At 62.9% G+C, this 115,343-nt stretch carries 100 protein-coding genes and 1 pseudogene (1 of these 101 running past the window's edge); 30 read left to right on the top strand and 71 right to left on the bottom strand.

Annotation, left to right across the window (positions count from 1 at the left end; genetic code table 11):
* From PQR67_RS25070 to PQR67_RS25035, 8 genes are all read right to left on the bottom strand, one after another.
* Positions 1-527, bottom strand: partial view of a fumarylacetoacetate hydrolase family protein gene (locus PQR67_RS25070; protein WP_408465165.1) — the 5' portion only. Its footprint begins 259 nt before the window's first position; 527 of the gene's 786 nt are visible here — the first part of the coding sequence; the start codon lies at positions 525-527; its stop codon lies beyond the left edge, outside the window.
* 18 nt (positions 528-545) lie between these two features.
* Positions 546-1,793, bottom strand: a complete 1,248-nt coding sequence (gene frc, locus PQR67_RS25065) for a formyl-CoA transferase (RefSeq protein WP_408465163.1) — start codon at positions 1,791-1,793, stop codon at positions 546-548.
* Between the two features lie 39 nt (positions 1,794-1,832).
* Positions 1,833-3,596 (bottom strand): thiamine pyrophosphate-binding protein, encoded by a 1,764-nt coding sequence (locus tag PQR67_RS25060; protein ID WP_408465161.1) that lies wholly within the window; start codon positions 3,594-3,596, stop codon positions 1,833-1,835.
* 537 nt (positions 3,597-4,133) lie between these two features.
* Entirely contained in the window at positions 4,134-4,853 is a 720-nt protein-coding gene (locus tag PQR67_RS25055) for a GntR family transcriptional regulator (protein ID WP_408465159.1), read from the bottom strand.
* Complete coding sequence (locus PQR67_RS25050; protein ID WP_408465157.1) at positions 4,831-5,055, bottom strand: hypothetical protein; 225 nt, start codon at positions 5,053-5,055, stop codon at positions 4,831-4,833. Before PQR67_RS25050 ends, PQR67_RS25055 begins: the two co-directional genes overlap by 23 nt.
* Positions 5,056-5,217: 162 nt before the next feature.
* Positions 5,218-6,705 carry an efflux transporter outer membrane subunit gene (locus tag PQR67_RS25045; RefSeq protein ID WP_408465155.1) on the bottom strand — a complete coding sequence of 496 codons (1,488 nt, stop codon included), beginning with the start codon at positions 6,703-6,705 and terminating at the stop codon, positions 5,218-5,220.
* Positions 6,702-9,842, bottom strand: coding sequence for a multidrug efflux RND transporter permease subunit (locus tag PQR67_RS25040; protein WP_408465153.1), 3,141 nt, complete (start codon positions 9,840-9,842; stop codon positions 6,702-6,704). The genes PQR67_RS25045 and PQR67_RS25040 overlap by 4 nt, the downstream gene beginning before the upstream one ends.
* 109 nt (positions 9,843-9,951) lie before the next feature.
* Positions 9,952-11,139 (bottom strand): MexX/AxyX family multidrug efflux RND transporter periplasmic adaptor subunit, encoded by a 1,188-nt coding sequence (locus PQR67_RS25035; RefSeq protein WP_408465151.1) that lies wholly within the window; start codon positions 11,137-11,139, stop codon positions 9,952-9,954.
* Between the two features lie 164 nt (positions 11,140-11,303).
* Between PQR67_RS25035 and PQR67_RS25030 the strand changes: the two genes are divergently transcribed.
* The 4 genes from PQR67_RS25030 to PQR67_RS25015 all read left to right on the top strand — a co-directional run bounded on the left by PQR67_RS25030 (position 11,304) and on the right by PQR67_RS25015 (position 15,522).
* Positions 11,304-11,951, top strand: a complete 648-nt coding sequence (locus PQR67_RS25030; protein WP_408465149.1) for a TetR family transcriptional regulator — start codon at positions 11,304-11,306, stop codon at positions 11,949-11,951.
* A gap of 239 nt (positions 11,952-12,190) precedes the next feature.
* A complete protein-coding gene (gene shiA, locus PQR67_RS25025) occupies positions 12,191-13,519 on the top strand; it encodes a shikimate transporter (RefSeq protein ID WP_408465147.1) in 1,329 nt (442 codons plus the stop codon).
* 458 nt (positions 13,520-13,977) lie between these two features.
* On the top strand, positions 13,978-15,381 hold the full coding sequence (locus tag PQR67_RS25020; RefSeq protein WP_408465145.1) for an L-lactate MFS transporter: 1,404 nt from the start codon (positions 13,978-13,980) through the stop codon (positions 15,379-15,381).
* Positions 15,382-15,393: 12 nt separating this feature from the next.
* Positions 15,394-15,522 carry an MFS transporter small subunit gene (locus PQR67_RS25015; protein ID WP_408465143.1) on the top strand — a complete coding sequence of 43 codons (129 nt, stop codon included), beginning with the start codon at positions 15,394-15,396 and terminating at the stop codon, positions 15,520-15,522.
* A 111-nt stretch (positions 15,523-15,633) separates the two neighbouring features.
* Here PQR67_RS25015 and PQR67_RS25010 read toward each other — a convergent pair whose 3' ends face one another.
* From PQR67_RS25010 to PQR67_RS25000, 3 genes are all read right to left on the bottom strand, one after another.
* The gene (locus PQR67_RS25010; RefSeq protein ID WP_408465141.1) at positions 15,634-18,474 is read right to left on the bottom strand and encodes a YadA-like family protein; all 2,841 of its coding nucleotides are present in this window, start codon (positions 18,472-18,474) and stop codon (positions 15,634-15,636) included.
* Positions 18,475-19,053: 579 nt separating this feature from the next.
* A complete protein-coding gene (locus PQR67_RS25005; protein ID WP_408465139.1) occupies positions 19,054-19,479 on the bottom strand; it encodes a DUF3830 family protein in 426 nt (141 codons plus the stop codon).
* 669 nt (positions 19,480-20,148) lie between these two features.
* Positions 20,149-21,060: an AraC family transcriptional regulator gene (locus PQR67_RS25000; RefSeq protein WP_408465137.1), complete on the bottom strand. Its 912-nt coding sequence runs from the start codon at positions 21,058-21,060 to the stop codon at positions 20,149-20,151.
* A 184-nt stretch (positions 21,061-21,244) separates the two neighbouring features.
* Here PQR67_RS25000 and PQR67_RS24995 point away from each other — a divergent pair, with 184 nt between their 5' ends.
* The gene (locus PQR67_RS24995) at positions 21,245-22,246 is read left to right on the top strand and encodes a helix-turn-helix transcriptional regulator (RefSeq protein WP_408465135.1); all 1,002 of its coding nucleotides are present in this window, start codon (positions 21,245-21,247) and stop codon (positions 22,244-22,246) included.
* Between the two features lie 100 nt (positions 22,247-22,346).
* Here the strand turns inward: PQR67_RS24995 and PQR67_RS24990 are convergent, their stop codons facing one another.
* The 4 genes from PQR67_RS24990 to PQR67_RS24975 form a co-directional block, all read right to left on the bottom strand.
* Positions 22,347-22,868, bottom strand: a complete 522-nt coding sequence (locus PQR67_RS24990; protein ID WP_408465133.1) for an LbetaH domain-containing protein — start codon at positions 22,866-22,868, stop codon at positions 22,347-22,349.
* Between the two features lie 17 nt (positions 22,869-22,885).
* On the bottom strand, positions 22,886-23,278 hold the full coding sequence (locus tag PQR67_RS24985) for a nuclear transport factor 2 family protein (RefSeq protein ID WP_408465131.1): 393 nt from the start codon (positions 23,276-23,278) through the stop codon (positions 22,886-22,888).
* A gap of 8 nt (positions 23,279-23,286) precedes the next feature.
* Positions 23,287-24,072, bottom strand: coding sequence for an SDR family NAD(P)-dependent oxidoreductase (locus tag PQR67_RS24980; protein WP_408465129.1), 786 nt, complete (start codon positions 24,070-24,072; stop codon positions 23,287-23,289).
* A 112-nt stretch (positions 24,073-24,184) separates the two neighbouring features.
* Complete coding sequence (locus tag PQR67_RS24975) at positions 24,185-25,090, bottom strand: alpha/beta fold hydrolase (RefSeq protein WP_408465127.1); 906 nt, start codon at positions 25,088-25,090, stop codon at positions 24,185-24,187.
* 230 nt (positions 25,091-25,320) lie between these two features.
* Between PQR67_RS24975 and PQR67_RS24970 the strand changes: the two genes are divergently transcribed.
* The 8 genes from PQR67_RS24970 to PQR67_RS24935 all read left to right on the top strand — a co-directional run bounded on the left by PQR67_RS24970 (position 25,321) and on the right by PQR67_RS24935 (position 34,101).
* Positions 25,321-26,205 carry an SDR family oxidoreductase gene (locus PQR67_RS24970; RefSeq protein WP_408465125.1) on the top strand — a complete coding sequence of 295 codons (885 nt, stop codon included), beginning with the start codon at positions 25,321-25,323 and terminating at the stop codon, positions 26,203-26,205.
* 129 nt (positions 26,206-26,334) lie between these two features.
* Positions 26,335-27,924, top strand: coding sequence for a DUF1302 domain-containing protein (locus PQR67_RS24965; protein WP_408465123.1), 1,590 nt, complete (start codon positions 26,335-26,337; stop codon positions 27,922-27,924).
* A gap of 96 nt (positions 27,925-28,020) precedes the next feature.
* Positions 28,021-29,412: a DUF1329 domain-containing protein gene (locus PQR67_RS24960; protein WP_408465121.1), complete on the top strand. Its 1,392-nt coding sequence runs from the start codon at positions 28,021-28,023 to the stop codon at positions 29,410-29,412.
* Positions 29,413-29,495: 83 nt separating this feature from the next.
* Positions 29,496-30,278: a 2-oxopent-4-enoate hydratase gene (gene dmpE, locus PQR67_RS24955; protein ID WP_408465119.1), complete on the top strand. Its 783-nt coding sequence runs from the start codon at positions 29,496-29,498 to the stop codon at positions 30,276-30,278.
* A 33-nt stretch (positions 30,279-30,311) separates the two neighbouring features.
* On the top strand, positions 30,312-31,211 hold the full coding sequence (locus PQR67_RS24950; RefSeq protein ID WP_408465117.1) for an acetaldehyde dehydrogenase (acetylating): 900 nt from the start codon (positions 30,312-30,314) through the stop codon (positions 31,209-31,211).
* 9 nt (positions 31,212-31,220) lie between these two features.
* A complete protein-coding gene (gene dmpG, locus PQR67_RS24945) occupies positions 31,221-32,255 on the top strand; it encodes a 4-hydroxy-2-oxovalerate aldolase (protein WP_408465115.1) in 1,035 nt (344 codons plus the stop codon).
* 513 nt (positions 32,256-32,768) lie between these two features.
* The gene (locus PQR67_RS24940; RefSeq protein WP_408465113.1) at positions 32,769-33,083 is read left to right on the top strand and encodes a hypothetical protein; all 315 of its coding nucleotides are present in this window, start codon (positions 32,769-32,771) and stop codon (positions 33,081-33,083) included.
* A gap of 130 nt (positions 33,084-33,213) precedes the next feature.
* Positions 33,214-34,101: a tyrosine-protein phosphatase gene (locus PQR67_RS24935; RefSeq protein ID WP_408465111.1), complete on the top strand. Its 888-nt coding sequence runs from the start codon at positions 33,214-33,216 to the stop codon at positions 34,099-34,101.
* An 88-nt stretch (positions 34,102-34,189) separates the two neighbouring features.
* On the opposite strand, the gene PQR67_RS24930 is transcribed toward PQR67_RS24935, so the two are convergent.
* From PQR67_RS24930 to PQR67_RS24805, 26 genes are all read right to left on the bottom strand, one after another.
* Complete coding sequence (locus PQR67_RS24930; protein WP_408465109.1) at positions 34,190-35,266, bottom strand: 3-ketosteroid-9-alpha-monooxygenase, oxygenase component; 1,077 nt, start codon at positions 35,264-35,266, stop codon at positions 34,190-34,192.
* 214 nt (positions 35,267-35,480) lie between these two features.
* Positions 35,481-38,000 carry an efflux RND transporter permease subunit gene (locus tag PQR67_RS24925; RefSeq protein WP_408465107.1) on the bottom strand — a complete coding sequence of 840 codons (2,520 nt, stop codon included), beginning with the start codon at positions 37,998-38,000 and terminating at the stop codon, positions 35,481-35,483.
* 97 nt (positions 38,001-38,097) lie between these two features.
* Entirely contained in the window at positions 38,098-39,120 is a 1,023-nt protein-coding gene (locus PQR67_RS24920) for a YCF48-related protein (RefSeq protein ID WP_408465105.1), read from the bottom strand.
* Positions 39,121-39,240: 120 nt separating this feature from the next.
* Positions 39,241-40,446, bottom strand: coding sequence for an acetyl-CoA C-acyltransferase (locus PQR67_RS24915; protein WP_408465103.1), 1,206 nt, complete (start codon positions 40,444-40,446; stop codon positions 39,241-39,243).
* A 30-nt stretch (positions 40,447-40,476) separates the two neighbouring features.
* Complete coding sequence (locus tag PQR67_RS24910; protein WP_408465207.1) at positions 40,477-40,959, bottom strand: MaoC family dehydratase; 483 nt, start codon at positions 40,957-40,959, stop codon at positions 40,477-40,479.
* A gap of 56 nt (positions 40,960-41,015) precedes the next feature.
* Positions 41,016-41,819: an SDR family oxidoreductase gene (locus PQR67_RS24905; protein WP_408465101.1), complete on the bottom strand. Its 804-nt coding sequence runs from the start codon at positions 41,817-41,819 to the stop codon at positions 41,016-41,018.
* Positions 41,816-43,015, bottom strand: coding sequence for an acyl-CoA dehydrogenase family protein (locus PQR67_RS24900; RefSeq protein ID WP_408465099.1), 1,200 nt, complete (start codon positions 43,013-43,015; stop codon positions 41,816-41,818). The genes PQR67_RS24905 and PQR67_RS24900 overlap by 4 nt, the downstream gene beginning before the upstream one ends.
* Positions 43,015-44,340, bottom strand: coding sequence for an acyl-CoA dehydrogenase family protein (locus PQR67_RS24895; RefSeq protein WP_408465097.1), 1,326 nt, complete (start codon positions 44,338-44,340; stop codon positions 43,015-43,017). Before PQR67_RS24895 ends, PQR67_RS24900 begins: the two co-directional genes overlap by 1 nt.
* Positions 44,341-44,344: 4 nt before the next feature.
* Positions 44,345-45,220: an SDR family oxidoreductase gene (locus PQR67_RS24890; protein WP_408465095.1), complete on the bottom strand. Its 876-nt coding sequence runs from the start codon at positions 45,218-45,220 to the stop codon at positions 44,345-44,347.
* Positions 45,221-45,257: 37 nt separating this feature from the next.
* The gene (locus tag PQR67_RS24885) at positions 45,258-46,409 is read right to left on the bottom strand and encodes an acetyl-CoA C-acetyltransferase (protein ID WP_408465093.1); all 1,152 of its coding nucleotides are present in this window, start codon (positions 46,407-46,409) and stop codon (positions 45,258-45,260) included.
* On the bottom strand, positions 46,409-47,470 hold the full coding sequence (locus PQR67_RS24880; protein ID WP_408465091.1) for an acyl-CoA dehydrogenase family protein: 1,062 nt from the start codon (positions 47,468-47,470) through the stop codon (positions 46,409-46,411). The genes PQR67_RS24885 and PQR67_RS24880 overlap by 1 nt, the downstream gene beginning before the upstream one ends.
* Positions 47,471-47,518: 48 nt before the next feature.
* Complete coding sequence (locus PQR67_RS24875; protein WP_408465089.1) at positions 47,519-48,700, bottom strand: acyl-CoA dehydrogenase family protein; 1,182 nt, start codon at positions 48,698-48,700, stop codon at positions 47,519-47,521.
* Positions 48,697-49,515 carry an enoyl-CoA hydratase family protein gene (locus PQR67_RS24870; protein WP_408465087.1) on the bottom strand — a complete coding sequence of 273 codons (819 nt, stop codon included), beginning with the start codon at positions 49,513-49,515 and terminating at the stop codon, positions 48,697-48,699. Before PQR67_RS24870 ends, PQR67_RS24875 begins: the two co-directional genes overlap by 4 nt.
* Positions 49,516-49,584: 69 nt before the next feature.
* Positions 49,585-50,667, bottom strand: coding sequence for an NAD(P)H-dependent flavin oxidoreductase (locus PQR67_RS24865; RefSeq protein WP_408465085.1), 1,083 nt, complete (start codon positions 50,665-50,667; stop codon positions 49,585-49,587).
* Entirely contained in the window at positions 50,664-51,557 is an 894-nt protein-coding gene (locus tag PQR67_RS24860; protein WP_408465083.1) for an enoyl-CoA hydratase, read from the bottom strand. Before PQR67_RS24860 ends, PQR67_RS24865 begins: the two co-directional genes overlap by 4 nt.
* A gap of 8 nt (positions 51,558-51,565) precedes the next feature.
* Positions 51,566-52,363, bottom strand: a complete 798-nt coding sequence (locus tag PQR67_RS24855; protein ID WP_408465081.1) for a CoA-transferase subunit beta — start codon at positions 52,361-52,363, stop codon at positions 51,566-51,568.
* Positions 52,364-52,373: 10 nt separating this feature from the next.
* On the bottom strand, positions 52,374-53,258 hold the full coding sequence (locus PQR67_RS24850; RefSeq protein ID WP_408465079.1) for a CoA transferase subunit A: 885 nt from the start codon (positions 53,256-53,258) through the stop codon (positions 52,374-52,376).
* 53 nt (positions 53,259-53,311) lie between these two features.
* Entirely contained in the window at positions 53,312-54,208 is an 897-nt protein-coding gene (locus tag PQR67_RS24845; protein WP_408465077.1) for a VOC family protein, read from the bottom strand.
* A 76-nt stretch (positions 54,209-54,284) separates the two neighbouring features.
* Entirely contained in the window at positions 54,285-55,937 is a 1,653-nt protein-coding gene (locus tag PQR67_RS24840; RefSeq protein ID WP_408465075.1) for a FadD3 family acyl-CoA ligase, read from the bottom strand.
* A gap of 67 nt (positions 55,938-56,004) precedes the next feature.
* Positions 56,005-57,147: a 2Fe-2S iron-sulfur cluster-binding protein gene (locus PQR67_RS24835; protein ID WP_408465073.1), complete on the bottom strand. Its 1,143-nt coding sequence runs from the start codon at positions 57,145-57,147 to the stop codon at positions 56,005-56,007.
* 11 nt (positions 57,148-57,158) lie between these two features.
* Entirely contained in the window at positions 57,159-57,923 is a 765-nt protein-coding gene (locus PQR67_RS24830) for a glucose 1-dehydrogenase (RefSeq protein WP_408465071.1), read from the bottom strand.
* 20 nt (positions 57,924-57,943) lie between these two features.
* Entirely contained in the window at positions 57,944-59,641 is a 1,698-nt protein-coding gene (locus PQR67_RS24825) for an FAD-binding protein (protein WP_408465069.1), read from the bottom strand.
* Positions 59,642-59,654: 13 nt separating this feature from the next.
* Positions 59,655-60,173, bottom strand: a complete 519-nt coding sequence (locus PQR67_RS24820; protein WP_408465067.1) for a flavin reductase family protein — start codon at positions 60,171-60,173, stop codon at positions 59,655-59,657.
* Positions 60,170-61,945, bottom strand: a complete 1,776-nt coding sequence (locus PQR67_RS24815) for an FAD-dependent oxidoreductase (RefSeq protein WP_408465065.1) — start codon at positions 61,943-61,945, stop codon at positions 60,170-60,172. Before PQR67_RS24815 ends, PQR67_RS24820 begins: the two co-directional genes overlap by 4 nt.
* Positions 61,946-61,956: 11 nt before the next feature.
* Positions 61,957-63,150, bottom strand: coding sequence for a flavin-dependent monooxygenase (locus PQR67_RS24810; protein ID WP_408465063.1), 1,194 nt, complete (start codon positions 63,148-63,150; stop codon positions 61,957-61,959).
* 159 nt (positions 63,151-63,309) lie between these two features.
* Positions 63,310-64,464 carry an LLM class flavin-dependent oxidoreductase gene (locus PQR67_RS24805; RefSeq protein WP_408465061.1) on the bottom strand — a complete coding sequence of 385 codons (1,155 nt, stop codon included), beginning with the start codon at positions 64,462-64,464 and terminating at the stop codon, positions 63,310-63,312.
* Positions 64,465-64,770: 306 nt separating this feature from the next.
* On the opposite strand from PQR67_RS24805, the gene PQR67_RS24800 reads away from it, so the two are divergent.
* Entirely contained in the window at positions 64,771-65,121 is a 351-nt protein-coding gene (locus PQR67_RS24800) for a VOC family protein (protein ID WP_408465059.1), read from the top strand.
* A gap of 99 nt (positions 65,122-65,220) precedes the next feature.
* On the opposite strand, the gene PQR67_RS24795 is transcribed toward PQR67_RS24800, so the two are convergent.
* Positions 65,221-66,402: a helix-turn-helix transcriptional regulator gene (locus PQR67_RS24795; RefSeq protein WP_175050288.1), complete on the bottom strand. Its 1,182-nt coding sequence runs from the start codon at positions 66,400-66,402 to the stop codon at positions 65,221-65,223.
* A gap of 284 nt (positions 66,403-66,686) precedes the next feature.
* Between PQR67_RS24795 and PQR67_RS24790 the strand changes: the two genes are divergently transcribed.
* The 4 genes and pseudogenes from PQR67_RS24790 to PQR67_RS24775 all read left to right on the top strand — a co-directional run bounded on the left by PQR67_RS24790 (position 66,687) and on the right by PQR67_RS24775 (position 70,616).
* Positions 66,687-67,643: an alpha/beta hydrolase gene (locus PQR67_RS24790; RefSeq protein ID WP_408465057.1), complete on the top strand. Its 957-nt coding sequence runs from the start codon at positions 66,687-66,689 to the stop codon at positions 67,641-67,643.
* Between the two features lie 20 nt (positions 67,644-67,663).
* Entirely contained in the window at positions 67,664-68,467 is an 804-nt protein-coding gene (locus PQR67_RS24785) for an enoyl-CoA hydratase/isomerase family protein (protein ID WP_408465055.1), read from the top strand.
* Between the two features lie 66 nt (positions 68,468-68,533).
* A pseudogene (ribBA, locus tag PQR67_RS24780) lies at positions 68,534-69,631 on the top strand (bifunctional 3,4-dihydroxy-2-butanone-4-phosphate synthase/GTP cyclohydrolase II); the annotation flags it as partial.
* 118 nt (positions 69,632-69,749) lie between these two features.
* Positions 69,750-70,616: an SDR family NAD(P)-dependent oxidoreductase gene (locus tag PQR67_RS24775; RefSeq protein ID WP_408465053.1), complete on the top strand. Its 867-nt coding sequence runs from the start codon at positions 69,750-69,752 to the stop codon at positions 70,614-70,616.
* 85 nt (positions 70,617-70,701) lie between these two features.
* Here the strand turns inward: PQR67_RS24775 and PQR67_RS24770 are convergent, their stop codons facing one another.
* The 6 genes from PQR67_RS24770 to PQR67_RS24745 all read right to left on the bottom strand — a co-directional run bounded on the left by PQR67_RS24770 (position 70,702) and on the right by PQR67_RS24745 (position 77,467).
* The gene (locus PQR67_RS24770; protein WP_028193889.1) at positions 70,702-70,992 is read right to left on the bottom strand and encodes a hypothetical protein; all 291 of its coding nucleotides are present in this window, start codon (positions 70,990-70,992) and stop codon (positions 70,702-70,704) included.
* A gap of 380 nt (positions 70,993-71,372) precedes the next feature.
* On the bottom strand, positions 71,373-72,788 hold the full coding sequence (locus PQR67_RS24765; protein ID WP_408465051.1) for an amidase: 1,416 nt from the start codon (positions 72,786-72,788) through the stop codon (positions 71,373-71,375).
* 73 nt (positions 72,789-72,861) lie between these two features.
* Positions 72,862-73,623 (bottom strand): ABC transporter permease, encoded by a 762-nt coding sequence (locus PQR67_RS24760; protein WP_120347367.1) that lies wholly within the window; start codon positions 73,621-73,623, stop codon positions 72,862-72,864.
* Positions 73,620-74,546 carry an ABC transporter ATP-binding protein gene (locus PQR67_RS24755; protein WP_408465049.1) on the bottom strand — a complete coding sequence of 309 codons (927 nt, stop codon included), beginning with the start codon at positions 74,544-74,546 and terminating at the stop codon, positions 73,620-73,622. Before PQR67_RS24755 ends, PQR67_RS24760 begins: the two co-directional genes overlap by 4 nt.
* 138 nt (positions 74,547-74,684) lie before the next feature.
* Positions 74,685-76,364 (bottom strand): tannase/feruloyl esterase family alpha/beta hydrolase, encoded by a 1,680-nt coding sequence (locus PQR67_RS24750; protein WP_408465047.1) that lies wholly within the window; start codon positions 76,362-76,364, stop codon positions 74,685-74,687.
* Positions 76,361-77,467 carry an OpgC domain-containing protein gene (locus tag PQR67_RS24745; RefSeq protein WP_408465045.1) on the bottom strand — a complete coding sequence of 369 codons (1,107 nt, stop codon included), beginning with the start codon at positions 77,465-77,467 and terminating at the stop codon, positions 76,361-76,363. The genes PQR67_RS24750 and PQR67_RS24745 overlap by 4 nt, the downstream gene beginning before the upstream one ends.
* Positions 77,468-77,857: 390 nt before the next feature.
* Between PQR67_RS24745 and PQR67_RS24740 the strand changes: the two genes are divergently transcribed.
* Positions 77,858-79,054, top strand: a complete 1,197-nt coding sequence (locus PQR67_RS24740) for an acyltransferase family protein (RefSeq protein WP_408465043.1) — start codon at positions 77,858-77,860, stop codon at positions 79,052-79,054.
* A gap of 208 nt (positions 79,055-79,262) precedes the next feature.
* The gene (locus PQR67_RS24735; RefSeq protein ID WP_408465041.1) at positions 79,263-80,057 is read left to right on the top strand and encodes a TSUP family transporter; all 795 of its coding nucleotides are present in this window, start codon (positions 79,263-79,265) and stop codon (positions 80,055-80,057) included.
* Positions 80,058-80,138: 81 nt separating this feature from the next.
* Here PQR67_RS24735 and PQR67_RS24730 read toward each other — a convergent pair whose 3' ends face one another.
* Positions 80,139-82,043: an AAA family ATPase gene (locus PQR67_RS24730; RefSeq protein WP_408465039.1), complete on the bottom strand. Its 1,905-nt coding sequence runs from the start codon at positions 82,041-82,043 to the stop codon at positions 80,139-80,141.
* 977 nt (positions 82,044-83,020) lie between these two features.
* Here PQR67_RS24730 and PQR67_RS24725 point away from each other — a divergent pair.
* Positions 83,021-84,142, top strand: coding sequence for an AraC family transcriptional regulator (locus PQR67_RS24725; RefSeq protein WP_408465037.1), 1,122 nt, complete (start codon positions 83,021-83,023; stop codon positions 84,140-84,142).
* On the opposite strand, the gene PQR67_RS24720 is transcribed toward PQR67_RS24725, so the two are convergent.
* Positions 84,060-85,370: an MFS transporter gene (locus PQR67_RS24720; protein WP_408465035.1), complete on the bottom strand. Its 1,311-nt coding sequence runs from the start codon at positions 85,368-85,370 to the stop codon at positions 84,060-84,062. The genes PQR67_RS24725 and PQR67_RS24720 overlap by 83 nt on opposite strands.
* Before the next feature lie 358 nt (positions 85,371-85,728).
* Between PQR67_RS24720 and PQR67_RS24715 the strand changes: the two genes are divergently transcribed.
* Positions 85,729-86,355, top strand: a complete 627-nt coding sequence (locus tag PQR67_RS24715) for an ABC transporter ATP-binding protein (RefSeq protein ID WP_408465033.1) — start codon at positions 85,729-85,731, stop codon at positions 86,353-86,355.
* Between the two features lie 11 nt (positions 86,356-86,366).
* On the opposite strand, the gene PQR67_RS24710 is transcribed toward PQR67_RS24715, so the two are convergent.
* The 13 genes from PQR67_RS24710 to PQR67_RS24650 all read right to left on the bottom strand — a co-directional run bounded on the left by PQR67_RS24710 (position 86,367) and on the right by PQR67_RS24650 (position 97,589).
* The gene (locus tag PQR67_RS24710; protein WP_408465031.1) at positions 86,367-86,783 is read right to left on the bottom strand and encodes a universal stress protein; all 417 of its coding nucleotides are present in this window, start codon (positions 86,781-86,783) and stop codon (positions 86,367-86,369) included.
* Between the two features lie 137 nt (positions 86,784-86,920).
* Positions 86,921-87,247 (bottom strand): hypothetical protein, encoded by a 327-nt coding sequence (locus PQR67_RS24705; protein WP_408465029.1) that lies wholly within the window; start codon positions 87,245-87,247, stop codon positions 86,921-86,923.
* Positions 87,248-87,274: 27 nt separating this feature from the next.
* A complete protein-coding gene (locus PQR67_RS24700) occupies positions 87,275-87,490 on the bottom strand; it encodes a hypothetical protein (protein ID WP_408465027.1) in 216 nt (71 codons plus the stop codon).
* Positions 87,491-87,610: 120 nt separating this feature from the next.
* A complete protein-coding gene (locus PQR67_RS24695; RefSeq protein ID WP_408465025.1) occupies positions 87,611-88,309 on the bottom strand; it encodes a response regulator in 699 nt (232 codons plus the stop codon).
* Between the two features lie 116 nt (positions 88,310-88,425).
* Positions 88,426-89,007 (bottom strand): potassium-transporting ATPase subunit KdpC, encoded by a 582-nt coding sequence (gene kdpC / locus PQR67_RS24690; RefSeq protein ID WP_408465023.1) that lies wholly within the window; start codon positions 89,005-89,007, stop codon positions 88,426-88,428.
* Positions 89,008-89,025: 18 nt separating this feature from the next.
* Positions 89,026-91,161, bottom strand: a complete 2,136-nt coding sequence (gene kdpB, locus PQR67_RS24685; RefSeq protein ID WP_408465021.1) for a potassium-transporting ATPase subunit KdpB — start codon at positions 91,159-91,161, stop codon at positions 89,026-89,028.
* A gap of 13 nt (positions 91,162-91,174) precedes the next feature.
* Entirely contained in the window at positions 91,175-92,983 is a 1,809-nt protein-coding gene (gene kdpA, locus PQR67_RS24680; protein ID WP_408465019.1) for a potassium-transporting ATPase subunit KdpA, read from the bottom strand.
* On the bottom strand, positions 92,980-93,075 hold the full coding sequence (gene kdpF, locus PQR67_RS24675) for a K(+)-transporting ATPase subunit F (RefSeq protein WP_028193906.1): 96 nt from the start codon (positions 93,073-93,075) through the stop codon (positions 92,980-92,982). Before kdpF ends, kdpA begins: the two co-directional genes overlap by 4 nt.
* Positions 93,072-93,176 carry a potassium ABC transporter ATPase gene (locus tag PQR67_RS24670; RefSeq protein WP_408465017.1) on the bottom strand — a complete coding sequence of 35 codons (105 nt, stop codon included), beginning with the start codon at positions 93,174-93,176 and terminating at the stop codon, positions 93,072-93,074. The genes kdpF and PQR67_RS24670 overlap by 4 nt, the downstream gene beginning before the upstream one ends.
* A 216-nt stretch (positions 93,177-93,392) precedes the next feature.
* A complete protein-coding gene (locus PQR67_RS24665) occupies positions 93,393-94,361 on the bottom strand; it encodes an O-fucosyltransferase family protein (RefSeq protein ID WP_408465015.1) in 969 nt (322 codons plus the stop codon).
* Between the two features lie 189 nt (positions 94,362-94,550).
* Entirely contained in the window at positions 94,551-95,843 is a 1,293-nt protein-coding gene (locus tag PQR67_RS24660; RefSeq protein WP_408465013.1) for a multicopper oxidase family protein, read from the bottom strand.
* A gap of 1 nt (position 95,844) precedes the next feature.
* Positions 95,845-97,278: a TolC family protein gene (locus PQR67_RS24655; RefSeq protein WP_408465011.1), complete on the bottom strand. Its 1,434-nt coding sequence runs from the start codon at positions 97,276-97,278 to the stop codon at positions 95,845-95,847.
* Entirely contained in the window at positions 97,275-97,589 is a 315-nt protein-coding gene (locus PQR67_RS24650) for a hypothetical protein (RefSeq protein WP_408465009.1), read from the bottom strand. The genes PQR67_RS24655 and PQR67_RS24650 overlap by 4 nt, the downstream gene beginning before the upstream one ends.
* Before the next feature lie 711 nt (positions 97,590-98,300).
* Here PQR67_RS24650 and PQR67_RS24645 point away from each other — a divergent pair.
* The 4 genes from PQR67_RS24645 to PQR67_RS24630 all read left to right on the top strand — a co-directional run bounded on the left by PQR67_RS24645 (position 98,301) and on the right by PQR67_RS24630 (position 100,751).
* Positions 98,301-98,498: a heavy-metal-associated domain-containing protein gene (locus tag PQR67_RS24645; protein WP_408465007.1), complete on the top strand. Its 198-nt coding sequence runs from the start codon at positions 98,301-98,303 to the stop codon at positions 98,496-98,498.
* Positions 98,499-98,596: 98 nt separating this feature from the next.
* Positions 98,597-98,995, top strand: coding sequence for a CopM family metallochaperone (copM, locus tag PQR67_RS24640; protein ID WP_408465005.1), 399 nt, complete (start codon positions 98,597-98,599; stop codon positions 98,993-98,995).
* A 123-nt stretch (positions 98,996-99,118) separates the two neighbouring features.
* Complete coding sequence (locus PQR67_RS24635; RefSeq protein WP_408465003.1) at positions 99,119-100,138, top strand: MerR family transcriptional regulator; 1,020 nt, start codon at positions 99,119-99,121, stop codon at positions 100,136-100,138.
* A 106-nt stretch (positions 100,139-100,244) separates the two neighbouring features.
* A complete protein-coding gene (locus PQR67_RS24630) occupies positions 100,245-100,751 on the top strand; it encodes a hypothetical protein (protein WP_408465001.1) in 507 nt (168 codons plus the stop codon).
* A 168-nt stretch (positions 100,752-100,919) separates the two neighbouring features.
* On the opposite strand, the gene PQR67_RS24625 is transcribed toward PQR67_RS24630, so the two are convergent.
* Positions 100,920-102,776, bottom strand: a complete 1,857-nt coding sequence (locus PQR67_RS24625) for an ABC transporter transmembrane domain-containing protein (protein WP_408464999.1) — start codon at positions 102,774-102,776, stop codon at positions 100,920-100,922.
* A gap of 73 nt (positions 102,777-102,849) precedes the next feature.
* Here PQR67_RS24625 and PQR67_RS24620 point away from each other — a divergent pair, with 73 nt between their 5' ends.
* Positions 102,850-103,101 (top strand): hypothetical protein, encoded by a 252-nt coding sequence (locus tag PQR67_RS24620; protein WP_408464997.1) that lies wholly within the window; start codon positions 102,850-102,852, stop codon positions 103,099-103,101.
* Positions 103,102-103,218: 117 nt separating this feature from the next.
* Here the strand turns inward: PQR67_RS24620 and PQR67_RS24615 are convergent, their stop codons facing one another.
* The 7 genes from PQR67_RS24615 to PQR67_RS24585 all read right to left on the bottom strand — a co-directional run bounded on the left by PQR67_RS24615 (position 103,219) and on the right by PQR67_RS24585 (position 110,738).
* Positions 103,219-104,010, bottom strand: a complete 792-nt coding sequence (locus tag PQR67_RS24615; RefSeq protein WP_408464995.1) for an MHYT domain-containing protein — start codon at positions 104,008-104,010, stop codon at positions 103,219-103,221.
* 250 nt (positions 104,011-104,260) lie between these two features.
* Entirely contained in the window at positions 104,261-105,610 is a 1,350-nt protein-coding gene (locus PQR67_RS24610; protein ID WP_408464993.1) for a hypothetical protein, read from the bottom strand.
* Positions 105,607-107,199, bottom strand: a complete 1,593-nt coding sequence (locus PQR67_RS24605) for a vWA domain-containing protein (RefSeq protein WP_408464991.1) — start codon at positions 107,197-107,199, stop codon at positions 105,607-105,609. Before PQR67_RS24605 ends, PQR67_RS24610 begins: the two co-directional genes overlap by 4 nt.
* Positions 107,189-108,226 carry a vWA domain-containing protein gene (locus PQR67_RS24600; RefSeq protein WP_408464989.1) on the bottom strand — a complete coding sequence of 346 codons (1,038 nt, stop codon included), beginning with the start codon at positions 108,224-108,226 and terminating at the stop codon, positions 107,189-107,191. The genes PQR67_RS24605 and PQR67_RS24600 overlap by 11 nt, the downstream gene beginning before the upstream one ends.
* Complete coding sequence (locus PQR67_RS24595) at positions 108,213-108,743, bottom strand: DUF4381 domain-containing protein (protein WP_408464987.1); 531 nt, start codon at positions 108,741-108,743, stop codon at positions 108,213-108,215. The genes PQR67_RS24600 and PQR67_RS24595 overlap by 14 nt, the downstream gene beginning before the upstream one ends.
* Positions 108,740-109,711, bottom strand: coding sequence for a DUF58 domain-containing protein (locus tag PQR67_RS24590; RefSeq protein WP_408464985.1), 972 nt, complete (start codon positions 109,709-109,711; stop codon positions 108,740-108,742). The genes PQR67_RS24595 and PQR67_RS24590 overlap by 4 nt, the downstream gene beginning before the upstream one ends.
* Positions 109,712-109,778: 67 nt before the next feature.
* Entirely contained in the window at positions 109,779-110,738 is a 960-nt protein-coding gene (locus PQR67_RS24585) for an AAA family ATPase (RefSeq protein ID WP_408464983.1), read from the bottom strand.
* 408 nt (positions 110,739-111,146) lie between these two features.
* Between PQR67_RS24585 and PQR67_RS24580 the strand changes: the two genes are divergently transcribed.
* The 3 genes from PQR67_RS24580 to PQR67_RS24570 all read left to right on the top strand — a co-directional run bounded on the left by PQR67_RS24580 (position 111,147) and on the right by PQR67_RS24570 (position 115,262).
* Positions 111,147-112,268: a formylglycine-generating enzyme family protein gene (locus PQR67_RS24580; protein WP_408464981.1), complete on the top strand. Its 1,122-nt coding sequence runs from the start codon at positions 111,147-111,149 to the stop codon at positions 112,266-112,268.
* 88 nt (positions 112,269-112,356) lie between these two features.
* Positions 112,357-113,448: an HAD family hydrolase gene (locus PQR67_RS24575; protein WP_408464979.1), complete on the top strand. Its 1,092-nt coding sequence runs from the start codon at positions 112,357-112,359 to the stop codon at positions 113,446-113,448.
* Between the two features lie 131 nt (positions 113,449-113,579).
* A complete protein-coding gene (locus tag PQR67_RS24570) occupies positions 113,580-115,262 on the top strand; it encodes an arylsulfatase (RefSeq protein WP_408464977.1) in 1,683 nt (560 codons plus the stop codon).
* The last annotated feature ends 81 nt before the right edge of the window (positions 115,263-115,343 follow it).

The raw sequence follows: 115,343 nt of genomic DNA, 5'->3' as shown, positions 1-115,343 counted from the left end.
TCGAAACCGGAGACGATCGCGGGTCCGATACTGCAGAATGTATCGAAGCCCTTTGCGCGGCACCACTGCGGGAAATGGGGATTCTCGTTCAGCAGATCGGCTGCGGTCACATCGTTGACCAACGTATAGCCGAAGATCGAAGCCGCGGCCTCTTCCGCACTCGCATCGCGGCAGCGCCGTCCGATCACAATACCGAGTTCGCCTTCGTAGACGATCTTGCCCGCGTAACTGGGCGGCCGCCGGATAGCATCGCCCGAGCCGATCACCGATCCCGCCGGCTTCAGCAGAAATAGCGGATGCGCCGGCACAGGCTTGTCTAGTTTCGCCGCGAGCGCGTGGTAGTTATTCCACAGCGCAACGATCTTGCCGGGCGCACACGGCGCAAGCGGCGTGAGCGCACGCGTCGACAATACAGCGCCGGTCGGAACCGGTTGATCGAGACTCTCGTACTCGTGCAGATAACCGCCTTCCACCCGGCCGAACACGACGCCACCGTCGCTCGACATGAAACGCATCCACGTATCCATACATCGCTCCTTGATCTGTCAAATTGCGCCGGCGGTCCGCAATGCGCTGATCTGTTCGGGCGAGTAGCCGAGTTCAGTCATCACCTCGTCGGTGTGTTCGCCCAGCAACGGCGAGCGTTTGACTTCGGTCGGACTATCTGACAGTTTGATAGGATTGCCAACCGTCAAGTATTTTCCCCGAGTTGGGTGGTCCACTTCGACAATCGTTCCGGTTTTGCGCAGCGACGGCTCTTCGGCGATCTCCTTCATCGACAGGATCGGCCCGCATGGAATGTCGTATTTGTTCAGAATCTGCATGGCCTCGAACTTGGTCTTGGTCATGGTCCAGCGCTCGATCTCGGCAAAGATGTCTTTCAGATGCGGTAAGCGGGCGGCGGGCGTCGCGTAGTTCGGATCGGTGGCCCATTCTTCCTTGCCGATCACGTTGCAGATTTTCGCCCACACCGGCGCCTGCGTGATGAAGTAGATATACGCATTCGGGTCTGTCTCCCAGCCCTTGCATTTCAGAATCCAGCCTGGCTGGCCACCGCCCGAAGCATTCCCCGCGCGCGGCACCGCCTCGCCGAAGCTCCCGTTCGGATATTGCGGATACTCCTTCATCGTGCCGGTACGTTCGAGCCGCTGCTGGTCGCGCAGCTTTACACGACACAGATTGAGCACACCGTCCTGCATCGCGGCGAGCACCTTTTGCCCACGCCCGGTTTGGGTGCGCTGATACAGCGCCGTGACAATACCAAGCGCCAGATGCAAACCCGTGCCGCTGTCGCCGATCTGCGCGCCGGTCACCACCGGCGGACCATCGTCGAAACCGGTGGTCGAGGCCGCGCCACCCGCGCATTGCGCGACGTTCTCGTAGACCTTGCAGTCCTCATAAGGACCCGGGCCGAAACCCTTCACCGAAGCCACGATCATGCGCGGGTTCAATTCCTGAATGCGCTCCCATGTGAAACCCATGCGGTCGAGCGCGCCCGGCGCGAAATTCTCCACCAGCACGTCGCACTTCTGGATCAGCGCCTCGAGCACCAGCTTGCCTTCCGGGTTCTTGGTGTCGATCGTGACCGAGCGCTTGTTGTGATTGAGCATCGTGAAGTACAGGCTGTCGACGTCGGGAATATCGCGTAGCTGCTCACGCGTGATGTCACCGGCACCGGCGCGCTCCACCTTGATCACGTCCGCACCGAACCACGCGAGCAACTGCGTACAGGTCGGGCCCGATTGCACATGCGTGAAATCGAGAATGCGCACGCCGTCGAGTGCTTTACTCATGTCTTGTCTCCCATCCAGATTGTTGGTGAAGTTCGCGTTTTACTTGTACATGGTTTGATTCTTTGTACCCGGCGCGTATTCGCGCGGGTCGACCCAGATATTCACGATCGCCGAGCGGCCCGTGCGATGAATCGCTTCGCGAGCGCGCTGCAAGGCGCCGGCTATCTGCGCCGGATCGCGCACCTCTTCGCCGTGGCCGCCGAGCATTTCCGCGAACTTGCCGAACGGCACGTCGCTCAACAGATTGCCGACGTTGCCGCGCGCTTCACCGTATTTGGCGAGCTGGCCGTAGCGGATCTGATTCATCGCCGAGTTGTTGCCGATCACCGCGAGATACGGCGCGCCGAAACGGTTGGCGGTTTCCATGTCGAACGCGGTCATGCCGAACGAGCCGTCGCCGTAGTAGCACAGCACTTCTTTGTGCGGATGCGCCAGTTTGGCGGCGAGTGCAAAGCCCGTGCCGACACCGAGCGAGCCGAGCGCACCCGGGTCCATCCATTGACCAGGACGGCGGGGACGCACCGCTTGCGCGGAAATCGTGACGACGTCGCCGCCGTCGCCGATGTACACGGTGTCGTCGGAGAGGAATTCGTTGAGTTCGTAGGCGACGCGATAGGGGTGGATCGGCGTGCTGTCGGACTTGAAAAGCGGCATCAGTTTTTCGGTGGCGGCGGCTTCGGCGTCCTGCAACTGCGCCATCCATGTGCGTCGCGCCTGACGTTTGTCGCCTTTGAGACGGCCGCTCGCCGCCTGCAAAACGGCAGCCAGAATCGCGCCCGGATCGCCGACCAGACCGAGATCGATATCGCGGTTCTTGCCGACCGTGCGGTAATCCATGTCGATCTGCACCAGCGTCAACTCGCGGCTGATGCGTTTGCCGTAACCCATGCGGAAATCGAACGGCGTGCCGACGACGATCAGCACGTCGGCATTCGCAAAAGCCTGCGAGCGCGTGCGGTCGAAGTGATGCGGATCGCCCGGCGGCAGGAGTCCGCGGCTTGCGCCGTTGAAGTAGCCGGGAATGTCGAGGCCGCGCAGCAGCGCAATTGCTTCTTCATGACCGCGCGCGGTCCATACCTGCTGGCCGTACAGAATCGCGGGCCGTTCGGCATCGACGAGGATGTCGGCCAGCTTCTCGATATCGCGCGGATCGCCGATCGACCGGGTCGAGGCTCGATAGTGGCCCGGCTGCGGCACCACTGCGCGCGTCAGTTCCACTTCGCGGTCGAGCACATCGCGTGGAATTTCCAGGTATGCCGGACCGGGCGCGCCGTTGAAGCATTCGCGCGCCGCCATCGAGATCATGTCGGCAACCCGCTCGGTGCTCGGCACGCTGGCGGCGAATTTGGTGATCGGCGCCATGATGTCGACGTGCGGCAGGTCTTGCAGCGAGCCCATCTTGTGCTGCGTCAGCGCGCCTTGTCCGCCGATATGCAGGACCGGGCTTTCAGAACGGAACGCAGTCGCGATGCCCGTCACCGCGTTCATGCAACCGGGGCCCGCCGTCGTCACCACACAGCCGAGCTTGCCGGTCTGCCTTGCGTAGCCGTCCGCCGCGTGCGCGGCGACCTGCTCGTGGCGCACGTCGATGATGCGAATTCCTTCATCGACGCAGCCGTCGTAGATGTCGATGATGTGGCCGCCGCACAGGGTGAAGATCGTGTCGACTCCCTCGTTCTTCAGCGCCTTGGCCACCAGATGCCCGCCTGAGACAACGCCGGCATCGCGAGTCTTCTGCTTGAGCGTATCTTCGGCCGTCGTGCTGCCCGTGACGGAATTCCCGGATGAAACAACTGCGGACATAGTCGTCTCCTGTCCCATGCAAAGCTCTTACCCTGGTCCCATACACCCTATGTCGGCCATCAGCGATACATACCGTATGTGATATATCACGTTCAATCAAGCTCAACTTCAAGACGTGACCATCCGGCGCTTTTGTGCCAAATGCTTGACTGCACTACGTTGCAGCGGAACGGCATTACGCCGCCCCGCTCGATCCGAGGGAAAACACTGAGCGAGTGTTCGCCTCTTCATCGTTTGATATATCACATACCATATTTCACAGATCGTCAAGCAAGGCTTATCCCCTACTGCGCAATTTCCGCTGCCGGGCGACGAGACGGGAGCACTCACGGATGTGAGCCATAGACGCCCGCTGAACGCGGTATCGGGGGGATTCAGATGCCACAGCACAGCGCTATTTGCAGGCCGGCCTCGGCTGCCACAGCCAGATCGGAAAAACAAAAAAGCCCACGGTGAACACATCACCGCAGGCTTTTTTTGATCCGTCGCGCCAATCAGGCACCTAAGCAGGCACCCAACCAGGTACCTAAGCAGTCATCAATCCAGAAAATCGCAATTCGCTTCGACAAACGCCGCGAGATCGAGCGAATGCTGACGCGTAAGCCGCTCGGCAAGTTCGGTGTCGCGCTGCTCCAACGCCTCGATAATGCGCAGGTGGTCGACGATCGAACGCGACGCGCGGTCGCTCTGCGAAATGGTCATGCGGCGAATCGCCCGCACGTGGATGAAGATGTTCTTGATCGTGTCGAGAATGATCTGAGATTTCGACAACTCGACGATCGCCTGATGGAACGCGATGTTGGCGTCGGAATACTCGGCGATGTGCTCCGCCGGCGTGGCGTCGCGGAAATTGTCGAACATGTGGCGCAGGCGGGCGATTTCCTCGTCCGTGGCGTGCAGCGTGGCAAGACGCGCCGCCATACTTTCGAGCGCGGCCCACATCTGGATCATTTCGACGATCTCACGCTTGCTCTTGCGCACGATATAGATGCCGCGCCGCGGCACCATGCGCAGAAAACCTTCCTGTTCGAGCAGCGTCATCGCCTCGCGCACCGGCGTGCGGCTCACGCCCAGCGATTCGCTCAGCACCCGCTCGTCGAGACGGATTTCTTCGCGAGATTGATAGATATCCGCGTCGGCAATGGCCTGGCGGAGCATCGCATACGCCTGATCGCGCAAGCTTGCACTCGCGCCAATCGGCTGCAACGCCAACGTCAAGGGTGTGGCCACTGCTTCAGTTCGAAGTTCTGACGACATTCATCGCCTCTTGTTGAACATGCGCACGATACGGCGCCGCCCCGGTCATGGTGGCCTTCTGTTCGCCCAAACCGACGAACCGGCCATGCTGCGCTGCGAGTTGCGCAACCGGCTGCGGAATCCAGCGGGTCAACAGGACGGTGGCGGCCGAGCCTAAACCCACAACAGCGACGGCCAGCAGCGCGAGAGGAACAAATTCCATTTGCAACTCCGAATGATTGAGTGAACAGATAGCTCAATCATATGCTGCAACGCCGCATCAATCAATATTCTGTATGTAGTATATCAGACACTGTTGCTTCCAAACATCAATCCAAGGTAGCACGGATCGCCCGACGCGCAACCCGCCGGCATTGCCCCGCGATCACGCGCTGCCCTCTTTCGCCCATCCGCCACCCAGCGCCCGGTACAGCGCGATCGCGTTGGTGAGGCGCAACTGCTTCAGACGGATCAGCTCCTGCCCCGACTCGAACAGGCTGCGTTGCGCATCGAGCAATTCCAGATAGGTCGCTACACCGCTCGTGTAGCGCCGCTGCGCGAGCCGCATCCGCTCATTGTCCGCCTCATAGACGCCCTTTTGTGCATCGACTTGCGCATCGATCTGGTCACGGGCGGCAAGCGCGTCAGCCACTTCGCGAAAAGCAGTCTGAATCGTCTTTTCGTAGCCAACGATCGCGATGTCTTTACGCACCGTTGCAAGATCGAGGTTCGCGCGATTACGCCCGCCGCTGAAGATCGGCAATGTCAGTTGCGGCGCGAACGACCATACGCCCGAGCCGCCTGCGAACAGTCGGGAAAAGCCATCGCTGACCGATCCCACTTCGGTGGTGATGCGCAGGCTCGGAAAGAAGGCCGCCCGTGCTGCGCCGATATTCGCGTTCGCGGCTTTCAGGCGCTGTTCGGCCTCGCGAATATCCGGCCTGCGTGTCAGCAGATCCGACGACAAGCCGGCCGCCACCGGCATCATCGTCAGGTCGTCGAGCACCGGCGCGGTGCGCTGCAGGTCGACGGTGAAATCGCCCAGCAGCAGTTGCAGCGAACTCGCCGCCTGGGTGCGCTCGCGCGCCAGCGCAGCCAGCGATGCGCGCGCGGAGTCGACCAGCATCTGTGTTGTGCGCAACTCGATCGCGGTACTCATGCCCGCGCCATAGCGGCGCTTTGTCAGCGCGTAGATGCCTTCACGCGCGGCGAGCGTGCGGCGTGCCAGTTCCTCCTGATCGTAAAGCGCGCGCTCGGCGACATACGCCGACGCGACCTCGGCAATCAGACTGATCTGCACGGCGCGTTGCGCCTCGACGCTGGCGAGGTACTCGGCCAGCGCGGCGTCCGACAGACTCTTCACGCGTCCGAACACGTCCAGTTCGAAGGCGCTCACGCCAAGCGCCGCGCGATACTGGCTCGCCACCACGTTTTCACCGAGTGACGGATCCACGGTCCGGCCGCGGTTGTAGCTGGCAGTGCCATCGACAGAAGGCAGCCGCTCCGCGAACTGGATGCCATACAGCGCGCGCGCTTCCTGAATGCGCAAGGTTGCGGTGCGCAGGTCGCGGTTGTTGGCGAGCGCCATCTCGATCAGACGGTTCAACGCCGGGTCGGTGAAGTAGCTACGCCAGTCATCGAGATCCTGCACAGTGGAGTCGCTGCTCACGTGATTGTCCGTCACCGCCATTGCCACTGCCACGGGAAAAGCCTGCGGCACTGGCGCTGACGGACGTTCATAGCGCGGCGCCATCGAGCAGCCCGCGAGCGCCATCAGCAGCCCTGCCAGCGCCGAGCGCGCCACCTGCCCGGCGTACGCCGGCTCTTGCGCCGGTCTTTGCCTCGGGTCTTGTTGCTTCAAAACGCACTTCATTCCTGTATCTCCATTGCATTCGTCGCGGCCGGACCAGGACGCCGGCGCTTGCCGACGTTGAATAGACGCCCGACCACCACAAAGAACAGCGGCACCATGAAAATCGCCAGCACGGTCGCACTGATAATGCCGCCCAGCACCCCTGTGCCAATCGCGATCTGCGCGCCGGATGCCGCGCCCGTGGCGAACGCGAGCGGCACCACGCCAACGCCGAACGCCAGCGATGTCATCACGATCGGCCGCAAGCGCAGACGCGCGGCTTCGAGGGTTGCGTCGATCAGCGTCATGCCTTCGCCGTACAGATCTTTCGCCACCTCGACGATCAGGATCGCGTTCTTGGCCGACAGGCCGATCGTCGCGATCAGGCCGACCTTGAAGTAGATATCGTTGGGCATGCCGCGCAGCGTCACGCCCAGCACCGCGCCGATCACGCCGAGCGGCACGACCAGAACCACCGCGAGCGGAATCGACCAGCTTTCGTACAGCGCCGCGAGCGCGAGGAACACGATCAGCACCGACAGCGCAAACAGCATCGGCGCCTGCGAGCCCGACAGGCGCTCTTCGAACGATTGCCCCGACCAGTCGAAACCGATCCCCGCCGGCAATTTGCCCGCCAGCGTTTCCATCATCTGCATCGCTTCGCCGCTGCTGTGTCCGGGTGCGGCCGACCCATTCAGCGTGAACGACGGGTAACCGTTGTAGCGCGTCAATTGCGGCGGCCCCGCACGCCACTGCAGCGTGACGAACGCCGAGAGCGGCACCATCTCGCCCGCCGCATTACGCACGCGCAGCTTGCGCACATCGTCGACGTCGACGCGATTGCGTCCGTCCGCCTGCACGATCACGCGCCGCACCTGCGAGCCGTGCATGAAATCGCCGATGTAGTCGGAGCCGAACATGACGGCAAGCGTGGTGTTGATCTCGTCCATCGTCACGCCCATCGCCGCGGCCTTGTTGCGATCGATGTCGAGCACGATCTGCGGTGCGTCCGGTTGACCGGCGAACATCAGATCGGTAATGCCGGTCTGCCGGTGGCCTTCGGCCAGCAATTGTTCACGCGCCGCCACCAGCGCCGCGTAGCCGGCGCCGCCGCGGTCCTGCAAGCGGAAATCGAAACCGCTGGTCGAGCCGAGGTCCGGCAACGCGGGCGAGTTCATCGCGAATACCATGGTGTCCGGCGTGCCCGCAAAACGCTGATTCACGCGTTCGACGATGGCCTGCACATGTGCCTGGGCATCCTTACGGTCTTTCCAGTTCTTCAGCGTCGAGAAGATCATGCCGCTGCTCGGGCCGCTGCCGTAATTACTAAAGCCGCCGACCGCATATACGTATTCGACTGGCTCCTTGTCGAGCAGATAAGCCTCCACGGCCTTGATGCTCTGCATCGTTTCCGCCATCGTCGCGCCTTGCGGGCGCATCACCATGATCATGAAGTTGCCCTGGTCCTCGTCGGGCAGAAACGCGCTCGGCAGACCCGTGAACAGCATGGCCACGGTCGCACCGATGGCCGCGTACGCCGTCATCCAGCGTACTGGCTTGCGCAGAATCTTCACGACCGCACTGTGGTAGCGGCCTGTCATGCGCGCGAACATCCGGTTGAACCAGCCGAAGAAACCGCGCTTTTCATGATGACCGGCGGCGACCGGCTTGAGCAGCGTCGCGCACAAAGCCGGCGTGAGCGACAGCGCGAGAAACGCCGAAAACCCGATCGACACCGCCAGCGACAACGCAAACTGCCGGTAGATGTTGCCCACCGCGCCGCTGAAAAACGCCATCGGCAGGAACACCGAGGTCAGCACCACCGTGATGCCGATAATCGCGCCGCTGATCTGGCCCATCGCCTTCACCGTCGCGTCGTACGGCGATAGCCCTTCTTCAGCCATGATCCGTTCGACGTTCTCGACCACCACGATCGCATCGTCGACCAGAATGCCGATCGCCAGCACCATGCCGAACATGGTCAGCACGTTGATCGAGAAACCCAGCGCCAGCATCACGCCGAACGTGCCGAGCAACGCCACCGGCACGACCAGCGTCGGGATCAGGGTCGCGCGGATGTTCTGCATGAACAGGTACATCACGAGGAACACGAGAACGCCGGCTTCGATCAGCGTGCTGACGACTTTCTGGATCGAGATCTGTACGAACGACGCGGTCTCGTACGGAATCTGATAGCTCACGCCCGGCGGAAAATACTTCTTCAACTGGTCCATCGTCTCGCGCACGCGCTTGACGGTGGCGACCGCGTTCGAACCCGGTGCCATCTTGATCGCCATACCCGTCGCGGTCTTGCCGTTGACGCGTGACGTGAACGCGTAGTCGCTGCCGCCGAATTCGACCCGCGCCACGTCGCGCAGATACAGCGCCGAGCCGTCCGGCCGGGTGCGCAACGCAATGCCGCCGAATGCCTCCGGCGTACTCAGTTGACCGCCCGCGAGCACGGTGGCGCTGATCTGCGCCGAGTCCGGCACTGCCTGGTTGCCGATATCGCCGACCGTCACGCGCGCGTTGTGGCTGCGGATCGCCGCGACCAGATCGGACGCGGAGAGATTCAGCGAGGCCATGCGGATCGGGTCGGGCCAGATCCGCATGGCGTATTCGGCGCCCCAGAACTGCACCTTGCCGACGCCTTCGACACGCCGCAACGCCTGGACGACATTCGCCGACGCGAGTTCGCCGAGTTGCACTTCGTTCATGCGGCCGTCGTCGGAAGTCAGCGTGACGACAAGCTGGATGTTGTCCGCCGCCTTCTCAACGGAGACGCCGTCGCGCCGCACCGGCTCCGGCAAACGCGCCTCGACCGTCTTCAAACGGTTCTGTACTTCGACGGCGGCCAGATCGGGATTCGTGCCCTGCCTGAAGGTCAGCGTGATCGATGCCGAGCCGGCGCTGCTGGTCGCCGAGGTATACATCAGACCCGGTGCGCCGTTCATCTCGCGCTCGATCACCGCGGTCACCGATTCCTCGACGACCTGCGCCGACGCGCCTGGATAGTTCGCCCAGATGTTGACCACGGGCGGCGCGATGTCCGGGTACTGCGCGACCGGCAGCGCACGGATCGCGAAGATGCCCGTGAGCATGATGAGTAACGAAATCACCCACGCGAAGACGGGGCGATCGATAAAAAATCGAGCCATGGTGCTCTCTGATCAGTTGTGTTTCGACCGTCGCGGCGCGTGTTGGCGACGCAGCGTGGCCGGTTGCGCGTTGCGCAATTCAATTGGCGGGAACCAGCCGGTTCATCCACTACGTGCTGGCCGGCGCCTTCGCAGCGCCTGGCTGGTCCGCACTACGTTCGCTGCGTTCGCGCGGCGTGACGACGGTGCCGGGCGCAAGCGTCGCGGCGTTTTCCACAATGACGCGCTCGCCGCCCTTCAGACCACGCGTCACAAGCCAGTTGCGGCCCTTCAACTCGTTGACCTGCACGGGCACCACCGCCACCTTGCTCGCGGCGTCGACGATCTTGACCGTTGCGTCATCCGCCGTGCGGCTGACGGCATCGCGCGGCACCGCGATCGCCGCGGTATCGATCGCACGATCGAGCCTGATCCGCACGTAGGCGCCGGGCAACAATGCGCGCTGTGCATTGGGAAAGAGCGCGCGCATCGCCACCGAATCCGTGCCCGGGTCGACCGCGAGGTCGGTGAACAGCAACTTGCCGGTCTGCTCGTATTCGCTGCCGTCAGGCAGCATCAGATAAACCTTGATGTCCTTCTGCGCGACGCCTTGCACGCGTCCGGTGTCGATCGCGCGACGCAACGCTGCGACGTCCGCGGCCGGTTGCGAGAAGTTCACGTAGATCGGATCGATCTGCTCAACCGTGGTCAGCGGCGTGGCCGAATCCTGACCGACCAGCGCGCCTTCGGTCACGAGCGCGCGGCGGGCACGGCCGTCGATCGGCGCGGTGACTGTCGCGTAACTCAGTTGCAGCCGCGCCCGCTCGAGTTCGGCACGTGCCGATGCCACCTCGGCCTTCGCCTGGCGTTCTTCGATCAGCGCTTCAGTGTGATCGCGCTCGCTTACCGCGCGATCGGTGACGAGATCGTCGTAGCGCCTGCGCTTGTCGGTGGCGCCGAGCGCATTGGCTTCGGCGCGCGCCAGCGCGCCGGCAGCCACGTCCAGCGCGGCTTTCAGCGGCGCCGGGTCGATCCGGAATAGAGGCGCGTTCTTGCGCACCTCCTGCCCTTCCTCATAGAGACGCGCCGTGACAATGCCCGCTACTCGCGCACGCACTTCCGCTTGCCGGTATGCTTCGAGCCGGCCCGGCAACTCGACGCCGAGCGGTACGGCTGACGGATGGACCGTCACCACCGCGACTTCCTGCGGCGCGGCAACCGCAGCATCGGCTTGCGGATTCTGTTTGCCGCATCCCGTGAGCAGCGTGAGCAGGGTTGCTACGGCAAGCGTGATTGGAATGGCGCGTGTGGTTTTCATCTGAATCCTTTGTATCGAAGCGGTCCCCGCCGCCGGACTGCCACCACCTCGGTGTGGCAGTCCGCGAAAGGCGATCGATTATAATCAGTCATGACTGATTGAATACAGCGAAAACCCGTAAGACTGTTGCGTGGTTGAGACAGCAAAATGAAAGGTTGGTGCGAATGGCTCGCAAAACGAAAGAGGAATCGCAGAACACACGTAACGGCATCCTCGATGCCGCCGAGCTGGTGTTTCTGGAAAAAGGCGTCGCGCAAACCGCGATGGCCGATATCGCCGACGCGGCGGGCGTGTCGCGCGGCGCGGTCTACGGACACTACAAGAACAAGATCGAGGTCTGCCTCGCGATGTGCGACCGTGCATTCGCACGCGCCGCCGAGGGTTTCGAATTGGCCGAGAACGGCCCCGCACTGGAGGCGCTGCGCGAGGCGGCGCTGCACTATCTGCGGCAATGCATCGAATCGGGTTCGGTGCAGCGCGTGCTCGAGATCCTCTATATGAAGTGCGAGCAGAGTGAAGAAAACGCCCCATTGCTGCGGCGACGCACCCTTTACGACAAGCAGACGCTGCGCATCACGACCGCCCTGCTGCGTCGCGCGGTCGCCAACGGCGAGTTGCCGGCCACCCTCAACCTGCACCTCGCGAGTGTGTATTTTCAGTCGCTGGTGGAAGGCATTTTCGGCACGATGGTGTGGACCGACCGCCTGCGCGACACACCGTGGGAAGACGTCGACGCGCTGCTGCTGGCCGGCATCGACACGTTGCGCGATTCGGCGCGGCTACGGCGTACGGAACCTCGCGCCGTAAGCTGAAACAGCTTGGTGTAAACGCGTAAAACGCGCGCTATTCGCGCAGACGCGATCGATAATCGCGCAATTGGCATTGAATGCGGATTGTGAGATGGGCATCGCATCATTAACCTTCGGGAATCCTGCAACGGGTCGGCGGCGGCCGGCGCTTATTTCAACGCTTGTTACAACGTTGATTCCGGCACTGGTTCTCCGCCGCGCGATCCCGAACCGCAGTCCGAGAATCCGAAGGAGACACCCTGATGAGTACCACGATCCCCAAAGCGCCGAAAACGGCGATCGCCGGCAACGGCACGGCGCGCAGCCAGGCACGCAAGGCGGCGCTCGGCAGCTTTGTCGGTGCCGTGGTCGACTGGTACGACTTTCTGCTGTACGGCATCGTCGCCGCGCTTGTCTTCAATGCCGAGTTCTTCCCGAAGGTCAGCCCGGCGATGGGCACGCTCGCCGCATTCGCAACCTTCGGCGTCGGCTTTCTGTTCCGGCCGCTCGGCGGCTTCGTGTTCGGCCACTACGGCGACCGGCTTGGGCGCAAGCGCATGCTGGTCCTGACCGTGATGATGATGGGCCTTTCCACCGCCGCGATCGGCCTGCTGCCGGCTTTCTCCAGTATCGGCTGGTGGGCGCCTGTGCTGCTCGTGACCTTGCGCGCGATTCAGGGCTTCGCGGTCGGCGGCGAATGGGGCGGCGCGGCGTTGATGGCGGTCGAAAGCGCGCCGGAGAAGAAAAAGGCGTTCTACAGCAGCGGCGTGCAGGTTGGCTATGGGGTGGGTCTGGTGCTCTCGACCGGCCTCGTCGCGATCATCAGCCGTTCGATGGACAACGCGTCGTTCCTGAACTGGGGCTGGCGCCTGCCCTTTCTGTTCAGCGTGGTGCTGGTGCTGATCGCGCTGTGGATTCGTTCGAGCATGGAGGAGTCGAAGGAGTTCGTCGAGAAGGTCGGCCAGCACGGCGAACGCAGCGTGCGGCTGCCGATCGTCGAGGCCCTGCTGAAGCACCCCAAGGCTTTCCTGCTGATCATCGCGCTGCGTCTTGCCGAGCTGTTCACGATGTATATCGTGACGGCGTTCGCCCTGAACTACTCGACCGCCAATCTGCACATGCCGCGCGAGTTCTTCCTCACGATCGGCCTGCTGGTCGGCGCGGTGAGTTGTGTGACGATTCCCTGCTTTGCGTGGCTGGCGGACCGCTTCGGCCGCCGCCGCGTGTATATCATCGGCGCGCTGGTCGGCATGTTCAGCGCGGTGCCGTTCTTTCTCGCGCTCGAAGCACGCTCGACGGTGTGGATCGTGATCTTCGCGGTCATGCTCGCCAACGTCGCTCACGACATGGTTGTGAGCGTGCAGCAACCGATGTTCACCGAACTGTTCGGCACCGAGTATCGCTATAGCGGAGCGGGCGTCGGTTATCAGGTGGCGAGTGTGGTGGGCGGCGGCTTCACGCCGTTTATCGCGGTGGCGCTGGTCAGCTTTGCCGGTGGCTCCTGGCATCCGGTGGCGGCCTACCTGGCAATCGGCTGCCTGATCTCGGTGCTGGTGGCGGCGAAGATGAAGACCGGGCGCACGGTCGCCTGATTGACCGCGCGGTTCTCACCGCGGTTCTCAACACGCTTCTCAGCACGCTTCTCACCGCAGTTCTCACCACAAACTGTTCACTGATTGTCGCGACGGGCCGGCTTGGCGAAGGTGCCAATGCCGGCCCGCTTCTTTCTTATCCCCGCCTTCTTGCCGATTCCGGCGTCCCAATCCCCCTCCGGTCATCCGTTCCGACGCTTCGTGTCGCGCTGCCGCAATTCGACAGATTACGGTCGTATTTCACCAGGCTAACTCCTTATGTATTTACATCTCATATTGCAAAGGCCATGCTCGCGCCCTATCGTTCGTCCAATCGGGTGATATATCCATTTTGCGTACATCATATGAAATACAAATTCATATATTGATGTCATATCAAACTGTAATTTTTACACTGTGACACTCAAGCATTGTGTATGAAGCGCCGATAACAAAGAATTCCTCACCGGAGACCGACCATGAGTAGTATCACCGAGCCGAATGGCACTTCAGGCTCATCCCCATTCTTTTCCAAACAGGCCACCGTCGCGAAACCGGGGTTTTCGCGCTGGATGGTTCCGCCCGCCGCACTCGCCGTGCACCTTTGTATCGGCCAGGCATACGCCTTCTCCGTGTTCAATGGACCGTTGACCAAAGTCATCGGCATTACGCAATCCGCCCCTGACGACTGGTCGCTGACGTCGCTCGGCTGGATCTTTTCGCTGGCGATCGTGTTCCTGGGTTTGTCGGCGGCGTTTGCCGGCAAGTGGCTCGAGCATGTCGGCCCGCGCCGCACGATGTTTACCGCTGCATGCTGCTTCGGCGGCGGCTTCCTCGTCTCCGCACTCGGCGTGTATCTGCACCAGATCGCGCTGCTTTATCTCGGCTACGGCGTGATCGGCGGGATCGGACTTGGGCTCGGCTATGTGTCGCCGGTGTCGACGCTGATCCGCTGGTTCCCGGACCGTCGCGGCATGGCAACCGGTATGGCGATCATGGGCTTCGGCGGCGGTGCGATGATTGCCGCGCCGTTGTCGGTGGCGTTGATGAACCACTTCCGCAGCGCGACCAGCATCGGCGTGGCCGAAACGTTCGTCGTGCTCGGCGTTGCGTACTTCATTTCGATGTCGATCGGCGCGCTCGCGATTCGCGTGCCGCCGGCAGACTGGAAGCCGGCTGGCTGGACGCCGCCCACGACCAGCCAGAAGAAGATGATTTCGCGTAACCACGTGCACATCGATCAGGCGTTGAAGACGCCGCAGTTCTATCTGATCTGGCTGGTGCTGTTCCTCAACGTGACCGCCGGCATCGGCATACTCGGCCAGGCGTCGGTGATGATTCAGGAAAGCTTCAAGGGCACCGTGACGGCTGCCGCAGCGGCCGGTTTCGTCGGTCTGCTGTCGCTGTTCAACATGGGTGGCCGTTTCGTGTGGGCCTCGGCTTCGGACTGGCTCGGCCGCAAGAACACCTACTTCATCTTCTTCGCGCTCGGCGCCGTCCTGTACTACCTTGTGCCAGGCTTCGCGTCTTCCGGCCAGATTGCCCTGTTCGTGCTGGCGTACTGCGTGATCCTGTCGATGTACGGCGGCGGCTTCGCGACGGTGCCCGCATATCTCGCGGACATGTTCGGCACAGCGTTCGTCGGCGGCATTCACGGCCGGCTGCTGACCGCCTGGGCCGCGGCCGGGGTTGCGGGTCCGGTGCTGGTGAACTACATCCGCGCCTATCAGGTGGCGCACGGCGTCGCCAAGGCGGATGCGTACACGATGACGATCCACATCATGGTCGTGCTGCTGGTGATCGGCTTCGTCTGCAACCTGCTGGTCAAACGTGTCGACGACAAGCACCACATGACCGACGCACAACTCGCCAAAGGCGCCTAAGGAGAGACTCGCATGTCGACCGTTCAAGCCGTTCATCCGACCAACAAGGTCAAGCTCGCCGTCTTCTGGCTGTATGTGACGCTGCCGCTGGCATGGGGCGTGATCAATACGCTCTCGCAAGCGTTGAAGCTGTTCAACTAAATGTTGCGCCGCACCCCGCACGATGCAATGTGCGGGGTGCCTGCAGCAGCCGGGTCCAACGACTCATCTATCCGCGCCGGCAACGCGCGTTCTCATACTCCCCTGCCTTGGCTACCACTGGTACGCCGCACCTGCGCCGACTGTCGTCGTGGCAGAACTGATGCCCGCGCCGAGCTTCACCTTGATGCTCTGCGTCACGCGTGCCGACAAACCCACTGCCACCGCCTGATAGCCCTTGTAGCCGGCCGTCGCGACACCAATGGCAAGGTTCTTGTTCGCATCGACCTCCGGAACCATAGTCAACGCAATAGCCGACGCCGTGCCCGAATACGCATTGCGCGCGATTTCGTTCATGCCGCCCTGGAACTGCTGCATGTTCACGGCGTCTCCGGGCGCCTGTCCCGCCGCGACGTTGGTAATGCGACGCTCGTTGCCGGCCGAACCGACCGAAACCGTGTTCGACTGATCGGCAACCGACCCCTCGCCGATCGCGACCGAGTTTGGCGCACTCGCTTTCGCGCCGCCGCCAATCGCCACGGTACCGTTGCCGATCGCCTGCGCCGCGTTGCCCGCGCTGTTGACGGCGACATATGAACTGCCGCTGGCCTGAGTATTCTTCACAGCCTGATTAATGTCTCCGATCTGCTGGCCGAGATTGCCGATCTGCTGGTTAGTGTTCCAAAGTTGCGCGCCGGTAACCGCATCGCTGCTGGTAGCCGATACTTCGCCATCCTGCAGATTGGTGAGCGTGACTTTCGGCACATTGGCTGCCGTGCCGCCGAGCGTGACCTTGTCGTGCGCGGAGCTGTCGTACTGGAGCGCATTCGCCACCGACCCGCTGATGTTGCTGACCGTGGTTTGCAGTCCGGCAATATCGTTGGTGTTCTGCGTCACGCGGCCGTCAAGATTGCTGATCGCGCTGCCGACATTGTTCACAACGGTACCGTCCACGCTGTACGACGGCGCCGTCACTGAACCGTCCGGATTGACCGTTGAGCCGCCCCCCAGCGCCACCGCCGTGCTGGCCGCGTGCGTATAGAGTTGCGCGCCGTTGATCGCCTCAGCGCTGGCGGCATTCACCGAGCCGGGCGCCACGCCGGTGAGCACCCGGTTGCCCGCCGTGCCGGCCATGTTGATCAGCCCTCCGTCGGTCGTCGCGCCGATGTTGATGGCGCGTGACACGGGATCCTGCGTGACGATGCCGATGCCGCCGGTCTCCATGTTTTGCTGCAACGTGGTGAGCCCGCTGTCGAGCGAGCCGAGCGCGTCGCCGACCGTAGTTTGCGTACCACCTTGCATGTGATACGTGGGACCGCTCACCGAACCATCGGCATTGATCTGCGCGCCGCCGCCGAGCGCCGCCACCATGGGCCTGACCTGACCGACATTGACTGCGGACGTATCCGTGGTGCCAGCAGCGATACCCGTCAGCTCGCGGGCGCCGCCAGTGCCGGCGAAGTCGACGCTGGCGCCGTCGGTATCCTTGGCCACCGTGAGATTGCGCGACGCCTGATCTTGCTGGACAAGGCCGATCTCGCCGTTCGTGATCTGATTCGTGATATTGCTCACGTCCCCTTCGATCGTGGTGGCGCGCGCGTCGAGGTTGGTGATCTGCGTGGTGTTATTCGTGACGCGCTGATCGAGGTTCGCGATAGTGCCGGTGTTGGCGGCAATATCGGCGGTGTTCTGCTCTACGGCCTGGTTGGTCGCGAACAGTTGCGCGCCGTTCACGGCATCCGAGCTGTCGGCGGCGAGCGCTCCGGCAAACACGTTGGTGATCCGCACCGGCGTGCCGGTGTTCCCCAATGTCACCGTGTCATGCGAGGTCGAGTCGTATTGGACCGCATCCGCCGTTGCTGCCTCACCGGTGATGGCCAGAGCGGACAACGCCGCGCCGACGTCGTTATAGGTTCCACCTCCAATTGTGTACGTTGGCTTCGTGACGGTTCCGTCCGAGGCGACACCCGCACCGCCGCCCATCGCAGCCATCGCGCCCTTCAGTTGGGAGATATTCACGACGTCATTGTTCTGGGTGCCGGCTGCGACATTGATGATCTGACGCTGCGAGGTGCCACTACCCACGGAGACCACATTGGGGCGGTCGGCCGTGGAATCGGCTCCCAACGCCACGGAACCAGCGGCGCTGGCGCTCGCGCCGGAGCCGAATGCAATCGCTTTCGCAGCGGCCGTTGCAATAAACGCATTGCTGCCCGCAGCGATGGAATCTTCCGCGTTCGTCTGAACGTTCGTGCCGATGGCCAACGCGTTAGCACCCTGTACTTTCGCGAGATAACCAATCGCAACGCCGTTGCTAGCGTAGGAATTGGTCGTGGCGCCGGCGCCAATAACCGTTGAATTCACCGCCAGCGCCCCCGCCCCTGAGCCCACTGCGGTGGCATTATTCAACGCCGCCCCCGAACTCGCGCCGACCGCCAGCGAACCGTCACCCAGGGCAGTCGCTCCAACACCGACCGCCATGGCGTTCTCTCCGTATAGCGCTGTCGTCGTCAAACCTGGTGTAATCACCGGACTGACGGCGATGTACTGGGCGACCGGTACGTCGTCTGCAGAAACCACGGCGCCCGCCCCCAGTAGTCTGGAACTGTTCCCCGTGGATGCAAGCGGCTGGGAAACCGCCGCCAACAGGTCAGCGCCGGCGCTGGCAGGTGCGTTGATCATCGCATTGAGCGGCTTCTTCGACGCGCTGCTGTTCATCGGAAAGACGGGATCCAATGTTCCAGTCACCGCGACACAATCTGCGTTGCCCGCCCCACACTCAGCCGCACCTACCGGCAGCGAAAACGCCAGCACACCCAACAATCCCGCGCTGGCGGCCACCAGCGCTCCACTGGCCGACGCGCCCTTCGCGCCCCGGCCTTTCGCCACCTCGGACGCGGCAGCATACGTTCGAGTCGCACCATTCCAAACAGTCTTATAGGTCTTATTCAACATTCCTCCCAATCTTTTTGCCGAAATCCAGGTCTGACGTCTTTTTTAAGACATCCTAAATAATTGACTCAAACGCCGAGAAACTTAAGAACGCGGCGCGCTTTCTCTCGATCGACAAGCGCACCGCCGCCAGTTTGCCGCCAACCACCGGGATGGCCGGCATACATAGGTAAGTCAAACGTCCAAAAATTTAAGAATGCATCGCGCTGTCACCAGCAGACAGACGCGACATGCCTAGTTTGCCGTCAGCGCACGCGACGGAAAATACGAAAACTCCTAAAAGAAATTTTTTAGCCTGAATAAGTACAAACGGCATACCCCGCTTAGGACGGAAAGTGCCAAACGTCTTAGTTCGATCGGGATATTTCTAGGCGAGGTTAAGACGCGCTCTTAACGCCTCTTAACTCTGGGGGGGCAGACATTGAGTGCACAGCGTGGCGCCGCGCGCCACACGGGTGTTGAGCGAGGAAGCGAGCGGTCTGAGGCCGCTCGCGGAGGTGAGACTGCTGCGCTCGCAGCGCTCATCAGAAAAGTAACCTCAGAAATCGCCCGCGCAAGCGCACCCGCCGACGACTTCGCGCGTCAGATCTTCTCGAACAGCACGTCTTGCGCACCTTCCCACAGCACCTTGGTGCCGAGTTCGCGCAATTTTTCCTGGCCTTCGACGATGGTCAGGAAGTGATTGCCCGCGAGTTGGCCCATCTTGCTCGCGAAGCAGCACGACCCGTACGCGAGGATGATCTCCGTTTCGCTGTAGCCGCCCGGATAGAACAGGATGTCGCCAACCGACGGATGGCTCGTGTGATTTTCGAAGCCGACCGCCGCGCCGTCGTTTTCGAGTTTGAAGTCGCCAAGCGGAACCCAACAGCCCTCACCGCTCCAGCGCACGTGAATGATCTTCTGACGGTACGGCAGAAGCTTCAGAAAGGCCGCCACCGTTTGCGGCGCGTCCGGATGAGTTTCGGCGGTGAAGACATGGCCGCAGGAGGTGATTCGAAGTCGGGTCATTGCTGGGTATCCCTGTGACGGGTTGAATGGAAAGGCCGGTCAGACGCTGGCTGGGGCGAGGCTACAGGCGCAACATTCTGTCGGCCGGTGCAAGGCTTCGACAGATACACTTGCCGTCCATCTGGTCAGGCCAGTTGGACCAGTGGCGAGGACTGCCACGCGGAAAGCAGATCGGCGCATCCCGGCCGCGAGCCACGAGGCGCCACGGCAACACTCCACAATCCCGCAGAGGCAACCGACACTGCCGGCTCACTGCTTCATCATGGAGTGAGCACGTTGGCGGCAAACCGGCCTGAACACCATTCAGGCCCGGCCGTGCCAGCTCTATTGCCGGCCACGCCACGAAACTTCGTAGTTTGCAAGCGATGCAATGCGCAGCAAACTGCGAAAAGCGCATAACGTCTGTTCTGGCAATTCAACGGACGGCGAAGCTGGCGACGGAATCGGCATCACCGCGAAAGTTTCACGCGTCGCCGCGAGATCCTTGCCCTCGAAACCCCTGCGACCACCTTGACATGCCAGGCCACGCGCGGCCGAAACTTCACCGCGCCGCCCGGCAGAACAGCCTGTCGCAACCGGCGAACGCCCGCGCGCCACCAGGCGTCGGCGTAGCGCTCGGGCATCGCATCTGGCAAGCCGTCCGCACGACCCAGCCGCGCAACCCGACTCTTAGCCGCGCAGTCGGTAGGCAAGCGGCGTCACGCCGTAGCCACGCTTGAACTGCACGGAGAAATGACTGGCGTTCTCGAAACCAACCGCAAGCGCGATTTGCAGCACCGGCTGATCGGTGGCGCGCAGCAGCCTCGCCGCTTCCTCGAGCCGCAAGCGCGTAACGAACTGATGAGGTGTTTCACCGGTCTCGCGGCGAAACACACGAGCAAAATGAAAACTACTTAACCCGGCCTGCGCGGCCAGCTCGCCAATGGCCAGATCGGCGGCAAGATTAGCGCGAATGTAATCGGTTACACGGCGAATGCGGCGCGGCACCAGGCGCTCGGGATGCGGCGGCAAGCCGGCCTTGGCGTCACGGCCGCGCGAATAGTGTTGCAACAGATGAGCGGCGAGCGCGTGGGCCAGCGCGTCGACATACAGCCGCGAGTCGGCAGGGTCGCCCGCGGCGCGATGCAGTGCGCCGAGCATCGCGGCGATCAGTGGATCGTGAAACTGCATCGCGTCGCCAAGCGACAGCTCGCGCGAGCCGCCCAGTTCCATCTGGTCGGCGACGCTGTCGATCAGGCTGCGCTCCAGATGCAAATGGACGGTCGACAGCGGCTCATCGCTGATCGAACGCCAGCGCCACGAAATCGGCACGGGCGGCACGAACCAGACGTCGCCCATGCGCAGGTCGGCGCTCTCCCAGTGCCCATTTACGTTGCGCTCGAGGTGCTCGGCGCCGCTGCCGAGCGTCATCAACGTGACGTCCTGCAGGCCAGGTGCTTCCAGCAACTCCTGCTCGGCCGGCTCGAGATACGAGCGCAGCACCAGGTGCCGCCACGGGCGATCCACGCTCGACACCAGTTTCTGGCCCGCCATATAGCGGTCGTAGGCAAGCGTCGTTGTCAGCCTTGGAATTTTTGCCATCACGTCTCTTCCTGGGAGGTCCCGTATGTATATGTGCAAACCCTGTCACACCCGCGTCACCGGTTAGAGGTCAGCGCAAGATCTCAAAAATGATAGCAAGGAACCGGCTACCGTAATATTTGGAAATAGTTAATTATCCAGGTTGTCGTCTTTCACGCGTCTCGAACGCTGGAGCTACCGTTTCATGGAACACGAATGCGATACGCTGCCGCATTGGCTGACCGGCTCGCCGCAAGGCGAGGCCAGCCACGTGTCGGCGGCTTACAACTCAGCGGTTACCGCACAACCGGCTTACCCGGCCGGCACGCGGCAACCCGAGAATTCAGCCCACGCGGCTGAAGCATCCCGGGCATCCGCCCGCACCGCATCAGGCATCGCGCCCGCAGGTTTCCTCACGCTCTTCACCGAGGAGGAGATCGGCACGCCTTCGCCCGCCGCGCGGCGGGCCGCGCCGATAATCAGTCCGCTGGTGCGATTTGGCAGCGCGCAGGACCGCATGGAGTTTGTGCGGCGGCGCATCAAGCAACTCGGCTTCGACTCGTTCAGCTATTCAGCCACGCGCACCACCGCGCACCACAAGACGATGTTCGTGCTGACGAGCTACGAGTCGCAGCCATGGCTCACGCGCTATTTCCGCGAGCGTTATTTCGAGCTCGATCCGCGCGTCGCCCTGGCGTCGCCGACCGGCATGCCGTTCCTCTGGAACATCGCCGACATGCGCGCCGACCTGCCGCGTGCGCAGATGCGCAGCGAAAGGCTCGGCGGGCTGATCGACATGCTGGAGGCCACCGGGCGCAAAAGCGGGATTCTTACGCAGATGCCGCTGCCCGAGCCGGAGTTGAGCGCGAGCCTGTGCTTCAACTCGGAGATCGGCAACCCGCGCTGGATGACGGAGTCGATCGTGGCCGAAACGCTGATGTTCGCGCACACGATCCACGAATTCATCTGGACGCACGCGAAAAGCGTGATCGGGATCGCGCCCACGCAGCAGCAGCGCGTCACGTTGAGCGAGTTGCAGCACGCGGTGCTGAAGGCGGTCGTGCAGGGGCAGCGCGACAAGGAAATTGCATATTTCCTCGGGCTGTCGCCGCATAACGTCGACTATCACCTGCGGCGCTTGCGGCAGTTGTTCAACGTGCGCAATCGCGTGCAGTTGATCAACGTGGCGCAGGGGTATGTAACGTAAGGGAACAGGAAGGAACGCTGCGGCCGCGCGCTTATCGCGCCGGCCGCAGGATTTGAACTTTAACGCCGCACTCACGCCGCCCGATGGGCGGCGCCCACCCTCAAACGCTGCGCATGGTGCGCAGGCAATCCGCCGCGAGTTGCTGGTAAAGCCGGGTTCCGGACGATTTCGCCACGATCTCGTCATCGCTCAGCGTACGCACCACGCGCCCGGGCACTCCGGCCACCAGCACGCCCGCCGGCACCCGCCAATCCTTCTTGACGAACGCACAGGCGGCCACGATGCTCGCCGTGCCGAGCACAACGCCGTCCATCACGACGGCGTGCATGCCGACCATCGTGTTCGGCTCGAGGGTCGCGCCGTGAATGATCGCGCTATGCCCGACGTGGCTGTCCACGCCAAGCCGGCACGTATTCGCCACGCCGGTGTGCAGCACGCAACTGTCCTGCACGTTGCTGCCACGCTCCACCACCACCGCGCCGAAATCCCCCCGCAGGCTCGCATGCGGTCCGATGTAGCAGCAGGCAGCCACCGTCACATCGCCGATCAGCACCGCGCTCGGATGAACGTACGCTGACGGATCGACGCGCGGCCGCTTGCCGTTGAACTCGTAGAGCGCCATCGTGCCGCCGTTCCGGTTCAGCTCGCCTGCGCGAGCACGTGATAATCGTCCGCGCCCCAGTACGCACGCATGCGCAGAATCTTGCCGGCGGCGTCGAAGTCCATCACGTCGGTCACGTCGATGTGCGCGGGCCGGCCGTCCTGCCCCGTGATATGCACGCGAAAGCTGATCGACGCGCTATTGCCGTGCGAGCCGCGCGGCGGCGCCATCAGTTCGAGCCGGGCCCCCACCGAGGTCGCGTATGTATAGAACGTCTCGATCTCGCCTTTGCCCTCTTTCAAGGGGGTGCCGACCGGGTCCTCGACGCTCGCGTTGTCGGCGAACAGCGCGATGACGCGCGCGGCGTCGGCCGCATTGAACGCCTCGATATAGTCGACGAGGCGCGCCTTCATGGTTTCGCTGGTGTTCATCGGTTCTCCTAACGTGCGGTGTAGCCACCGTCGATCACCAGCTCCGTGCCGGTCACATAGCGGCCGGCCGGCGACACCAGATACAGGATGCCTGCCGCGATATCCTGCGGGTCGCCGATCTTCGCGAGCGGCACGAGCGTTTTCATGTGCGCGAAAATCTGCTCCGGGTCACCGAGCTTTTCGAACGCTTCTTCCAGCAGCGGCGTGCGGATAAAGCCAGGATGCACGGAATTTGCGCGGATATTCTGCGCGGCGTACAGCATCGCTTCGGTCTTCGCCATCAGCCGCACCGCGCCCTTCGACGCGTGATACGCCGGCACGTCCGGTCCGCCGACCAGCCCATACATCGACGACAGATTCACGATCGAACCGCCGCCCGCCGTCAGCATGTGCGGAATCGCGTACTTGGTGCAGAGGAACACGCCCGTCACGTTGACGTCGATGACTTTCTGCCATTGCTGCAGCGTCATTTCGTGGGTCGGCAGATTCGCGCCTTCTATACCTGCGTTGTTCACGAGCGCGTCGAGCCGCCCAAAGCGCGTGGCGATTTCGCCGAACACGCGCTGCACGTTGTCTTCCTGCGTGACGTCCATCTTCCAGAACGCCGCGCGGCCGCCCGCCTCGTTGATCTCGGCAACCAGCCGCTCGCCCGGCTCCGTCAGCACGTCGAGCACCGCGATCGCCGAACCGGCTGCCGCCAATGTGCGGGCTGTCTGCGCACCGATGCCGCGCGCGCCGCCCGTGATGGCGGTCACTTTGCCGCTCATGTCGAACAGTTGATGGGGAAATGTCATACCGTCTCCGTCATGTTGTAGTTGGGGTTTGCTCAGCGCCTGGACTTGAGCGTGTCGTGCGGGGTACGCCCCTCAAGCCGCTCACCCAGTCGCGCTGCATCCGAAGCATGCCTCAAGCGACGCGCCGCTCCGCGAGAAATTCCAGGCATTCGCGATTGAAATACCGCCGATGCTCGACCATCACCCAGTGCCCGCAACGATTCATCAGAACAAAGCGCGCGTCGGCGCAGTGTTCGAGAAAGCGCATCGCGCCGCTCGCCGGATTGAAGCGGTCATCCGTGCCCCAGAAACCCAGCACCGGACATTTCAGTTCGGCGAGGCGCCCGGTCAGATTGGGCACGCGCATGGTCGACAGCACTTCGGGCGGCTGCTGCTCGCACACGCTCAGCCGCTCTTCGACCAGCGCATCGGTGACGAGGCTGCGATCGAACACCAGCAGTTCGAGCAATTGGCGCATCGTCAGGCGGTTCATCTGACGGTTAGTGAAGAGCGACACCATCTTCTGGATGCCCTCCATCCTGAAGTAGGTTTCGCGTTCCTCGACACCGCCCGGCGCCATCATGATCAGACTGTCGACGTCGTCGGGGTAATCGAGCGCGTATTGCAGCGCGATCGCGCCGCCAAGCGAATTGCCGAGCAGGGTCGCCCGGCCGATGCCGTTCGCGGTGAGTTGCGCGCGCAACGCGTCGACGAAAAAATCGAGTGTGTAGTTCACGTCCGCGGGTTTTGACGACGCGCCATAGCCCGGCAGATCGACCACGATCGCCCGGTGACCGGCCGCCGCGAACTGCGGGTAGTTGTGCTTGAAGTTGCTGAAACCGCTCGCACCTGGGCCGCTGCCGTGGATGAACACCACGGGCGCGCCGCTGCCGGCTTCGAAGTGATGCAGTGTCAGGCCGCCGGGGACCTCCGTGAAAATCCCCTTGGGCGCCTGCAAAGGTCGCGGCGCGCTGCCGGACTGGCTATGCGCGTCGGCGGGCGTATTGGCGTGCCCGGACTCAGTAGGCGTTGCATTCATGCGCGCTTGTCTCCTATGCCGGCCGGAGTTAGTGCAAAGCTCTTACTCCGGCTCCATGCAAGTTGGTTGTTGCCTCGCGCCGCGCACTTTGGCGCGGCAGATCGTATGAGGGTCGCCAGCGAACACATCATCCGGTCGAATCCACGGCAGGGCATCGTCTTTTCAGACTACGAGGCAGCGCTGCATTTCTCCTACCATCGGGCCCACATGGACAGACGGAGACAGCGGCAATGACAGGGTTCGATTTCAGCGGCAAGGTAGTGCTGGTGACGGGCGGCACCAAGGGAATAGGCGCGGCCATCGCGCAAGCGTTTCAGGCGGCGGGCGCAACGGTTTATGTTTGCGGACGCACGCCGCCTGCCAACGCGGCCACGGGTTTGGAAGATGATTCACCTGCCTGCGAGCGCGCGCATTCGCACAACGGTGCGCCCGGGGACGTGCATGCGGGTTTTCCTGAGAACACGTTGCGCTTCATCGCCGCGGACGTGCGCGACATCGACACCATCGACGCACTGCTCGCGCGGATCGAACGCGAAACCGGCCGGCTCGACGTGCTCGTCAACAACGCGGGCGGCGCGCCGTTCGCGCTCGCCGCACAGGCCTCGCCGCGCTTTACCGAAGCCGTCATCCGCCTGAACCTGCTGGCGCCGCTGCACATCGCGCAACGCGCGAACGCGCTGATGCAACAACAACCGGAAGGCGGCGTTTTACTGTTCATCGGCAGTGTGAGCGGTTTGCGGGCGTCGCCGGGAACAGCAGCCTACGGTGCAGCGAAAGCCGGTCTTTTGAATGCGGTGCGCTCGCTCGCGGTGGAATGGGCGCCCAAGGTGCGCGTGTGCGCGGTGAGCCCGAGTCTCGTGGAAACCGAAGCCGCCACCAGCGGTCACACGGGTTCCTCTTCGGCGGATGGCGCAACCGCGCTCGACACCATCACCGCGACGATTCCCGCGGGCCGGCTCGCGAAACCCGGCGACGTCGCGTCCGCGTGCCTGTTTCTCGCCTCGCCGCACGCCGCCTATGCATCGGGCAGCAACCTGATTCTCGAAGGCGGTGGCGAAGTGCCCGCCTTTCTCGCCGCCACCGGCCTGCACAAAGCGTTCACCTCCAACTCATAGCCGCATTCACGGGTACACGCCTCGCATCCCTGGGGCAAGCGACTAGTCCGTTTTGACGATTCTCGCGCCGCACGTGCCCCCTAACCTCTGATCACAACAAATTTCAGACGTGACCACAGAGGAGACAGGATGCAGATCAACGGAACACAAGCACGCGCGCCGGCAATGCGCGCAGTGTGCGCGGCGTGCAGACTCGCCGTGCTGGCAGCGGCGTCGGCAGCGACCATGACGACCTTCGCCACATCCGCTTACGCGGGCGACACCGTCAATCTCGGCGCGGACACTACGCTCGATTACACCTTCACGCTCGGCTATGGCCTCGGGATGCGCACGCGCTCGCCGAGCGGCAACCTGCTCACGCCGGAGAACATCAACGGCGACGACGGCGACCGCAACTTCGCGAAGAACAAGCTGATCGAGAATCAGGTGAGCCTGCTCGGCGAGGTGAACCTCAAGCACGACGACTGGGGGGTCTTCGTGCGAGCCAACGTGTTCTACGATCAGGCCTACCAGCACCCGAACAGCAACAACGCGCCCTACACCGTCAACCATAGCGGCGCCTACAACCAGTTCACCAGCGACGCGAGCTATTTCGCCGGCGGATCTCCGCAGTTGCTCGCGGCCTACGCCTACGACACCATCCATCTGGGCAGCACGAGTCTGAACGTCAAGGTCGGCGATCAGGTCGTCGCATGGGGCGAAAGCGTGTTCTTTCCGAATATCGCGGGCGCCCAGGGACCGGCCAACGCCACCGCGTCGTATGTGGCCGGCGCGGAGGTCAAAGACATCCTCCTGCCGGTGCCGCAAATTTCGACGCAATGGCAACTCGCGCCGAACTTCAGCCTGCTCGGCTACTACCAGTTCGCGTTCGAGCCTAACCAGCTCGTGCCCCCAGGCGCTTACTGGAGTTACTCGGACGTCGTCGGGCCCGGCGCGCAATACATCATCGGCCCCGGCGGCATCAAGATTCCGCGCGGCAATGACATCCGCCCGAACGGCGACGACCAGTGGGGTCTCGGCGCACGCTGGCGCGTCTTCGGCGACACCGAAATCGGCGCGTACTACCTGCACTACAACGACATGAACCCGAGTGTCGTGACCACCTACTTCCCGACGCTGCAGTACCAGCAGAAGTACTTCGACCACATCAAGCTCAGCGGCCTGAGTTTCTCGACCGATCTGAACGGCGTGAACGTCGCGGGTGAAACATCGTACCGGCAAGGCGCGGCGGTGCTCGTGAACACCCCCACGGGTGCGCAGTCGACACGCGGCGACGTATGGCAGTCGAATCTCTCGGCGATCTATTCGATCGGGCCGACCTTCCTTGCCGCCTCGCAAACGCTGGTGGGCGAAATCTCGTATGTGCACGCCGGCAACATCACGCCGATCATGGGGTCGACTACGCTCACCAACACGCGCAATTCCGCCGCCTTCGAGGTGGCATGGACGCTCAGCTACAAGAACGTCTTCAACGGCTGGGACGTCGACGTGCCGATCACCTACGCCGACGACTTCACCGGTAAATCCGCGCTAAACGGCGCACTCGGTTCGCTGACCGGCGTGGGCGATCACCGCGTGACGGTCGGTGTGAACTTCACGCGCCTGAGCAACCTGAAACTCGGGATTGTCTACGCGAAATTCCTCGGTACGCCGGACCCGAACAATCGTCCGCTCGCCGATCGCGACTACGTGCTCGCCACCGCGACTTACTCCTTCTGATGCTGCGAAGCGCCCTGCATGTCGGGTGCTCCGGGCGCTTTGAAGCAGGCATCACCCTTTGAATCAGCCGTCTTTTTACTGCAAGAGGATTTGGTCATGAGTCGAATTTTCAATCCCGCAATGCGTGTCTGCGTGTTCGCAGCGGGCGCCGCGCTCGCCTTCGCACTGGGCGCCCCCTCGTTTGCCAAAACCAGCCCGGAAGATCTCGCCAAACTCGAAGGCCCGCTCACGCCGATGGGCGCCGAGCGCGCGGGCAACGCCGACGGCACGATCCCCGCCTGGAGCGGCAAATGGTTCGGCACGCCGCCGGGCGTCGACTACAAGCCGGGCCAGCGCTTCCCCGATCCGTATGCGAACGAGAAGCCGCTCTTCGTGATCACCGCGCAGAACATGCAGCAGTACGAAGCGCGTCTCACCGACGGCGAGAAAGCGCTGCTCAAGAAGTATCCCGACAGCTTCAAGATTCCGGTTTATCCGAGCCACCGCGATTTCAGCTATGGCGACGCCGTGTACAAGGACATTCGCCTGTACTCGCCCACCACCACGATGACGAAAGACCAGAACGGCCTGAAGGATTTCCCGCCGGTCACGCCGTTCCCGGTGCCGAAAAACGGCGTCGAGGCGATGTGGAATCTGCGCTTCGCCTCCGCAATCGAAGGCGAAACCGCGGCCTACGACCAGGCCGTGGTCTATCCGGACGGCAATATTGCGTGGGGCAAGGTGCAGTATGCGATTTACGGACCGCGCAGCGCGGACCACTTCGATCCGAAGAACCCGTTGAACGCGAAGAGCTTCTTTCGCCAGACCACCATGCTGCCGCTCTCCGATCGCGGCACGATCATCACCGGCTATGAAATGTGGGACCAGGAAGGCTCCGACACTCGCCGCACGTGGTCGTATAACCCGGGCACGCGCCGCGTGCGCCAGGCGCCCGAGTTCGGCTTCGACCAGCCCGAAGGTCCCGGCGGCTTTCGCACCGTCGACGACGACCGCCTCTTCAACGGTTCGGGGGAACGTTACGACTGGAAGATCCTCGGCAAGCGCGAAGTGTATGTGCCGTACGACAACTACAAGCTGATGGACCCGTCGATCAAATACACCGATCTGCTGACCAAGGGGCATGAGAACACCCAGTACATGCGCTTCGAACTGCATCGCGTGTGGGTGTTGCAGGCCACGCTCAAGTCCGGCTATCGCCATCAATACGCGAAACGGGTGCTGTATCTCGACGAGGACACCTGGAACGCTGTCGCCGCCGATAACTACGACGCACGCGGCACGCTGTGGCGCACCAACCTCGCCCCCACGCTCTACGCATTCGACGCCAGATCGTTCTACTCGACCGCCGTGTTCTATCACGACCTGATTTCGGGCGCTTATTACGCGGACCGTCTTTCGAATCAGGAACCGATGCCGGTGCTCACGCGTGGCTCGCAACTGACCGAAGCGTACTTCTCGCCGGATGCGATTCGCGGCGCGGGCAACTGATTTCGTTGCGCCTCTATTGAAACCACGGCCGGGGACGGATTCAGGTCCAGCCCCGGCGCTTTTCCTTTCTATTCGCGCTCGTCATGACTTCGACACTTCACACCACACTCGGCGACGAGCTTTACCACGCTTGGCGCGAGCGCGCGCCGATCGCACCCTTCTCGGCGCGCGCCGGGGGTTTGCCGCTCGCCGACGCTTACCGCGTACAGCAACACTTTGTCGCCCGTCGCATTGAAGCGGGCGAAACCATTGTCGGCAAGAAGATCGGCGTGACGAGCCAGGCCGTGCAGGACATGCTCGACGTGCGCCAGCCTGATTTCGGCGTGCTCCTTTCCGGCATGCATCACGTCGCCGGCGAGGACATTCCGATCGAGAAGCTGATCGCGCCACGCGCGGAAGGCGAAATCGCGTTCTATCTGAAGGACGATCTGCGCGGCCCGGGCATCACGCGAGACGCCGTGCTTGCCGCCACCGAAGCAGTCGGCGCGTGCTTCGAGATCGTCGATTCACGCATCCGCGATTGGGCGATCCGCATCGGCGATACGGTGGCCGACAACGCGTCGTGCGGCGTCTACGTGCTCGGCGACGAACGCGTCGCGCCACACACACTCGATCTCGCTGCCTGCCGTATGACGCTCGATAAGAACGGCACGCGAGCCGCGGAGGGCGTCGGCGCCGCCGCGCTGGGCCATCCGGCCGACGCCGTTGCATGGCTCGCGAACACGTTGGGCGAACTCGGTGTGCCGTTGCTCGCCGGAGAAGTCGTGCTGTCGGGCTCGCTGGCGGCCTTGATTCCCGTCGCTTGCGGCGACCAGTTGCACATGCGGATTGAAGGCATCGGCAGTTGTTCCGTGCGCTTCATCTGACCGTTTGACCGTCTTTTCCTTGAGGATGCACTGATGAGCAAGATCAAATGCGCGTTGATCGGGCCCGGCAATATCGGTACCGATCTGCTGTACAAACTGCGCCGCAGCGCGGTGCTCGAACCCGTGTGGATGGTGGGCGTCGACCCCGGCTCCGACGGCCTCGCGCGGGCCCGCGAAATGGGACTGAAAACCACCGCCGACGGCATTGACGGCCTGCTGCCGCATCTGGCCGCCGACGATATCCGCATCGCCTTCGACGCCACTTCCGCGTACGTGCACCGCGAGCATTCCGACAAGCTGACCGCGCACGGCGTGCGCGTGATCGACCTGACACCTGCCGCGATCGGCCCGTTCTGCGTACCTCCGGTCAACCTTGCTGCACAGATCGACCAGCAGGCCATGAACGTCAATATGGTCACCTGCGGCGGTCAGGCGACGATTCCGATGGTGTATGCGGTTTCACGCGTACAGCGCGTGGTGTATGGCGAGATCGTCGCGACGGTATCGTCGCGTTCGGTCGGTCCCGGCACGCGCAAGAACATCGACGAGTTCACCCGCACCACCTCGCTCGCGATCGAGCAGATCGGCGGGGCCGCGGTGGGCAAGGCGATCATCGTGATCAATCCCGCCGAGCCGCCGCTCATCATGCGCGACACGATCCACTGCCTGACCGAAACCGATCCGGACGTCGATGCGATCACGGCCTCCGTGCACGCCATGATCGACGAAGTACGCCAGTACGTGCCCGGCTATACGTTGAAAAACGGCCCCGTGTTCGACGGCCGGCGCGTGTCCGTGTTCATGGAAGTCGAAGGCCTCGGCGACTATCTGCCGAAGTATGCAGGCAACCTCGACATCATGACCGCGGCCGCGGCGCGTACCGCCGAAGTCTTTGCCCAACAGATGCTCGCCGCATCGCCTGCCACTGCGTAAGGAGTCCCCATGTCATTAGCAGGAACCCGCATCACCGTGCACGATATGACGTTGCGCGACGGCATGCATCCCAAGCGCCACCAGATTTCCCTCGACCAGATGCGTTCGATCGCACGCGGCCTCGACGCCACGGGCGTGCCGCTCATCGAAGTCACACACGGCGACGGCCTGGGTGGCGCATCGGTCAATTATGGCTTTCCGGCACATACCGACGAAGCCTATCTGAGCGCGGTAATCGCCGAACTGAAACGGGCCAGGGTGTCTGCGCTGTTGATACCGGGCATCGGCACGGTTGACCATTTACGCATGGCGCACGGGCTTGGTGTTCACACGATTCGTGTCGCGACGCATTGCACGGAAGCGGACGTGTCCGAGCAGCACATCGGCCTGGCCCGCAAGCTGGAGATGGACACGGTCGGCTTCCTGATGATGGCGCACATGTCCGCGCCCGAGCAGCTCGCGAGTCAGGCGAAGCTGATGGAGTCGTACGGGGCGAACTGCATCTATATCACCGACTCGGCGGGCTACATGTTGCCTGACGATGTGACTGCGCGCATTGCGCTTGTGCGTGCGGCGTTGAAGCCTGAGACGGAGTTGGGGTTTCACGGGCATCACAATCTTGCGATGGGTGTGGCCAATTCGATTGCGGCTATTGCGGCTGGTGCAAATCGCATTGATGCGGCGGCTGCGGGGCTTGGGGCGGGTGCCGGCAATACGCCGATGGAAGTGTTTATCGCTGTGTGCGAGCGGATGGGGATTGAGACGGGTGTCGATGTGTTTGGGATTTCGGATGTCGCCGAGGATCTCGTGGTGCCGATTATGGATGCGCCGATCCGGATTGATCGCGATGCGTTGACGCTTGGGTATGCGGGGGTTTATTCGTCGTTTTTGCTGTTTGCCAAGCGGGCTGAAGCGAAGTATCGGGTTCCGGCACGGGATATTCTTGTTGAAATGGGGAGGAGGCGCCTCGTCGGCGGGCAGGAGGACATGATTGAAGATACAGCGTTGACGCTTGCGCGGGAACGGGGGGGGATGGTGTTGTAGTTTTTTTTGTCGCGCAGCGGTTGTTGGTTTTTTGTTTGCTGTTTTGGTCTTTGCTTGCTCTGGTTTTTTGGCCTCTCCTTGCTTTGTTAGTGGTCTGTTTTTTCTGTGCACCTGCGGCGTTGGCCTTTCCTTGATTTGTTAGTGGTCTGTTTTGTCTGTGAGCCTACGGCGTTGGCCTCTCCTTGTTTTCATATTGGTTTATTAGCGTTGCCCCTGTGCGGGGCGGCACCTACTTCTCTTTGCCTGCCGCAAAGAGAAGTAGGCAAGAGAAAGCGGCTCAAACCGCTAATTCTTAAGCGGGTCCCCCGCACAGTTACGGTAGTGGTGCATCTGGAATCCGTGCCCCCGCACATTCCGCTCCGGTGACAAGGGCGTCATACCTCCCGCCTCACACTGCGTGCTCGCCGGAAGGGTTCATCCGCACACCCACGGTTTTGCTTTGAGCGGCGGGGGCCGTCGGCTTCGCCTCGGCGAAGCGCCTCTGCACTCATGGGCAAACTCAGCGGAAATGATATGCAACCTATCACCCACGCAATGAATGCAATGACGAGTGGCTATGCCGCGACAAACGCAAAAATCCAACCACATGAGGCAAAACGCAGCGAACGGCTTTACGAACTGGGCATCGGCGCGCGCAGCGCCGCCGGAAGTATGACGGCCTTGTCACCGGAGCGGAATGCGCGAGAACACGGATTCCAGATGCACCACTACCGTGGCTGCGCGGGGGACCCGCTTATGAGCTGGCGGTTTGAGCCGCTTTCTTTTGCCTACTTTTCTTTGCGGCAGGCAAAGAAAAGTAGGTGCCCCCCCGCACAGGGGGAACGCTAATAGACCGATAAGAAATCAAGGAAAGGCCAACGCCGCAGGCGCACAGAATAAAGCACCACACAGGCCACAAACCCAACCAAAACCCCGCAAGAAAAACCCCAAAAAAAACGACAAACATCAAACCAAACCCATGAAACCAAAACCGTACATCTCCACGGCGCTAGCCACCCTACTATCAGCGATAGCCATAACATCAGCATCCCAACCCCAAGGCAACGCCAACACCAACACCAACACCAACACCAACACCAACACCGACACATACATCCAGATGGAAAAAATCCAAAACACCCGCGACCTGGCGGGCCTAACCACCTCGGATGGCCGGCAAATCCACCCCGGCCGCCTCTACCGGAGCGGCAACCCGGCCTTCGCCACACCGGCCGACATCACCAGACTCAAGGCAATGCACCTGGACGTCGTCCTCGACTTCCGCGCGGCAAGCGAAAAGAAACCCACCGAACAAGCTTTCGCCACTCAATTCCCGTGGCAAGCCGATCCAGTGCTAGCAGGCAACCTCTCCCCCGAAGCAATCATCCCCATGCTCAAGCGCTCCACGCCGGCGCAAATGCATCAATTCATGATCTCGCTCTACAGGCAATTCCCCACCGACTACCAGCCGCAATTCAGCCGCTTCCTGAAGCTCGCGGAAGAAAACAAGACCATCCTCTATCACTGCACCGCAGGCAAAGATCGCACAGGGTTCGCCACAGTCCTGCTGCTGTCCGCGCTAGGCGTCGATCGCGCCACCGTGATTGCCAACTACCTGGAATCGAACCGCTACAACGCGGCAGGTAACGCACAAGCCACCGCGCAACTGCAGAAAATCGGCGTCACGCCCGACGTGCTGGCCCCGCTGCTCGCCGTCGATCCCGACTACATCGGCGCGGCAATGGAAGTCATCGATCAGCAATACGGCGGCATGCAGCATTACCTCGTCGACGTGCTCCACGTGAATACAGAGAAGATCCGCCAAAACTATCTGCAGGCGGCGCCGTCCGTCGCAACGAATCCCTGATCGCGTAAGAAAAAACCCCACGCTCCGAAGAACGTGGGGTTGCTCAGCAGTCAGAGGGCGGCACATGCCCCGCCCTCGCCGGGATTCATCACCCTTCGAATACATGCCGCAACGGCGGCGGCGCCCCACCGTCGCGCACCTTGATCTCCACCACCTTTCTCGCCGTGCTCGAAGGCCGGACATCCGCTGCATCCAGATAAAACTGCGAGTACCAGTCGCGCATCTGATACAACGGGCCATCGCCCTCGCACAACAACGGATTGTCAATGCGCGTCTTCGTGTCCCAGATCGCGACGTCTTCATAAAAAGCGGCCTGCGCCTGCTTCGAGTAAGCGCGCGCAATCTCCATGTTCTGTTCGTCCGATAACCCCGGCACCTTCTTCACCATGACGCCATAACGCAACTCGAAACTGTTCATGTCGATCGGCACATGGCAGTTCAGCAAGATCGAGTGAATCGGATGACCGCCGCTTTGCCCCGTCATTTCCGTGATGTGGTACGCCGGGCCAAAGTAAGTGGACAACGCGATCAGCTCGTCGTCGCCAAGACGTTCACTGCGGCCAACCAGCAGTTGAGTCGCTTTATGTCCCTCGAAAAGATTCGCGAAGTAGTCGACCGGCGCGCCATGCACGGTGGAGAAATGCGCCATGTCGGAAATGTTGTCAACCAGCTCGCGGCAGTTGGTGCCGATCGTCATCAGGTCCACGACCCAATCGGACCACTCGTCGGAGAAACACGCGTCGATACGCGGAATCGCGACGTCTTCGCCCGGTGGATTGCCTTCGGGATCGTGCCAGATGAACAGCAACTGGTTCTGCTCGCAAGTCTGCCACGTGCCGATTTTTGCCTTCGGGGGAATCCGCTTGCAATAGGGAATCGACTGGCAGTTACCCTCGCCGTCCCACTGCCAGCCGTGAAACGGACACACCAGCGTGTCGCCATCCACGCGGCCAGTGCTCAGATCGCCGCCCATGTGCGGGCAAAAACCGTCGACCACGTTCACGCGGCCCTGCGAATCCATGAACGCGGCAAGACGTTGACCGAAGATGTTCAGCGTGTGCGGCTTGCCGTCCTTGTATTCGCTGGCAAGACCAAGGCAATGCCAGCCGCGTGCATATCGCTGCACCAGCGGCTGTGCTTCAATTCTGTAGGGACGTGCGGACATCTCTTATCTCCTCCAATGGAAAAGACGGCGCTTGTGAATAGCCGCCGTCATCGGTGCTTCTGCGCAGCGCGCAAACTTTCAGGCGCACGCCCGACGATAAGCGCGACACACTCCGCCTTCATCGTCCCGACGGACTAGGGACTTCAGCTACTTCAGCGACATCGCTAGTGGCCGTTATTGCCCATCAATGCCCGCCGATGCCAGTCAATGCCCGTTAGCGCGCCGGATTGCCATGCTCGAGCGCAGCCGGCTCGACTTCGCCGGAATCCGATGCAGTACCGCGCATGGGTGCATCCGCAGCATCCGCCGCTTTCGGCATGTTCGGCTCCTTCGCCACGGCCGCGCCCGTCGCACCGACCCTGCCACCGGCTCGCCGCTCGGCCCGCTCCACCCCGAGCCATGCCGCCAGCGCCGGCAGCAGAAACACCGCGCCGAACAGATTGACGAGGAACATGAAGGCAAGCAGCACGCCCATATCCACCTGGAACTTGAGCGCGGAAAACGCCCACGTCCCCACGCCGATGAACATGGTCACCGCGGTGAACAGCGCCGCGGTGCCGCGCTGACGCATCGCCGCCGCGAACGCATCGGGCAAGGTGGCGCCCCCGCGTACTTCGTGCTGCAAGCGTTCGTACAGGTAGATGCCGTAGTCGACGCCCACGCCAACGCCCAGCGTAATCACCGGCAAGGTGGCAACCTTCAGACCGATGCCGAGCCACGCCATCACCGCGTTGCACAAGATCGACACCACCGTCAGCGGCACGACGATGCACAACACCGCGCGCCACGAGCGGAAAGTCACGAAGCACAGCAATGCAATCGCGCCGAAAATCGACAGCAACATCGCCACCTCGGCGTCGCCGACCGCCTCATTGGTCGCCGCCATCACGCCCACGTTGCCGCCCGCGAGCCGGAAGGCAATGTTCGGCGTGTGATCCTCAGCCGCCAGCCGTTTGATTTCATCGACGATATGCGCGATCGTCTTGCCCTCGTGATCCGTGGTGTAGATCAGCACCTGAATTGCCTGGCAGTTCTCGGTGTTCATGCCGTTGTCCGGATCGAACGCGCTCGCGCCCTGCGTGAGACCGTCGCTCGAACGCGGCAGCGCACCCCAGCGCGGATTGCCTTCGTTGAATGCGGCAATCGAGATCTTCGCAAGCGAAGGCACGCTCACCACCGACTGCACGCCCGCCACGCCGCGCATCCCCATCTCGAAGCGCTCGATCGCGCTCATCACCGGGTAATGCAGACACGCGTCGTCGTAACCGGTCGTCTCGACGATCACCGCGAGCGCGTCCACGCCGATGTTGTACTGGCTCGTGATGCGCGCGTTATCGAGGTTGTAGCGCGAAGTGGCGCGCAACTCGGGTGCACCCACGCCGATGTCGCCGATCTGCAGATTGCGCGACTCCCTCGCGCCGAACGCCAGCAACAGCAGCGCGATCACGAACACGCCGAGCGCCGGCGCAGGCCGCGCGAAGATCGCGAAGCGCGTCCACAGGCGGCTGCCGCCTTGCGCCGCACGGCTTTGCGCACGCGCCAGGGTACCCGCCTCCAACCGCGTGTACGACAGCAGGATCGGCAGAAACACCTTGTTGGTGACGATCATCAGCAGCACGCCGAGGCATGCCGTGACACCCAGCTCTCGCACAATCTCGATCTGGATGCGCATGATCACCATGAAGCCGAGCGCATTCGTCAGCAGCGCAACGGTGCCCGGCACGAACAATTTGCGAAACGCGTCGCGCGCCGCATCGGCCGGGGACATACCCGCGACCAGCGCCTGCTTCCATGCATTGGTCATCTGCACGGCATGCGAGACGCCAATCGAAAAAATCAGGAATGGCACGAGGATCGACATCGGATCGATACCGAGTCCCAGCACCGGCAACGCGCCGAGCAACCACACCACCGGCAGCAACGCGACGAATAACGCGAGCACCGTGGTCTTCGCCGAGCGCGTGTACGCAAACAGCAACGCAGCGGTAATCAGAAACGCGAGCGCGAAAAACCCGATCACACCGCTGATTCCCGCCTCCACGTCCCCCACAAGTTTCGCAAAGCCGATGATGTCGACTTCGACATCCTGGTTCGAATAGCGCGCGCGAATCTGTTCAAGTTGGCGCGCCACCGCGCTGTAATCCAGATGCTTGCCGGTGACGGGATCAGTCTCGCGCAACTCCGCGCGAATCAGCGCGGAATGCAGGTCGTTGCCGACCAGTCGGCCGATCTGTCCGGAACGCGCCACGTTGCGGCGTACTTTGGCCAGGTCGTCGGGATTGCTGCTGGTGAACTGACCGGGCACGACCACGTCGCCGCGAAAGCCCGCCTCGGTGACCTCCGTATAGCGCACGTTCGGCGTGAACAGCGAGAACACGCGCGAGCGATTCACACCGGGAATGAAGAACACGTCATCGGTTGCGTGACGCAGGTCGTCCATGAACGCCGGATTGTAGATGTCGCCGTGGCCCTTCCAGCGCAGACTCACCAGGATCGTGTTCGCGCCCGGAAAGGCGCTCGCATAGCGGTTGAACACCTGCATATACGGATGCTGCATCGGGATCATCTTGTTGAACCCGGGATCGAGCCGCAGCCGCGTCGCGGAACAACCCAATGCGACGGTCAGCGCGAGACACAGCGTCAGCAGGATGCGCCGGCGCCGCATGATGACGTCGGCGCAGCGCTCGACAAAACGCGAAAGGCGGGACGGAGAAGGACGGGACGAAGCGTTCATGATGCGTCTCACGGCAAGGCAACGGGGAGCGCGGCGGGCATGGCGAATCACTGGCCGGCGAGCGTGCTATGGAAATTCGGTGAACGAAGCCGCGAGGTCAGGACGCTGACGCGCCGGGCGACGCGAGCGGTGGCGTAAGTGGCAAGCCAGGCGGTGGCCGAACCACCGGCGCAACCGGCAGCAACGCCACGCCCGCCTCCCCGCCGAGCGCAAGCTCGCCATGCCCGGCGTCGACCACGGCCGCGAGGCTCTGCACGCCCCCCACTTTGCGCACCGAGAAGCTCTGCCCGTTATCGCGCGAGGTGACGATCGCGCCGCCCTGGCCGACCAGCACCAGTTCGCCGTCGGCAAGTTGCACAGCGCCGAAATACGAGGTGCCGACGCGGCTGTCGATATGGGCCCACGTGTCGCCCTGATCGGTGCTGCGCAGCACGTTGCCGCGCATGCCGTACGCGAGCCAGTCGCCGTTTGCCAGCTTCAGCACGCCGAATAGCGAACCCTGATAGGGCACGGGCCGCTTCTCCCAGGTCGCGCCGTTGTCTGTTGAACGCAGCAGCGTGCCGGTTTCGCCGGCAATCATCAAACGGCCGCTCGAGTCGCCCGCAATCGCATTCAGGTGCCGATCGTCGGCGGGCGTTTTCTGTTGGGTCCAGGTGGCGCCCGCGTCGTGCGAGACGAACAACTGGCCGAAGCTGCCGCTGGCGAACACCAGTCCGCCTGCATTGCCCCATACGGACAGCAACGGGTCCGAATGCTTGCGATCGAAACGCACCTCGCTCCAGTGCGCACCGCCATCCACGGTACGCACGATCCAACCGTCATGCCCCACTGCGATGCCGATGCGCGGCGAGATGAAGAACACCTGGGTGAGCGTGGAGGCTTCGTCGGAAGCCATCGCGGCCTGGCGCCAGGAGGCGCCTGCATCGTCGCTCAGGAGAACGACGCCGCGTTCGCCCACCGCGACGAGGCGCGTGCCTGCTCTGGCGAGTCCGTTGATCTGCAGGCGGTCGGCCTGAATGGTGGTCGCCGCGAAAGCCGGCAGCGGGCGAGGCGAAAACGCAAACAGCGCCGCGCCCAGCACAGCCGCGGAGAGCAGCAAGCCTGGTAATGTCGATTTCATTTTTGTCTCCTGTCGGCCCGAGTTGGCGCTTTAGCGCTTATTCGGGCCCCATGCAAAGCTGTCGGCCCGAGTTGGCGCTTTAGCGCTTATTCGGGCCCCATGCAAAACTCCGAACGCGGTCTACGCCGCTGTTTCGAAGAGTGCCGCCGCGCCCATGCCGCCGCCGACGCACATCGTCACGACGACATAGCGCACGCCGCGCCGACGCGCTTCGAGCAGACCGTGCATCGTCATACGGGTGCCGGACATTCCGAACGGGTGGCCGACCGAGATCGCGCCGCCGTTCACGTTCAGGCGATCAGACGGAATATGCAGTTGATCGCGGCAGTAAATCACCTGGCACGCAAACGCCTCGTTCATCTCCCACAGGCCGATGTCGTTCACCGTCAGCCGATGACGCGCCAGCAGTTTCGGCACCGCGAGCGCCGGACCAATGCCCATTTCGTCGGCTGCGCAGCCCGCCACCGCCATGCCGCGGTAAATGCCGAGCGGCTTCAAACCACGCTGCTGCGCCTGCTCTGCGCTCATCACGACCACCGCCGCCGCACCGTCGGACAATTGCGAGGCATTGCCTGCGGTGATGAACTCGCCCTGCGCCACCGCTTCGCCGCCGCTCCAGACCGGCTTGAGCGCCGCCAGACTGGCCGCGCTGGTGTCGGCGCGATTGCATTCGTCACGACTGGCCCGCACGCTTTCGCTGCCGGCCGCGTTGCCTTCCTTGTCGAACAGCGCGCGCTGCGCGTCGAACGGTACGATCTCTTCGTCGAAGCGGCCCGCTGCCTGAGCCGCGGCAGTGCGCTGCTGACTCGTCAGCGCGTACCCGTCCTGCGCCTCGCGCGAAATCCCGTATCGGCGCGAGACGATTTCCGCCGTTTCGATCATCGCCATATACGCTGCCGGCTGATGTGCGAGCACCGCGTCCGAGCGTGCCCTGTACGCGTTCTTGTGCTTGTTCTGCGTCAGCGTGATCGACTCCACGCCGCCCGCCACCACAATCCGCGCGTCGCCGCACAGGATGTTTTGCGCCGCCGTCGCGATCGTCATCAGGCCCGACGAGCACATCCGGTCCATCGCCATACCCGGCACCGACGCCGGCAATCCCGCCGCGGCAGCCGAAAGCCGGCCGATGTTGTAGCCCTGGGTCCCCTGCTGTGCGGCGCAGCCCATCAGCACGTCGTCGATATCGGCGGGCTCGAGTTGCGCGCGCTCGAGCGCGGCACGCACCACGTGGCCTCCGAGCGCGGGCGCTTCGGTGTCGTTGAACGCGCCGCGAAATGCTTTGCCGATCGGTGTGCGCGCAACCGAGACGATGACCGCTTCGTTCATGAAATATTCCTCTACGGGTTCTACAGGTTTCTACAGGTAGTAGCGGCTGATGGTGTCCGCCACGCACCCGGGTTTTGTCTCACCGTCGATTTCCACGCTCACCCGAATCCACGCCTGCACGCCGCCTTCAATCGCTTCTGCGCGCAGCAACTGGCCGACTCCGCGAACGCGCGCGCCGGCTCGCACCGGTGCGGGAAAACGGATCTTGTCGCAGCCGTAATTGACGCCGAGCCGCGCGCCGTCGACACGCACAATCTGCGGCAGGAAAAAATTGACGAGTGAGAGCGTGAGAAAGCCGTGTGCGATGCAGCCACCAAACGGACCATGGCGAGCGCGTTCGGCGTCGACGTGAATCCACTGGTGATCGAGCGTCGCGTCGGCGAACAGATCGATGCGCGGTTGATCGATCACGAGCCACGCGCTTGCACCGAGCGCTTCGCCCACGGCGGCTATCAGCGTTTCGGGGTGAGTGAATACGCGAGCGGGCTGGGTATGGTCATCAATGTCGCCCATGCTGCCAATTTCACGGGTGCTGCTGATGTCGTCGACGTCAGTCATCACAGTGCCCATCACGCGTGCTGACTGCTGACCGACAGCACTTCGCCGGTCATGTACGAGGCGTAGTCGCTTGCCAGAAAAACCATCACGTTCGCCACCTCCCACACTTCGGCGGCGCGTCCGAATGCTTCACGCGACGCCAGTTGATCGAGCAGATCGGCCGAAGCCGATTTCTTCAGAAAATCGTGCAACGCAATACTCGGCGCCACCGCGTTGATACGCACACCGTACGGCGCGGCCTCGAGCGCGGCGCAGCGCGTAAGCGCCATCACACCGGCCTTCGCCGCCGCGTAATGTGCCTGTTCCGCCTGCGCCCGCCAGCCGAGTACCGACGCGTTATTCACGATCACGCCCCGGCCACGCTGCTGCATGTGCGGCAAGATCGCCCGCGTCATACGGAAGGTGCCGGTAAGGCTAATGTCGATCACCCGCGACCATTCGGCATCGTCCATATCGACGATGCGACGCGCGCCGCCGAGCCCCGCGTTGTTGATCAGCACGTCGACGCCTTGCAGGCGGTCTTCCGCCTCCGCCACCAGCGCGCGCACCTCCTCTTCCACCGAGACGTTGCACAGGCGTCCGTAGATCGCCTGCAACCCGGTTTCGGCGCGCAAGGTCTCGACCGCCTGCGCGAGGCGCCGCTCGTGGATGTCGGAGATGAAAAGCGCGCGGCAGCCTTCTTCCGCACAGCGTTTGGCGGCGGCGAAGCCGATGCCCACACCGGCAGCGGCCGTAATCAGCACGGATTTACCGGCCAGCAGTTGGTGGCCCGGCACATAGGCAGGCGCGGTACGCACAGTTTGGGATTCGTTCACAGCGTTCCTCGGGGTTCTCTCGGCATGCCGAGCCCGCGCTCGGCCATGATGTTCAATTGAATTTCGTTGGTGCCCGCGTAGATCGTGTCGGCGCGCGAGAACAGGAACACGCCCTGCAGGCGGGTGCGTTTTGCGTCAGCGCCATCGATCAGATTGGCGTCGGGTCCAAGCACATCCATCGCCAGTTGGCCGAGCTCGCGATGCCAGTTCGACCAGTAGTACTTGTAGATCAACGCTTCACGGCTCAATGCACCACCGTCGTTCTCACCAGCGTCGGCGCCCGCCAGCATGCGCAGCGCGTTGTAACGCATCACGCGTAGGCCGGCCCATGCCCGCGCGATCCGTTGACGAACCAGTGGATCGTGCGCCACCCCCGCCTCACGCGCCGCGTCGATCACCCATTCGAGCTCGCGAATGAACTGCATCTGCTGGCCAAGCGTGGACATGCCGCGCTCGAAGCCGAGCAGCGTCATCGCAATGCGCCAGCCGTCTCCGGGCGCACCGACCAGATCTTCAGCGGCGGCGAGTGCGCCGTCGAAGAACACTTCGTTGAATTCGGCGCCGCCGTTCAATTGTTTGATCGGACGAATCTCGACGCCGGGTTGATCGAGCGGCATCAACAGGAACGACAATCCGCGATTGCCGCGCGACTCCGGATCGGTGCGCGCGATCACGAAGATCCAGTCGGAATCGTGTGCGAGCGAGGTCCAGACTTTCTGGCCGTGCACGCGCCAATTGCCGTTTTCGTCACGGACTGCACGTGTGCGGACATTCGCGAGATCCGATCCCGCACCCGGCTCCGAATAGCCCTGGCACCAGAACTGCGTACCGTTCAGGATGCCCGGCAGAAAACGCCGACGCTGATCGTCGGTGCCGCAGGCGATCAAGGTCGGACCGAGCAAACCCTCGCCGATATGACCCATGCGTCCTGGACCGCCGGCGCGCGCGTACTCCTCGTGAAAAATCACCTGTTCGGCGATGGACATCGCGCGGCCGCCCTGTTCTTTCGACCAGCCCTGGCCGGTCCAGCCGCCGCTCGCCAGTTCACGCTCCCATTCCTTTCGTAGCGCGGGATAAGCCTCTTCGTCGCCGGGGCCGCCGCGGTATTGCAGGCAGGCGAACTCACCGCTCAGATGGGTACGCATCCACTCGGCGACGTCCGCACGCAGGCGTTGCTGTTGCGTTTCGTTGTTCATTAGAGGACTCCCGCGAGGACGGCTTGTGCGTGGTCGCTATGCGCCGGTGGCACGGGCAACGCTGCGCCCGAGACCTCGCTGCGATCGATCACCTGCTCCGCGATAAACGACAGCATCTGCGCAGTCGTGCCGAATTGCGCGCTGCACGCCTGCGCGCGTTTGAAATACAGTTGCGGGTCGTATTCCCACGTGAAACCGACGCCGCCGTGCAACTGGATCGCTTCCTGAGCGCAGAAGCGGAAGGCGTCGTTGGCGGTGGCTTTTGCTGTGGCGATATCGGCCAGCACGTCCGGTGGCAGCAAAGCGCCTGCCCGATCCCGCGCTTCACCGCGAGCTTGATCCCACGCCTGCGCCGCGCCGAGCACGGCCGAACGGGCCGCTTCGATCTCGACCATCATTTGCGCACAACGATGTTTGACTGCCTGAAATGACGCAATCGCGCGGCCGAATTGCACGCGCTCCGCGGTATAGGCCAGCGTGAGGTCGAGGCATTGCTGCGCGCCGCCGAGTTGTTCGGCGGCCAGCGCCAATGCTGCAAACCACGCGGTATCTGAAAGCGCGCGTTGCGCGTCGCTGCCATATGCGAGCAACGCATCACGCGGCACGTCGACAGCATCCAGTTCGACACGCGCCAACGGACGCGTCGCATCCAACGTGACGAGCGGCGTGCGGACGAGACCGGCAAGCTCGGCGCAGTTCAATTCGAACAGCGCGACCGTTTGCGCTTCATTCGCGATCAAGGCGGGCACCAGCAACAGATCGGCGCTTACCCCATCAACAACCTGCGCCAACGTCCCTGACAAACGGTAACCGTGAGCCGTCTCTTCCGCGTAGATCGTCACCGTCCGTGCATCAACATCGCGTGCCGTGTACGCCAAACCCGCGCGTCCACCGACACCGCCCGCTGCGTACGCCAAGGCCGTGCGTCCATCGAAACCAGCCGCCGCATCCAACGCCAGCGTCGCGCTCGCCTCGCCACTCGCAATCCGCGAGAGCCATGCGCGCGCCGTTTCGGATTCGCACCGCGCGAGCGCCGTCGCCGCCAGGCACACCGTGCTGAAGTAAGGCACGCACGCGAGACGCCGCCCCATCTGCTCCATCAGCAGCACGAGGTCCAACGCGCCCAGGCCCGCACCGCCCGCCGCCTCCGGCACGGTCAGCGCGCACCAGCCGAGTTCGCCGGCAAGCGTGCGCCACAGCGCATCGTCGCGTCCCGAGTGGTGTTCGATCGCCTGCCGCACCGCCGCCGATGCACTGCGCCCGGCCAGCACCTCGGCGGCCGAATCGCGAATCATGATCTGTTCTTCGGAGAAAGCGAGATTCATCGCGTCAGCTTCCGTAGACCTGCTGTGCCGGCTCGCGTTCGGCAACCAGCGCCGCGACCGCGCCACCCAGCGCAGTGACTTGCCAGCGCGCGCCGATGTCGATACGCGGCCCCGTGCGCCAGCCTTCGGCCACCGCGATCATGCCGCCCGCCGCTTCGAACACCTGACCGGTTACATCACGCGATTCAACGCTGCCGAGCCAGACGACCAGTGGGGCAACATTGGCCGGATCGAAGTAATCGAAACCATTGGCGGGCTTTTTCATCATCTCGGCGAACACGCCTTCGGTCATCGAAGTGCGCGCAGCCGGGGCCAATGCGTTCACCCGCACGCCGTAGCGCTGCAATTCCGCGGCCTGCATCAGCGTCAAGGCCGCGATGGCCGCCTTCGCCGCGCCATAGTTCGCCTGGCCGATCGACCCTTGCAGACCCGCCCCCGAACTCGTGTTGACGATGCGCGCATCCACCTCGCGCCCCGCCTTCGACGCGTCGCGCCACTCGCGCGCCAGTAGTTGCGAAAGACAGAAATGCCCACGCAAATGCACCCGCATCACGTCGTCCCAATCGGCTTCGGTCATGCTGGTGAACATTCGGTCGCGGCAAATGCCCGCGTTGTTCACCAGCACATGAATCTCGCCGAAAGCGTCATGCGCGGCGTCGATGATGCGTTGCGCGGTGTCGACCCGCGTGATGTCGTCAGCGTTGGCCAGTGCCCGGCCGCCGGCTCGCGCGATCTCGTCGCAGACGGTTTGCGCGGCTTCCTGACGAATATCGTTGACCACCACCGCCGCACCCTCGGCGGCGAACGCCAGCGCGTATTCGCGGCCCAACCCTCCCCCCGCGCCGGTAACGATCACGGTGCGTTCGTTGCAGATTCCCATGCTTGATCCTCGTAGACAGTGATGCGCCTGATTGCGCTTAAAGGCGCTCGATGATCGTGACGTTGGCAAGGCCACCGCCCTCACACATCGTTTGCAAACCGTAGCGACCTTGCGTGCGTTCGAGTTCGTGCAGCAGGCTCGTCATCAGCCGTGCGCCAGTGGCGCCGAGCGGATGGCCGAGCGCAATCGCGCCGCCGTTCGGATTGGTCTTCTCGTGCGGATAGCGCGTCTCAGCCAGCCACGCGAGCGCCACCGAGGCAAACGCTTCGTTCAACTCCACCACGTCGATGTCGTCCAACGCGAGGCCGGCCTTCTTCAATGCGTGACGTGTCGCGGGAATCGGTGCGGTGAGCATCCACAGCGGATCGTCGCCGAGCACGCCCAGGTGATGGATGCGGGCGCGCGGTATGAGGCCGTAACGCTTGAGCGCTTCTTCGGAGACGATCAGCAGCGCCGCCGCCGCGTCGCAGGTCTGGCTCGAAACAGCCGCCGTCAGCGCGCCGCCGGGCATGAGCGGTTCGAGCGAAGCCATCTTCGCGAGCGTGGTGTCCCGGCGCGGCGTCTCGTCATGCAAGACGCCGGCAAACGGCACAATTTCACGCGCAAAGTGCCCGCCTTCGATCGCCGCCAACGCGCGCCGATGACTTTCCAGCGCATACTGCTCCATCATTTCGCGCGACAGGTTCCAGTGATCCGCGATCCGTTGCGCCGCATGGAACTGCGAGACCGGCGCGTCGCCAAATCGCGCGCGCCAGCCGACGCTGCCCGAGAACGGATCGGTGAAACCTAGCGGCTCGGCCGCCGTCATCGCCGACGAAATCGGAATCTGCGTCATGGTCTGCACACCGCCCGCCACCACCACATCCTGCGTACCACTCATCACGGCTTGCGCGGCAAAATGCACCGCCTGCTGCGACGAGCCGCATTGCCGGTCCACCGTGACGCCCGGCACCGTCAACGGCAAACCCGCAGCGAGCCAGCAAGTACGCGCGATATTGCCCGCAAGCGGACCGATGGTATCGACGCAACCGAACACCACGTCGTCGTATTCATCGGCGGGAATGCCGTTACGGGCGACCAGTTCCTTCAGCACGAAGCCGCCAAGATCTGCGGCATGGACCTGCGCAAGTCCGCCTTTGCGGCGACCGGTCGGCGTGCGCAACGCATCGACGATATAAGCCTGTTTCATCACGATTCCAGTTCGAAAGTGCGAGCCGGTCCGATCGGAGCACAGGACCCGATCAGCGCGTCGGCCACGCGGGCCTTGTGAAACGTCGTGTCACCCCAGCTGCCCGAGAGCGCCCAGATGCGTTTCATGAAAATCTGCAAGTCGAGTTCCCACGTGTAGCCGATCGCGCCGTGCACCTGCATTGCATGGCGCGCGGCGAGCTGCGCGGCGGCCGTCGCGGCGAGCTTCGCGTGGGAGACGTAGAGGGCGCGTTGCGGATCGTTGTCGGCGATCGCGCAGGCGGCCCGATACACCACCGGCCGCGCGAACTCGTAGCGGATCGCGACGTCGGCGAGCAGATGCTTGAGCGCCTGATACGAGCCGATCGGTTTGCCGAACTGCTTGCGCTGCGCGCTGTAGTCGATGGCGACGTCGAGCACGCGTTGCGTCAGGCCAAGCATTTGCGCGGCAACGGCGAACGCGCCCTGGTCGAGCGCACGCGCCAGTAGCGGTTGCGCCTCGGCGGCCGTTGCTACCCGCGTGTGCGGTGTTGCCTGCCAATCGAGTTCAAACAGTCGGCGCGAAGGGTCAACGCTCTCCACCGCATTCAATGTGCAAGCGGCAGGCGTGAGCCAATGCAACTCGCCATCCCGCTCGCACAACACAACCTTGGCGACGTGCGCATCGCTGACATACGGATTCACCGGATGCGCAATCGCCACACGTGCCCCGCCCGTCGCGATATCGCGCAACAGCGTGTCGCGTTGCGCGCTCGCCGGCAAACCTTCCAGCATGCCGACCGCCACGAGCGCGGTATCGAGTAACGGCTCGGGTCCCGCGAAATAGCCATAGGTTTGCGCGAGGAGTGCCCACTCCACGTCACCGAGCCCCAGACCGTCGTGACTTTCCGGCACCGACACCGCCGTCAGCCCTTGCGATGCGAACATGTCCCACATGCGCTCCGAGCGTCCCGTGGGCGTGGTCCACAACTCGCGGATCAACTCCGGCGTCATCTCCGTCATCAGAAAGCGCTTGACGCTGCTGGCCAACGCTTCCTGATCTTCGTTGAATACGAAATCCATAATTCCTCGCTCAATCCTTTAAGCGTCTGAAGGCGCGCCGCAGCGGCATCACGAACGCGGCATGCCCAACATCCGTTCGGCGACGATGTTGCGTTGAATCTCGTTGGTGCCCGCATAGATCGGCCCAGCCTGCGCGAACAGGAACCCATCGAGCCAGTTGCCGAGCGCCGCGTGTTGCTCCTGCGTTTTCGGCACGACCTCACCGTGCGCCCCGAGAATATCTAGCGCGGTTTGATGCATGCGCAGATCGAGCTCAGACCAGAACACCTTGTTGGTGCTCGACTCCGCGCCAATGTGGCCGCCCTTCTGCAAGCGGCTCGCGGTTGCGTAGGTGGAGAGCGCGTAGGCCTGCGCATCCATCCACGCGCCGATCACCCGGTCGCGCAAGGTCGGATCGCGGTCGGCCTGTTCACGGTGCGCGAGATAGAGCGCACGCAACGCTTCTGCCGTGCGTTGAAAACGCGCGGGCGAGCGCAGCATCAGGCCGCGTTCGAATCCCGCCGTCGCCATCGCGACTTGCCAACCCATGCCCTCGCCGGCGAGCCGGTTTTCAACCGGCACCCGCACGTCGTCGAAGAAAATTTCGGCGAAACCGGTGTGGCCGTTCAATTGACGGATCGGCCGCACGGTAATGCCCGGGGTCGATAGCGGCACCATCAGGAAAGTCAGACCGTGGTGCCGCGTGGATTGCGGATCGCTGCGAAACAGGCCGAACAGCCAGTCGGCCCACACTGCGCGGGTCGACCAGATCTTCTGGCCGTTCAGGATGTATTCGCCGCCTTTGCCCTCGTCGGTACGGATCGCACTCGCGCGAATCGCCGCCATGTCGGAGCCGGCATTCGGCTCGGACCAGCCCTGCGCCCATACGTGTTCGCCCGCCGCCATGGCCGGCAGAAAACGGGCCTTTTGTTCGTCGGTGCCAAAGTCCATCAAGGTCGGGCCGAGCAGGAAAATACCGTTCTGATTCACGCGCATCGGTGCATCGGCGCGCCAATATTCTTCTTCGAAGATCAGCCACTCGATCAGATCACAACCGCGTCCGCCCAGTTCGCGCGGCCACGTCACCATGCTCCAGCGACCCGAATGCAGCGTGCGCTCCCATTCCCTGTGCGCGGCAAAACCCGCTTCGGTATCGAAGCTCGGCAGCGGCTCGCGCGGCACATGGGTCGCGAGCCAGCTGCGAATCTCGGCGCGAAACGCGCGTTGCGCCGGCGTGTAATCGAGCTTCATGCGCGCGCTCCGGTCTGGCGGTCCGCATCGTGTGCGCCACTGAACTGCGCGTCGCGTTTTTCGACGAAGGCCGAGCGCGCTTCCGCCGAATCGTTCGTCATATACGCCTGCAAGGTAAAGCCTTGCTCCCAGCGGTATTTGTCTTCCAGGTCGCCGTCTTCGACACCGTTCAGCGCTTCTTTCGCGAGTTGCAACATCGCCGGACTCTTCGCGGCGATCTTGCGGGCGATCTCGAGAGCCGCGTCAAGCAGTTGTTCGCGCGGCACCACGCGCTCAACCGCGCCGAGCCGGTAGGCTTCGGCGGCGTCGACCATGTCGCCCGTGAAATACATGGCGCGCACTTTCTGCACGCCGAACATGCGCTGCAGATGCGCGCCGCCGCCCATCGCGCCGCGGTCGATTTCGGGCACGCCGAAGCGTGCGCATTCGGACGCGACGATCACGTCCGCCGCGCCGCAAATACCGATACCGCCGCCCAGCACGAAGCCATGCACCGCGACGATGACCGGCTTCGGATTGCGGTGCACCGCGCGAAAGGTCGCGTAATTGCCCGCGTTGACCGCGACGATCCGTTCGGGATGCGCCGCCAGTTCCTTGATATCGACGCCCGCGCAAAAACCGCGTCCCGCGCCGCGCAGCACGATCACGTGCACGCTGTCGTCACGGCCGAGCGCATCGATGGCGTCGGCCAGCGCCTGCCAGCCGCGCGCATCGAGCGCATTGACCGGCGGCTGGTCGATCACCAGTTCGCCGATGCCGCCTTCGCGTTCGATCCTGAACGGCAGCGGGCGAACGCTATTGATGGGTTCTGTCATGTCTGCGTCCCTGGTGAATGATGTTGGTTTGCTTTAGCGGGTCGTGCATTGCATTAGGGGATGCGTCGATCACGCGGGAACGGCGACGCCGCGCAGGGCCGCCAGCGCATCGAGCCGTGCCACGGCCTCGTCGACGATGCGTGCAATCAAGGTCTCGCAGGGCTCGATCGCGCCAATCACCGCGGCGACCTGCCCGCTCGGCAACACGCCCTCGTCCGGATTACCGTCGACGATCGCGCGCTGGATCAGAAACGGCGCGTTCGCCGCCATCAGCGTCTGGCTCGCGGTGTAGCTGTGATCGCGGAGTGCCTTGAAACCGAGCGAGGCCATCTGGCTCAGGCTCATGCCGCTCTGACGGCGCCATGCTTCAGCCGTGCGCAACGCGAAGAGCGTGCGGCGCAGCGGGCCGAATGCTTCGAGGCGCAGAAGATAGGGGTTGTCGATCATGCGCTGCGGCAAGCCATCCAGCGCTGCCGACACACGAATTTGCGAAGGATCGTCGACCTCCACATAGCGCGCGAGCGTCGAACGCGGCACTGGCGACTCCTCGGCCATCAGAAAACGCGTGCCCATCGCAATGCCTGCCGCGCCGTAGCCGAGTGCCGCCGCGAGACCACGTCCGTCGAAGAAACCTCCTGCTGCGATCACCGGCACGTTCACGGCATCCAGCACTTTAGGCAGCAGCAGCGTGGTCGGCATCGAGCCGGTATGGCCACCGCCTTCCGCGCCCTGCACCGTGACCGCATCGGCGCCCAGTTCGACCGCTTTGGCCGCGTGCTTCGGTGCGCCCACGGTGGGAATGCACATCACACCAGCGTCTTTGAAGCGGCGGATCGTCTTCGCGTCCGGTCCGCGGCCGTAGCTCACCGCACGCAGCCGGTGCTTGATCGCCAGATCGACCACCTGGGCCGCGTTCGGCTGAAACATATGGAAGTTGATACCGAACGGTTGGTCCGTCAGTTCTTTCACGCGCAGGATTTCCGCTTCCACGCGTTCGGCTTCCAGCGTTGCACCGGCGAGAAAACCAAAGCCGCCCGCATTGCAGGTTGCGGCCACGAGCTTCGCGTCAGCGACCCATCCCATCGCCGTCTGCACGATCGGATAGCGACAGCCGAGCAGATCGCACAAGGGCGTATGCAGCGTCGCGCTCATGCGGCCTCTCCTTCAGCCTTGCCGGTTTCCTGCGCGGCGGCAACGGGCCGTTGCGACTCGGCCATCTTGCGTGCGTCATATCCACCCAGCTTGTCGCCGCTCACCAGTTCGTTATGCGCATGAGCGAAGTGGTGCCAGGCAAATGCCGCATCCATCGCCGCGCGTTTGCCTTGCAATTCTTCGACGTGATTCACGGCCTGCTTGGTCAGTGTCAAGCCAAGACGCGGCATGCGCGCGATCTTCGCGGCGATTTCCGTCGTGGTGTCCTGCAAGCGCTCGCGCGGCACGACGCGATTGACCATGCCCATCTGATAGGCACGCGCTGCATCCATCCGTTCGCCGAGAAACAGAAATTCCTTGGCGATACGCGGATTCAGTTCATATGCATGGGCGAAATACTCGACGCCTGGAATACCCATGCGCACCACCGGATCGGAAAAGAACGCGTCTTCCGAAGCGACGATCAGGTCGCACACCCACGCCAGCATCAGACCGCCCGCCACACACGCGCCCTGCACCATCGCGATGGTCGGCTTGGGTAAATCGCGCCAGCGGCGGCACATGCCGAGATAGACTTCCTGCTCGCGGGCGTAGAGAAACTCACCGCCTTCCTTGCCGACATGGTCGTACCAGAGCGAGCTGCGTTCGAACGACTGGTCGATATCGCGGCCCGGCGTGCCGATATCGTGGCCCGCCGAAAAATGCTTGCCCGCACCGGCGAGAACGATGACCTTCACCGCATCGTCGTTCGACGCGCGCTTGAACGCGGCGTCAAGCGCATACGTCATCTTCGAGTTCTGCGCGTTGTGATACTCGGGGCGATTCATCGTGAGCGTGGCGATGCCCTCGCTCACGCGATAGTCGACGACGTTTTCGTGAGTGGCTTGCATGATGTCCCTCACACGCGACGCGGCGCGGGGTTGTTGCGCACGACGCTCGCACGCAGATTGTGCGGATCGAGTGCGCGCACGATGCGCAGATCGTCGGCGCCGGGCGGCGGCGTCACGTGCATGTCGGGATGCTGTTTCAGTTCGAAACCCGTCGCATCCTGCACTTCGTCGAAGCTCACGCCAGGATGCAGCGAGCGCACCTGAACCGCATGGTTCGCGCCGCCAAAATCCATCACGCACAGGTCGGTGATCACGCTACGCAAATCGGTGAACGCACGCATGCCGGCAATTTCGCGCGCCGGGTTGTAGCCCACGCTGCACACCATGTCGACTTCACCGGCCACGAACGTACGCTTGCCATGACCGGAAACGAAGAACGAATTCGCGTGATTGATGCTATTGCCCGGAAAACCGCGCGCGCCGAGCAATTGCGTTTTGGGGCGCGCATAGTCGTCGCCGAGCCAGGAAATGTTGGTCTGGCCGAAGCGGTCGATCTGCGTGGGCATCACCAGCGCGTGACGCTTGCCATGCCACACACAATCGAACACGCGTTCATAGGTCATCAAACCGGACGCCTGCACGCGATAGCCGGCTTCACGCGGTCCGAGCGGCACCGGGCTTTCGACGAGATAGGCCTCACCGTCGGTCAGCATCAGGCCCGCGTTGTAGGCGAGGCGTGCAAGGCCGGCGGCCAGACGCGGCCCCGTGCCGATACCGGTTGCCAGCACTTCACCGTCATCGCGCCAGACACGCGCCGCCGCGGCGATCATCAGTTCGGCGAGAGAATAATCGAGAGAGTCGCTCATTTGCGCTCCATTACAGAATCGGCAACGGCAACGCCGCTACATGGGACCGGCCGCCTGCACGTTGCAGATAACCCGGTTCGTCGGCGCCTACTACGTCGTTCAGGTAGGCCGCAGTTTGTTGCGGATCTTCCGCGCTCGCGCAATACGCCTTCAGATGCGGCAAATCCCAGCCGTAAGCAGGAGCGCACGAAGTGGGATGTGCGCCGCAAGGTGCATGCACCACGCCGCTCACCAGCGATCGTTCGAATGTGTTGCGGCGCGCGAGATCGAGGTCGTCGCTCGCCAGCGTTTCGACCAGCGTTTCGCTGCTCACGAAGCACTTCTTCGCCGCGCGGGCAAACCATGCGTCGAAGAACGGATCAGGACCGTCAATGCGCGTATTGCCCATCCTGTCCGCGGCGTTCACATGCAGCAACGCGGCGTCGAGTTCGAGCGCCGGCATCGCCAGCAATGTCTCGCCACCATAGGGCGATTGCACGGTGCGCAGATGCGGCGCATGCTTCAGCAGATCGGTGCCGAGACCCACGCGCGTCGGCAAGAACGGCAAACGTGCCGCCGCCGCGCGCAGGCCGAGTTGCAGCAGACCTTCGTCGAGTTCCCATACGTCGAGCGCGCCCTGCTCACGCGCCCGGCGAAAATGCGGTTCAAGCGGAATCACGTCGAGCGAGACGAAGCCGAACACCAGCTTGCGGACCTTGCCTGCCGCGCACAGCAGTCCGACGTCCGGGCCGCCGTACGCGACCACGGTGAGGTCTTTCAGGTTCGAGCGGACAATCTCGCGCACGAGGGCCATCGGTTTGCGGCGCGGACCCCAGCCGCCGATGCCGATCGTCATGCCGTCGGCGAGTTGCGCGACGGCATCGCGCGCGCTGAGTGCTTTGTCGAGTGGTTTCATGCGTTATTCCTGCGGGTTTGCGGCGGGGTTTCTGCGAGTTTTCTCATGACGACCTAGCGGAATCCAACGCTAAAGTCGTGGCCCCACAGGCTTACACGAGTCGCCTCGTAGACGTTGTGCTGCGCCCAGTCGACCGTCAGGCCGCCATAGCCGTACTCCAGATCGAAGCCGCCTGGCGTTTTCATGTAGAACGAGATCATGTGGTCGTTGCAATGACGGCCGAGCGTGGCGGAAAGCTTCACGCCCTGCGCCGCGACGCGGTCGAGCGCGCGGCCCACTTCGTCCATCGAATCCACCTCGGCCATCACATGGATGCAGCCGGACGGCACAGCGAGATCCATGATCGCGAGGCTGTGATGACGTGCGTTCCTGCAATGCAGAAAGTGGATGCGCTTCTCGGGCTCGGCGGGGTCGTCGGTGAAGCGCACACGGAAGATGTCGGAAAGCTCGAAGCCGAGCACGTCACGCAGGAAGGCGTCGGTTGCATCGAATTGCGGGGCGGGCAGCACGGCGTGGCCGAGACCCATTGCGCCGGTCACGAAGCCCGGTACGCCGAGCGGCGAAGCGAAGCGCCGGAAATCGGCGCGCACGCCCCAGAAAAACTCATGCCGGTTGCCGGACGGATCGGTGCACCACACCATGGCCTGCACGCGGCGCAGCGCGGCTTCCTGTGCGCTGGCGCGGATCGGTTCCACGCCGGCCAGCTCCAGGGTGCGGATCGCGTCGTCGAACGCGGCCGCGTCGGCCAGCTCCCAACCCGACGCGAAGTAGCGATCGGCGTCGCCGGGCACGATCAGGTAGCGGAAATCGCGCTCGTCCATCTTCACGTACAGCGCGCCTTCCGTTGCGTCCAGCGCCTGCATGCCCAGTACGTTTTCCGCGTAACCGCGCCATGTGCCGACATCCGCCGACTGCACGACGACGTAGCCTAAAGCCCGTACATCGATCATCTCCGACTCCTCCAGAAGCTGTTGTTGTCAGGCTTATTCTGGCGGTCCCGGAGGTGGCTAACATCGTCTGTTGGGACTAGCTTGCAGCGGTGTTTTCAGTGGTGTTTTCGTGGCTTTCGACGCTGCTTCCGGCGTCGCTTCGGGCGTCACTTTTGATCATTTCGCGCAGGCGGTATTTGAGCACCTTGCCGGCCGCGCTGACAGGCAACTGTTCGACCAGCGTGACATGCCGCGGCACCTTGTAGTTCGCCATATTCTTGCGGGCCCATTCAGTCAGTTCTTCCGGGCTCGCGTGCTCGCCTGAACGCAGCACCACGTACGCATGCCCCACCTCGCCGAGCCGCTCGTCGGGGATGCCGACCAATGCGACTTGCGCCACCGCGGGATGCGCGCTGAACAGCCGCTCGATCTCCGCCGGATAGCAGTTGAAGCCACCGACGATAAACATGTCCTTGATCCGGTCGGTGATCCGCAGATAACCGCGTGCGTCGAGCGAGCCGAGGTCGCCGGTGTGCAGCCAGCCTTCGCTGTCGATCGTGTCGAATGAGGTCTCCTGCTGGCCGAAATAGCCTTGCATCACGTTGTAGCCGCGAATCAGGACCTCTCCTGTCTCGCCCGTGGCAAGCGCGGCGCCGCTGCTGTCGGCGATACGAATCTCCACGCCGGGCATCGCGCGTCCCGACGTGTTGGCGATAGTCCCGGCGTCGTCGCCGCCGCGGCATAGCGCGGCAAACCCGCATGACTCCGTGAGACCATAGCCGGTCAGCACGATTTCGAAGCCCAGTTGCGCGCGCATCCTTTCGATCAGACTCGGTGCGATCGCGGCGGCGCCGGTCACCGCGACCCGTAATGACGACAGATCGCGCGCCGCCAGATCCGGCATGTCGAGCAGCGCGTGATACAGCGTCGGCGGCCCCGGCAATACCGACACGCGGTCCCGCACGATGCGTTCGAGCACGCGCTCCGGGTTGAACACCAGATGCGGCAGCACGGTCGCGCCGCTGGCGAACGCCGCGAGCCAGCCGGCCTTGTAACCAAATGCATGAAAGAACGGATTGACGATCAGATAGCGGTCGCTTTCGCGCAGTGTCGCGATCTGCGCCCAATCGTGAACCGCGCGCAGATTCTGGCCGTGCGTGGTCATCACACCCTTTGGGCGGCCCGTCGTGCCGGACGTGAACATGATGTCCATCAGCGTGTCGGGACGCACGCCTGCCTCGCGGGCGCGGAACGCGTCCATCGAGGTTCCTGCCGCGCGCAGCAGAAACGCGTCCCAGGTCTCGTCGCAGCCGCTGTCCGTTTCCGGGGCCGGGCCGTCGAACACCACGATCCGTTCAAGCGTGGCGGGACGGTGTGCGGCCAGCATGGCCGGATACGAATCGCCGAGAAAGGTACCGCAGCAGAACAGCAGCCGGGCCCCGCTGTCCTCGAGAATCGCCGCGGCTTCCAGGCCCTTCATGCGGGTATTGATCGGCACCAGCGCCGCGCCCGCGCTGTGAATCGCAAGCGCGGCCACGATCCATTCAGCGACGTTCGGCGCCCAGATCGCGACACGCTCGCCCGGCTGGATGCCGCAGCTCATCAACGCGCGTGCCGCTTCGATTCGCGCGGCGTCCAGTTGCGCATAGCTCAGGTTGCCCTGCACGGTTTCGATCGCGGTGCGCGTGCCGTAGCGCGCGGCGCCGCGCGCGATCAGCGCGGGCGTCGTCAGGATGTGGTTGAGCGTCATGATGAGTTCGATGGATGCGGTTCGCGGCAAACGCAGCACGCGAGAGCCGCGTGTGCGAAGCGCGAACCTAGTCGGGAAAAACCACGCGCAGCGTCGGGCTGGCGGGCGTCGCACTGCAGGCCAGCGTCCAGCCGTCGGTCAAATCGGCCGCATCGAGCACGTGGTTGGCATTCAGATTCACGCTGCCCGCCTCGACCCGGCACATGCAGGCGCCGCACAAACCACTGCGGCACGAATTGGGTGCGGGCACGTCGGCGCGCAGCATCGCGTCGAGCAGGGTTTCGCCGGTTTCGCAGACGAAGCTGAAGGTGTTGCCGTCGAGCACGGTTTCGATTGCGGCGTTTGCGATGGACGCGGGCTGGCCCGATTCGGAGGCCGAGGGCACGTCTTGCTGTTCCGGCACTGCGGACGCGATGCGCGCTGCGGCCGCGCCCGATACACCCGATACGCCGGATCCGCTCGATACGCCGGTCACACCCGTGCCAGATATCGCCGGCAAATCCGGCAATGAAGCAAACCGCTCCACATGGACCTTCGCTCGCGGCAAGCCCAGCGCGAGCATTGCCGCCAACGCGTTCTCCATAAACAGCGCCGGTCCGCAGATAAAGCATTCCTGCGTGCTCCATGGCCGCGCCAGCTCTTCCAGATGACGTTGCTGCGGAATGCCCTGCACGCTGTCGAGCCAGTGAATCACCCGCAACCTGCCCGCGTGCCGCTGCCCGAGTTGCCGCAGTTCCTCGCTGAAAATCACCGACTGCGCGTCCCGATTCGCGTAGATCAGGGTCAGCATGCCGCGCCCGTTCACCAGCGCGGATTTGAGAATCGACAGCACGGGCGTGATGCCGCTGCCGCCCGCGAACAGCAACAGGTCGCCGTCGAGCGAACGCGGCGTGAACACGCCGGCAGGCGCCATCACCTCGAGCTCGTCGCCGGGCCGGATGCTGTCGCACATCCAGTTCGACACGCGCCCGTCGCGCACCCGCTTGACGGTGATCTTCGGCGCGCGGTCGATGCCCGGCGCGCTCGACAATGAATAACAGCGCTGCACGATGGCATCCGCGCACGGCACCTTGAGGGTGAGGAACTGCCCCGGGCGATAGCTGAAGGCATCGTGCAGCGCCTGCGGCAGATCGAACACGAAAGAGCGCGCGTCGGCGCTCTCCGCGATCACGTCCGCCACTTTGAGCCGGTGAAAACGCGAATCGGCCATGGCGGGCGAACTCAGGCCACGCCCATGATCAACTGCGCGTTGTCGATCCGATACTCGCTGCCGTTGATGAAGCGCGATTCGTCCGACGCCAGGAACAGCACGAGATTCGCGATGTCTTCCGGCAGGCACATACGCGCATGCGGATCGACCGATTGCGTGAGTGCGTCGCGTGTGTCCTCGGACGTACCGAAGAACGGCGCGGTCATCGGCGTGAGAATGCCGTCCGGGTGGATGGTGTTGCAGCGCACCTTGTAGCCCTGCTGCTTGCAGTGCGCCGCGATCGCACGCGTCATGGCCGTCACCGCGCCCTTGCTGGCCGAGTACGCGCAGAACATACCGAGTCCGCCCAACGCCGCCACCGAAGACATGTTGACGATCGAACCGCCCTTCTCCTTCATCGCCTTCACCGCCGCGCGGCAGCCGAGAAAGTAGCCTTCGGCATTGATCTGCAGTACGCGCTGCCATTGTTCCAGCGTGGTGTCCTCGATGCTGCCGAGCAACAGCACCGCCGCGTTATTGACCAGCACGTCCGGCGTGCCGAAAGCTGTTTGCGCCGCGCCGAACACATCGTTCCAACCGCTCTCCGACGTGATGTCGTGACGCACGAACAGGGCGGCGTCGCCGATCTGCGCGGCCACTTCGCGGCCGGCTTCCTCGTTGACGTCGGTGAGCACCACGCGCGCGCCTTCACGGGCGAACAGCAACGCGTCCTGTTTGCCGACACCGCTCGCCGCACCCGTCACGACGGCGATCTTGCCTTTGAGTCTGTCTCCCATCTTCGTTCTCTCTTTCAGTGTCAGTCAGTTTCAGTCAGGAAATGGGCGGCGTTCGCGAGAACCACACCCGCTGCGGCCCGGCCCGCCTGGCGGCCGGACCAGATACAGTCCGCGAGCGAAAGGCCGCTCACGTAATGATTCGAGGCGAGGCCGCAAGCGGCCCGGCCGGCGGCGAACAAGCCTTCGATCGGCGTGCCCTGCGCCGACAGCACCGCGTTGCTCGCCTCATCGACTCGCAAGCCGCCCAGCGTGATCGACGGACACGGGAAAACGCGGCTGTCCGATGAAATGTCGATCGCGTAGTACGGGCCGTGGGTAAGCGGCTGCAACATGGCGGCGGATTTGCCGAACGCCCGGTCGATACCGTTCAGCGCGCTCAGGTTGTACGCATTGACGGTTGGTTCGAGCACCGCCGGATCAGCGCCGATGCGCGCGGCCAGATCAGCCAGCGAACGGGCGCGCTTGCGGCCTGCCAGCATCAACAGCATCGCGGGCACGCTCTGAAACGCCCACAGCCTGCCGCGCCAGCATTCCTTGAGCGCGTGCTTCACAAGCCGAGCGTCGAGAATCAGCCACGCGTGCCCTTCGCGGGTTTCGCACATCGCGTGGCCGAGCGCGGCGCCATAGACTTCCTCGTTGCAAAAGCGCTCGCCGCGGCGATCCACGACGCAGCCTTGCGCCCATGCATAGGGCGGATTGATGAAACGCCACGCGGACACCCGTTCGAGCCGCTGCGCCACGCCACCAGCCGACAAACCGAGCCGGATGCCCGACCCGTCGCAACCGGTGGTGCCAAGACGCCAGTTCGGCAGATAACGCGGCGCGTAGTGCGCCACCATCGACCGGTTGAAGATGAAGCCGCCGGTGCTCAAGACCACTGCGTCGGCCTTGATCGTGATGAGCCGGCCCTCGCGTTGCTCGACACGATGGAGCGTGGCGCGTAACCGGTCGGCCCACGCGGGCAGGCCGTTATGCAGGCGCTCGGCCCAGCGCGCGAGCCGCCGATGAACGCGCTGCGCACGGCCTGGCGCCACTTGCCAGACTTGCGCACCGATCACGCGCCCGCTGCGGTCGGTGACCAGCCTGCGCACGCTGGCATGGCGCATCGTCTCGACAAATGGCTGCGCCTCCACCGCGCGCCGCAGCGTGTCGTACAGCACGCGCCCCGACATGCCGTCGCCGACCACCCGATGTCCACGCGGCGCCGGCGCATGTTCGCGCACAGCATCGCCCACGGCTTCATTGCCTGAGTAGTACAGGTAGTAACGATTCTGCGGATACGACGTCTTGCGCGGCGGCACCGACGCGGCAAAGCGCACGCCGAGACGCTCGAGCCAGCGCAGCATGTCGACGCTGCCCGCGCAAAAGCGCTTGAGCGTTGCCGCGGACACCGCCTCGCCCACTTCCTGTTGCAAGTACGCGAACATCGCCTCAGGCGTGTCGTTGTAGCCTGCTTCAGTTTGATAGCGCGTGCCGCCACCCGCGTACACCACGCCGCCGCTTTTGGCGCTCGCGCCGCCACCCTCGAACCGCTCGACGATCCGCACTTTCGCACTGGCCGCCGCCGCTTCCAGCGCGGCGCATGCGCCTGCCGCGCCAAAGCCCGCCACCAGCACGTCGCACACATCGTCCCAGCGCACACAGGCCGGATCGTCGACAACGAGCGGCGCTTCGACCGGTGTGGCCGATTCCTGCTGGGCGGACGAAGGGTTTTGCATCGCGCGCGTCCGTTCAGGCCGCGGCGCAGCGCGCGGGCGCGGCAGCGGTGGTATAGATACCATCCACATACACCAGCGGATCGACCTCGCCACTGATCAGCACCTGATCGACACGGCCGATAAAGATCGCATGCGTGCCGTAGTCGAAGCGGCCGTCCTGCGTGCAGATCAGACTCGCCTGCGCGTCGTGCAGATACGGCACGCCATGATCGGAACGCTGCCAGTTGCCGGTCGTGAAGCGTTCTTCGCCTTTGAGGCGTCCGCTGCAATCGATCGCAATGTGCTGATGCTGCGCCGAGAGCACGTTCACGCAAAACGCCGCGCCCTTGTCGAGCGGCGGAAATATCGACGACGTGCGGTTAATGCAGATCAGGAGCGATGGCGGTTCGGTCGAGAGCGAATCGACCGCCGTGGCCGACATCGAATAGCGCCGTTCGCCGTCGCTGCAACTGATCACGGCGACCGAGCGCGCGAGGCGGCGCATCGCCAGCAGCATGTCGGCGCGCAATGGATGAGAAGTGAGTTCGGTCATGACGTGACTCCGCGAAGTTCGTTGCCGGCAGCGCGTGCTGGATGTGAAGTACTGCTGTCATCGTTGCGATCATCGCCGGCATCGGCAAGATGATTCGCGGCGATGTAGCCAAAGGTCATGGCGGGTCCAAGCGTCGAACCCGCGCCGGGGTAGCTCGCCCCCATCATCGACGCACTGGTGTTGCCGATTGCAAAGAGTCCGGCAATCGGTGTGCCGTCGGTGTGTAGCACGCGAGCGCGGGCATCGGTAAGGAGACCGCCTTTGGTGCCGATGTCGCCCGCGTCGATACGCACCGCGTAGAACGGTCCTGTCCCGATTGGCGCGAGACACGGATTCGGTTTGACGCCGGGGTCGCCGTAGTAGGTGTCGAAGGCGTTGCCGCCTTTGGCGAATTCTTCGTCGATACCGGTTGCGGCGTAGCGATTCATCTTTGCCACGGTGTCGCGCAAGCCCTGCGCATCGACGCCGATTTGCGCGGCCAGCGCATCGAGCGAATCGGCCTTGTAGAGCAGCGAACGAAACGCCGTCGGAATGCGGCTGTCCGGCATCATCGCGCCGGGCATGATCGGCCCGCACGGGTATTTGTGGCGGAACTGCGCATCGAACACCATCCAGGCCGGCACGCACGCACCGGTTTGCGCATGGTCGCGATACATCGCCGGCACGAACTCCGAATACGGCGCGGCTTCATTCACGAAACGCTTGCCGAGTCCGTTGACCACCACACAACCTGGCAAATTGCGTTCGACAAACAGCGCGCGCTGCTTTTCCTCATGATCCACGTGCACGGTCGGCGCGCCCCACACGTGCTCCATCAAGGCAATCTGAGCGCCCAGTTTCAACCCGACGGCAATCGCATCGCCGGTATTGTTCGGCGGGGTCGCGCTCCACTGCGCTTGCGTGGGCTGCGGCAGATAGCGCTCGCGCATCGCCTGATTGCGCTCGAAGCCACCGGCCGCGAGAATCACGCCGCGTCTCGCGAGCACGCGCGCGGTCTGCTCGCCGCGCCCCACCACGACGCCCGTGACGCGTCCGTCTGCTTCGAGCAGCTCGGCCATCGGCGCGTTGAGCCACAGCGGAATGTCGCGATCGAGCAAGGCACGGCGCAGGCCGCCCGCCAATGCATTGCCGAGCGTCAGGCGCCGGTCGCGCCGCGAACGGCTGCGCGCGCGCAGATCGAACCAGTAGCGGCCGAACTGTTTCAGCGCGAGCCCGATGTATCCCGGCGCTTTCGACAGCAGGATGTGCGCCTCCTTCGACGTCACCGCCACTCGCCCGCCGATCAGCGTGCCGGGTGAAGGCAGCCGCAAGCGCGCGAATTCGTCACCGAGCGACGCGCCATCCACCGGCAGCGGATCGAGCGCGCGGTAACCCGGCATCGATCCAGGCAGATCCTGAAAGTAGTCCGCGTACTTCGGCAACGCTTCATAACGCACCGGCGTATTCGCTTCGACATAGCGCAGCATCTCCGGCGCGGTGTCGAGATAGGCGTCGAGCCGGTCGCTCGCGCTCAGACCTTGCGTGCACGCGTCGAGATAGGTTCGGGCGGCCTCGCGCGTATCGGTCACGCCCATCTCAGCGATATGGTGGTTGCACGGAATCCAGATGCCACCGCCCGAGACCGCCGAGGTCCCGCCGTACACGTCGCTCTTTTCGAGCACGACGACGGACAGCCCACGGTCGGCCGCGCGGCAGGCGGCCAGCATGCCACCCGCGCCGGAGCCGACCACCACCACGTCGAACACGTAGTTCTGCGTTTGCTGTTGGCTCATGGCGGCATCCATCAGACGAAGAAATCAGTGTTCGGACGCCCCAGCATCACGGCGCCGAGATTCTGGCCGAAACGATCCAGGTTGTTCGCGTAGTGCGCGCGCGCCGCATGCAGATCGAGAAAGCGCCGCACTAGCGGATTGCGGTTGTAAATGCCGTTGCCCCCCGCGTAGCGCAGCAGCGCGTTGGCGGCCTGCGCGCAGCGTTCCGCCACTTGCGCGGATTGATAGCGGAAGTGCACGCGGCGCTCGATCGATACCGCCGTGCCGCCATTGACCGCCGCGAGCAGCTCGGCGAAGTTGCGCATCAGCAGCACTTTCATTTCGTCGATGGCGACCGCCGCGTTGGCGCACGCGGTTTGCGCGCCGGTGTCGTCAGTGGTTTTCGCGCCGCTGTTGGCGCTCACGCGGGTGGCCGCGTAGGACGTGAAGTCGTCCAGCGCGCCTTGCAATGCGCCAATGCACGCGGTGCACACCGCCCGCACGAAGATCTGCGCAAACGGCAGATGGAACAGCGGGGCATCGTTCACCGCGAGACCCGGGCTCGTGCCCATCATGCCGTCGATTGCCTTGTGCGTGCGATAGTCCGGCACGAACACATCGTTCACCACGATGTCGTGGCTGCCGGTCGCGCGCAAACCCAGCACGTCCCAATCCTGTTCGATCGTGTAATCGCTTTTCGGCAACAGGAAGGTACGGTATTCCGGCGGCTCGCCCTCTTTCGCCGGCGGCACGAGCGCGCCGAGAAAGATCCATTCGCACAGCTCGCTGCCGCTCGAAAACTTCCAGTGCCCGGACAGCCGGAAGCCGCCCTCAACCGGCGTCACACGGCCCACCGGCATATAGGTCGACGCGATCAGCGTGCCCGGGTCCTTGCCCCACACGTCCTGCTGCGCACGTTCGTCGAACAGCGCCAGTTGCCAGTTATGCACGCCGATCACGCCGTACACCCACGCGGTCGACATGCAACCGCGCGCCACCGCCATCTGAATCTCGAAGAAGGTTTGCGGATCGAGTTCGTAGCCGCCATAACGCTTCGGCTGAAGCACCTTGAAAAAACCAGCGGCCTGAAAATCGGCCAGCGTTTCGGCCGGAATCCGGCCATTCGCCTCGGCCTGCGCGGCACGCCCGGCGAGTACCGGCGCGAGCGCTTCGGCGCGGGCGATCAGTTCGGCTGCAAGGGCGTTCGAATCATTGTCGCGATGCACGGCTGTCTCCATGATGGCGCGCGAGAGGGGTGCGGCGCCTGTTTTGTTGGATTCATCTTCAAGCTGCGGCTGCGGCGTCGCATCGTCTGAAGAGACTAGCGACGCCCGCCTCGCCCGTTGTTACGAGGCAAGCTTATGCAGCAACCTTATGCAGCAACGTTACGCAGCAACCGGCGCCTTCTGCTTCTCGCTCTTCAGGCGATTGAAGTAAGGAATCACGTGCTCGCCGATGTTGCGGATCGTTTCGAGTTGCGCTTCCTGAGACACCGTGCCCATCTGGCACAGGAACAGCACTTCATCCACACCGGCTTCCATCAGGCGGCCCACATAGCCAATGCAATCGTCGACGGTGCCGTACGCGTGATTCGGGTTCATCATCGAAAGCGCCGGATCGCTGAAGTCGACCACCACTTCTTCCGACGCGAAGCGCGAACGGATCACCATTTCGCCGGTATTGCCCTTCACGAGGTCGTCGCCCCAGCTATCCGGGTTCGGACGTTCGCCGCCGGTGTACCAGTAAGCCAGCGACTCCATGAAATAACGCTGACCGCGAATGCCGATCTTGCGGGCCTGCTGGCCGTCGTTCAGCACCACGGTCGGGCACAGTGCGGCCAGATGCTGCGTCGGACGGAAACCGACCTGGTCCTCGGCTTTGCGGGTCGCCCACGCTTCGCGATACAGCGCGTTTTTCTTCGCGACTTCATCGGGACCGCCAAAACCGAGCACCAGTGCACCAAGACCACGCTGGCCGGCGCGCAGCAAGCCGTCGTTGTTGGTGCAGGCCATGTACATCGGCGGATGCGGGTCCTGAAACGGTTTCGGGTGAATCGGACGCTTAGGAATCTTGATGTATTTGCCGTCGTGCTCGATCTCGTCCTGCACGAACATCTTCGGCACCAGGTACATCGATTCGTCGATCATCGGTTGCAGCTCGGCGAGGTCGTAGCCGAACGCCCCCGCTTCCTGCTGGCTGCCGCCTTTGCCGACGCCGAAATGCACGCGGCCGCCCGACAGAATGTCGAGCATGGCCACGCGTTCGGCCACCTTGATCGGATGATTCATCGCGGGCGGCAGGCAGATCACGCCGTGGCCGAGGCCGATGCGGGTCGTGCGTCCGGCCAGATACGCGAGAAAGGTTTCCGGGGCGCTCATATGCGCGTAGTTCGTCAGCGACGTGTGTTCGACGCACCAGACGGTATCGAAACCCATCTGTTCGGCGAGCAACGCCTGCTCGACGGTCTCCTTGAATACCCGGTGATCGCCTTCCCGCGAAGCGTCCGTGGTCTGGGCTTCGTAAATCAGAGAAAACTTCATTGCGTGCGTCTCCATGAATTTTGGACTGTGCTGAAACGGGCGGTCCGCTCCCGACCCACCGATTCCTACGATGATCGTGACGGTCCACGGAATGAAGTTTCAGTTCGCGCGTGCGCCCCGGCATCGTCTATTTGGATTAACGGTGCGTGCTTTGACGTGGAAGCTTTGATCGAAGGCCTGTCCACCGCGTGTTCCGCCGTGTTTTTCATAGCCCGGCTAGTCCGATTGGACCTCGTACGGCGTGCATCCGTGACGCTACGATCGAGCCGCTATACAACGCTGCTCAACTGATGGGAGTGCAATGCAATGAAGGCTTCGATGATGCTGTACCCGGTCGATACGATCGACGCGGCGCTGCCGCTCTTTGTCGACGGGCTCGGTTTGACGGTGAAGTTCCGTGACGGCGAACGCTATTGCGCGCTCGACGGCGGTGCGCTGAGCATCGCGCTGGTGGCGGGCGAAGAGCGGATCGTCGAACGTGCGGCACTGGTGTTTCGCGTCGACGAAAACGACGACCTGTACGCGGCGATGGCGCGGGTGGTCGCGGCGGGCGCATCAGTACGCGTGCCGGTACAGCAAGGGCCGCACGAATGGCGTGCGGTGCTGGAGGACAGGAACGGCGCGTTGCTGGTGTTGTCGCAAAAGCGCGCGGTTTAAGCGCCTGGAAAGTATTGCGGCGCCTGATACAGGCGCCGCACAGACAGGTCCACGCGCACACCTGCGGCGCCGGGTGAGCACGCGTTCGTTCAGTGGCGTTCAGCCAAGCGGCACCACACTGCCCAGCAGAATGCGCACGAGCGTGGCCTGACGCGTAACGCCCGTCTTCGAGAAGATGGCCCGCAGATGAGCCCGCGCGGTGTTCTTGCTGATGCCCAATTCGTCGGCGGCCTCTTCCAGCGTCAACCCGTTGGTCAACAGCAAGGCGAGCGAGGTCTCCGCCGGCGTGAGGTCGAACAGCTTGCGCACGATCTCCTGCGAGCCTTGCGATTTGCGATCGGGATCACGCAAAAACAGCACGGTGGCAGGGCGGCGCTTGTTGTCCTCGGACCAATCCGAAAGCGGAATCGTGCGCACCAGCACGCCGAGTTTCGGCTTGTCGCAACCCCGCGTGATCGGCATGGCTTCGACAATCGGCGCGGCCGTGCCGAAGTGCCCCATCAGCGCATGGCGCACCAGCCTTTGCAAGTTGCGGTTCTCCTGCGCATCGGTCGCCTCCACATTGCCGTGCACGATACGCAAGCCGTTGCCCTGCGCGAGAATCTCATCGGCCACGCTGTTGGTGCGCATGATCGCACCGCTCTCGTCGAGCGTCACCGTCCCCACCAGCATCCGGTCGATCGCGCTCGCATACAGCGTGCGCTCCGACTCCACGATATCGAGCCGCGAATGCAGTTCGACCGCGCGCCGCAAATGCGGCAGCAGTAGCGCGCAAAACGCTTTGTCGCGTGCGGAAAAATGCTTCGAGGCATGGCTACGGCATACGCGAAACCGGCATTCGACACCGGATTCCGTGCGCAGATCGGCGCCCATGATGTAGCGAATGTCGGCCGGTTTCAGGAACTGCTTGTAGAGTTCGCTGGTGAGCCAACCCGTGTCGCCGAATACTTCGTCGACCGTGACCACGCGATCCGCAGGCAAACCGACAAACGGGTCGAGCGAATAGTAGTAGTTGTTGTACGACGCTTCGCCCGGCACGCCCGAGCCCATTTCGGAAGCGTGCACCATCAGACCGCGCCGGTCGCTCGAAGGCGAACGCAAAATCAGGGTGGCATAGCTTGCACCGAGCGAAGTGCGGATCAACTCGAGCGCGCTCGCCCACGGTGTGCTTTCCAGCGCCCCCTGATAAATCCGTGCGGTCAGTTCGCTGAATTGCGCGACGCTCACCTCGGCCAGTTCACTCATGGCCTGGCCCTCTTCAGGGGCCCATTTTGTCTCCATCAACACTCTCCGTCCTCCATGCGATGTTGCATCGCGACGCCAAGCTTAAGGGTCGATCTGTTCGCTGGCATCAGGAGAAGTACTTAGCTCGGGAAAGTTTCGCTGAGCGTGCGAACGAACTCTCGTCCAATCGGACGATGCCCCCTTGAAGCCGCCGCGCTTCAATGCGTTCAGTGTTGCGGCGTGCGCGCCGAACACCCTGATTTGCAGGTCGATTCGGGTCTGGCGCGGCCGCATCGCCTATACCCGGTATAGCCGCTTTCATCATATTCTCAGGAGACCCGATGGCGCTCGATCCCCAGGCGCAGGCCGTGCTCGCCGCTTTCGCCGGCATGCCCCCACTCGATTTCGCGCAACTCACCGTGCCCGTATACCGTGCGATGCTCGCTGCAGGCGGTGGTTTTGCGCCGGGCGACTGCGTCGCGGCGGAAGAAGATCTGACGATTCCAGGCGCCAGCGGCCCGCTTGCCGCGCGCCTCTACCGGCCGGTGGTGGAAAGTGGCGATGTGCATGGCAACGCCTTGCTGCCCCTTACTGTCTTCTTTCACGGCGGCGGCTTTGTTTCTTGCGGGCTCGATACTCACGCAAACATTTGCCGTTGCCTCGCGCAACGCGCGCGAACGGTCGTGCTATCGGTCGATTACCGGCTTGCGCCGGAGGCACGCTTTCCGGCCGCCGCGCTCGATGCGTGCGACGCCGTGCGCTGGGCCGCGTCCAGTTCGGCCGATTTGCGCGTACGGCCCGGCGCGCTTGCCGTCGCGGGCGACAGTGCCGGCGGCAATCTGGCAGCGGTCGTCGCGCAGCAGTTGCGTCACGGCGCCGTGAATATCGCGCATCAGGTGCTGTTCTACCCGGTGGTGGATTGCGCCACCGAACATCCTTCATATGAATCGATGGGCGAGGGGTACTTCCTGACGGCGGTCATGATGCGCTGGTTCAAGGAACAGTATTTCGCGCCGGGCGCCGATCGTGCCGATCCGCTCGCCAGTCCGCTCGCCGCTGCCGATCTCACGGGTGTAGCCAGCGCCACCATCATCAGCGCCGAATACGATCCATTGCGCGACGAGGCCGAACGCTATGCGGCGCGGCTCGCACAAGCCGGCGTGCTCACGACACATCTGCGCTGGCCGGGACAGATGCACGGTTTCGCCAGTCTGCTCGGTGCGCTCGATGCGGCCGACCATGTCCTCACGATCGCGGCGCGCGCCTTGCGCCATGCGCTGCACGCCCAGAACACCTGACTCCGTTCCCCAGAAAAGACATGACTGCATTGATCCGCCTCGCGGCCGAAGACGGTATCGCGACGCTCACGTTCGACCGCCCTGAAGCATTGAACGCGCTCAACGAAGCGATGGCCAACGAACTCAACGCCAAGCTCGCCCGCCTCGCTCACCATGATGAGGTCCGCGCGATCGTCCTGACGGGCGCCGGCAACGCCTTCATGGCGGGCGGCGACTTGCAGACCATGCGCGCCGCACTCGACGCAAAGCCCGTGGTCCGCGATCGCTCGATAGGCAAACTCGTGCGGCTCGCGCAAACCGTGGTCGAGACCGTCACGGGTTCGCGCAAGCCGGTGATCGCCAGCATCAACGGCGCCGTGGCGGGCTTCGGCTTGAGCCTCGTCGCGGCCTGCGATCTGGCTATTGCCGCAAAGAGCGCGACGTTTACGTCGGCTTATGGCCGCATCGGCACCTCCCCCGACGGCGGCGCGACCTACACATTACCGCGCACGCTCGGCACCAAACAGGCCGCGCAATGGATGTATCTCGATGAGCGGCATACGGCCGACGAGGCCCTGCGAGCCGGTATCGTCAACTGGGTCGTCCCGGACGACGAACTCGCCGCGCAAACACGCTCGCTGTTAAAGCGGATGGGCGCGCTCTCGCCGGATGCCTTCGCGCAAACCAAGAATCTGATCCTGCACGCACCCGAGCGCAGCTTCGCCGAGCATCTGTACGCGGAGCAACGCAGTTTTCTGCACTGCGCGGCAGGCGAAGACTTCCGCGAAGGCATCGACGCATTCTTCGACAAACGCGCACCCGTATTCGGCTCTGGCGCACGTTAAGCGCCTTGCCTCGCTTTTCTATAGGCGCGAGCGCAATCGCAACTGCAGTAGCACAGGGATAAATTCATGAAACTGGCCACTACCGACGAAATCGTCGCCGAGCTGAAAGCCGGCCGCATGATCATTCTGGTCGATGAGGAAGATCGCGAGAACGAAGGCGATCTGCTGATTGCCGCCGACCACGTCACGCCCGAAGCGATCAACTTCATGGCGCGCTTTGGCCGCGGCCTCGTTTGCCTGACGCTAAGCGCCGGGCACTGCGCGCGCCTGAAACTCCCGCCGATGGCGGAACAGAACGGCACGCAGTACGGCACTGCGTTCACGGTCAGCATCGAGGCGGCGCAAGGCGTCACCACCGGTATCTCTGCTGCCGATCGCGCGCATACGATCCGCACGGCGATTCACGCCGACGTACGCGCCGAACATCTTGTACAACCGGGTCATGTGTTCCCGATCGCTGCGCGAGAGGGCGGCGTGCTGGTGCGTGCCGGACATACCGAGGCGGGTTGCGACCTCACCGCATTGGCAGGCTTGACGCCCGCTGCGGTGATCTGCGAAATCATGAACGACGACGGCACCATGTCGCGTCTGCCGCAACTGATCGAATTCGCCGAACGTCACGGTTTGAAAATCGGCACGATTGCCGATCTGATCCACTATCGCAGCACGCACGAGTCGCTCGTCGAGCGTGTTGGTGAGAGGCCGTTGCACACGCCGTGGGGGCCGTTTCGCGCCATTCAGTACCGCGACACGGTGCGCCATTCCACGCATCTGGCGTTGGTGCGCGGCAATCCCATGCCCCATGTCCCCGTGCTCACACGCGTGCACGAATGTTTTTCGCTGCTCGATCTGCTCGATGCGGAGCCGTCCGCGCATTCATGGCCGTTGCACGCGGCGCTGCAGAAGATCGATGCGGCTGGATGCGGCGTGGCGGTTCTGCTCGATTGCGACATGCGAACCGATGCGATGACCGGCAGCAACGGCATCCCTGCCCGCAAGGACGGCCGGCTCTCCGGCATTGGCTCGCAGATTTTGCGCGACCTCGGCGTGCGTCGACTGAATGTGCTGTCGAGTCCATTCAGGCTACCGGCGCTGTCGGGTCATGAACTCGAAATCATGGCGTTCATTCCGCTTGGCGAAGCGGATCCGGATAACCCTCATGCGTTCGAACGCACGGCTGCGGCGCCGCGAGCTGGCGCGCCCGTGAGGTCCGTCGCGGCAACGCAGGCAAGCGCCCTGCCCCCGTCATACGAACTCGAAGCTTCTTCATGGTGAATGCCCGATGACTCAAACCAATCAGCCCTATGTCGCTCTCGTGACCGGCGCCTCGCGCGGTGCCGGCAAAGGTATCGCACTCGCCCTCGCCGCGACGGGGGCAACGGTCTACGTAACGGGACGCACGCAACGAGAAGGTGACGCGCCCTTGCCCGGCACCGTGCACGCAACGGCGATTGAAATCGATAAGCTCGGCGGCAAGGGCATTGCGCTGACCTGCGATCATGCCGACGACCAGCAAGTTGCCGAAGTATTCGACTCTATCCAGCACAACAGCGGACGCCTCGACATCCTCGTCAACAATGCTACGACGCTGCACGACGAACTGATTCGCCCGGCACCGTTCTGGGAAAAACCGCTGGGCCTTGTGGATATTCTCGATGTCGGCCTGCGCTCCGCGTATGTCGCGAGCTGGCATGCCGCGCGTTTGATGGCTGCACAAGGTGATGGCCTGATCGCGTTCACGTCCTCGTTCGGCGCGAGCTGCTACATGCACGGCGCGGCGTACGGCGCGCAGAAAGCAGGCGTCGACAAATTCGCCAAGGACATGGCCGTCGATCTGAAGCCGTATGGCGTCGCAGCGGTTTCCATCTGGATGGGTATGCTGCAAACCGAGCGCACCGCGCGCGTGATCGCTGAGCATCCCGAACAATATGCGGGCTTCAGCGAACTTGCGGAGACACCACAGTTCACCGGACGCCTGATCGACGCGTTGTATCGCGACCCGCAACGTCAGCGGCAATCCGGTCTGGTGCTGGTCGGCGCGGAGCTTGCGCGCGAGTACGGCATCACCGAACCCGACGGTCGCCAGCCGCCCTCGCATCGAGAGGCGCTGGGCGGACCGGTGCAGGCACATCCGGCGATCGTGGCCTGATCGTCGTGAGACACGGCGCGGTACGGCCGCTCTGAATGCCCTGCCGTTGCGCGCCGCTTCGTGTCTTGTCGTGCGGCGCGGGCGGCTAGAAGCCGCTCACCACCATCGCGTACACCAGCGCCGCGCCACCCACCGCGCCGAGAAAGGTGAAGCACTGTTCGTCCGCGCCCGAGCGGCGGGCCCAGATTCTTCCGGCCAGCGCAGCCAACCCGGTGATGCCCAGAAACAATGACAGCGACGATCCGGCCGTACACACCATGCCGGGAAACTCGTCGCTCCAGGCGCATGCGTAGAGCTGCCGCACGGATACGCCGACCACGCCGATCGCCACCAGCAAACCGGCAACCAGTCCATCCCGCTGAACTCTGGATTTCATCTGCATCCCTCCCGCATCACGTCCGTCCTCATCCCGCTCGTCTTAGTCCCTACGCGCGGCTCAAACGCCTGCTACGTGGCTGTACGCCTCGATACGGCGGACCAAAAACCTTGTCGCGCCGCTCCCGGTTCATACCGTCATTGACGGCGATTGGCGGCGTGCGGGCATCGTCCGGATGGACTAAGGGGATTGCCTGAGCGCGGCTTACAGGAAGATTGCCGAGGGACCGACGGCGGGATCGCGACAGGAAATGCGGGGAGATGTTGCGGAGAGGGCTGCGGAGGAATTGCGAGGAAGCGATTGCGACGGAGACCAGCAAACGTGACGGCAAGCGCCGTCACGTCCACACATTCAAGGCGGTAGCGCCGCCAACGCACATATCAGGCCGTTTGCGGCTTACCCACCGACCACGTCCCGATCACCTCTTCGATCGCGCGCGCTGCGGACAGCAACGCCGCTTCGCCGCGCGGCTTGCCTACGACCTGAATGCCGACCGGCAAGCCACTTGCACTCATCCCGCACGGAATCGCGATGACCGGCATCCCGGTGAGCGTTAACGCATAGGTGATCGCGAGCCAGTCGATATACGTCTCGAAGTGGCGACCGGCTGCATCGCGGACATCGCGCGCTTCCACCGGGAACGGCAGCACGATGGATGCCGGGCAGATCAGCACGTCATAGCGCTGCAACAGCGCATTCATCTTGTGGAACAACGCGCCGCGCGTGCGCTGTGCGGCAAGCATCGCGCGGTTATCCACTCGCAGGCCGAACTCGATATTCCAGATCACGTCCGGGTTCAGCACGTCGCGATGTTGCGCCAACACGTCTTCATAGTTCGCCGCGTAGGAGATACCGCGCAGCGTATGGAACGCCTGGGTTGCCGCGCTCAGATCGATATCGCTTTCATCCACGCCGACACCGGAAACGCTCAGGCGGTCCATCGTTTTGCGGCAGATCGCGAGGATTTCGGGCTCGACGGTCGCGATACCCAGCCCTTCGCTGAACGCGATACGCGCCGGCCGCCGCGGCTGGCGTGCATGGTCCAGAAACGAAGTCGCCGGTTCGCTCAGCGACAAGGGTGCGCAATCAAGGTCGCCGCACATCGCGTCGAGCAACAGCGCGGCATCGGTTACGTTGCGCGCCATCGGCCCTTGAATGCTCAAGGTGTTGTACGGATCCGCGCCCGGCCCATACGACACGCGCCCCGGCGTGGGACGCAGGCCCACCACGCCGCAAAACGCCGAAGGCGTGCGCAACGACCCCGCCAGATCGGAACCTTGCGCGATCCACGCGGTGCCCGACGCCAACGCGGCAGCCGCCCCGCCCGAAGAACCGCCCGCCGAGCGCGACAGGTCCCACGGATTGCGGGTCACGCCGAATACGCTGTTGTACGTGTGACCGCCGGAGCCGAACTCCGGCGTGTTCGATTTCGCATAGACCACGCCACCGCGTGCTTCAAGCAACGTCACGCCGGCATCGGATGCGTCCGGAATGCGATCGCGATAGACAAGCGAACCGCGCGTGGTGCGTACACCGGCGACGTCGGTCAAATCCTTGATCGGCACCGGCAGCCCGCATAGCAGACCGCGCTCGCCAACCGGCTTCTTCAGCAATGCATCGGCATGGGCATGCGCGCGTTCGAAACACAGCGTGGGCAGCGCGTTGACCTGCGGTTCGACGCGCGCCACCTGGGCGGCCAACGTGTCGAGCAGATCGTGCGGACTGACGGCCTCCTCGCGCAGCAGATCGACAATTTCGCACGCGCTTCGCTCAATGAGACTCAAATCGACGGACATGGTGGCTATCGGCTCCGTAGTGGGGATGCCCGTCAGTTTCGCATGCCGCGTGCGTTTTGCGTCGTCAGAACGCTCAGCTCTTCAAGCGATACCCGGTCTTGAAGATCCACGCGACGATTGCGAGAAATACCGCCAGGAACAACGCGGTCATGCCGAGGCTGACCTCGACATCCACGTCGGCGAGGCCATAGAAGCTCCAGCGAAATCCGCTGACCAGATAGACGATCGGATTGAATAGCGTCACGACCTTCCAGAATGGCGGCAGCATATTGACCGCATAGAAACTTCCGCCAAGGAACGTAAGCGGCGTGATGATCAGGAGCGGCACGAGTTGCAATTTCTCGAAGCTATCCGCCCAGATGCCGATAATGAAACCGAGCAGACTGAACGTCACCGCGGTGAGCACCAGAAACAGAATCATCCAGAACGGATGCTGCACCTGCAGCGGCACAAAGAGCCCGGCGGTCGCCAGAATGATCAACCCGAGCAGAATCGATTTGGTGGCCGCCGCGCCCACATAGCTCACGACGATCTCCAGATACGACACCGGCGCCGACAGCAATTCGTAGATCGTGCCGGTGAAGCGCGGAAAATAAATGCCGAACGACGCATTCGAAATGCTCTGCGACAGCAGCGACAACATGATCAGACCCGGCACGATGAAGGCGCCGTAACTGATGCCGTCCACTTCCTTGATGCGCGAACCGATCGCCGCGCCGAACACGACGAAGTAAAGTGACGTTGAAATCACCGGCGCGATGATGCTCTGCATCAACGTGCGCCAGGTGCGCGCCATCTCGAACTTATAGATCGCGCGGATTGCGTAGATATTCATTGGTTACCTCGGAGCAGACTGACGAAGATGTCTTCGAGCGAGCTTTGCGTCGTATGCAGATCCTTGAAACGGATGCCGGCGTCGTCGAGCGCCTTGAGCAGCGCGATGATGTCGGTGCGCCCGCCGTCGCCCTCATACGTGTAGATCAACTCGTTGCCACCCTTGGCGACATCCAGCCCATATCCGCCCAGCGCCGGCGGCACCTCGGCGAGCGGACTGTCCAGTTGCAGCGTCAACTGCTTCTTGCCGAGCTTGCGCATCAACTCCGTCTTCTCTTCGACCAGCATGATCTCGCCTGCATTGATCACGCCGATGCGATCGGCCATTTCCTCGGCTTCGTCGATGTAGTGCGTGGTGAGAATGATCGTCACGCCGCTGGCGGTCAGCGAGCGCACCAGCTTCCACATGTCGCGGCGCAACTCGACGTCGACGCCCGCCGTGGGTTCGTCGAGAAACAGTACGCGCGGTTCGTGCGAGAGCGCCTTCGCAATCAGCACGCGGCGCTTCATGCCGCCCGACAGCGTGATGATCTTGTTATCGCGCTTTTCCCACAGCGACAGGTCGCGCAGGACCTTTTCGACGTAAGCGGGGTTTTTCGGCTTGCCGAATAGCCCGCGGCTGAACGAGACGGTCGCCCAGACGGTTTCGAACGAGTCGGTGGTGAGTTCCTGCGGCACGAGGCCGATCAGCGAACGCGCGCCGCGGTAGTCGGTCGCGATGTCGCGGCCGTCCACCATCACGCTGCCCTCGCTCGCCTTGACGATGCCGCAGATGATGCTGATGAGGGTGGTTTTGCCCGCGCCGTTGGGGCCTAGCAAGGCAAAGATTTCTCCGCGATTGATCGCCAGATTGATGTTCTTGAGCGCATGAAAACCCGTGGCGTAGGTTTTCGACAGATTGCTGACCGAGACGATTGGCTGCATGGGTTCGACGATGGCAAACACCGGTATTTGATTGGAAGGAGGCGGTGCGAATATGCGGCCGCACCCGCAATGTAATTGAAAGTGGGAAAGCGTGCAGCATAACCCCGATATTCCGGAAAAACGGCCAAGCGAGGCCCGTCAGGGTTCGGCGCACGCGAAACTGCTGGCGAGATTCACATTGCCCTTGCCGCCATAGCGGGGAAACAGCGGGTAACGGCACAGCGGGCGCGAGCGTCCGTTGGTCGCGGCCGCGATATCCGTGGCAATCAGCGTTTCGGGCGATACGCCGCGCGTCACCCAGTTGTCGAGCGCGCCCAGCAGATCCACGGAGGGAATGAACACGCCGCTACCGTGCTGAAAACCCGGCACCATGTAGAGCCGCATGAACCCATTGACCTGGTCCAGGCCGAAGCGATCGATCAGCGCCTCGTAATAGGCAATCGTCTGGTTCGGGCTGATGACTTCGTCGGCGAGGCCTTGCAGCGTGATGAGCTTGCCGCCGTGCGCGATGTAGCGTGCGAGATCGGGGTTCATCGCGCCGATCGTCTGTGACAGCGCAATGAGTTGTCCGCGATACTTGCCAGGATGCGACGGGTCGAAGCCGAGCGAATCGAACTGCTCGTTGCGCGTCACGAAATAGCGGATGTAGCCGTCGCCCTGCGCGAACAGGTAGCCGTTGGCGAAGAAGGTCGGCACCGGCAAACGCTCGGGTTGATGCGCAAGCCCCAGCAGGCCGGTCAGACGCGTGCCCTGAAAGACGTTGTAGCCCGGATAGCCGGTGACGCCCCACGCCAGCTTGTAGGGCAACGACAGGCCGTCGCGCATCAGCAGCAAGGTGGAGAGTTGCGCGTCGCTGAGACACTCATCGTGCGCGGGGGTGCGTCCGGTGCAGCGCAACGAGGCGATGATTTCCGCTTCGTGTTGCCGGCAGCCGGCCACGTCGCTGACGATGCCGTCCGCCGCGCCGTCGAGCCGGTCGCATATTGCAACCGTGCGTTCATACACGTGCTCGAGCAACAGCGGCGGGATGAAACCGCCGGGCGTCGCGTATTCCGCCTGACCGAGTTTCACGCCCATCAAGCGCACGCCGGAAAAGTTGAGCGCGGGGGAATTGGCGATCACGCCGTCGTAGTCGTCGGGATAGCGCTGCATCACCGTGTAGCCTTCGCGACCACCTGTCGAGCCGCCGGCGAAATACATTCGCTGTGGCGGGAGGCCGTAGGCCCGCACAATGAGTGCGAGCGCGGCGTCGTGCGTTTTCTTCAGATGCGCGTAGCCGAAATTCGTCACCGCTTCATCCACGAGGCCGAAGACCGCGAGTGACGAATTGCCCACATGCCCGGAGTCGTCGCCGAAGGTCGCATAGCCCTGCGCGAGCGGCGCGCGATCCGGAGAGAACGGCATCACGCCCGTACCGCTCACCACGACACCGTTATAGCCCCCACCGCCAATCTGCAGCGCGCGGCCGTTCCAGCGGCGCGGCAGATTCAGGTCGAAGCGGATATCGGGTGTGGTGGCGTTGAGCCCCTTGATACGGCCTGTGATACGGCAATATTCGCCGCCTTGCTGATTGCCGGGCGCGGTGGCCGCCACCATTCCCGCGCTTTCGATCTGCACACCGGCGGTAGGTAAAGCGATCAGCTCAGGGGGGAGCACTGCACCCGCAAGCTCCACGCAGCGCAGGGCGAGCGGTGCATCCTTGCTCGCGGCGACTGCCGCCGAGGCGTTCAGCCATAGCATCGCGCCGGCGACTGTGGCCAGCGTGCGCGAACCTCGCGTCAAATTCACATGGCGCACGAGGCGCGCACGCGCCCTCATCCGTAACGCGCGCGGCTGGCAGCCGTGCGCGACTGCTGCCCTTTCCAGTCGTTCCAGCCGCGCGCGATCATCAGCACCGCGCCGATGGCGACCAGATCGCCGCCGAGTCCGATCAGCGTGCCGCGAAAGCCGTGGAACGTATGCGGTGTCGCCGTATCGACGATCAACGACACCAGCGTGCCCGTGACAAAACACACAAGGCCGGTGCGGCCGACGGTCACCACGGCCGGCAACCGCTGTGCAAGCCAGGCGATGCTGCCCACGCGCACGAACTGCGCGGCGAGCCAGGCGATAACGACAAAGTTGATCACGCGTTCCACGGAAAGGTTCTGTTTAAGTACGCCGGGCAACGGCTGCGTCAGTATGAAGAGCTTGACGATGGCGAACGCCAGCACGGCCACCACCGCAGCGCGCGTGAGCCAGCGCGCCGTGCGGCTGGCGTGAAAGCGCTCGCTGACGGGTTGCACCCGGCACAGAATACCAAGCACGAACATCAGTTGCCACGCAAACGGATTAAAAGCCCAGTCGGCCACGTCGTCAATGCTAAATAGAGCGGCCAGCGGCCGGGCGAGCGCCCAGACCGTCATGCTCAAACCGAGCGCCGCGAGCGACGACCGGCGCGCCAGCGGCACGACGAACGGGACGCATAGCGCAAAGATCACGTACATGGGCAACACGCTCGACAGATACGGCTGGCGCCGCAGCACGGCGATATCGAACGCTTCGCGCAGCGGCTGAACCGCGAACGGTTGCCAGCCGCTCAGGTCGACCATCGGCTGGTTCAGATGCAATAGCGCGAGAACGGCGCCGGACAGCAGCGTCAACACGGCCGTCAACAGATAGGCGCGATAGATCTCCCAGCAGCGCCGGACAAAGCGCATTGCCGCAGCACTCTCGCCACGCCCCGAAAGTACCGCCGTATACGCCGCCGCCGACGCATAGCCGCCGAGAAATACGAACACTTCCGCCGAGTCGCATAACGCATAGGCATGCAACATCAGATGCGACAGCGTGCTACCGGGAATGTGATCCAGCACGATGACGATCAATACGACGCCACGGAAAAAATCCACTTCGATCGAGCGTCCGCGACGAATGTCCATTCTGGTTCTCGCAAGATGGCGCGCGGCTGACATTCGCCGTAAAAAGCGCCGTGAAAAGCGGGGAGTTGCCGATATTCCTGTTAGGAACACCACGACAATAAAACGTTCCCGCCGAATCCGTGCGCGAGCTCGGCGCGCGCTGACAACCGCCCTTTAACTGCATACGCGGTGGCAGCAATCTGAAATTCGGATGTCGGTACGCCGTAATACTGGGCCGTCGCGCGTGAAGTTGACGGAAAACCTTGCGGCAAGTTTTGCGACTTTTATTGCCTCCGGCGCGAGCGCAATCGGTAAAGGCCGCTGAAAAAAATCACTCATTCCGATACGCGATTTTTTTCGCTTTTTTTCGTCGTAGGATGAATTTATGCATTACCGCTGGAAGAAAACCCCATGAACAACAGGATTGCCGGCTTCGACGGATTGCGCGCGATTGCAGTCCTGATGGTCTTTTTTCAACACCGTCTATTCGGTGAAATCGGTGAGATCGGCCACCTCGGCGTGTGGATTTTTTTCGCGCTGAGCGGTTTTCTGATCATCGGCATTCTGTCCGCGCAACGCACGCGTATCGAGAGAAACGACAGTGGGTTCGGCGCTGAATTGAAGCGCTTTCTGTTCCGCCGCACGCTGCGCATCTTTCCGGCTTACTACCTGATGCTGGTCGTGATGTGCGGATTGATGGCGCTCGGCATGGCAAGCCCTGAACTAGCGGGCGGCATGCCGTTTCATTTCGCTTATCTGTCGAACCTCTGGATCGGCTCCGTGCTGCATTACTGGCCGGGGCGTTACTCGCACCTCTGGAGCCTCGCGATCGAGGAGCAGTTTTATCTCGTGTTTGCGCCATTGTTACTGCTGGTTACGGCGCGGCGGCATCGCACGGTGTGTCTCGCGATCGTCGCGGTTGGGCTCGCCTCGCTGCTGGCGATGCGTGCGGCACAGTGGCAGGACATCACCATCTATACGCATCCGCTGACCAACTTCTGGCTGCTGGCATTGGGTGGAGTGGGCGGCCTGATGATCGCCGGGAAAGCGAGCCGCTTACGCATCGTGCTCGGACATGGCCTGACGCTGCTCGTGCTGAGTGTTTGCCTCGTGGGGTTTTGCGCGACCGAGCCGATGTGGAGCCGGTTGAACAGCCCGCTTGCCTTCACGATCGTCAGCGCCTTGTATGGCATCTCGATCGCGGCGCTTGTGTGTTCGATTGCGTGCTGCCGTAACGCAGCAGTGATCGGTCTGCTTGAAACCGGCTGGCTGGCGAACTTCGGGCGCATCAGCTACGGTTTTTACCTCTATCACAATCTGATTCCCGACCTGACCCGCAACCGCCACGCTACGGCGTTTTTCGGCGGCGCCGTACCGATGTGGGCGCACGCCGCCGGAATAGTCGCGTCGTTCCTGATTTCGCTGGCGTTGGCCGTGCTGTCCTGGCGCCTGATCGAAGCGCCGGTTCTGCGCCTGAAAACACCGCACGCACAGGCTGACAAGACGGATCACGTCGGCGCGCAAATAGCGCCTGCGCCGGCCGCTTCGCTTGCCGCTCGCAACGAGCGCGCATTGAAGAATGAAGACGTCACTTCAGATGCCATTTGAAGGTGGCGGAAGGTGGTTGAAGGTGGCGAATCTTACGATATGCCTTCATGCGGCTTGAGTGCAGGCGCGGTATCATGCGGCCTCACTTAGCCGGCTGCTTCGAAGCTTGCGCGACGCGCGGGCACTGAACAGGCCGAACAATAAAAACAAGCCACTGCCCGCGCATCCGGCCCATCTGGTCAGCGCGGTTGGCTCGCGGACACCAACGATGTTTCATTTCAGTTTCGCCGACGGCGTGCTTGGCGCGAGCCTGCAGACGCTCAGCCTCTACGCGCTGCTTGGCATCATTGCGGCGCTGTTAGTGGGCGGCATGGTCAAGGGCGTGGTCAGTATCGGCGTACCGCTGGTGGCGATGCCGATTCTCAGCCAGTTCATGCCGATCAAGGAGGCCGTTCTATTGCTGTCGATGCCGATCATCCTCGGCAATATTCCCCAGGCACTGGAAGGCGGCGACCTGCTGCCGACGGTCCGGCGCATTGCCGCGCCGCTGATCGGCACGGTGGTCGGCAACATTGTCGGAGTGAGCGTATTGATCTCGCTCGCGCCGCATCGCGCACAAGCTGCCGCAGGCGCCTTGCTGATCGTTGCGGCACTGCTCCTGCTGCTGTCACCGCGGCTTACGTTGTCACCGGCGTGGGCGAAGCCGGCGGGTTTCGTGCTGGGTTTCGGCGCGGCAGTGATGGAGAGCATCGCATCGGTGCCGGGGCCTCTGCTGGCGATGTATCTGATCGCCACGGGCGCCACCGGGAAAGCCTTTACCAAACAGATCGCGATTATCCTGGTGGTGTCGATCATCACGCTGGTTGCCGCGTTTAGTGGCGGCGCGCATGCCAGTTGGAGCGATCTGGTGATTTCGGCGTGTGCAAGCGTGCCGGTGATCGCGGGCATGCTATTGGTACGGCCGCTGAGGGACCGCTTGCCGCCGGCGGCGTTTCGAGTTCTGGTTCTGCTGTTCGTGCTGGCAGCCGCCGCGCAAATGGTCTGGAAATCAGGCGTTTTATAGGGACCCGCGGCGGCGCGTACCGGTCAAGTCGGGCCGTGCAACAGGCTAACGTGTTTGCGTACGTTGCCCGCGCAAAGCAGATCAGGCGGCGGCCGGCTCGTGGACGATCTTCAACGCGCTCTTGTGTTCCTTGATCAACCGGTAAACCGTTTCGCCAGGAACGGTCTCCCGTTCGAGCAGTTCGTCGGCAATGGCGCGCAGCACGGGCTCGTAAGCATGTAGCAGCCCATAGCACAACTCGTTCAGTTCCTTGAGCAGCACGTTGGCGTGTTCGATGGCGCTCTTCATCTGCAAGCCCGCGTACTGCGACGGCAGCGCCGCGAGGCTGAACAGATCGCCGTCACGATTGAAGCCGAACTTGGACACCATGTCGAGACTGATGCGCGACGCTTCCTGCAGATCCGACGCAGCGCCGCTCGACGCTTCGGAGAACGTGAGAATTTCGGCGTTGCGCCCGCCAAGCAAGACCTGAATCTCGTTGCGGATTTCAGTTTCGCGGTACAGGTGCTTGTCCTGTGCCTTCGTGATCAGCGCGACACCCAATGCGCCGCCACGCGGCAAGATCGTGACCTCTTCCAGCACGCCGGTGCCGAGCAGCGCGGCGACGAGACCGTGCCCCGCTTCATGCACCGCGATACGCGTGCGTTCGTCCTCGCTCAGCGCCCGTTCGGCGCCGCTCACGTCGCCGATGCGGGCAATCTTGATGGCTTCCATGAAATGCTTCGACGCGATTTCCGTCTCGCCGGCCTTGCGTGCGACCAGCCCTGCCTGATTCACGACCATCGCGACGGTTGCAGGAGAAAGACCCGTGGTCAGGCGAGCGAGCTGGTCGTAGTCGATGTCCGTGGCCTTCGACTTCAGCTTCTGCGCGTAGAAGCGGAAAATTTTCGCGCGCTCCTCGCGATCAGGCAAACGGACCTGTACCGTGCGGTCAAACCGGCCGGGACGGCGCAACGCCTCGTCCAGACTATCCGGGTGGTTGGTCGCCGCGACGATGATGACGCCTTCGTTGGCGGCAAAGCCATCCATTTCCGCCAGCAACTGGTTGATGATCCGGTTGCTCTCCGCTTCGACGGGGCCGCCGCCGGTATCCGTGCGTTTGGCGAGACCGTCGGCTTCGTCGATGAAGATCACCGTGGGCGCATTCTTGCGCGCGAGTTCGAACAGGTGTTTGACCTTCTGGATGCCGACGCCGTAGTACTTGGCACTGAAATAGCTGCCCGTGATGGAAATGAAGTTCGCGCCGCATTCGCCGGCGAGCGCCTGCGCAAGCCGCGTCTTGCCGACGCCCGGGCCGCCGACCATCAGAACGCCGCACGGTGCGCGCACGCCCATCGACGTGAATTGCTGCGGATCGGACAGATAGCCGCGGATGTCCGCGAGCGCCGCCTTGGCTTCCCCGGCGCCGATCACGTCGTCGAAACGCAGCGTGGGCGCCTTGCCGAGCAGCGACGCACCGCCCCTCATCTCGCGGCGCATGAACCACACCATGCCGCCGATCAGCAACAGCGGCAGCAGCAGGCCGATCGTGTCGCGCACAAAGCCCAATATCGGAACCCAACGCGACGCGCCGGTCCGGATATCGGCGTCCGGCAGCCACACGAGCTGATACGACGCGGCCTGGTCGGCTTTGGGTTCGCCGAGCAGCAGCGCATGCGAGAACGTCGCGTTGTGGTCGGTGACGAAGTACTTCGCACCCTGGCGGGTCGACATCAGAATCGCATTGGGGCTCACGCCGACCGCGGCCACGTTGGCGTCGTGAATATCACGCAGCATTTGCGACGCGTCTTTCTCTTCGTGCGTCCACGCCGAAGGATCGTGACGCATTTCACTCGCAATGCCGGTCAGCACCGGATTGGCCTGCCCGTCGCGCTGCTGGTAAGCCCACACGCTCAATGCGAGCAACACGGCGAAGAGTGCCGCACCGACCCCAATGGCGATCTTGCGTGCGCGTCTTTTCTCAAGCGAATTATTTCCCGGCTTCATGAGTCACTTCCAAAAACAGGCCAAGACTGGCCCTCGATACGGGTGAAAATCAGGTGGTGGAGGCGGTAGAAGCAGATCGGCTGACGTGGCACCCTGCATGCGCAGAAAAGGAGGACACCCAAGCATTTGCCCCTTTTTGCGGCCCGCGGATCGGCTAGTATGCCGGGCTGCCCCTCGGTCCGTGTTGCAGAAAAGGCCTGTTTCTACCGTCGATCCGACGGTTTATATCGTCGAATTCAGGGGCGTGATCGCCGCGTTGAAGCGATTCCGGCTGTTCCGGCGCACAGTTTATCAGCGCTATATTCCCTGCGTATTCTGCATACCTGAAAGTAACCGCGCCCTATTTAAAAGCGGTCAGAATTACGGTAGATCGTGGAATATTGACGACACCCACACAGACAGAGCTGGTGGCGATAAATGGGTTTCGCGCGTCGCGCGGAGGATTAAACGTGGGGTTAAAGGTGGGGCAAAGGTGATTAACCGAGCGAGCGCCCGGCGAGGACGACACATTAGTGGCAATCCTCGACCGGTCGCTCGGTCAAGTCCGAAGGCGCAACCATCACGCCGCCGAACGTACGATGGGCAAGGCGCCCAACGTTTTCGCGGCGGAGCGGCGGGCCTCTATGGGTCCATCCGCATCCTGCCGCACTCTCAGGTCCGTCTTTTTTTATTGCCGGTACCTTGTGGCACCGGTCAGCGCTCCCGCAACTACCCCCGATCCTCGCAACCTTTCTCTTCGACAGATTCAGACGGCTGTACGCCACCTCGGCCTGTTCTGTTATAAACGGATTCGTTACTCAACCAATACTCAGACGATATTCAGCTGATGAAAACGAACCGCAGCTAATCGTCGGACAATACCGCAGCTTTTTTGATACGCTTTACCATACGTCTCAGTTCTGGACGTTGGCGTGTCAAATACTTCGCTCCGCCGCTTACATGACCGGAACCGCGCCCTTCATCCGCACCATCAATCCATGAACCAGCGCACTCTGCCACCGCACCTGGCCGCTGCTGCCGCAGCCGAATCGCGCTCCGCTATCTCCACGAGCCGCTTCAGCACGCGTGGGCTCCCAGTCGAGGAACAGTTTCTCGCCTGGCGCCAGCGCGTGGGCCACGTGGTCGACGTGCCGCCGTCGAAGGAACAGATCGCAACGGGATTTCGCGGTGAGATCGATCTCTATGCGGTCGGCGGCATGGTGTTTACGGACTGCAGCACGCAAGCGCTGCGGCTGGAACGGTCGGTCGCGCGCGTCTCCACGGACACGCGGCGCGACTACGCCTTTCACCTGTTCGTGGAAGGCGAAATCGGCCATGTGACGGGTGTGCGCAAGAAACGCAGCGCGCCGGGCTCGGTGCAGGGCATCGTCGCGTTCGACATGAATCAGCCGTTTCGGGCCGAACGGCCCGAAAGCCGGCTTTTGAACCTGTTCGTACCGAGCGCGATCGTGGACGAGGAGTTGGGCGACGGCGCGGCGATTCACGGCCGGATCGTTCAGCAGGGCTCACCGCTAACCGGGCTCGTACTGGACCATATGACGGCGATCGCCCGGGAAATCCCTATGCTCGACCCGCTCGCCGCGGCGGATGCTCTGCGCACAGGCGCTCAACTGCTGGTCGCCGCGTTCCGCAAAGAGGCCCGCCTGACGGGTGCGAGCCGGGCCGCGCTCCAGGACGCCCTGATGGGACAGGTGCGGCGCTACGTCGAGGCCAATCTGCATCAGGGCGAGCTCACGCCGACCAGCGTGGTTCAGGCGCTGCAACTGAAACGCGCCACCATCTATCGCTGGTTCGAGCACGATGGCGGGCTTGGCGCCTATATCCGCAATCGCCGGTTGCGGGAAGCGGCGGACGAACTAGTCCGTTTCCCGCATCTTCAGGTGACGGATATCGCGTACGGACTCGGTTTCCAGAGCGCGTCCGATTTCACCCGCGCATTTCGCCGCGCCTTCGACATGAGCCCACAAGACATGCGGGCACAAGCGTTGGTCCTGCAGCACCACGGCGCGAGCGAGCTTACGGCAGCGGCTGCGAAGCGCGGGCAACACTCGCATGGGGCGTTTCTGCCTCGGGAAATGCCCGCAGCGCGGCCAGCGTGAGCAGGGTCGCGGCAATCAGATACCACGCGGGAACCATGGGGTCGCCCGTCCGGTTGATCAGCCACGTCACGATGAATGGCGAAAATCCGCCGAACAGAACAACGCCGAAGCTGTAAATCACCGCCAATCCGGCCGCGCGCCGATGCGCCGGAAACGCTTCCATCATCAGCACGGAACTCGCGCCGGCATTATTGACCGCAAGCGCCACATACGCCGTGATGATGACGAGCGCGGCGACATCGCCCACGCCGTGAGTCAGCGCCCAGAACGCCGGCCATGCGGCCGCCAGCGAGGCCACCAGCGCCACGTACTGCAGCGTCTTGCGGCTCGCGTGGCCGTCGGCGGCGCGCGCCACGAGCGGCGTCACCACGAGAATGACGAGGCCGGACAGACAGGCCGTCAACAGGCTGATCGCATCCGGCCGATGCAGCGTGTGAACCAGATAAGCCGGCATGTAGAAGACGGTGAGGTAGATGCCCACCGAAGGCGCCGCCATCATCAGGAGGCCGCAAATGACAGGACGCGGATACTCCGTGAGCATGCGCCTCGGGTTGAGCCGCGCGCGTTGCAGCGGCGCGGCCACCGGCATCCGGCGACGCAGATACCAGCCGACCGGTCCGATCAGGCCGCCCAGGATGAACGGAATACGCCATCCCCAGTCATGCATCGCGGCGCGCGACAGCAGCGCCGTAGTGCTTGCCCCGACCAGCGCGGCGGCGAACGCGGCCGCTCCCTGGCTCGCCCCGCGCCAGCTCACCATGAAACAGCGGTGCCGGTAAGCGACCGACTCCATCAGCGAGGCCGACGCCGGCCCAATCTCCCCGCCTGCCGCGAGCCCCTGCATCAGACGCGCGAGCACCATCAACAGGGGCGCCGCGGGACCGATCGACGCATAGCCCGGCAAGCACGCGATCAGCCAGGTGCCAACGGTCATGAGGGTAAGCGATAGCGTGAGGCCGGCTTTGCGGCCACGGGTATCGGCGACATGGCCGATCATGATCGCGCCGAGCGGACGCATGACGAAGCCCGCGCCGAAGGTGGCGAGCGAGAGCAGCAACGACGACGCGGGATGACTCGACGGAAAAAAAAGATTACCAATTATGACAGCCGAAAAGCTGTAGACAGTGAAGTCGTACGCGACGAAGCCGTTGCCGATAACGATGGCCGTGACGATACGCCTGAGTTCGGCGCGGGACGGTTCAGTCCCTTCGCGGGCAGCAGTTTGCATGGATTGCGCTCGACGAGCGGAGCGTCGAGGGATTCGGAAAAATGTTGGAACGTAAATGCAGCTTGTCTCTTGTTCGTCGCTTGTTCGTCGCTTGTTTGTCCATTTAACGGCGCAAAGAGACGCAACTTTACACCGCTTACCCGCTTGTTCGCTCGCACGTGAGCAACGGATGACGTATTTGTCGGACGCAGTGTCAGCCTCGGTGCCACACGCGCGCAGAGCATCGGAGCACGCTGCTACACTTGCACACCGCCAACTTCCCGAAGAATCCCGCGCCGCCTGGCATCGTGTGAAATCGTCATCCGCGTGACCCACGTGCAACGTGCAGCACATTCTTCGGCAGACACACTCCGTCCTCATGCTTCGATTCGAGAACCTCAGCAAACGCTATAGCGAGCGCATCATCTTTCAGGGGCTGCATTACGCCACGACAGCAGGATGCGTGGCGCTCAACGATGAATCCGGCAGCGGCAAATCGACCTTGCTCGGCATTCTCGCGGGCACGCTCGAACCCGACACCGGCGAGGTGTGGCTCGACGGCCACTCAATGCGCAGCGCGCCGCATGACGCGAAATCCGTGCTGACGTATGTGCCGGAAGACTGCATGACGTATCCCGACCTGACTGGTCGCGAGTATCTGACTCGTGTGGCGTCGGAGAGAAACACGGCGCTCGGCAGCCACACGCTCGATCTCGCCAACCGCTTCGGGCTCGAGCCGCATCTCGACAAGCGCTTCGAACAGATGTCGTTTGGCACGCGCAAGAAGATCTTCCTCACCGGGGCCACACTCGGCGAGACGAAAGTTGTGATTGCTGATGAACCGGCCGGCGGACTCGACGCCTCGGCGCGCGCGGTGCTGGTCGATCTGTTTAAAACGCTCGCCGAAACCCGCACGGTCTTTTTCTCGAGCTACGACGCTGCGTTTACGCAGGCATGCGAGGCGAGAACCATCGGTTTTGCGGAGCTGGGTGCCGTTGCCGATTGACGTGCGGTGATTCAATGAACCATCGTGACGGGCGTGGGGGTTCGCCTCGACAGAGACGCGAACATGGCCAGCCTTCTGAAGAAGCCCATATGGCTCGCGTCGATCACCAGGACGTCGGGCTGGGTGGATGCAGCGTACTCAGCGATGGCTTTCGTGCGGTGGCCGAATACCCGTTTCCAGTGATACGGCACGCCCGCTTCTTCGAGAATAGTACGGGCGTCGATCAACGCCTTCAGCATGACCTGTTTTTCCATCCGCACCAGTGAGCTTCGGGTGTGGAAGGCTGCCGCGCGCCCCTGATCGACTGGCTCGAGCACCTCCAGCAATTCGACTTCGGTCACGCCTCGCTCCAGAAACATGAACGCTGCGTAGCGCGCGGCCTCTATCGCGCCACCATGGTCGAGAACAGGGATCAGCATGCGTATCATCGAGAACTCCGGCGGGTACCTCATGTTTTTAGCTTAGCCAGGGCGGCGTTAATGCCGTGTAAAAATCGTCATGCCAAAGCGCGCCGCAGTGGAATGTGTCCGCGTGCAGGCACATTCCACTGCGGCGCAACGTGCCCTCACGATGCCTGTATCGCAGCCGGATTCAGCTCGATATGCAAAATCACCAGCCACCGCTTCGGACAATCCTCGGCAATCTGCAACTCCTGCTTCCGGTCGCCGACCGTCTTCACAAAACCTTTCTCACGCGCGAAACCGAACGCGCGCCGTGCATCGGATTGCAGCCATAGCGTGAGCAGCCCACATGTCACGCAACTAAAAAGCCAGATCGTTTCATGAGGCAACGCGGCATCGAGTTGCTGCGCGACGTACGTAAAAATAGTCGTGAGAACCTGATTGGTGACGAAGGCGATGGCGACGACCTTGCACATCCCTCTGAATATCATGGCGGGTCTTGAGGGTGTCATGGACGCTCAAACCCCGAGCATGCGACGTGCTTCGGCCTCAGCCAGGGCCAGTGCCGCGCCTGAATCGCGCATCGGCCGGCCGCAGCCCCGTCCGGTAACGCGCTGAATCTGCCTGTCTTGCCGCGTGGTCGTTACGCGTAGTGCGCCTTTGAACATGTGGCCCGGCGCGGGAAGCACGCACGCCTCGACGGTCACGTTGCCCTTGGTTTGTTTGAATGCCATACATCCTCCAGCCAGAACGCGGATTTTTTTTCACGGCGGAACGCCAGACTTGAACTATACGGACGACGCCGTAAAGGCCGGGAAACGATTACCGCCGGCGCTATAAAAATCCCGTGAAATTCACCGCACGCCGACCAGCCGGTAGCCCACGCCCGCCTCGGTGACGATGTGTTCAGGATGCGCCGGATCGCGTTCGAGCTTGTGGCGCAGATGCGCCATGTAGATTCGCAGGTAGTGGTGATTGTCGATTTGCAAAGGACCCCAGACCTCGCCGAGCAGTTGCTCATGCGTCAAGACGCGCCCAGGATGGCGCACCAGCGCGGAGAGAAGGCGATATTCGGTTGGACTGAGGTGGACCGTGCGGCTGCCGCGTACGACCTTGCGCTCACCGAGATCGATCGTGACGAGACCGAACTGAACCTGCGGCACGCCCACTCTGCCGCCGTTGGCCTGCCTGCGCAAATGCGCGCGGATCCGCGCACTGAGCTCGGGCAAACCGAATGGCTTGGTGAGGTAATCATCGGCGCCGGCATCGAGCGCGGCTACCTTGTCCTCCTCGCGGCTGCGCGCCGACAGGACGATCACCGGCATCGCGGACCAGCCGCGCAGCGCCCGGATCACCTCGATGCCGTCCATGTCCGGCAAACTCAGATCGACGATGACGAGATCGGCCAGCCGCGTCGCAGCCTGCGCGAGGCCCTCTGCACCGGTCTGCGCTTCGAAGACACTCATGCCGTCCGCTTCGAGGCTGGTGCGAACGAAGCGGCGGATGGCTTTGTCAGCGTCGATCACAACGACTGTTACAGTGGGATCGCTCATGAATGTGCCGCGTCGGCAGCACACCGTCGAGGTTGCGGCCAACGTCCAGGCGGGGTCTCCATAGATTGTTGAACGGCAATAAACACCAGCAATAAACACCAGCAACAGGCAACGGGTTAATGCATCGGCTTGAGATCGTCCAACGCCAGGTTGAGCTTCAGCACGTTTACGCGTGCCTCGCCGAAAAGGCCGAACTGCCGCCCCGAGGTGTTGTGCGCAACCAGATCGTTCACCTGATCGACCGGCAGGCCGCGCGCCTTCGCCACGCGCGCTGCCTGATAGGCCGCCGCCGCGGGACTGATCTCCGGATCGAGCCCGCTGCCCGACGACGTCACGAGATCCACCGGCACCGGTTGCGACATATCGTTACCCGCTGCCTTCAATGCATCGAGACGGCCTTTGATTTCATCGGCGAGCGCGGGGTTGGTCGGGCCGAGGTTCGAGCCACCCGAGTTCTGCGCGTTATAGGGTTGCGGCGTCGTGGCCGACAGGCGTCCCCAGAAATAGTACGGCGCGTCGAACTGCTGGCCGATCAGCGCGGAGCCGACCGCCTTGCCGTTCTTCTCGAGCAGACTGCCGTTCGCCTGGCGCTCGAAGGCCGTATGACCGATTGCGGTGACAACGATCGGATAGATCACCCCGGTGATCACGGTCAACAGGATGAATAGGACAATGAGCGGGCGTAGCAGCGTTTTCATGATGTTCACTCTATTGGGTCAAACCCAGCCGAACACGTTCAGCACCATATCGATCAGCTTGATGAACGGGAACGGCAGCAATATTCCGCCCAGCCCATAGATCAACAGATTGCGGCGCAACAGCGACGCCGCGCCCAGTGGCCGGTACCTCACCCCCTTGAGCGCGAGCGGGATCAGCGCCACGATAATCAGCGCATTGAAAATCACCGCCGACAGAATGGCCGACGAGGGCGAGCTCAGATGCATCACGTCAAGCACACGCAGTTGCGGATAAGTCGTCGCGAACGCCGCCGGGATGATCGCGAAGTATTTGGCGACGTCGTTGGCAATCGAGAACGTGGTGAGCGAACCACGCGTCATCAGCATCTGCTTGCCGATCTCGACGATCTCGATCAGTTTGGTCGGATTCGAATCGAGGTCGACCATGTTGCCGGCTTCTTTCGCGGCCTGCGTGCCAGTGTTCATCGCCACCGCCACGTCCGCCTGCGCGAGCGCCGGGGCGTCGTTGGTACCGTCGCCGGTCATCGCGACCAACCGTCCTTCGGACTGATGCGCGCGGATCGTGGCGAGCTTCGCTTCCGGCGTGACTTCGGCGAGGAAATCGTCGACGCCGGCTTCGGCTGCAATCGCTGCGGCCGTGAGCCGGTTGTCGCCCGTCACCATGATGGTCTTGATGCCCATCTTGCGCAGTTCGGCGAAACGTTCCTTGATGCCGCCCTTGACGATGTCCTTCAACTCGATCACGCCCAGGCAGCGCGCGGCGCCCTCGCCGCGGTCATGTTGCGCGACCACCAGCGGGGTGCTGCCGCGCCGCGCGATTTCCGACACCGCGGCCATCAGTTCCGCGGGGAACCGGCCGCCACGCGCCTCGACATAATGTTTGATCGCTTCGGATGCGCCCTTGCGAATCTCCCGCTCAGGGAGATCGACGCCGCTCATGCGCGACTGTGCGCTAAAGGCCAGGAAGGTCGCCTGCAAGGCGTGCATGTCGCGTTCGCGAATATTGAAGCGTTGCTTCGCCAGCACGACGATGCTGCGCCCTTCCGGTGTTTCGTCCGCGAGTGAGGACAGTTGCGCCGCGTCGGCGAGTTGTTCCTCCGTGACGCCCGGCGCCGGCGTGAAAGCCGAGGCCTGGCGATTGCCGAGTGTGATCGTGCCGGTCTTGTCGAGCAACAGCACGTCGACGTCGCCAGCCGCTTCCACGGCGCGGCCCGAGGTGGCGATCACGTTCGCCTGCATCATGCGGCTCATGCCGGCCACACCGATCGCCGACAACAGCCCGCCGATGGTGGTCGGAATCAGACACACCAGCAACGCGACCAGCGCGGTAATCGTAACGACGTGCCCTGCTTTCGCAGCTTCGACCGAGAACATCGAGAACGGCAGCAGTGTCGCGGTCGCGAACAGCAGCACGAGCGTCAGCGCGACCAGCAGGATCGTCAGGGCGATCTCATTCGGCGTCTTTTGACGCTTCGCGCCTTCCACCATCGCGATCATCCGGTCGAGGAAGGCCTCGCCCGGATTCACGGTGACGCGCACGACGATCCAGTCCGACAGCACGCGCGTGCCGCCCGTCACCGACGAAAAATCGCCGCCCGATTCGCGGATCACCGGCGCGGACTCACCCGTGATCGCCGATTCGTCGACCGAGGCGACACCTTCGAGAACCTCGCCGTCAGCCGGAATCACGTCGCCGGTTTCGACCAGCACGACATCGCCTTTACGCAACTCGGTCGCGGTCGTGATGCGGATCGGCGACTTGGGATGCGCCTCCTGCAGTTTCTTCGCCATCACGTTGTGCTTCGCGCCGCGCAGCGATGCCGCTTGCGCCTTCGAGCGGCCCTCGGCGAGCGCCTCCGCGAAGTTCGCGAACAGCACGGTAAACCACAACCAGAGCGCGATCGCGAGAATGAAACCGGCGGGCGCCTCGGCCTGGCCGCCGAGCGCGGCGATCCACAGAATGGTGGTCAGAATGCTGCCGACGTACACGCAGAACATCACCGGGTTACGCAACTGATGGCGTGGCGCGAGCTTCCTGAACGAATCGACGAGCGCCGGCCGGGCAATGGCCGGGTCGAACATCGAGCGCGCGGCGTTGCGTGCCTGACCGATGTTGCCCGGCTGATGAACCGGCGGTTGGAGTCCGTTAGTCATGCTGTCCTCTCACTCAATGTCCCGCGACCATGATCAGATGTTCCACGACCGGGCCGAGCGCCAGCGCCGGCACGTACGTCAACGCGCCCACCAGCACCACGGTGCCGAGCAGCAGCACGACGAACAACGGGCCGTGCGTCGGCAGCGTGCCGGCCGTCGCGGAGATGCGTTTTTTGGCGGCCAGCGATCCGGCGATCGCCAGCACCGGCACGATCGAGCCGAAGCGGCCGAACCACATGGCGACGGCCAGCGTGCCGTTGTAGAACGGCGTATTGACCGAGAGACCGGCGAACGCACTGCCGTTGTTATTGGCGGCCGAACTGTAGGCGTAGAGAATTTCGGAGAATCCATGCGCGCCCGGATTGGCGATGCCCGCTACGCCGGCGGCCGTCAGCACGGCGATCGATGCACCGACCAGCACGAGCAGCGGCGTGAGCAGCACGGCAATCGACACCATCTTCATCTCGTACGACTCGATCTTCTTGCCGATGTATTCCGGCGTCCGCCCGATCATCAGGCCGGCCACGAACACCGCGAGCAAAGCGAACACGAGCATGCCGTACAAGCCCGAGCCGACGCCGCCAAAGATCACCTCGCCGAGTTCGATCAGGAGGAGCGGAACGAAGCCGCCCATCGGCGTCAGCGAATCGTGCGCGTTGTTGACGGCGCCGCACGATGCGGCGGTGGTCGCCACCGTAAAGATGCCGGATTGCGCGATGCCGAAGCGGGTTTCCTTGCCTTCCATGTTGCCGCCGGGCTGCGTGGCCGATGCCGTTTGATCGACGCGCAGCGACGCATATAGCGGATTGCCGCTCTGTTCCGCCGCAATCTCGCCCCAGCACGCCACCGCGAAAGCGATCGTCATCGCCGCCAGCACCGCATAGCCCTGGCGCTGATCGCCCACCATCCGGCCGAACACCACGCACAAGGCAGCCGGGATAACCAGCATCGCGACCATCTGAACAAAGTTGGCGAAGGGTGTGGGGTTCTCATACGGATGCGCGGAATTGGCGTTGAAAAAGCCGCCGCCGTTGGTGCCGAGCATCTTGATCGCTTCCTGCGACGCAACCGGCCCCATCGCGATGGTCTGCTTGTCGGCCTTGTTGTCCACCATCACCGGATTGCCCTTGGCGTCCTTGACGGGATTGCCCTGAGCGTCGGTCTTCGGCGTTTGATACGTCGTCACCTGCAGCGTCGGCACATCTTCGTAGGACTTGAAGTTCTGAAGCACGCCCTGGCCGATCAGGACAAGCGAGATCACCGTTGCGAGCGGCGCGAGGATATACAGCGTGATACGCGTCAGATCGACCCAGAAATTGCCGATCGTCGCCGCCGTATGACGTGCGAAACCGCGAATCAACGCGACCACGACCGCAATGCCGGTGGCGGCCGACAGGAAGTTTTGCACCGTCAACGCCGCCATCTGCGTCAGATAGCTGACGGTCGATTCCGGCGTGTAGTCCTGCCAGTTCGTGTTGGTCACGAAGCTGATCGCCGTGTTGAAAGCGGCGTCGGGCGTCATCGGTCCGAAGCCCTGCGGATTCGCGGGCAGCCATTGCTGCAGACGCAGGAATCCATACACCGCGAACACACCGAGGGCATTGAACGCCAGCACGGCCAGCGCGTAGTGCTTCCACGACATTTCGGCGCTGGGGTCGACCCCGGCGAGCTTGTAGAGCGCGGTTTCGATCGGCCGCCCTATCCTGCGCACGACTACCGAGGAACCGTCCACCACGCCGGTCATGTAACGGCCGAGCGGGATGGCGAGCGCGATCAGCACGACGATGAACAGGCCGGGCTGAAACAGGTTGTTGAAGTTCATTCGAGAGCCTCCGCGCGCAGCAACGCATACACGAGGTAAGCGAACAGAATCAGCGTCGAGGCCGCTGCGAGCCAGGTCATCCAGGTGGTCATGGACGGCCTCCGGGCGCGCGGCGCAGCTTGTCGCAGCCAATCACGAAGGCCGCGACGATACCGCTGAACGCAACGATTGCGATGAGGTAAAGCAGATCCATGGTCTGGTCTCCACGAGGGATGCCTGCACCATGAAATTTAGGAAAATCCGTGTAAACACAGCGTTAATACTTCGCGGTGTTTCGTAAACACAATGGGCGCGCAGAGAGAAACCGCCGCGCCGGCGTCGCGGCACGGTCCTGTTGGGGAACGCTCAGACCTTCGTACTGCCGTTTGAAATCAGGCGGTGTTTTCAGAGATCAAGCAACTCAAGCCGCTTATGCCGCTTGCGCCGCCTTATCGTGCGCAGCCTGTTCGAGCCAGAGCCGGCTATCGGGAAACCAGAATGCGTCCGGACGCGGCGGCGAGACGAGCTTCACCGGAAGGGCGGGATTGAAGATCTTCGACCATGCGGACAGGTAAGACGGTGTCTTCACGAGGAACCCGCAATTGGCGAGAAGCAGGCACGAAACCAGCGCCTCGCGGCCGATTTCGAGTCCAGGATAGCCGCTGAAGTGAACGGGCGTGCTGCCACAGGCAAGGTGTTTTGCCGGAGCAACCGTAACCGGTTTGCCGAACGGCCACGCGACAAAAAAATCGATAAATGCCTGTTCGTCGCTCGAGATGAAAAGATGAGTGAGGTGCGGGTTTTCCGCGAGCGTGGATTCCACCTGCCGGCAGAAGCTTCCCCATGAAACCGGCACGGCTTCCAGCGTTTTATCAGTGCCTCTGAAATGCGCGCCAAGGGTCGACGCGCCGAGCCCGAGCGTCCGGCAGATTGCATCGACTTCTTCGAAGATATGCGCGGCCGGCCGATAGTACGCGAAGAAGAGTTCGCTCGCGCTTCTGAGTTGAAGCCGGCACTCATAGCGCTCACGAAAACCCAGATGGACCAGATCGCGAACGGTCGACGTCCTCACCTTATGGGTGACCGCGGCGCCCGAGGTGGGGTGCACCGCGTCGAAGAAAACCGGGAACCAGTCCAGTTTTCCCTCGGCGTCGCCATACAGCCCACCGCGCGCGCTAATGCACGGCGTGAGGCATTTTTCGTCGCAATACATCAGAATAAACAGAACCATCTGCATCACGGAGAAAAACCCGGAGTTCTCCTGAATCTCGATGGAAAAAACACCCCTGTTCAAACGCTGTTTCGCATGAAGTGAAATCCGGCGCGGCATGGCCACGGAATGCTTGAACCCTTCGCTGCGTCGGATTTGCTTTGCCCGATCGACCACCTTTCTCAACATGCCGACTCCTAATTAATTAGGTATTCTTTGAAATGGCACGGACCTCGCACCGCTATTTGCTGCGAAGGAAGGGACGGCCCAGAATAGCATTTCAAGAAGTTCAGTCACGTCAAGTTCGGCTCATCTTAGTGAGCTAGCGCACAAAGAATCGGTAAGGTTTTCCCTGGATCGGCGCACCGCACCGCGCGTTCAACCCGGCAGCTCGCCGGTGTATTCGTACGCAACGGTTCCTTTCGGATGCCTGAACCACCCCGGGTCCCGATAGTCGTTGCGCCCCAGCCCCTCCCGCACTTTCACGACGCTGAACATGCCCCCCATTTCCAGCGCGCCGAACGGCCCCGTGCCTGTCATCATCGGCAGCGTGTTGTCGGGGAGCGGCATTTCCATTCCGCCCATCGAGCCGCCCGTGCTGCCCATCTCCATGTAATCGGGCACCAGCTTGTTGATCCGCTTCGCCAGGTCCCGCTGCGGCACGCCGATCAGATTCGGTACCTGGTGCCCCATCGCATTCATCGTGTGATGGGACTTGTGGCAATGAAACGCCCAGTCGCCGGGCCGGTTCGCCGTGAACTCGATGGCGCGCATCTGGCCGACGGCGACGTCCGCGGTCACTTCGGGCCAGCGCGCGGAAGGCGGAATCCATCCGCCGTCCGTCCCCACCACTTCGAACTGGTAGCCATGCAGATGGATCGGGTGATTGGTCATCGTGAGATTGCCGACGCGGATGCGCACGCGATCGCCGGCACGCACCGGCAACGTGTCAATGCCCGGAAAAACGCGTGCATTCCACGTCCACATGTTGAAGTCGGTCATCTCGTTCACGCGTGGCGTGAAACTGCCCGGATCGATGTCGTACGCGGACATGATGAACACGAAGTCGCGATCCACCCGCATGACGCCCGGGTCTTTCGGATGGACGATGAAAGTGCCCATCATGCCCATGGCCATCTGCACCATCTCGTCGGCGTGCGGGTGATACATGAAGGTGCCGTGTTTCTCCAGCTGGAACTCATAGACAAAGGTCTTGCCCGGCGGAATGTGCGGTTGCGTGAGACCACCCACGCCATCCATGCCGCACGGCAGCAGCATGCCGTGCCAGTGAACCGTGGTGTGCTCCGGCAACTTGTTGGTCACGAAAATGCGGACCTTGTCGCCTTCGACAGCCTCGATAGTCGGCCCCGGCGCCTGACCGTTATAGCCCCACAGATGCGCGCTCATGCCAGGCGCCAGTTCGCGCACCACCGGTTCGGCAATCAGATGAAACTCTTTCCAGCCGTTCTTCATGCGCCACGGCAACGACCAGCCGTTCAACGTGGCGACGGACGTATACGGCCGGCCATTCGGTGGTGCGAGCGGTGGCTGCATCGTGGCCGCGGCCATCGTGGGCGCCTCGGGCAATGACGCGGCGCCAGCCTTGCTGACCCATGCAGCGCCCAACATTGCGGCGCCTGAGCCGCTGAGAAAATTTCGACGAGACACCATGTCATTGCCCTTCAGAATCGGTGGATGGCGCTTGTGGCGCGATGGATGCGAGTGGAACTGTGGCGGTTGCGCCCAGCGGCAGACGGCCGCCAAGCGCCTGCTGCAGATCGGTCTGTGCGAGCCAGAAGTCCTTGAGCGCGTCGATCGCGCTGTTCACTGCGCCGATCTGGTCGCGCGAATCGGCGAGCAGTTCGAATACGTTCGCGAGCATGCCGTTATAGCGAAGCAGCAGTTCATCGGAAATGGTTTTGCGGATCGGCACCACTTCGTCGCGATAGTGTTTCGCCACGTCGTAGTCGCTCACATAGGCCGAATACGATTCGCGCACCTCTGAGCGCGCGTTGATCGCGGTCTCGGCGACGCGATTCGCCGACTGCAGATAGATCGCTTCGGCGCGCGCCACTTTCGAGGCGCCCCAGTCGAAAACCGGAATCTCGACGCTGATCTCGTAGCCCTGTTCGCGACCGTCGGAGGTCGTGAAATTGTTCTGATACCCGACATCCAGCGCATTCACGAATCGCGTTGCCTGGCTTAAGCCCAGAGAACTTGCAACGCTTTGCGTTTGCAGTTTCGCGGCCTGGATGTCCAGCCGATTCTGCATCGCGAAGCGCTCGAGGTCCGGCAACTCGGGCCGGGTTGCAGGCAAGTCGGGCAAACGCTCGGGGAGGTCGTACTGTGCTTGCGAGCCCCATAGGCCCATCGTGCGAGTGAGTTTTTCCCGTGCGGATACGGACTGCTGCCGCGCTTTCGCCAGTTGCGCCACCGCTTCCGCGTAGAAGGCCTGTTCACGCGCGTAGTCGAGCTTGCTGAAGTTGCCGGCCTGCTGCATGCGCAACGCGAGTTCGGCGCCGGCTTGCGCCGAGTCCTTCACCTGCTCCGCGTAAGAAGCGGATTGCGCCGCCGCGACAGCGCCGATGTAGGCGCGGCGCGCGTCGGCGGCGACCTTGAGCATGGCATCCGCCGCGAGCAAGCGGGTCTGCTCGAAACGGCTGCTTTCGATGCGTGTCGCCAGCGGCAGCGTCAGCACACTCAGCAAGCCAAGCGTGAACGTGCGACTGATACTCAGATCGTTGCCGCCGTGCGTACGGCTGAATGTGAAGCCCGGATTAGGCAGCCGTCCCGCCTGCACCAGGTCCGCCTCGGCAATGCCGAGTTCGCTGTACGAGGCTTGCAAGCCACGGTTATTCAACAGCGCGATCTGGATCGCGTCGTCCATGCCAAGTGGCCGGGACAGCAGTTCCTGCGTGCGTTGGGCCACGGCGCTGCGGTCTTCGTCCGTCCTCACCCGCACGGCGTCTTTTCCAAGGCGCTGCGATGCGGTGCTGGAAACGGTGTCGAAGCCACCGTCCTTCGAAAACGTCGTGCAGCCGGTAAGGAGCGCCGCCACGGTGACGGCGGCGATAACGCGGCCAGTGGGAAAGAGCGTTCGCCTCATTTCGCCGGCCCCTCGTGATGGGCGCCGTGCTCATTGTCATCGGCGGTGTCGCTGGTGTCGTCACCCCCTGAGCGCATTGAACCGTGATGCATGCCAGACTCGCCGGATGGACTCGCCACCGCGCGATTGAGTGCTTGCCAGCCGGGCGCTTTCTGTTCCCGGTAAGGCCGATAGTCCGCGAAGACAGACGGCACATTCACCGCCGGAACCGAAGCCGCGGCGTCCGCCGGGTCAGGACGTGTGGACGTGGCGTGCCCGAGCGCCGGCAATACTGCCGTCGCGCCGAGCAGCGCCGCAATAAACGTTCGCATTGATTTTCTCGTCGTATGCCGCCCGGACGGCCGACGTGCAACGTGCGGCCATCAAGGCGAAATTGAACATCGCAGCATCACGCTGCGAAGGAACTAGACGAGAGAGATTCGGGGAGGTCGTTCGATGCCGTCGGTCAGAAATGACGCGACGCGGGCGGTAGGAGGAAGAGGCACAGCGAAATGGACAACGGCGGCAGATATCGACGCTAGCGGATCGGCCGGCAAGCCACCGCCGAAACAGCAGGACGCGCAAGTCGAGCAGGCGTGAGCATGATGCGCACCACCCGTGTGACTGTGGCTCGGGGCTTGGGCTTGGGCTTGGTAAGCGGCATCGTCGTGGGCGCTATCGGCCATCATCATCATCGCAGAATGCGGGGGAGTCGTCTCATCCGCTTTCTGATGGTGCATGGGCACCCCTTCCCCACCGATCTGCGAGGACTCGCATTTCATGGAGACGGCCGCGAACGACTGAACCGGAAGGCTCAGCACGAGCAGCACGACAAGGAAGAGTTTGCGCCAGTAAGACATGGGTACGGAGTCTAGCACGCGATTTAAGAAGATTGTAAGGCGGCAACCGGATCGGCCTGAGCCGTTTTTTAACCCCGGGGGAGAGTCACGGCCGGCGACAGCATGAAGATGGACAAATACGCTTGACCTTCCCTCCATGGGAAGGTCCAAGCTCGGGTTCTGATTTCTCACTGGAGGCAGGAAATGGAATTCGAAATCCCGGATATGTCATGCGGCGGCTGCGCCAATGCCATTGCCCGTGCAGTAACCGGCCTCGATCCCGCGGCGACACTCGATGTCGATGTCGCCGTTAAAATCGTGAAGGTCGCGTCGACATTGCCGCCGCAAAGCGTTATCGAGGTAATCGAGGCGGCGGGCTTTCATCCTTCGCTCAAGGGATGAACAGATCGCACCGGGCTATGTCCGTGCGTTGCGCGTGGCGCCCGGTTCGCAGCATCATGGTCGTCTGATATTACTTTGTCCCTAACGGAAAACCCAATATGAAAAACCTTCGTGCATTCCGTGCCCTGTGCCTTTTCAGCGGCATTGCGTTTGCCGTTGCGGCCGCTCCCGTCCACGCCCAGCAGGCTGCATCGATGCCCGGCATGGACATGTCCGGCTCAGCGGACGCCGGGTCGAGCGCATCGACTCAGGCATTCAAGGACGCCGACGAGAAAATGATGCAGGCCATGGACGCGCCGACCTACACTGGCAATGCCGACAAGGACTTCGTCGCCCACATGATTCCGCATCATCAAGGCGCGGTCGAAATGGCGCGGGTGGAACTGAAGTACGGCAAGGATCCCGACTTGAAACGCCTGGCCCGAAACATCATCAAGGCGCAACACGACGAGATCGCGTTCATGCAGCGCTGGCAGGCGAAGCACGGCGACAAGTAACACGTGACAAGCGACAAACGGCACGTCATAGCGTCAATGCTTTGACCTTATGACGCCGTGCTTGACCCTCACGCAACGTCAGGTTTTAGTCTCCACGCAGGCATGAAGAAAGGAGCGATTTCGATGCTGCTGAAAGTAGGTGAACTAGCCAGGCGATCCGGCATTACGGTGCGCACGCTTCATCACTACGACGCCATCGGCTTGCTCACGCCTTCTGCCCGCTCCGATGCCGGCTACCGGCTCTACAACCGCGACGACATCGCCAGGCTGCACCAGATTCAGGCGATGCGGCGGCTGGACATGTCGTTGGCCGACATTGGGGCCTTGCTGGCCAGACCGGACTCCTCCCTCGCTTCGGTTGTCGAGCAGCAGATCGCAGCGCTCACTCGACAGATCGATCGGGCAACCGACCTGCGCGACAGGCTTCATCGTTTGCGCGGACAGTTGATGACGGGAGAAGAACCCGATCTTGCCGACTGGCTAACCACCTTGGAGTTGATGACCATGCAAGATAAATATCTTACCCAGGAAGAGCAGAACCAGCTTCGTTCGAACAAGAGCGCCGGAGCGGCCGATTGGCCGGCATTGATTCAGGCGGTGCATGCGCTGATGGATCGCGACATTCCCGTCGAAAGTAAGGAAGCCCAGGCGTTGGCCGGGTGCTGGATGTCGCTGGTGGCCGATTACACTGGCGGCGATCCTGGCCTGCTTTCGAAGCTCGACACCATGCATCGCAATGAACCGTCGCTGCAGGTGAAGAGCGGTATCACGACCGAACTGATGGTCTACATGACACGCGCGATCAGGCACTCGAAATTCGCGCTCTACGCGAAATACCTGTCGCCACTGGAACTGCAACGCATGCGTGACGGCGACGAGCGTTACGTTTCCGAATGGCCGGGCCTCGTCGCGGAAATCCGGCGCGCCATGGAGAGCGGCAAAACCGTCGAAGACTCATCGGTTCAAAAGCTCGCGCGGCGCTGGATGAATCTGTTCAACGACTATGTCGGCACGAACCCGGAGACCCACCGCAAACTGCGCGCCGCCTACGATAACGAACCCGCGATACTGGCGGGCACGGGCGTCGACCAGGACATGCTGGCCTATATTCGCGATGCGCTGGAGATCGCACAGCCGCAGTAATGCCGGAATCACCCGCCCCGCCCAGCCTGTCCGGTTGTGGCGGGCGACGGGAACGGTTGGGGAACGTTAGCCCGATAAAGTGCAAGTCACTATATGGAGGCGAACCATGCCAACAGTGACTTGCCATTACGGCGATCTGAGCGCCGAAGGTGCCAATGCGGCAGATCGAAATGCAGTTGACGTCTCCACCCCGATCAAACTGGCTTCCATAGGTCTCTTCAACTACATGGCGGGGGTGAATGTCGTATTCCCTCCCCGAAGCGCCTTCGCTTGTGCCGAGGCCCACGCTCTGTCTCAAGTGCTCAGTCAACGTCCCAAAACGCAGGCAGTGGTTTGGACGAACATCAAGTTTTCCGCGGCTACCAGCGACGGCGGGGTGCTACTGTGGCAGCCTTGCGCCAATTGTTGCACGTGGCTATCCTCCAGCACGAACATGGTGTTCGTGCCAGCGAAAAATAAAAAAGGAGGCACCTGGGTCTCTGACGGAAAGACCTGGTACGGGCTTTCCAAAACAGCGTTGGAACGGATAGCCGGTCCGGCCAAACCTGCCAAGGCACTCGATATTAACGACACGAGTCAATTTCCTTCACTCCAGGCAGCGACGAAAAAATAGGCGCCTGTTGTGTTGGTATCGTCCGTCCGCAAGCGTGAGGCCGCCGTTAGCGTATTGCGCACCGGCGCTGCAGGTTCTGTCGTGGGAAAAATCGCGGCGTAGACGAACCGCTTGAACGGGCAGAGCGGAAATTCCTCGACACGACCCTGGCAGCCCGTTTCAAGCTCTTCAAGCAGACCCAACAGGATCGCTCACCGCACCTCGCTGCGCCGCCTGCCCCGACGGCTCGCCGAACTGCAACGCAGCAAGCTGGGCATAAAGCGGCGAGCTCAGTAGAAGTTCAGCATGCCGGCCCTGCGCCACAATGCGGCCGTGTTCCAGCACGACAATGCGATCGGCCTGTTGCACGGTCGCGAGACGGTGCGCGATGACGAGCGTTGTGCGATTTTGCGCGGCATTGTCCAGCGCCTTTTGCACTAGCCGTTCGCTGGCTGCATCGAGCGCGCTGGTCGCTTCGTCCAGTAGCAGGATGGGCGGATTCTTCAGGATCGCACGAGCGATCGCAATGCGTTGGCGTTGTCCACCGGACAACCGAACACCACGCTCGCCGAGAAAAGTGTCGTAGCCTTGCGGCAATTCTTCAATAAAGCCGGCGGCGGCGGCCATATCGGCAGCTTGTTGTACTTGCACCAACGTGGCTTCCGGCGCGCCGTAGCGAATGTTGTCGAGCACGCTCCCCGAAAAAATCACCGACTCCTGCAGCACCACGCCGATTTCTTTGCGCAATTCGACGAGCGGCACATCGCGCGTCGCAACGCCGTTAATCAGAATGCAGCCGGACTGCGGATCGTAAAAGCGCAGCAGCAACTGAAACAGCGTCGTCTTACCCGCGCCGGACGGACCGACCAGGGCGACATGTTCACCAGGACGAACATCGAGAGACAGTGCGGAAAGCGCGGCGATGCCAGGGCGCGATGGATACGAAAAACTGACGTTATCGAAGCGGATACCCTCGCCGCGCGCCGGCAGCGCAACCGTGGTGTCGGCCTCCTGCACCGGCGAGCGCGCCGCCAGCAATTGCAACAAGCGCTCGGTGGCGCCGGCGGCGCGCTGCAGATCGCCCCATACCTCGGCAACCGCTCCCACGGCGCCTGCCGTGAACACCGCGTAAAGGATGAACTGGGACAACTGGCCCGCCGTCATCCGCCCGGCCAGCACCGCCTGCGCGCCAAGCCACAGCACGAACACGATAGCGGTGAACACCAGCACGATCACCACGGCGGTCAGCCACGCGCGTGCGCGAATGCGCGTGAGCGCGGTCTCGAAGGCGGCTTCCACCGCGCCGGCAAAGCGCCGCGTCTCGAAGGGCTCCTGCGTATACGATTGCACAGTCGGCATGGCATTGAGCACCTCGCCCGCCAGCGCGCTCGTGTTCGCGATCTTGTCCTGGCTCGCGCGCGAGAGCCGCCGCACGCGCCGGCCGAAGATCACGATCGGTGCAACCACCACCACCAGCGTCGCGATGATGTAGCCGGACAAGACCGGACTCGTCACCGCCAGCATCGTCAGGCCGCCGGTCAACAGGAAGAAGTTGCGCAATCCCAGTGACAGGCTGGTGCCCACCACCGCCTGGATCAAGGTGGTGTCCGCGGTGAGTCGTGACAGCACCTCGCCGGTCTGCGTGGTCTCGAAGAACTGCGGACTCATGCCCAGCACGTGGTTGTAAACCGCACGCCGCAAGTCCGCCGTGACCCGCTCGCCCAGCCATGACACGAGGTAAAAGCGCGCCGCCGTGGCGCCGGCCAGTACCAGCGAAACAACAAAGAGCGCAAGGAAATAGCGATCGATGTGCGCCCGGTCGCCGCCCGCGAAGCCACGATCGATCAGGTATTTGAAAGCCACCGGCAACACGAGTGTGGCGCCCGCCGACGTCACCAGCGCAAGGAACGCGAGCGCCCAGCGGCCGGCATAGGGCCGCAGGAAGGGAAACAGGGCGAACAGAGGGCCAATACGCCGTGAGGGGGACGAAGACGGTGAAGGCGGTGAAGGCGGTGACAATGAGGAAGGCAGGACAGCGTCTGGCATGAAGATTCCCAAGCGAATCGAAGGTCACCCAGATTGTGCCAGTCCTGCGGATTCGAAGGCGGCTCGAACGTGCTTGCCGCGACTATCCATCTGGTTCAAGATCGAATCGACTCACCCGGACGAGGCCATTCCCATGACAGACGACGCCGATCCCGACAAACTGAAAGGCCCCGGCGGCATGACGCTGCGTCAAATCCACGAACAGGTGCACAAGAGCGTCGAGCGCGACCGCGAAGAGCAGGCAGCGCATAACGCCATCGCACCGCAGCGCAGCCGTTGGCAGCGTTGGGTGCGCTACGTGTGGGGCCGCAGCGGCCGCCGCTAGACGGCGAGGTTAGCGCCGGCTGTTTCCAGGGGGAGTGGCGCGCAGCCTGGCAGCACGTTGAAATTGACGCGCTGCGTCAGGCCGTTGCGTCGAGGTTGCGCGATTGGCGCAGACCGCTCAAGGTATCGGGCCTCGCAGGCGATCGATCTGCTCGTTGAGCCGGGCGACCGAATTGGCGAGAAAATCAGCTCTGGCATCGAGACGGGAAAGCAGCAGCGTCACGAGGAGAATCGCGAACGCGAACGGAATGACGGCGGCAGCAAGCCACTGAGGCTTGACGCCGTTCGCCGCGCCGCACACCGAGCCAACGGGAAAATTTGCCGCGGCCATGCCGGTGTAGTGCATACCCGTGATCGCAATACCCATCACGCAGGCCGCAGCAACGCGCTTGCGCATTACATGGTGCTGATCCACGCCGCGCAGCGTGTGCGCGACCCACAGCGCGACCGTGGAGGCAGCGATTGCAATGACAATCGACGCAACGAAGATACTGGGCTCATAGCGAATCGAGGGGCTCATCAGCATCGCCGCCATCCCCATGTAGTGCATGCCGGCGATCCCGAAACCCATCAGGACCCCACCGACGAGCAAATGGGACAGCTTCAGACGCTCCTGCGTGACGACATGCAACGCAAACCCGGAGACGACTACCGCGATAACGAGCGAATAACAGGTGATGGCGAAATCGTAGCCAATCGGAATGCTTAGAGAGAACGAGAGCATCCCGATGAAGTGCATCGACCAGATGCCGATGCCCATCACCAGCGCGCCGGCCGCCAGCCATATGTGCCGGGCACGCGCGTAGGTCAGCAGGGAAAGCCGGTCGGCAAGATCAATGGCGGTGAAGGAAGCAAGCGTCGCGACGATAAGCGAAACGGCGACTAGCCCCAGGTTGTAGTGGCTCTGCATGATGGGTCGGCGGCTCCTTAATGAAAGCTCGATTACCGGTTATTAACAGCCTCGCACGGCTTCCTCGCCGACGAACAACTGCTCTCTATATATCGCACTGGCCTGTGCGGTGATGAATGCGTTCTGGATTTCTTTGCGCCGCCGAATCCCCCCGGCTTTGACGTATTGCTTTGGCGTATTCTAAACGCGCCTCGTGCGCTTCCGTGAGCACAATCGCTCGAGACGGATTTCTATTTCCTGTTTCTATTGCCTAATACTCGTTGAGTGGCGGAAGCGGCGCACTTTCCTGCTGCTGCAATTTTTTCTTTTTCCAAACGCGTCGCAGTGGCAATTCCGTATCCTTCCAGCGAAACCCGCCCGCGATGCCGCCGGCATAATGCACGGTCACCGCGTCGGCCAGTTCCGCTACTTTTGGCTCATCCGCGCGAGGAAGGTTTTCCAGCCGCGCTGGATGGCCGAAGTCCCCGTTCCGGTCCATCCAGCCATACAAGGCCGGAATGGTCAGCCGCCATTCGCCCTTGCGCGCCACCGCGCACAACCTGCGCCACATTACCGCGTCGCTTTCGAGCCATCGCTTTCGCGCGTCGCTTAACCGATGCTTTGCGCGCCGCAGGAACAGGACGATGCCCCCACGTGCCCACACCACCAGGAAAAGCCCCAACGCGATCGCACAGCCGGCGATCAATTGCCCGCTGTGAATCACAATGATCCGGTGCGACAGGCCCTGGCTCATCACATCGGCGGGGATTTCGAAGAGGGGTTTCTCGTGCGCGCTGGACGCGGAAAACATCACCCCCGGCAACTCGATCGTCTCTTTCTTTTGCGTCTTTGTGTTCCACCATTCGATCGTCACGGGCGGCAGCTTGAACCGGCCGCTGTGATCGGCGATGTAGGTCACGCTGTCGATTCGCTCTCCCGCGACCAGCCCCACCCGGTCCTGCACGACGTTGCGCGTGGTGGGCGATCTGGCGTAACGCTTCAATCCGTCGACCTCACCCAGACTCACCGGCGGAATCAGCATCGACTCGGTGCCCGCTGCGCTTTGCGTAATGGTGCGCGTGATCGAGTCGCCTATCCGAAGCTGTTGCGTCGACGGTTCGATTTTCTGCGTAACCGTGAGCTTCGTGGTCGGAAAGAACACGGTCATGCCCTGCGCGCCCGGTGGCAAGGTCGCCACGAGTTTCAGCGCGGGAGTCATGAGCTGCACCGACGTCGTCATACCGCCTGGGTAGACGGTGATGGCAAAAGGCGGAATGTCATAAGTCTTGCCCGCCTGCGGTGCAATGCGATACGCCCGGCTCACGCCGAACCAGCGCACGCCGTCGATGTCCTCGGAAAGGTTGTCGGCCTGCTCGTCCGGCAGACTCACGATCGCATCCGCGACGGTGAAGAGCGGCCAGTTCGGCGCCTCGGTAAACCAGGCGGTCGTCAGCAGATCGACGACCAGCTTGACCTCGCTGCCCGCGACAACCGGGCCGGCAGGTTCGAGATGCGCGCGAACCAGGGTCCGCGGTGCGGGATCGGCGAGAGCCGTGGTTGAAACGCAGGCCGCGCCGAGCCACACGATGACGAGCAGAAGCCGCCGGAAAAACGCTGTCATGGCGTGCCCGCTCCCTTTGCAGCGGATTCGGATTCAAAGCGCTGCTGCAAAAAAACTGCGGGCGACGTATTCAGATTGCGCATCCATAGTTCTTCACTCGGACGCGGCGCCCCCTCGATCACGGTCGATGTGCCCCGCCCTTTCTTCTTGTCGGTCTGCACCTGATCGGGCGGGTCCTCTTCCGGGTCCATTTCATCCTGCTCGTCTTTTGCGAGCAGGCGCTGCAGGAAGGCGCGATTGGTCGCGGCTTCGCGCAGCGTGGGCTGAAGCTGGAGGGCGTTGTTGTACGCCTTGATCGCAGCAGGGTAGTCGTCGAGATGCGCGAGCGTGTTGCCCATGTAGAAATACGCTTGTGGTGTCTTCAGACGCGAAAAACTCTCAAGGGCGCCGGCATAGTCGCCCGCGAGATATTGCGCACGCCCCTTCCACATCGAATCGTCGAAGCGTTGCGCGGCGGCCTTGTAGTCGCCATGGTCGAAATTCCAGCGGCCCTGCTGATCGTGCGTCGCGAACAGATCGACCCAGCGCCATTCGGCAGCCTGAGCATGACGAGGAACGGCGCCGAAAGCGAGTGAGATCAACACCACGGGAAGCCACTTGACGCTCCAGCCGCGCCGGAAACTCCACAACGCGAGCAGCAGCAATGGCACGACGAGCCAGTAGCCCGTTTCTTTCCAGTGCGGCACGATCTTCGACTCCTCCACTTGCGCGAGATAGGCCTGCGCGCGATGCTGGACCCACACTACGTCATCGTCGTCCACACGCATGCTGGCGAGCGGAATACCGGCTTCATCCGCGACCTTGCGGATCGCATCGGCGTCGAAGGTGCCCATTAGCGGGTGGCCTTCGGGGTCCATCGCAATCATGCCGTCGGGGCCGCGTATCGGGCCGCCGTTTGCCGTGCCGACCGCCAGCCATAGCAGTTGATGGCGGAGTGTTTTAGCCTTCTGCACGAACGCGTCGGTCTGATTCGTATCGAAGCCGTCGCTCATGAAGACGATCGTGCCCGCGGTGGGATCCTTGGCCAGAAGCCGCTCGGCCGCGTCGAGTCCGGCCGTCGCGTTCTTGCCGTCGCGTGGCATCAGCGAAGGCGACAGCGCCGGCACATAGAGGTCGAGCATGGCCGGGTCCTCGGTGGGTGGCACAACGAGATGGCCCGTTGCCGCGAACACCACCAGACCGGTGCGCGCGCCTTTACGCGCCCTCGCCAGATCGAGCACTTTCTGTTTGGCGCGCTCGAGCCGCGTGGGCGCGACGTCGGTTGCGTCCATTGAATGCGCGAGTTCGAGTACGACGACGAGCGGCGCCTTGTCCTGATTGAACGGCGGGCGCTCCTGCTGCCAGGTCGGCCCCGCGGCGGCAAGCGCGCCGATGGCCAGCAGCAAACCAAGCGTGTGAACCGGTTGAATCACGCGGCGCTTTGTGTCGCCGACAATCAGATGTTCCAGCAGCACCGGATCGATAACGTTGTGCCAACGCGCACGCACGCTGTTGCGGCGGAACCAGACGAGCGGTAACAGCACGGCGGGAATCAGCAGCAGCAACCATCCCGGCCGCACAAAATGGAAAGCCGTCAGATCAATTTCCACGACGAACCTCCGGGAGGCTCACGCGCTCCGGCGGTGGCTCACGACGCGGCGCGCGCAGCATCGCAATCAGTAGCGCCAGCACGTGATACAGCGCGAAAATCGCCACCGCCAGTGCCGCCGGCACCCAGTAGAAATCGCGCTGCGGCCGGTAGATTTCGCGCTTCACTTTCTCGGGCGTGAGTTTGTCGAGTGTGGCGTAGACGTCGGCCAGATCCTGTTGGCGGCCAAGCGCGCGAAACGCACGGCCTCCGGTGACGTTCGAAATGCGGGCGAGCGCATCGAGATCGACCTTGTCTTCGCCTGTCGTATCCGGATCGCCAATTCCAATCGTATGGATCACTAACTTGTGGTCTCTGGCTATCTCCGCGGCGCGTTCTGGCGGAATGGCGCTGCTGGTGTCGTTGCCGTCGGTTAGCAGGATCAACACCTTCTCCTGCGCGGGCGAGTTCTCCATCAGCTTGACTGTCAGACCGATCGCATCGCCAATGGCGGTGCGTGGCCCCGCCATGCCGATCTGCATCTGGTCGAGCAGAATCTGCACAGCGTCGTGATCGAGCGTGAGCGGCGCCTGCGGATAGGCAGCGTCGCCAAACACGACAAGGCCGAGGCGATCGCCCTTGCGCTTCGCGATGAAATCGGCCACCACGCGCTTGACCGCAGTGAAGCGGTCCATCCGGGCGCCGGTGGCATCGACGAAATCGCGCGTCGCCATCGAACCCGACAGGTCGATGGCGAGCATCAGATCGCGCGCGGGTTCTTCGCGCACGATCGGTGCTTCGACATAGACGGGCTTTGCCGCGGCGATCACCAGCAACGTCCACAGCAACGGCATGAGCAGACGTTGCAACCCGTTACGGCGCAGCCGCACGCCACCGGGTGCCGGCTTCTCGCCGGCGGCCTCCGCCATTTCATGAAAGAACGGCACGCGCACCGCGGAGGCGCGGGTGCGGTATGCCGGCACCAGCCACCACACGAGAAGAGGCAGCGGCAGCAGCGCGAACAGCCACGGGACATCAAACTTCCACATGATGATGTTCGATCCAGTCGCGTGTATGGCTGATAAGCGTTGCCGCGTCGCCCTCGGAGATTCCGGCAACCACGTCGGGCGGCGCATAGCTCGCCAGCTCGAGGAGCGCCCCGCTGCCGGCGTCGAAGCGGCCGTGCGTGCGTTGCAAAAACGCGAGCCATTCGCCACCGGTCAGCGCGGCAACCTGCTCGCGCGGCGCGACCGCAAGCGCGGTCCGCTTGATCAGGCGCGGTATCGCGGCAAGCGCGTTCGCGCGCTGTTCGCGATCCGCGTGGGTCGACGCGAGACTGGCTTCGATGCTCGCCAGCTCGCTGAGGGCGACTCGCCGGTAGCGCTGCTTCTCGTGACGGCGCCAGCCAAACCAGAGCGCGACGCCGAGTGCCGCCAGCAGCACGACGGCAACGAACACCCAGCCGATGGTGTGCGGCGCGTACGACACCGTTTCCGGCAGCGGCAATTCCTGCAACGGCTTGAGTTGTCCTGACGAGTCAGGTGGAACGAGCGACGCGGCGCTCATAGACCGCTCCCCGTGGCAGCACGCGCGCGCTGGCCGAACAGGCGCCGCACCTGATCGACCGCCGGCTCCGCCGTCGAGAGGGCCATCAGCGGTACACCGCTCGAACGCAGCAACTCCGCCACTTCGGCGGTGCGGCCATTGAACAGGCTCGACAGCGGCGCACGAACCCGCTCCTGCTCGATACGCAGTTCCACCTGCAAATGCCCTTCGCTGACCACCAGCGCACGATGCTCAGGCATACGCTGCCATAACGGATCGAAGACCATTGCCGCAACAACGTCGTTGTGCACCGACAGTTGCCGCAGCAGCCGCTGCGTGCGCTCATTCGCGCCGGCAAAGTCGCTGACGACGCAAATAAGGTAGTCGTGACCGGCTAACTGAAGCACGCCTTCGAGCGCGGCGTTCAGTTGAGCGTAGTCGGTGCGCGCTTCGCTATCGGCATGCAGCGCGCGGTTCATCGTGGCGAGCGCTCCGAACAGAACATTGATCCGGCTATGGCTGCGCAACGGCTTCACCCGCACGATCCGGCTATCGTTGAACAGCACGCCGCCGACCCGGTCGCCGGCAGTGAAGCCCATCCACACGGCAAGCGCCGCCACTTCCGCGGCCACCACCGACTTGAACGCGCGGCGCGAGCCAAAAAACATACTCATACGTTGATCGACGACCACCAGCAGCGGCCGGTCACGCTCTTCGGTATAGGCGCGAATCTGCGGCTTGCCGAGACGCAACGAAACCTTCCAGTCGATATGACGGATATCGTCACCGGGCAGGTAGGCGCGAATCTCTTCGAAATTGAGCCCGCGCCCGCGCAAGCGCGACGCGTGACTGCCCGACAGCACACTCGATACCGGCGCGGGCGCGATAAAGCTCAGCCCGCGAGCATGAAACTGGAGCTTCGCCAGATGCGCTGCGTCGATATAGACGCGGCCATCGGCTGATGTTGCAGCGTTTGCAGATTCGGACATCAAGGCCACGGCGATTCCTCGCGTCGATGGGACGATGCTTGTTGCGCCAGACGCCACGCGTCATGCGTCAGGCCGGCACGGCGACCTTTTCGATCAACCGGTCGATCACCGCGTCTGCGCCGACGTTCTCCGCATTGGCGTCATAAGACAGGATCAGCCTATGCCGCAGTACCGGATGAATAACGGCGCGCACGTCGTCGGGCGTGACGAATGTGCGGTCCTGCAGCCAGGCCTGCACACGGCTCGCACGGTCGAGGCCGATCGAACCGCGCGGGCTCGCACCGATTTCGATCCATTTGCCCAGATCGGCGTCGAGTTCCGTGGCATGCCGCGTGGCGTTGACGAGCGACACGATGTAGTCGTCTATCGCCGGCGCAACCGCGATCTGCCTGATTTCTTCACGTACCGCGAAAATGACATCTTGCGCGAGAACATTGGGCGCGGCGGCGACATTGCCGCTTTCGCGCCGGAGTAGCCGCAACATGTCGGTCTCGCTTGATGGCGACGGATAGGTAATTAGCACCTTAAAAAGAAACCGGTCCATTTGCGCTTCAGGCAATGGATAAGTGCCTTCCTGTTCGATCGGATTCTGTGTGGCCATGACAAGAAACAGATCCGCCATTCGATGGGTTTTTCCCGCCACCGATATCTGCCTTTCCTCCATTGCCTCCAATAACGCGGATTGAACCTTTGCCGGCGCGCGGTTAATTTCATCCGCAAGAATCAGATTGCCGAAGATCGGGCCAGGCTGAAAACTGAGCGTGCGTTCCGTGCCGCTTTGCAGCAGTGTTTCGGCGCCAGTGATGTCGGATGGCAACAGATCGGGAGTGAACTGAATGCGGCTCATGGTAGCCGCCAGACGCGTGGCAATCGCTTTGACGGTACGCGTTTTGGCAAGTCCAGGCAGACTCTCGAGCAACACGTGGCCGTCGGCCAGCAGTGCGATCAATACCTGCCGGACCACCGCTTGCTGACCTACTATGGCTTCGTTGACGCTCGATTCAAAGCGCAAGACAGTTTCGCGCATGGCTCTCGATTTCCCCGATCTTTTGCTGGTGGAACAACTTGGGTATCAATACGTGCCGCCAGACACGTTAATGCACGAGCATCATTCCGTCAAAGTTTCGTGCCTACAAAAAAAAGCGTGATATGTGCCTGAAAAATTGTTAGCCTGCGTCTTACGTTTTGTTAAGCTTCATCCGGTGCATTGGTTACCGGTGCCAATCGTTATTCCGTATCGCTAAGCTTCTTCAGTGCCAATGAGAACTGGCCGCGTTTGATAAAGGGCCAGCCGCTTCACCCTGAGAGAGAAGGGATGATGAGTTCAGGAAAACGAGGCACGGTAACCGCTGCCCGCTCTACAGGCACGCCTCCCGCGAACCCGGTGCGCGCTGCGCGCTATCGCAAACTACTCCTGTGGGGCGGGCTTCTCGTCATGCTTCCTGCATGCGTCGGTGCAGCGGTCAGTTGGGCCGTCACTTCGCATAATCAAGCTCATCCGCAAGTTGTCTATGGCGACGGAACCCATGGCCCGCTCGGCATGGCATGGGTTCCCGGCGGACCATTCCTGATGGGCAGCGACTCGAAACAGGCGCAGCCCAACGAACGCCCCGCCCACAAGGTGCGCGTGCACGGTTTCTGGATGGACCGTCATCACGTCACCAATGCCGAGTTCCGTAAATTCGTAGACGCGACCGGCTACGTCACGACTGCCGAGAAGAAACCCGATTGGGATACCTTGAAGGTGCAATTGCCACCCGGCACGCCACGTCCGTCTGACAGTGCAATGGTTGCGGGCGCAATGGTATTCGTCGGCACGAATCATCCGGTGCCGCTCGAAGACTATTCGCAGTGGTGGCGCTATGTGCCCGGCGCGAACTGGCGTCACCCCACCGGGCCGGATAGCAACATCATCGGCAAAGACGATCACCCGGTTGTTCAGGTTTCCTACGAAGATGCGCAGGCCTATGCGAAATGGGTCGGCAAGCGCCTGCCCACTGAAGCCGAATGGGAGTTCGCCGCGCGCGGCGGACTCGAACAGGCCACCTACGCCTGGGGCAATCAGTTCGCGCCGGATGGCAAGCAGATGGCCAACGTCTGGCAGGGCCAGCAGGTGCAGTCATTCCCGGTGGTCAGCCCCAAGGCGGGCGGCGCACTCGGCACGAGCCCGGTGGGCACCTTTCCGGCGAACGGCTACGGCCTCTCCGACATGACCGGCAACGCCTGGCAGTGGGTGGCCGACTGGTATCGCGCCGATCAGTTCCGGCGCGAAGCGGTGAGCACCAGCACGATCGACAACCCGGCCGGCCCGCGCGATTCATGGGATCCGGCCGATCAGGGCGTCCCCGTCAATGCTCCCAAGCGCGTGACGCGCGGCGGCTCGTTCCTCTGCAATGAAACCTATTGCCTGAGCTATCGTCCGAGCGCCCGGCGCGGCACCGACCCGTATAACAGCATGTCGCATCTCGGCTTCCGGCTCGTGATGGACGAAGACACCTGGAAGCAACCGCTTGCCCGTCAGGCGTCGGCCCGTGCCGTGGGCGCTGACGGAAGTTAGAACACTCTACCCCTTTGAGTTTTACGCGTTTTCCTCCGCGCGCCGTCGCTCGCGGGTCGTGGAATTGTGCAAACGGAATGGAGGTCGGATGCAGTTGAACTGTCGATCGAGGAGGCCGCAACATGTCAGGAGGTCATTTCGCCCAACGCTCAGGTCGGCGTTCGGCGTTGCTCTCGTCACGCTCGGTGTCGCGCTAGGCGCCGCCGGTTGCACGACGCCGGGTGGCACGAACGCAGCATCGCCTGCGGCCGTCAGTTCCAGTGCCGCGCTGCCATCGTGGCGTGACGGCGCGGCCAAACAAACGATCCAGAAGTTCGTCGCCGACGTCACCCGTGAAGGTTCGCCGAATTACGTTTCGCCTGATAAGCGCATTGCCGTGTTCGATAACGACGGCACGCTATGGAGCGAGCAGCCGCTCTATTTCCAGTTCGCCTTCATGCTCGACCAGGTGAAAGCGGCGGCGCCGAAGCATCCCGAGTGGAAGAACAATCCGGCCTTCAAGGCGCTGGTCGCCAAAGACTACCCCGCATTGGCGAGCCAGCAGAAGCAGGTGCTGCAACTGGTCGCGCTTGCCAATAGCGGCATGACCGTGGACGAGTACGACAAGACGATCCGCAACTGGCTGGCCAGCGCCCGGCATCCGAAATTCAACCGCCCTTACACCGAACTCGTCTATCAACCGCAACTGGAACTGCTCGCCTATCTGCGCGCCAACGGCTTCAAGACTTTCATCGTGTCGGGCGGCACCATCGAATTCATGCGGCCCTGGGTCGAGAAGGCGTATGGCATTCCGCCCGAGCAGGTGATCGGCTCAAGCCAGGTCGTGCAGTACCAGATGCGTGACGGTCAAGGCACGCTGGTGCGCCAGCCGAAAATCGATTTCGTCGACGACGGTCCAGGCAAACCGGTCGGCATCTATCGGAGCATTGGCCGCAAGCCCATTCTCGCGTTCGGCAATTCAGACGGCGATCTGCAAATGCTGCAGTACACCGCGTCCGGCAGCGGCCCGCACCTCGCCCTGCTGGTGCATCACGACGACGCCGTGCGCGAATTCGCATACGACCGCACCTCGAAGATCGGCAAGCTCGACAAGGCATGGGACGAAGCCATTGCCGACGGCTGGACCGTGGTCAGCATGAAGGACGACTGGCAAAGCATCTATCCCGCACCGAAGCAATAAGCAAACGCGAGAGGACGCGAGAGAGCATAAGAAAACGCGAGCCGCGTGCAGATTGCGGCCGCTACGAGGCAACCCCGCGCGCAAGGAACGCGTAACGGGTGAACCGAAGTCAACTCCATTGGAGCGACACGATGAGAAAGTTCCTGCGAAAGGGGCGCTATGCAGCCGGGGCGACAGTCGTCGCACTTGCCGCGTTCGCTGCATTGCTTCTTCCATCCATCAACGCGCCCGCGCAAACGCCAGCGCCGGCCAAACCCGCGGCGACGAGCGCGCCGCCACCGGCCGCCAAGACTTCGGCGAAACCCAACATCCTCGTGATTTTCGGCGACGATATCGGGCAGGCGAATATCAGTGCGTATACGCGTGGTGTGGTGGGCTACAAGACGCCGAACATCGATCGGGTTGCCAGCGAAGGGATGATCTTTACGGACTACTACGCTGAGAACAGCTGTACGGCGGGGCGTTCGTCCTTCATCACCGGACAGACGCCGTTGCGTACCGGGCTTTCCAAGGTCGGCGCGCCTGGCGCACCGGTCGGCCTGCAGAAGACCGACATAACGATTGCCCAGGCGCTCAAGCCGCTCGGCTACGCAACCGGCCAATTCGGCAAGAATCACCTTGGCGACAAGAACGAGTACCTGCCGACCAATCACGGTTTCGACGAGTTCTACGGCAACCTGTATCACCTGAACGCCGAAGAAGAACCCGAACGCCCGTACTGGCCGAAGGACAAGAACGACCCCTATGTGAAGAACTTCTCGCCACGCGGGGTGATTCACAGCACCTCGGACGGCAAGGTGCAGGACACCGGGCCGCTCACGGCCAAACGCATGGAGACCATCGACGACGAAACCGGTGCCCACGCGGAAGAGTTCATCCGCAAGCAGGCCAAGACCGGCACGCCCTTCTTCGTCTGGATGAACTACACGCGCATGCACGTCTTCACGCACGTGCGGCCCGAATTCAGAGGCAAGAGCGGCATGCCCGGCAATGAGTACGCCGACGGCATGTGGGAGCACGATCAGGACGTCGGCAAACTGCTCAAACTGCTGGACGATCTGAAGATCGCGAACAATACCATCGTGATCTACACGACCGACAACGGGCCGAATCAGTTCTCGTGGCCGGACGCGGCGACTACGCCCTTCCGCAGCGAAAAAGACTCCAACTGGGAAGGCGCGTTCCGGGTACCGGCAATGATCCGATGGCCGGGGCATGTCAAACCGGGAGCAGTGTCCAACGAAATGATTTCCGGGCTCGACTGGTTCCCGACGCTGCTTGCTGCAGCCGGCGACACAAACGTCAAGGACCGGCTCCTGAAGGGATGGGCGCCTAAAGCGGGCGGCGCGAGTTTCAGGAATCACCTCGACGGATATAACCAGCTACCGTTCCTGACCGGACAGACGACCAAGGATCCACGCACTGAGTTCTACTACTTCGACGACGACGGCGATCTGGTGGCCATGCGCTGGGATCAGGACGGCAATGCCTGGAAGGCGGTGTTCTGCGAGCAGCGCGCGAAAGGCAACCTGAATATCTGGCAAGACCCGCTTGTCTGCCTGCGTCTGCCGAAGCTGTTCAACCTGCGCATGGATCCTTATGAACGGGCGGACATCACCTCGGATCAGTACAACGACTGGGTCACGAAGAATGTCTATCTGAACGGGATCGCCACCCTGAAAGCGTCGACGTTCCTGCAGACCTTCGTCGACTATCCGCCGAGCCAGCGGCCCGCGAGCTTCAGCGTGGACGGTGTGCGCCGGCAAGTCGACAGGAAGATCGACGAGTCTTTCAAGAAGCGCGGACTCGAGTAAGACGTCGTGTGATTCTGTACAGTTGCGGCCCCCCGCGCCCGGCGGCGGGCGCCACCTTACCCAAAACCGCCACCCCCCTCG

Origin of the sequence: Paraburkholderia fungorum (assembly GCF_046026025.1) — a bacterium.
GTDB lineage: Bacteria > Pseudomonadota > Gammaproteobacteria > Burkholderiales > Burkholderiaceae > Paraburkholderia > Paraburkholderia fungorum_E.
This window is presented reverse-complemented; position numbering and strand designations above follow the sequence as displayed.

Excerpts from the sequence above, each read along its gene's own strand:
- PQR67_RS24960 (WP_408465121.1), top strand. The coding sequence starts at position 28,021 with ATGAGTCGAATTTTCAATCCCGCAATGCGTGTCTGCGTGTTCGCAGCG.
- PQR67_RS24570 (WP_408464977.1), top strand. The coding sequence starts at position 113,580 with ATGAGAAAGTTCCTGCGAAAGGGGCGCTATGCAGCCGGGGCGACAGTC.
- PQR67_RS24790 (WP_408465057.1), top strand. The coding sequence starts at position 66,687 with ATGGCGCTCGATCCCCAGGCGCAGGCCGTGCTCGCCGCTTTCGCCGGC.
- PQR67_RS24825 (WP_408465069.1), bottom strand. The coding sequence starts at position 59,641 with ATGCAAAACCCTTCGTCCGCCCAGCAGGAATCGGCCACACCGGTCGAA.
- PQR67_RS25015 (WP_408465143.1), top strand. The coding sequence starts at position 15,394 with ATGTCGACCGTTCAAGCCGTTCATCCGACCAACAAGGTCAAGCTCGCC.
- dmpG (WP_408465115.1), top strand. The coding sequence starts at position 31,221 with ATGTCATTAGCAGGAACCCGCATCACCGTGCACGATATGACGTTGCGC.
- PQR67_RS25050 (WP_408465157.1), bottom strand. The coding sequence starts at position 5,055 with ATGGAATTTGTTCCTCTCGCGCTGCTGGCCGTCGCTGTTGTGGGTTTA.
- PQR67_RS24915 (WP_408465103.1), bottom strand. The coding sequence starts at position 40,446 with ATGAACGAAGCGGTCATCGTCTCGGTTGCGCGCACACCGATCGGCAAA.
- PQR67_RS24860 (WP_408465083.1), bottom strand. The coding sequence starts at position 51,557 with ATGCAAGCCACTCACGAAAACGTCGTCGACTATCGCGTGAGCGAGGGC.
- PQR67_RS24750 (WP_408465047.1), bottom strand. The coding sequence starts at position 76,364 with ATGAGGGCGCGTGCGCGCCTCGTGCGCCATGTGAATTTGACGCGAGGT.
- PQR67_RS24895 (WP_408465097.1), bottom strand. The coding sequence starts at position 44,340 with ATGAATCTCGCTTTCTCCGAAGAACAGATCATGATTCGCGATTCGGCC.
- PQR67_RS24600 (WP_408464989.1), bottom strand. The coding sequence starts at position 108,226 with ATGTGGAAGTTTGATGTCCCGTGGCTGTTCGCGCTGCTGCCGCTGCCT.
- PQR67_RS24855 (WP_408465081.1), bottom strand. The coding sequence starts at position 52,363 with ATGAGCGACTCTCTCGATTATTCTCTCGCCGAACTGATGATCGCCGCG.
- PQR67_RS24885 (WP_408465093.1), bottom strand. The coding sequence starts at position 46,409 with ATGAAACAGGCTTATATCGTCGATGCGTTGCGCACGCCGACCGGTCGC.
- PQR67_RS24715 (WP_408465033.1), top strand. The coding sequence starts at position 85,729 with ATGCTTCGATTCGAGAACCTCAGCAAACGCTATAGCGAGCGCATCATC.
- PQR67_RS24670 (WP_408465017.1), bottom strand. The coding sequence starts at position 93,176 with ATGGATCTGCTTTACCTCATCGCAATCGTTGCGTTCAGCGGTATCGTC.
- PQR67_RS24625 (WP_408464999.1), bottom strand. The coding sequence starts at position 102,776 with ATGCCAGACGCTGTCCTGCCTTCCTCATTGTCACCGCCTTCACCGCCT.
- PQR67_RS24730 (WP_408465039.1), bottom strand. The coding sequence starts at position 82,043 with ATGAAGCCGGGAAATAATTCGCTTGAGAAAAGACGCGCACGCAAGATC.
- PQR67_RS25030 (WP_408465149.1), top strand. The coding sequence starts at position 11,304 with ATGGCTCGCAAAACGAAAGAGGAATCGCAGAACACACGTAACGGCATC.
- dmpE (WP_408465119.1), top strand. The coding sequence starts at position 29,496 with ATGACTTCGACACTTCACACCACACTCGGCGACGAGCTTTACCACGCT.
- shiA (WP_408465147.1), top strand. The coding sequence starts at position 12,191 with ATGAGTACCACGATCCCCAAAGCGCCGAAAACGGCGATCGCCGGCAAC.
- PQR67_RS24800 (WP_408465059.1), top strand. The coding sequence starts at position 64,771 with ATGAAGGCTTCGATGATGCTGTACCCGGTCGATACGATCGACGCGGCG.
- PQR67_RS24940 (WP_408465113.1), top strand. The coding sequence starts at position 32,769 with ATGCAACCTATCACCCACGCAATGAATGCAATGACGAGTGGCTATGCC.
- PQR67_RS24645 (WP_408465007.1), top strand. The coding sequence starts at position 98,301 with ATGGAATTCGAAATCCCGGATATGTCATGCGGCGGCTGCGCCAATGCC.
- PQR67_RS24995 (WP_408465135.1), top strand. The coding sequence starts at position 21,245 with ATGGAACACGAATGCGATACGCTGCCGCATTGGCTGACCGGCTCGCCG.
- PQR67_RS24980 (WP_408465129.1), bottom strand. The coding sequence starts at position 24,072 with ATGACATTTCCCCATCAACTGTTCGACATGAGCGGCAAAGTGACCGCC.
- PQR67_RS24635 (WP_408465003.1), top strand. The coding sequence starts at position 99,119 with ATGCTGCTGAAAGTAGGTGAACTAGCCAGGCGATCCGGCATTACGGTG.
- PQR67_RS24580 (WP_408464981.1), top strand. The coding sequence starts at position 111,147 with ATGCTTCCTGCATGCGTCGGTGCAGCGGTCAGTTGGGCCGTCACTTCG.
- PQR67_RS25045 (WP_408465155.1), bottom strand. The coding sequence starts at position 6,705 with ATGAAGTGCGTTTTGAAGCAACAAGACCCGAGGCAAAGACCGGCGCAA.
- PQR67_RS24760 (WP_120347367.1), bottom strand. The coding sequence starts at position 73,623 with ATGAATATCTACGCAATCCGCGCGATCTATAAGTTCGAGATGGCGCGC.
- kdpA (WP_408465019.1), bottom strand. The coding sequence starts at position 92,983 with ATGAACTTCAACAACCTGTTTCAGCCCGGCCTGTTCATCGTCGTGCTG.
- PQR67_RS24765 (WP_408465051.1), bottom strand. The coding sequence starts at position 72,788 with ATGTCCGTCGATTTGAGTCTCATTGAGCGAAGCGCGTGCGAAATTGTC.
- PQR67_RS24925 (WP_408465107.1), bottom strand. The coding sequence starts at position 38,000 with ATGAACGCTTCGTCCCGTCCTTCTCCGTCCCGCCTTTCGCGTTTTGTC.
- PQR67_RS24835 (WP_408465073.1), bottom strand. The coding sequence starts at position 57,147 with ATGGCCGATTCGCGTTTTCACCGGCTCAAAGTGGCGGACGTGATCGCG.
- PQR67_RS25000 (WP_408465137.1), bottom strand. The coding sequence starts at position 21,060 with ATGGCAAAAATTCCAAGGCTGACAACGACGCTTGCCTACGACCGCTAT.
- PQR67_RS24935 (WP_408465111.1), top strand. The coding sequence starts at position 33,214 with ATGAAACCAAAACCGTACATCTCCACGGCGCTAGCCACCCTACTATCA.
- frc (WP_408465163.1), bottom strand. The coding sequence starts at position 1,793 with ATGAGTAAAGCACTCGACGGCGTGCGCATTCTCGATTTCACGCATGTG.
- PQR67_RS24575 (WP_408464979.1), top strand. The coding sequence starts at position 112,357 with ATGCAGTTGAACTGTCGATCGAGGAGGCCGCAACATGTCAGGAGGTCA.
- PQR67_RS24805 (WP_408465061.1), bottom strand. The coding sequence starts at position 64,464 with ATGAAGTTTTCTCTGATTTACGAAGCCCAGACCACGGACGCTTCGCGG.
- PQR67_RS24930 (WP_408465109.1), bottom strand. The coding sequence starts at position 35,266 with ATGTCCGCACGTCCCTACAGAATTGAAGCACAGCCGCTGGTGCAGCGA.
- PQR67_RS24695 (WP_408465025.1), bottom strand. The coding sequence starts at position 88,309 with ATGAGCGATCCCACTGTAACAGTCGTTGTGATCGACGCTGACAAAGCC.
- PQR67_RS24975 (WP_408465127.1), bottom strand. The coding sequence starts at position 25,090 with ATGAATGCAACGCCTACTGAGTCCGGGCACGCCAATACGCCCGCCGAC.
- PQR67_RS24740 (WP_408465043.1), top strand. The coding sequence starts at position 77,858 with ATGAACAACAGGATTGCCGGCTTCGACGGATTGCGCGCGATTGCAGTC.
- PQR67_RS24985 (WP_408465131.1), bottom strand. The coding sequence starts at position 23,278 with ATGAACACCAGCGAAACCATGAAGGCGCGCCTCGTCGACTATATCGAG.
- PQR67_RS25060 (WP_408465161.1), bottom strand. The coding sequence starts at position 3,596 with ATGTCCGCAGTTGTTTCATCCGGGAATTCCGTCACGGGCAGCACGACG.
- PQR67_RS24595 (WP_408464987.1), bottom strand. The coding sequence starts at position 108,743 with ATGAGCGCCGCGTCGCTCGTTCCACCTGACTCGTCAGGACAACTCAAG.
- PQR67_RS24875 (WP_408465089.1), bottom strand. The coding sequence starts at position 48,700 with ATGAAGCTCGATTACACGCCGGCGCAACGCGCGTTTCGCGCCGAGATT.
- PQR67_RS24845 (WP_408465077.1), bottom strand. The coding sequence starts at position 54,208 with ATGATCGATGTACGGGCTTTAGGCTACGTCGTCGTGCAGTCGGCGGAT.
- kdpF (WP_028193906.1), bottom strand. The coding sequence starts at position 93,075 with ATGACCACCTGGATGACCTGGCTCGCAGCGGCCTCGACGCTGATTCTG.
- PQR67_RS24990 (WP_408465133.1), bottom strand. The coding sequence starts at position 22,868 with ATGGCGCTCTACGAGTTCAACGGCAAGCGGCCGCGCGTCGATCCGTCA.
- kdpC (WP_408465023.1), bottom strand. The coding sequence starts at position 89,007 with ATGAAAACGCTGCTACGCCCGCTCATTGTCCTATTCATCCTGTTGACC.
- PQR67_RS24755 (WP_408465049.1), bottom strand. The coding sequence starts at position 74,546 with ATGCAGCCAATCGTCTCGGTCAGCAATCTGTCGAAAACCTACGCCACG.
- PQR67_RS24950 (WP_408465117.1), top strand. The coding sequence starts at position 30,312 with ATGAGCAAGATCAAATGCGCGTTGATCGGGCCCGGCAATATCGGTACC.
- PQR67_RS24840 (WP_408465075.1), bottom strand. The coding sequence starts at position 55,937 with ATGACGCTCAACCACATCCTGACGACGCCCGCGCTGATCGCGCGCGGC.
- copM (WP_408465005.1), top strand. The coding sequence starts at position 98,597 with ATGAAAAACCTTCGTGCATTCCGTGCCCTGTGCCTTTTCAGCGGCATT.
- PQR67_RS25055 (WP_408465159.1), bottom strand. The coding sequence starts at position 4,853 with ATGTCGTCAGAACTTCGAACTGAAGCAGTGGCCACACCCTTGACGTTG.
- PQR67_RS24705 (WP_408465029.1), bottom strand. The coding sequence starts at position 87,247 with ATGATATTCAGAGGGATGTGCAAGGTCGTCGCCATCGCCTTCGTCACC.
- PQR67_RS24650 (WP_408465009.1), bottom strand. The coding sequence starts at position 97,589 with ATGCGAACGTTTATTGCGGCGCTGCTCGGCGCGACGGCAGTATTGCCG.
- PQR67_RS24965 (WP_408465123.1), top strand. The coding sequence starts at position 26,335 with ATGCAGATCAACGGAACACAAGCACGCGCGCCGGCAATGCGCGCAGTG.
- PQR67_RS24660 (WP_408465013.1), bottom strand. The coding sequence starts at position 95,843 with ATGGTGTCTCGTCGAAATTTTCTCAGCGGCTCAGGCGCCGCAATGTTG.
- PQR67_RS24745 (WP_408465045.1), bottom strand. The coding sequence starts at position 77,467 with ATGGACATTCGTCGCGGACGCTCGATCGAAGTGGATTTTTTCCGTGGC.
- PQR67_RS24815 (WP_408465065.1), bottom strand. The coding sequence starts at position 61,945 with ATGAGCCAACAGCAAACGCAGAACTACGTGTTCGACGTGGTGGTGGTC.
- PQR67_RS24665 (WP_408465015.1), bottom strand. The coding sequence starts at position 94,361 with ATGTTGAGAAAGGTGGTCGATCGGGCAAAGCAAATCCGACGCAGCGAA.
- PQR67_RS24655 (WP_408465011.1), bottom strand. The coding sequence starts at position 97,278 with ATGAGGCGAACGCTCTTTCCCACTGGCCGCGTTATCGCCGCCGTCACC.
- PQR67_RS25010 (WP_408465141.1), bottom strand. The coding sequence starts at position 18,474 with ATGTTGAATAAGACCTATAAGACTGTTTGGAATGGTGCGACTCGAACG.
- PQR67_RS25005 (WP_408465139.1), bottom strand. The coding sequence starts at position 19,479 with ATGACCCGACTTCGAATCACCTCCTGCGGCCATGTCTTCACCGCCGAA.
- PQR67_RS24900 (WP_408465099.1), bottom strand. The coding sequence starts at position 43,015 with ATGAACAACGAAACGCAACAGCAACGCCTGCGTGCGGACGTCGCCGAG.
- PQR67_RS25020 (WP_408465145.1), top strand. The coding sequence starts at position 13,978 with ATGAGTAGTATCACCGAGCCGAATGGCACTTCAGGCTCATCCCCATTC.
- PQR67_RS24590 (WP_408464985.1), bottom strand. The coding sequence starts at position 109,711 with ATGTCCGAATCTGCAAACGCTGCAACATCAGCCGATGGCCGCGTCTAT.
- PQR67_RS24720 (WP_408465035.1), bottom strand. The coding sequence starts at position 85,370 with ATGCAAACTGCTGCCCGCGAAGGGACTGAACCGTCCCGCGCCGAACTC.
- PQR67_RS24890 (WP_408465095.1), bottom strand. The coding sequence starts at position 45,220 with ATGGGAATCTGCAACGAACGCACCGTGATCGTTACCGGCGCGGGGGGA.
- PQR67_RS24775 (WP_408465053.1), top strand. The coding sequence starts at position 69,750 with ATGACTCAAACCAATCAGCCCTATGTCGCTCTCGTGACCGGCGCCTCG.
- PQR67_RS24770 (WP_028193889.1), bottom strand. The coding sequence starts at position 70,992 with ATGAAATCCAGAGTTCAGCGGGATGGACTGGTTGCCGGTTTGCTGGTG.
- PQR67_RS24820 (WP_408465067.1), bottom strand. The coding sequence starts at position 60,173 with ATGACCGAACTCACTTCTCATCCATTGCGCGCCGACATGCTGCTGGCG.
- PQR67_RS25035 (WP_408465151.1), bottom strand. The coding sequence starts at position 11,139 with ATGAAAACCACACGCGCCATTCCAATCACGCTTGCCGTAGCAACCCTG.
- PQR67_RS24725 (WP_408465037.1), top strand. The coding sequence starts at position 83,021 with ATGAACCAGCGCACTCTGCCACCGCACCTGGCCGCTGCTGCCGCAGCC.
- PQR67_RS24785 (WP_408465055.1), top strand. The coding sequence starts at position 67,664 with ATGACTGCATTGATCCGCCTCGCGGCCGAAGACGGTATCGCGACGCTC.
- PQR67_RS24830 (WP_408465071.1), bottom strand. The coding sequence starts at position 57,923 with ATGGGAGACAGACTCAAAGGCAAGATCGCCGTCGTGACGGGTGCGGCG.
- PQR67_RS24615 (WP_408464995.1), bottom strand. The coding sequence starts at position 104,010 with ATGCAGAGCCACTACAACCTGGGGCTAGTCGCCGTTTCGCTTATCGTC.
- PQR67_RS24630 (WP_408465001.1), top strand. The coding sequence starts at position 100,245 with ATGCCAACAGTGACTTGCCATTACGGCGATCTGAGCGCCGAAGGTGCC.
- PQR67_RS24910 (WP_408465207.1), bottom strand. The coding sequence starts at position 40,959 with ATGGGCGACATTGATGACCATACCCAGCCCGCTCGCGTATTCACTCAC.
- PQR67_RS24795 (WP_175050288.1), bottom strand. The coding sequence starts at position 66,402 with ATGGAGACAAAATGGGCCCCTGAAGAGGGCCAGGCCATGAGTGAACTG.
- PQR67_RS24700 (WP_408465027.1), bottom strand. The coding sequence starts at position 87,490 with ATGGCATTCAAACAAACCAAGGGCAACGTGACCGTCGAGGCGTGCGTG.
- kdpB (WP_408465021.1), bottom strand. The coding sequence starts at position 91,161 with ATGACTAACGGACTCCAACCGCCGGTTCATCAGCCGGGCAACATCGGT.
- PQR67_RS24850 (WP_408465079.1), bottom strand. The coding sequence starts at position 53,258 with ATGAAACCACTCGACAAAGCACTCAGCGCGCGCGATGCCGTCGCGCAA.
- PQR67_RS24585 (WP_408464983.1), bottom strand. The coding sequence starts at position 110,738 with ATGCGCGAAACTGTCTTGCGCTTTGAATCGAGCGTCAACGAAGCCATA.
- PQR67_RS24710 (WP_408465031.1), bottom strand. The coding sequence starts at position 86,783 with ATGATACGCATGCTGATCCCTGTTCTCGACCATGGTGGCGCGATAGAG.
- PQR67_RS24865 (WP_408465085.1), bottom strand. The coding sequence starts at position 50,667 with ATGAGCGCGACGCTGCATACGCCCTTGTGCGATCTGCTCGGCTGTCGC.
- PQR67_RS24870 (WP_408465087.1), bottom strand. The coding sequence starts at position 49,515 with ATGACAGAACCCATCAATAGCGTTCGCCCGCTGCCGTTCAGGATCGAA.
- PQR67_RS24920 (WP_408465105.1), bottom strand. The coding sequence starts at position 39,120 with ATGAAATCGACATTACCAGGCTTGCTGCTCTCCGCGGCTGTGCTGGGC.
- PQR67_RS24880 (WP_408465091.1), bottom strand. The coding sequence starts at position 47,470 with ATGGATTTCGTATTCAACGAAGATCAGGAAGCGTTGGCCAGCAGCGTC.
- PQR67_RS24970 (WP_408465125.1), top strand. The coding sequence starts at position 25,321 with ATGACAGGGTTCGATTTCAGCGGCAAGGTAGTGCTGGTGACGGGCGGC.
- PQR67_RS25040 (WP_408465153.1), bottom strand. The coding sequence starts at position 9,842 with ATGGCTCGATTTTTTATCGATCGCCCCGTCTTCGCGTGGGTGATTTCG.
- PQR67_RS24735 (WP_408465041.1), top strand. The coding sequence starts at position 79,263 with ATGTTTCATTTCAGTTTCGCCGACGGCGTGCTTGGCGCGAGCCTGCAG.
- PQR67_RS24610 (WP_408464993.1), bottom strand. The coding sequence starts at position 105,610 with ATGACAGCGTTTTTCCGGCGGCTTCTGCTCGTCATCGTGTGGCTCGGC.